Below are 115,343 nucleotides of genomic sequence, written 5' to 3'. Positions count from 1 at the left end.
GCCAGGGTCCCGAAAACTTTATCAAAAAAGATATATATAAAAGCAACGCCCATTCCGAATGCCAGGTTAACCCCCATTCCGCCCCGTCTTTTGATCGAAGAAACTGCCACCCCTATTATGGTGAGGATAAAGGCCGATACCGGCAAAGCCCATCGTTTATATTTTACGAGAACGTACGCATTAATGTTAGAAGCTCCTTTGCGGCGTTGCACTTCTATAAATTCGTTCAATTCAAAAAGGTTCTTAGTCTCGGCCACGTAGGAGACAGGTGTAAGATCATCTATCTTAAAATTGAAGACTGTATCCAGGCGACGTTTTGTTTCCACCAGCTCTGTCTCCTCGCCTACTTTACGCTTTTTGTATGATGTCAGACGGTAAATACTGTCATTGGGAATCCACCTGATATTAGCAGCGGTGATCTTATAATCCAGTTTATCCTCCTCGTTAAAATGTTCAAAGGTGAAATTGTAGCCAATCTGCCGGGCCGGGTCAAAGCTGCTCACGTAGATATAGTCATCTTCGTTCAGCTGTGTGAATATATTGCTGGTCACCCGGTCCTGTTTCCCTTTTTTAAGATATTTATATTTGAACTCGTTATAGCCGACACTGGCGTTTGGGACAATAAACATCCCCAGGAAGAACATCAGCACAGCAATTATACTGGCCCCGATGAAATAGGGCCTCAGGAATCGCCCGAAGGAAACCCCGGAACTCAGGATGGCGACGATCTCCGTATTATTCGCCAATTTAGAGGTGAAGAAGATTATGGAAAGGAAAAGAAAAATCGGGAACAGCAGGCTACCTATATATATGGTAAAGTTCATATAATAGATCAGGATCTCGTTGAGGGGAGCCTCGTTATCGATCATTTTACCGATCTGCTCCGCCAGGTTCAGCATGATCCCGATTGGTACAAACAACATCAGCATCAGGCCAAACGTGGCCAGGTAGCGTTTTAATATGTACCAATCTATAATTCCCACTAGAGTCGCTTATCCATATTACGCACCATCTGGTTCTTCCAGCTGGCAAAATCTCCTGCTAAAATATGCTTTCTCGCTTCCCTCACCAACCACATGTAAAAACCGAGGTTATGTATGGTAGCGATCTGCTTGCCCAGGTATTCGTTAGCGGCAAAAAGATGTCGGAGGTAAGCTTTGGAGTATTCGTGATCAACAAAGGTCGTCCCGGCAGGATCCAGGGGGGAAAAATCATCTTCCCACTTCTTGTTCTTAATATTGATAGTTCCTTCGGCGGTAAACAACATCCCGTTCCTTGCATTCCGTGTGGGCATGACACAATCGAACATATCGATCCCAAGTGCGATATTTTCCAGGATATTTATTGGGGTACCCACCCCCATGAGGTACCTGGGTTTATCTTCCGGTAACACCCCGCACACTACCTCGGTCATGGCATACATCTCCTCTGCAGGTTCCCCAACAGAAAGTCCGCCAATAGCATTCCCCTCGCACCCGGAATTGGCTATATATTCTGCAGACTGCAACCTGAGATCCTTATAAGTAGAACCCTGGACAATGGGAAAGAAGGTTTGGTCAAAGCCGTATTTCGGGGGCACTTTTTCCAGGTGAGCAATACAGCGGTCTAACCACCTGTGGGTCATATGCATGGATCGCTTGGCATATTTATAATCACACGGATAGGGGGTACACTCGTCAAAGGCCATGATAATGTCAGCCCCGATAGTCCTCTGGATCTCCATGACGTTCTCCGGGGTGAAGACATGGTAAGAACCGTCTATGTGCGATTTAAACTTAACACCTTCTTCCTTTATCTTCCGGTTTGCCGATAGCGAATACACCTGGTAGCCGCCACTGTCTGTAAGGATGTTCCGGTCCCACCCCATGAATTTATGGAGTCCGCCGGCCTTCTCAAGAATATCGGTCTTAGGTCGCAGGTAAAGATGGTAGGTGTTCGCCAGGATTATATCCGGGTTAACTTCCTCCCGTAGTTCGCGTTGATGCACTCCTTTCACGGAGGCCACCGTACCCACCGGCATGAAGATAGGAGTTTCGATTGTACCGTGATCGGTCTGCAGGCTTGCCGCCCTTGCTTTGGATTGGGGATCCGTATGTTGTAGCGTAAATTTCAAATCGTAAATTTCAGTGGCAAATATAGGCATCCCCCTCCATAAAAGACTGGCCTTTATATAAAGTTTAGCGACTATGCCCTTGTTTGGATAAAATAATATAGCTACTGTTGTAGAACCAAAAGATAGCCCTTACATTTGAGGGTCACTAACACGTCAACAATGCCGAAATCACAAGACTTACAGGATCTTATCGTACAGGTAAGACGCGATATCGTTCGCATGGTACATAATGTCAACTCAGGCCACCCGGGAGGCTCTCTCGGCTGCACCGAATTTCTGGTCGCCTTGTATAACGAGGTGATGGAGCTGAAAGACGGTTTTGATATGGACGGGATTGGCGAAGACCTGTTCTTCCTTTCCAACGGGCATATCTCCCCGGTATATTACAGCGTACTGGCCAGGAGAGGTTATTTCCCTATAGAAGAACTAAATACCTTTCGCCTGATCGATTCCAGGTTACAGGGACACCCGACCACCCACGAGGGATTACCAGGGGTGAGGATTGCATCAGGTTCCCTTGGACAGGGGATGTCTGTAGCCGTCGGAGCTGCACAGGCGAAGAAACTTAACAAAGACCCTCACCTGGTTTTCAGTCTCCACGGGGACGGGGAACTGCAGGAAGGCCAAAACTGGGAAGCAATCATGTATGCAGCCGGCAAAAAAGTAGATAACCTTATTGCCACCATAGACCGGAATGGACAACAGATTGATGGGCCCACAGAAGAGGTAATGCCTATGGGAGATCTCAAGGCTAAATTCCTCGCTTTCGGCTGGGATGTACTGGAACTGGAAGATGGGAATGATCTGCAGGCCGTGATCGATACCCTGCATGAAGCAAAGAACAGAACAGGGAAAGGCAAACCGGTTTGTATTATCATGCATACCGAAATGGGTCACGGGGTCGACTTTATGATGGGTACCCACGCATGGCACGGAAAAGCCCCTAATGATGAACAGTTGGCCACAGCACTGGCACAGAATCCTGAAACCCTGGGAGATTATTAAACGATCCAAAAAATACTCGATGAAAAAATATACAAACCAAGGAAGTAAAGACACCCGAAGCGGCTTTGGAGCCGGTATGACCGAACTGGGCCGGACCAACCCTAAAGTGGTTGCGCTATGTGCAGACCTCGTCGGGTCGCTGAAGATAGATACCTTTATCAAAGAAAACCCCGAACGCTTTTTCCAGGTTGGGATCGCCGAGGCAAATATGATGGGTATTGCGGCGGGTCTTACTATCGGAGGATACATCCCCTACACCACAACATTTGCCAACTTCTCTACGGGGAGGGTTTATGACCAGATCAGGCAATCTATTGCCTATTCCGATAAAAACGTGAAGATCTGTGCATCCCACGCCGGGTTGACCCTGGGAGAAGACGGAGCTACACACCAGATCCTCGAAGACCTGGGGCTGATGAAGATGCTGCCCGGGATGACAGTGATCAACCCGTGCGACTTTAACCAGACGAAAGCGGCAACGATCGCCATCGCGGAGCATGAAGGCCCGGTTTACCTCAGGTTTGGAAGACCGGTAGTCCCTAATTTCACCCCGGAAGACCAGGAGTTCACAATAGGAAAAGCTGTGCACCTGACGGAGGGATCTGATGTGACCATTGTTGCCACAGGCCACCTGGTTTGGCAGGCGCTTTTGGCTGCTGAGAACCTTGAAAAAGAAGGAATATTAGCCGAAGTCATTAACATACACACTATAAAACCGCTGGATACAGAAGCCATTCTTAAATCGGTTAAGAAAACAGGATGTGTGGTGACTGCGGAAGAACACAATTATTTAGGCGGACTCGGTGAAAGTGTGGCTCGTACCTTAACCACGGAATATCCCGCTCCCCAGGCTTTTGTCGCCACAAAAGATACTTTTGGTGAAAGTGGTACCCCGGAGCAACTTATGGAGAAATACGGCTTAAACAATAAAGCTATAGAACAAGCCGTTAAGGAGGTGATTAAAAAGAAGGCCTAAGATGTGGTATCGTTTTTGATACCTGTCAAGGTGTCTAAATAAAACGAATCATATTATGAAAAAAACACTTATCACGATGGCTCTTGCCCTTTGCGGTGTGGCCACATTTGCGCAATCTGGTTCCGGTTTCGGAATTAAAGGCGGTTTAAATTATAATGGTAACGGTAACTATTTTGAATCTACCGAAGCGGCGGCCCAGGATCCTGATCGTAACATCGGTTATCATTTCGGTGTTTTCGGTAAAATCGGTAACCGTGTTTACCTGAGACCTGAACTGGTTTACACCAGCATCTCCTCCGACTACGACGGGGACAAATTCAAAATGACCAAATTAGATCTTCCGGTTTTGCTAGGTGCTAAAGTTATTGGCCCTTTGAATGTCTTTGCCGGTCCATCCTTCCAGTATTTGCTGGATACTGAATTTGATGGTATCACCATTAATGATGTGGAGAATGATTTCACCATAGGACTTAATATTGGTGCAGGACTGAATTTTGGTAAACTTGGGGTAGACTTAAGATACGAAAGAGGATTCAGTGAGAACGAAGCTACTTTTATTAATACCAATGTCACTAATATAGAGCAAAGGGTAGACACTCGTCCGGACCAGTTAATTCTAAGTCTGGCGCTAACGCTTTAAGTAATTGAAAAAGCTGTAAGGAAACCCGGTGTAAATCACCGGGTTTTTTTATAGTCTAGATTCTGACAACTGTCAGCTGACAGCACAAAATGTCAGGTGCAGGCCTAAAAAAAACCGGCTCAATTGCCGGTTTTTTTGATCTTATAATTCGATTGGAATATCGTTTATTCATTGACAGGATCACTGTCATCAGGATCCAGGTAATTGGGAATACCGTCCCCATCAGTATCGGGGAAGGTAATATTCCCTTCTTCATCAATAATGATCTCATCCCTGGTCAGGGTTCCATCCTGGTCATCATCATCATCCAGGAAATTAACACGCCTGGCGAAAGTACCTGTAGCGTCTTCTGCTTCCTGGTCTGTATTGTCATCATAGAGAAATCCGTTCCCGTCCAGGTCTTCATCAATTGACGGAATTCCATCTCCATCGTGATCGGTCCTGTTCAAAGAAAAAAGGTCTACTTCAAACATAAGTGGGCTGTAGGCCGGGATCTGCCCCTGGGCAACGTTATAGAAACCCAGCCCTGAAGGCATAATGATCAGTCCAACACCGTATCCTTCAACAGTAAAGGTTCCGTCATCGTTTACTACAGGAGCACCGCCTGTCTGCAGGAATGGCATTCCTTCCGTGAATCCCCGGGCACCTTGTGAAGGAGCCTGTATCTGGGCCAGGTCAAACCAAATGGCCGTACTGGTCGAAGCATCAAATACGGTCCCGTCTAACAGAGAACCTTTATAGCGAACAAAAGTAGAGTCTGCAATAGTTGGGTGCAGACCATTCCCATTATCTCCTTCCCGTGCCACCAGGTAGTACAGGGTGTGGTCTACTACTTCGTCAGAATTAAGGTTAAATTCGGTTGCCCTGACTGAGACGGTCTTGGAGCCTACCTGTTCTATCAAAGGAATCTTATCAGCGTTCTCTCCGGCGATGGTATCTATCTTGATACGAAAATCGAAATCTGCCGGGGGTGCATTAAATTCTTCGTAATTATAAAAATGCGTCTGTAGATACTCTTTAATAGCCGCTTCATCTTCAGCGACAACTTCGCTCAGATCACGAGGAGCGATACTTATTCCCCCGAGACCGTCATCCCTGTTACAAGCAATGAACGAAAAGGACACTAGCGCCAAAAAGACGATTTTATTTAACTGCATGGATTCTGGTTTGAAGGCCGCAAGATACAATTTTCCCCTATTTTTGTGGAAGTGATTAACAAAGAATTAATCGGCTTATGCGTATAGACAGTTACCTTTGGAGTACCCGATATTACAAGTCACGAAGCCAGGCTTCCGAAGCCTGTAAGAAGGGTCAGGTCAAAGTGAACGGACAGGTCGTGAAACCTTCCAGGGATGTTTATCCCGGGGATGAAGTTATAGTCCGCAAAAACCAGATCAATTACGAACTCGCGGTTCTTGATCTGCCCAAAAGCCGGGTAGGCGCAAAATTGGTCGATATTTACCGGAAAGACACTACCCCGGCAGAAGCTTTTAAGCAGGATGAAATGCTGAAATACGCCAAAGATTATTACCGGAAAAAAGGAACCGGCCGCCCGACCAAGAAGGACCGCAGGGACATAGACGATTACCTGGATGAAACTGAATAAGAAGTACTGGGAACAACGCTACGCGGAAAACAGGCTGGGATGGGATATCGGACACGTCTCTACCCCATTGAAAACTTATATTGATGGTCTGCAGAACAAGGAATTGAAGATCTTAATTCCCGGGGCCGGGCATGGATACGAAGTCAGTTACCTGCATCAGCAGGGTTTCACCTCGGTCTACGCAGTGGATTATGCGGCTGCACCCCTGCAGCGAATCCTGAAGGAAAACCCGGATTTTCCGGAAGATCAGCTGATAGAAGGCGATTTTTTCGAGTTGGAGGAATCAGGTTTTGACCTCATCCTGGAACAGACCTTCTTTTGTTCTCTTCCCCCGGATCTAAGATCAAAATATGTTCAGAAAACATTTGACCTTTTAAAGACTGGCGGAACACTCAGTGGTGTTTTCTTTGATTTCCCCCTGACAGAGCAGGGCCCTCCTTTCGGAGGAGACCTGGAGCTGTACAGAGAATTGTTCCAGCCCCCTTTCCGGATCAGGATCCTGGAACGAGCTTATAATTCTATTCCCCCGAGACAGGGTAACGAACTCTTTTTTATCTTTACGAAATAAACCCGCAGAGCATGCAGCACAGGATTCTCTCTCACAAGGAGATACAATATAAGATTGAAAGGATCGCGTACCAGATATATGAAGCCAACGTGGAAGAAGAATCCCTTATCCTTGCGGGAATAGAAGGGGGCGGACTCAAGTTTGCCAGGAAACTGCAAAGGGTATTACAAAAGATCACGGATGCCGATATTGTTTTGTGCAAGGTAGAGATGAACAAGAAGGATCCTTTGAGCAGCGGTGTAAAAACTTCGCTGGAAAGTAGTGAGTATGCCAACCGGTCCGTGGTTATCGTGGATGATGTCCTTAATTCCGGAACGACCCTGATCTACGGGGTACATCATTTTTTGCAAACGCCATTGAAACAATTGAAGACCGCGGTGCTGGTTAACCGGAACCATAAGAAGTATCCCGTAAAAGCAGATTACAAGGGAATATCATTATCTACCTCCCTGCAGGAGCACGTAAAGGTGGATTTCCAGGCGAAGAACGACGCGGTATATTTAGAGTAAGGTTACGATCTCTGAAACCAGTTCGTGCACTTCTTTCCCTCCCGCCTGGATGGTATGAGTAGCCAGGGAATAATAATTTCTCCTTTCAAACAAATGCTTCCCGATAAATTCCGGTAATTCTTCATCCTTAAGATCACGGATAAGCGGCCGGTCCGCCTTACCTGTTAAGAGCCGGGCGTTCAGTTCGGGAATGGGGACACTCAGGTAAAAGACATGAGGGGTTTTCTCAAGGATGAGGTTCATATTATTGGAATAGCAGGGAGTCCCTCCTCCCAGGGCAATAACTTTGTCCCCCTCACTTTCCAGTATCTTTCGCAAGTACAGGTGCTCTTGCTTCCTGAAGAAGATCTCACCTTTATTAAGAAATATCTCCGGGATGCTGTTCCCAAGGCTTTCCTCTATATAATCATCCAGGTCCGTAAACGGAATCCCCAGCTGAGCAGCAAGTTTTTTCCCAACCGTAGACTTACCACTACCCATATATCCCAGGAGAACAATCTTCATAAAAAATATTTTTGCACAAACTTCCCTCAAAATCAGGGGATTTCAAAGAAATGTCAAAAATATCAGTATTTGCCCTTGAAAAATTAAGAATAGATAGTATATTTGCAGCCGCATTGACACAGAGACATGCACTGAAATAATGACTTGGTAGCTCAGTTGGTAGAGCATCTCCCTTTTAAGGAGAGGGTCCTGGGTTCGAGCCCCAGCCAAGTCACGATCAAACGCAAAACCCGCCCAAAAGGAGCGGGTTTTTTGTTTTCCGCACATTCCGAGCTAGCTCGAGCGCCGCTAGTTAACCCAAGGAAGGTTTGAAGTTTGAGGTTTGAGGTTTGAGGTTTGAAGTTTGAGGTTCGCAGTTCGATTACCGTATCACCGTATCACCCGCCCGAACGTGCCGTTCGGTACGGGCGGGCCGCATCACCGCATCACTGTATCACTGTATCACTGTATCACTGTATCACCGTTTTCATTATTTAACACAACTATACTCCTCCCTATTTAATTGTTTATCAGGTTTTTGACCTAACTTCACTTGTTATTAATCCACAAAAACCAGTATCATGAAAACAATTAAAAATATTGGATCGCATATAGCATTATGCGCTCTTCTGTTATTCGCTAATTCCTCAATCGCCCAGGGCAATACTGCTACGAATGTTGAGAAATCTCATACCACAACAGCGGATGATAAAACCCTTAATTGGATGCCGGCGCCCGATTTCTTCCCTGGATGCACTTTTACTATTCTTCATGGAGATCCTGCCAAACCCAACCTGGATTTTTTCTTTAAAATTGAGCCCAATACCGAAGTCATTAATCACACTCACAATTCTCCGGAACGGATGATATTGATCTCCGGGGAACTGGAAGTGCAGTACGAAGGAGAAGATCCCGTGGTATTAACAGAAGGCAGTTATGCCTATGGTCCGGCAGGGAAACCCCACAGGGCCAAATGCCTGGACAACGGACCCTGTGTACTTTTCGTGGCCATGGTAGATCCCTTTGATGCCGTACCGGTTTCAAAAGAAGAATAAGTTATTATTTGAAAAGCCTACGTCAGGTCATCAGACCAGAAAACAGTAAGCTTATGGTCTTGAAACATCGGCCAGCGTATTTCTGGCAAGTATCCTGCCGAACGATCGGTTTAAAGGGTAGCTGCTGCAAATTATCCATGCCGCATGCTTGGATAGCCAAACTTATATCCGGGCGGGTTTGTGAACCCCGGGGTGGCCATGGAAAAACCCGGGAGCTGCCAACCCGGTTCCCTGATTGCGCTCTCCTGTTATATTTAAAGCGAATCTACTTCCTGCTGGTATCGTTCTAAAAGCTGTCGTTGCATCATTTGCATCCGCTCCCGGATTTGCTCCATATCCATAAATTGCTTTCCCATAGGTCCCTGGAAAAAATCATTTCCTGGGAAGGGAGTCCATATAGAATCTCCCGGGGAAAAATGATCAAACCCTGAATACATATCTCCCAGCCCGGGGAAATTCTCCGCAAAGCGCGACTTGATAGATGCCATCAAACTATCGGGATCCATCATTTTATCGTTCCTGAACCCTGACATCGAAGACCAGGAGTAAATGGAATCATACCGGATAAGATTACCGGCTTCATCATATTCTTTATTCACTTTCCAGCTTCCTTCCGGCGCTTTGGCAGAGTCATGTTTTTCCCGGGCCTCCTGGCCATTGCAACTCGAGCTTAGAAGCATGATGAACAGTAATATAATTAACCTTTTCATAATTAAAAGCTGTAAAATTCAACCTCAGAATTATTCATGTAATATAAGTTCAGGCCTGTTTATTAGAAAGAAGACCGGCGTCGCCGGTCTTCGAGATAACGACCCGTTATGAAATTTTAATGCTCCTGGCTGGCTTTTGTTTAGCCTCTTCTTTCTTTGGAAGGTGGATGCTCAGGACGCCATGAGTGTACTCGGCCCTGATTTGCTCTTCTTCTATGGTCTCAGGCAGGGTAAAAGATCGCTTAAAAGAAGAGTAACCAAATTCTCTACGGGTGTAATTCTCTTCCTGTTGTTCCTGTTCTTCTTGTATTTCAGAAGAAATAGACAGTACCTGGTTATCCAGTTCGATCTGGAAATCAGATTTTTTCATTCCCGGCACTGCCATATCCACGAAGTAGGCATCCTTGGTTTCGCGGATATTTACTTTTGGAAGTGTCATCCCCCTGTTAAAATTAGAGGTGAAAACCGCAGGTAGGTCCCTGTTGAATACCTCATCGATCCAGGAAGACCAGGCCGGGAAAGTAAGAGCATTAGGATTATTTGTTGCCTTACTTCCATTTCTTGTTGTTACCAGATTACTCATAACTACAAAAAGTTTTAGTTAGACATAAATTCAAAAAATCATCTTACAGCAGACAAATAAAATGCCAAATTATTTATAACCCCCATTAGTAGGTGCATTTTTAAAATATTATTAATAAAAATGTTTAATAGAGCTGAAAATCATATAGAAAATAATGTCAAAATGACATAGCATCAGCGACCAGATGTCATTTATTCGTTCTTACAATCCGGTCCCAGTCTTGGGCCGCTATAATGTCACAACATGCACACTAGCAACCTTGTACCATTAAAAACTCTTGCGATAGGCTCACGATTCCCATAGCATAGCCCGTAATTTTAGGGTATAAAACAGAAACCCATGAGTGATAAAAAAAGAGAACACCTCCGTTTCTTCAAAAAATTGTTTTCCCGGGCACTTCCTTCAATAACCGCAGTTTTCCTATGTAGTATTCTCTATTATTGGTTTTTGCCGCAGCAACCCGCCCACGAATGGCTACTACTACTCCTGATGGGCATCGCGCTGTTTAAAATAGCTATCATCGTTCATTTTGTATATAACCGATTAGGTGATGTCTTGGGGGAAAGCCATTATATGCTACATATACTGGGACTTTTCGGGCTGGTGATCGCCCTCAATGTCTTTACGTTTACAGCAGATTATTTTGGGCTCTACCTTCTTGACCCGGCGCATTTCGATATTAAGAATTTTGAGCCCAATTCCCGTTTCCATATCTATTTCCAAAGCTTTTATTTCAGCCTGATCTCTTATTCTACTGTAGGCCTGGGCGATATGACACCCGCTACTTTCTATGGCAAAATTCTTGTAATGCTGGAGATTGGCCTGTATTTCTTTGTCATCCTTTTCGGAACGGCACATATTAACAAGATCAATATTAAGGACTGAGAGAGACATATTTCCATACCCAGAATAGCTAAGAAGTCCGGAAAGTTACAGCGGGGAACAGCATCATACCGGCTACGGCAGACATAATCAGGGGGCGTGCTACTGAAAAGAAATAAAACATGGACCATATGAGGTGTACCCTTTGGGAGGGACTTGTAATCCCCCACCTTACCTCACTTATTTTTCTGTCGTGATTCCCTACAGCGCCTCCTAAATAACGAGAAATGGTTGGAGCTCCTTTGTCTTATTCTTTACCAATTCAATGCATGATTTATGCATTGAACCTAGTTAACTTTAAATGGGGTGGGGTTTAGAGAACCCCGGGGGCCTGATTTTTTACTTTAAGTGCAAGGATTTTGCAGGGAGTTAACTTGAAACCGGGGTGGGGTTTGGAAGCCCCCTCACTACTCTCTTGTTTTTCAAGTGCTAGAAAACTGCAGTGAACCCCGTTAACTTGGAACCGGGGCGGGGTTCGGAGAACCCCCTGTGCTCAGAATTTTTACATTAAGTGCAAGCTTCTTGCAGAGACGAGGATTAACTTGAAACCGGGGTGGGGTTTGGAGCCCCCCCTTCGCTATCCTCTAATTTTTCCCAATGCTTAGTTACTGCAGTGAACTTAGTTAATTTTCAACCGGGGCGGGGTTTGGTAGCCCCCTCACTACTCTCTTGTTTTTCCAATGCTTGAAAACTGCAGTGAACCTCGTTAACTTGAAACCGGGGCGGAGTTTGGAAGCCTCCTCTCTATCCTCTAATTTTTCCTAATACTTAGTTACTGCAGTGAACTTAGTTAACTTTAAACCGGGGCGGGGTTCAGAGAACCCCGGAGGCCTGATTTTTTACCTTAAGTGCAAGGATTTTGCAGGGAGGAAAATTAACTTGAAACCGGGGTGGGACATTGTGTCCCCGAAAATATATCCCAGGTGATCTGCCCTGGAATATTACCGTACTACTCTTTTTTTGCTCCTGAAAAAAACCGGATTCCCTCATGAGCTTTCCCGTCTTGGTCAAACATAGTGGCATTGTCCCAGTGTGAGCCCTGTCCCCATTGAGTGTTACAGGTTGTCGACACCCAGGCGGGTTCCCAGTATACCAGTCCACTGCCCCCTGACGCTTTAATAATCTCGGCTAATCCTACCAGGTAATCGTACTGTCCCTTAGGAGTTGCCGGGTAACCGGGAAGCAAAGCTTCCTCGTCCAAAATATTATTCGCATTGTCAAAGTTTTCCAAGGTAAAGGGATACGCAGTTTCCACAACCATGATCTTCTTATTATAGCTGGCTTTTAAAGCCTTTATAGCAGTATCCAGGTCTTCCAAAGGGTATTCCGACCATAATGGGTAATACGAGATCCCTAACCAGTCAAAATCTGTAATTCCATTCTCAACCGCATCTCTGAACCACCATAAGGCGTTCTCCGGCTGGGCGATGTGCAGCATTATTCCTATTTCCTGTTCATATGCTGCCGAAATATCTCTCACAGCTTTGATCCCTTTATTGAAGAGGTAAGCGTTACGGGACCAATCTATCGGTCCTTCCTCCATTTCATCCTGCAGAATCATTGCATTGGTTTCGTTCCCGACTTGTACCATTGCAGGTAACAGCCCCTTCTCACCCAGCTTTTCCAAGGTTTTAAAGGTGTATTGGTAAACCGAATCCCCCAATACCTCCACATCATCCACATGGGTCCGCCAGGCTTTTGGGATCAACTGTCGTTCCGGGTCGGCCCATGTATCGGAATAATGGAAATCCAGTAACACTTTTTGGTCTGTTGCCCTGGCCCTGCTGATCGCTTTGCGGACATCGGAAAAATTGGAATACGAACCCCAGGAAGGATCATGCCATAATCGTAACCGAACCAGGTTGGCCCCTGCATCGGCAAATATCCTGAATGCATCCAGCTGTTCATCTTCTTCGTTGTAATAAACAGCTCCGCAATCTTCCATTTCATTCACATAGGAAAGGTCGGCCCCGTAAAAGAAAACTTCCTCCTCCCCTTCTGATCTAGGTTCCGAAGGATCTACCGACGTTCCGGAGTTTTTCTCCGTTCCGGATGAACAGGAGATCAGTAACAGGCCAAGCGGTAGGGACCAGATAGCTTTAATCATAGCTGCTATTTAAAAGGGTTTGGAATTATAGCTGAAAGCTTAAATGTACAACATAAAATAAATTAATTGTATTTTTTACGCTTAATTATCCGGATAGGTCTTTACAGTTCAAAATGGTAGCCCGATTCCAAAAGCTGATGGTACTTTTCCCGGTTGAATTTATACAGGTATGCGCCTTTTTTGGAAGTGGATTTATCCTTTTCATCCAACTTGGTCAGAACTTTGAGTGAAAGGATCTTTTTGCGGAAATTTCGGGGGTCCAATTTTTTCTGGTAGATAACTTCATACAGATTGATCAACTGGGGCAGGGTAAATTTTTCCGGAAGCAGCTCAAACCCGATGGGCTGGTAACGGGCCTTCCGCCTTAATTCGTTTAAAGCATCGCGAACCAATTCGTCATGATCCAATACAAGGGAAGGCAAATCCTCCAGTTTATACCAGTAAGCTCCATGCCCTTCAACAAGCTTGCGGTCGGTTTCCCCCAGCCGGATCAAGGCATACTGGGCAACAGAGATGCACCGTGCACCCGGATCCCTGTCAACATCACCATACGTTTTAAGCTGCTCGAAAAATACCTTATCCAAGCCCGTGATCTCCTTTAATACACGTTCTGCTGCATCACGAACATGTTCATCCTCCTTTACAAAACTCCCGATTAGAGACCATTCTCCTTTATGGGGTTCAACCTTCCTGGGAAAGATCAGTAATTGCAGGCAATCCGTCGAATAACCAAAGACAATACAGTCGGTAGCCACGTACATTTTATCATTACCTGCATAGTAATCCTTGCGCTGCATTATAAATGTTATTTAGATATTAATTCCAGGTTATATTGCCCATTAAGTAAGCTATATAAATGTACGGTTTACATTTAATATATTTGTTATCATTATCTTATATACAAAATGAGCCAAAGGATAAATAAGGAAGTGCCTGATAATTTCTTCTCCCCTGACCCCGGGGATCTCGTCGTACATGCACCCGGTCGTATCAACCTTATAGGGGAGCATCTCGACTATAACGGGGGGCATGTATTGCCGGCCGCCATCGATCACCAGCTGGAACTCATTTTCAGGCGGAATAATACCTCCATTTGTCGCGTGTATTCCGAGAGTTTCGACAATTATACCGAAATCTCCCTGGATGATCTCTCACCGGTTAATACGGGATGGGAAAATTATATAATCGGTATTCTGGCCCAGGTAAAAAAGGAAGTTTCTGTGGAACTCCGGGGATTTGACTGTCTTATTCGTGGAGCACTCCCGGTCGGTGCGGGACTGAGTTCATCCGCGGCCCTTCTGTGCGGGCTGGCGAAAGGGATCAATTTCTTGTTTAATCTCGGTATCAGCGACAAGTCGATTATTTTGATGGCCCAAAAGGCAGAGCAGGAATATGCCGGTACACAGTGTGGGGTCATGGACCAGTTTGCAGTAGTAAAAGGTGAAACTGACGCACTGATAAACCTGGATTGCAAAACATTGGAATATGAAATTATCAAGGCTCAGTTTAAGCCCTACCGTTTACTCTTACTTAATACCAACGTGACCCACAAATTATCGGACAGCGAATACAACAAAAGGAGACAGGAATGCGAGGAAGCACTAAAGATCATAAATTCGGCCGGTAATAATTTCAGTTATCTTTCGGATGTCCCTCTTGACACTTTGCTAAATTTAAAATCTATCATACCCCCGGAATTACAGGAAAGAGCTCGCTACGTCATTGAAGAAAACCAGCGTGTGCTGCAGGCCGTCATGGCCTTAAAAGAAGGTGATTTGATAACATTGGGAGATCTGATGTACGCCTCCCACAACGGGTTGCGAGATCGGTATAATGTGAGTTGTGCTGAGCTCGACCTCCTGGTAGCGCATGCACAAAAAGATCCTAAGGTATTAGGTGCGCGCATGATGGGTGGTGGATTCGGCGGTTGTACTATAAACCTGGTACACCAGGACCATATGGATGAATTTATCCGGAAGATTTCCCAATCTTACCAGGAAACCTTTGATCGCCCCCTTACCCCTATAGCAGTTAGTATAAGCCCTGGAATAAGATGCGCTGCTTTAAAGGATAGAACATGACACTGAACCTGAAATGGTCACCCTTGCACCTCGGCGGAGGGACATTCCGTCCGAGAATAAAAAATCCTGCCTTCTGGCAGGATTTTTAATATCAGACCTCACTGTTCAGGTGAAGATCTCCTTCCTTTCCTATATCCTGTTTCTTCCCGGATATAGCACCGAGCCCAATTTTGAACAGGGTGATAAACTTACCGGACTGGGTATCCCAGTAATGTGCTTCTTTCGGTTGAACCCGGATGGCAGACAGATTAGGATCATCTACCCCATCAAACCAGGTATCGTCTGCTTTACCGTATAATTCCTCGAGTACCTTCTTATCTTTACTGATCTCAGCAGTTCCGTAGATAGTCAGGAATTCCATTTCGTTAGGATCGCTATAGATCAGTTGTAAATACCCATCACCGCGAATATTGGCATTGTGCTCACTACTATCATTACTAAGGAACCACAATTGACCATCCTCGTCGATCTTCTTGGTACTCATCGGAATAATATGTGTGGGTCTCTTCCCGAGACCGGTTTCCATCATGGCGAAGTCAATATCGTCCACCATCTCTTTTAATTTCTTTCTCGCTTTCTCGTTATATAGATTCTCTTGACTCATAATTTTGGATTTTATGTTAAAGTACTCTTCCAATGCCAATAACAATAGTCGCATAGCGAAAATTTTTGACAGCTTAACACTGCTGTTAAACTATGACATGAAGATCATCTAAATTGAACTTAATGCGTTAAAAATCCGAAGCATACACTCCCCCTCATTTTAAAACGCCGTATACCTTTAGGTCATCTTTATGAACCTAACCCATTATGAATATGAAAACACAAATTTCTATACTCTGTACCATTTCCCTTTTAATGATCGCCTGCGCAAACCGGGCTGAAGGGCAGGTGCCCGATGCTGTAAAGGAGGCTTTCCAGGCAAAATATCCCGGGGAGAACGATCCTGACTGGGAAACCGATGCGAATGGATATTATGAATCCAGTTTTAAAATAGACGGGAAACATTACCGGGCCGACTTTGACAAGGATGGAAATTGGATAGAAACCGAACGTTCCGTAGATTTTGATGACCTACCCAAGCCTGTAAAAGAGAAGATCGAAAGCGAATACGATCGTTCGGATATAACCGAGATTGAAGAAGTGGAACACCCGGAAAAAGGTTTATTCTACGATATTGAATTTAAACGTAAGGGAAAGAATAAGGACATTATGATAACCAAAGAAGGAAAAGTGATCAACTGATTTTGCTTCGTATCATTAAAGGGAAAAGACAAGTTTTTAACGACTTCAAAAATTTGTCTATCATTGTGGCATGCAAACCATTGATTCCTTAATCTCGTTACTGACCCTGGAGCGATTGGACGAATTCGTCTTTAAAGGTGAAAATTACCAGGCCCCCTGGGGAAGGGTATTCGGAGGGCAGGTGCTTGCGCAGGCACTGCATGCTGCTTACCAGACAGTTCCTCCAGATCGTTATGCCCATTCCCTGCATGCCTATTTTATCCTCGGAGGTGATCTGGATATCCCCATTGTTTACGAGGTAGATACCATTCGCAACGGGGGTAGTTTTACTACGAGGCGAGTGGTGGCTAAACAAAAGGGAAAAGCGATATTCAACATGGCCGCTTCTTTCCAGGTCAGGGAAGCAGGGGCAGACCACCAGATCACAATGCCAAATGTATTATTACCTTCCATGCTGGCCTCGAATACCGAGCAGTTGGAAGATGTACGTGAATCTAATCCTGAATATTATAAAAGACTGAAGCTTACCTTGCCCGAAATATTCGAGTTCAGGTCCGTGGAAAAACTGACTACTAAACTGATGAGCAACAGTGATCCGTATAGTAATCTGTGGATGTGCACTAAAGAGAAGATTGACCTTGATCTGCCAATGCAACAACAGATCCTGGCTTACGTCTCGGACTATAATTTATTATTCACGGCTTCCCTACCTCATCGGGAAGAGCTCAGAAATAAAAGATCGTTCTTTGCCAGCCTGGATCATTCTATCTGGTTTCACAGGGATTTTAAAATAGATGAATGGCTGCTGTACTCCATGGATAGTCCCAGCGCATCTAATGCGAGAGGGTTTGCACGCGGTAGCATTTTTACAAAAGAAGGTGAACTTGTTGCGTCGGTGGCCCAGGAAGGACTCATGCGTATTGGAACAGCCTAAGAGCAGATCCTGCTAAAAAGAAAAAGAGAGCGTCCCCACGCTCTCTTTTTTTATGTACTTACAAACTCGGGCATGAACCCGGTTTGTTTTTCACTTACTTATGAGTAGTAAAAATATGACAAATAATCCGAAGATGTGCTCTTTTAGAGAAAAAAAATAACACAATAAAATAATTACACAATAAATGGGTAATTATCCCAAAAAGAAAAAGAGAGCGTCCCCACGCTCTCTTTTTTATATACTAACAATCCAGAATTGAATTGTTTTACTTACTTATGATGGCACAAATATAGGGCTGTTAATGCCGGCCGATGTGTGTAATAAAATAGAAAATTGACGAGATGAAAAGGGAAGGTACAGTATTCAAAATATTTCAATTTCCGATTGGGCGGATTCTAAAATACTATACAGCCACCCTGAAAAGAAAAAGAGAGCGTCCCCACGCTCTCTTTTTTATATACTAACAATTCAAAGTCTGAACTGTTTTACTTACTTATGATACCACAAATGTATGCTTATTCAGCCCTCCGGAAGTGTTTTAAAAAACAATAAATTGATCATATGACATAAGGATAGGTTACGATATAACTAACTTATTATTTTTCGTCCACTTTTCTTCTAATCTTCATCGGTCTTCTCTTCGATCCGCCGATCTACAATATCGAAAATGACATTGATAACCAGAACAACTACAGTTAGTAACGCCAGCTCGGCGAACATGCCAACTGCGGAAAGACAGCCTGCTGCCGCACTACACCAAACTGTTGCCGCAGTGGTCAGTCCTTCTACCCTGTCTCCCTTCTGAAGAATGACTCCGCCTCCCAGAAAGCCTATCCCGATGATGACCTGGCTCAGTACCCTCGTAATGTCTACATTAGGTGCGTCTGCAAATACAAGCGAGATAAATACAAATACCGCAGCCCCAATGGCTACCAGGGTCTGGGTCTTTAAACCTGCACTCTTCCCTTTGAACTCTCGTTCTACTCCCATGATTATTCCCGCCGCCATGGCTGCAGCAATTCGTAAACCAAAATCTAAAAGATCCAGTCCGTTCTCCGCATTAATTAATTCGTTCATAAAACATAATATTTATTCCAGTATCCCGGGTAGGGAAAGGCCGGTATTTTTCATATTAAATATATAAGCTTCCTGTTTCCAAGCAGTGCTCAATTGAACAGAAGAATAATGTTGGCCATTCCTTTAAAGGCTTTTTTCGCCTTCAGTAAAGAATTAACAATTGATCGAATTGGGCTAATCAATACCGGGGATTGTTCCTATTATAGTAGCGTTAAAGCCGGATAGTCAAAATAATCTTCAGCAGATAAGCATTTTAAAAGCCTGATCAATGGGTGCTGGCACAGGGAAGTAATGAATAAGATGAATATAACCGATGATGGAATTTGTTAATCAGGACACTGGAGTACATTAATTATCAATATGCGGCTAACGTAAGATTAAACTGACAAAAAATAGTATATTTCTACATAATAAACAGGAGGATCTGTGGTTTCACAGGAATAGCTCAAGTAATATGCCAAGGGTTTAATTATTGAAATCCTATCCGCAATGAAGAATAGCTTGAAAAATTAAAATCCAACTTAGCAAATTTAGATGTATACCACCACTTTATGCCGGAAAATCAAAACTGTGCTAATATGGTCTACCTATAAAAACAGATGAACCTCAGTAATTCTGAAAATACAAGAACCAGGCGCGCACCATTCCGGTTAGGCGTCGCAATTGCCGTAGTGCTCTTGTTACTTATAGCAGGCATAACTTTTCGGCAGATCAAGAATTTACAACGATCGGCAGATTTGGTCTCCCTCTCATTCCAGGTAGATAAAGAGATCAATAATCTCTTCTCAATGTATAACATCATGGAATCCGCACAATTCCGTTCCGTGATCGTCAGAGACTCATCATTCCAATTATCTTATGAGGACTACAGGCAACAGAGTGAATCTTCCCTGAAGAAGCTATACCAGTTGACAGAAACAGTACCGGAAAATCAAAGAACTCTGGACTCTGTGACAGTTATAAAAGATAAATTACATGCTTCCCTGACCAAGATCAACAGCCAGTTGCCTGCATTCAATTCCCAGGACAGGGAAATTTTGCAAGAGGTCAGGACAGCAGACAGCCTCCTTCATAAACTTCGACAACTTAAAATCAAGTTGGTTTTAAAAAAAGAATCTCTTTTACAGGAGCGTCTTTCTGCTTATCAATCCCAAAGTTTTATCACCCATCTCACCTCGCTCTTACTGGCAATTTTTTCCCTGATCGTCTTTATTATTTTCTTTAAGATCATCGATGAAGACCGAAAAAGTATTATCCGGGCAGAAACATTCCTGCAAAGCATTTTAAAGAATACCGATAACATCATAAATTATTATGAGCCTATCTATGACAGGGATGGCCGGATTCATGATTTCCGTGTGGTCTTTGCCAACGACAGTAACAAGACACACATGGGGATGGCTCCTGAAAGTATGATAGGGAAAGAAGTTTCTAAAATATTTCCTTTTTTACTGCTCAATGGCGAATTGGATGAACTGATCAATAGTTTTAAAGAACAGAAGAGAATTGCATTTGACCGGCAAATAGCCGCTAACGGTAAAAAAATGTGGTTTGCCAGTGTGGTTCGTCCCCTATCCAACGGGTTATTGATCATTGCAAGGAACAGTACGGAAGAAAAAAATTCGGAAGAAAAACTTATCCGGCTAAACCAGGAACTGAAAGAAAGGAATAAGGACCTGGACGATACCCGGAAGTTGCTGAAAGTTATCCTGGAAAGTACAGACAACACCATCAATCACTATGAAGCGGTCTACGACGAGCAGGGGAAGGTTATCGACTTCAGGATATTATACGTCACAGAAAACATCTCTAACTATATCGATTTTACAGCCCAGGAGGTTATTGGTAAATTGGTTTCTGAAGTCTATCCCATGACTATTGAGAGTGGATCATTTGAAGTAATGCTCAATTGTATAAATACGCAGCAGAAGGAGGTAATAGAACGTAAATATGTTTATCAAAACAAAGACCTGTGGTTTCGAACAACCTTGCAACCAATCAATAACAGGCTGACAGCAACTGCCAGTAACATTACCCATATAAAGGAGGCCGAAAAACATCTCCTCCACCTCAATGAGGAACTGCAGATCCAGAATTCCATCCTTTCCAATGCTGAAGGAATGGCAAAAATTGGAAGTTATATCTGGGATGTGTCCCAGGATACCCTGAGAATATCGGATAACTTTTATCATCTACTTGACCGGGAAGTGGGTTCGGTAGACCCTACGATAGATAGTTTTATGAATATCGTCCATTCGGAAGATAAAGCGATCTTTAAAGCTAAGGCAGAAAAAGCCATCAGCTCTTTACAATCCCTTGAACACACTTTCCGGGTAGTGACGAACCAGGGAAATATTAAATATCTCAAGATTTTTGGCCAGTTCATGCATTCCAAAAAAGACCCGGTAATGATCGGGGTCGCCCAGGATGTTACCAAACAAATTAAATCAGAGAGGAACCTCATAAACCGTAACCGGGAACTGAAGAGAAGTAATGCTGAACTGGAATCATTCAACAGGGTGGCCAGCCATGACCTGCAGGAACCCCTACGGAAGATCCAGATGTTCATCTCCCGGATCAACGACCTGGACGGTGTGTCCAAGAGAAGCCAGAACTATTTTGAGAAGATCACCCAGGCAGCAGATAGGATGCAAACCCTTATAAAGAACCTGCTTACGTACTCCAGGATAGACAGTGCAATTGAAAAAATTGAAGAGGTTGATCTGAATAAGGTGATGGAGAATATCCAGGATAACCTGAGTGTACAGATCAAAGAGTCGGGCATGCAACTGGAAGTCGACGACTCTCTTCCTTCCGTACAGGCGGTACCTTTCCAGATGGAGCAATTATTCAATAACCTGATCTCCAATGCTATCAAATACCGTTCTCCGGATAGGAAACCGCAGGTGGTTGTACGATCAGAACTTGTAAGGCGAGAGTCCATTAATGCCGCCTTCACGAAACTTGCACGTAAATATTACCTGATTACAGTAGAGGATAACGGGATAGGGTTTAAACAGGAGAATGCAGACCGAATCTTTGAAATTTTCCAGCGACTGCACTACCAGCCGGAATATAAAGGAACAGGTATCGGGCTGGCCATTTGTAAGAAGATCGTTGAGAATCACAGGGGATACATACAGGCGTTTGGAAAAGAGGGAGAAGGCTCCAGTTTCCAAATTTACCTTCCGTTTACCACATCGACCAATGGTGCCCCGTTAAAAGGAAGGAAGCAGGAAGAAGAAGAGCAATATAACTAATATTATAGACTCCATCTCCTGTATATTGGTCCTCCGCACCGCAAAAAAAAGACCGCCCCCCATTCACATGGAGGGCGGTCCCTATCAACTGAATTCAGGAATTTGGGTTCTAATAGCTTTCAAGTTCCCTTTTCAGTTCATCCTTCCTTTTCCCGGTTTTTTCCTGGATCCGGCCGAACATCTCGTCGAATCGCCCTTCGGAATAGGTAAGGTCATCATCTGTAAGGTTGCCATATTTCTGTTTTAGCTTTCCTTTCAGCTGGTTCCATTTCCCTTTTAATTGCTCATCATTCATAGCTGTAGATTTAAGGTTAATAATACATATGATAATCAATTCTAAAGTAGGATTTAATCTACGCAGAAAGTAATCCATTACCTCTGCATTTTTAGCTCATTTAGAAGATTAACATTGTCTTAAGTATTAATGCGTTATAGCTAAAAAAAACCTTAAACCCGGGATAACAGTACGCTATCCTACAACAGGTTTAAGGTCTTTTCTCCTTTATTTCACTCCTAAGAGTGATCCATGGCCTTTTGATTCAGCCTGTTTTCCGCCAGGTCATCCAGCTTATTATCCGCAGCATATTCCTCGTCCAGGGTGGTCTGTAATACACGTGCAATTTCTATATGCCCAAGTTCTTTGGCATACCGGACTGCCGTTCCGTAACCGGAGATCTCATAATGTTCAATGCGCTGGGCATTGGCGATAATACCGGCATCTACCACATCTGAATCGGTTGCTTCTTCCAAAAACTCATCAGCCTCCTTAATCAGGCCTTCCATCGCTTTACATTTCTCACCACTGGGTGAAATATCGAGATCTTCACATACCTCCTGTAAGCGTTTTTTCTGTTCCTTGGTTTCCTCCAGGTGATCCTCTATTGCTTTTTTAAGTTTTGAGTCGCTTACGCGGCCAATTACTTTAGGTAAAGCAGATATCAACTGGTTTTCTGCGCTATATAAGTCTTTTAACTGGTGTTCAAATAAATCTTCTAGTGTTTTCATAGGTTCTGATTTAAGTTCATAATTAATTTGAGAACTATATCTAAGTTACCTGTTCTGAGAACCAGAATTGACCTTGAAGAATTTGAACATTGACGCGGAAAAAGATTTAACATTCTTTTTCTCACCAGACAGAAAATACTCGTTACGCCACTCTCCTGCAGGCCACTGCACACTCCAGGCATGCTTCTTTACATTTCTGGCAGTGTTCATGATCGTGTTCCCCACATTGTTCGGCGCACCATTCGCACATTTCCGCACAAAGTTCACAGTATTTAGCAGCGAACTTACTGTCTGAGATGAGTAATTTTATACAAATTAGACAGGCATCTATGCATTGCACGCAGCATTCAGGACAGTCGTTCGCACTTTCTTTTCCTACCATTTTGCTGAAACAATTCTGGCATTCTTCCAGGCAGCGCCGGCAGGCTTCTATACATGATTCGTAGGTAGAATTCATAGGTAATTGTTTTAAGGTTAATAATATTCTTCCCACATGGGGCTACCCTGAAAAACTAATAGCGTAGCCCGGGTAATCCGGGAAGCAGCTTCAAGTTGATAAAAAAAAGTTTTTTTGTTGAATGGAAAGAAGTCAAATATTGACACATTCATCTAACCAACAGGATGCTGGTGAAGCAAACGGATAATGTATAGGGCAATTCCGGTAAACTTACAGGAACTAGGAATCGGTTCGGATGGCTTTTTTATTCCCGGGATGTGCATTGATCCAGCGGTACAGGGTTTCTACATCTTCTTTCCTGCAAAGCTGGGTTCCGGGGGTCATGGTAGCGGCAGTTCCGCAGGCTACCCCGTACCGGGCCATTTCCCGGTAGCTTTTGCCCAGGGAAAGATATTGCACCATCCCTGCCATCATGCTATCCCCTGCTCCTATTGTACTTTTAGTTTTAACCGTTGGCGCGATTATACGTTCGCTCTGTTCTGCAGTCACCAGGAGGGCTCCCTGGGGCCCGAGGGAAACCACCATGATCTCACATTGGGCATCTTCCATGAACTTCCGGGCATTTACTTCCAGTTCCGGGAAATCTAATCGCTCAACCCCACAGAGCGTACTGAGTTCTGCAAGGTTAGGTTTAAGCATAAAAACTCCGGCTTCTACACCCAGTCGCAATGGTTCCCCGTGGGTGTCCAGAATAAATCGCACCCCTTTTGCTTTGGCCAGATAAGCAAGATTCCGGTAAAAATCGTCGGGAACCCCCGGAGGGAGGCTGCCACTGGCCACCAGGTAATCACCTTCCATCAGGATACCTTCCAGGTGCACCAGGGACTGCCGCCACTCCTGCTCAATAACCTTGGGCCCCGGCATTCCAAAACGGTATTGCAAACCGGTTGCATTATCGGTTATGGCAATATTTTCACGGGTCCATCCTTCTATGCCAACAATCTGCTGCAGAATATTGGCAGAAGACAACAGGTTTTTCAGCTGTAAGCCCGTGGGCCCTCCTGCCAGGTAGGTACAGAGCGAGTCACTCCCAAGTTCCTTGATAACTTTAGAGATGTTTACGCCACCGCCACCGGGTTCCACCACAGGCTCCGCACAGCGCAGTTTACTGTGTGGTTTCATTCCTTTTACGGAGGTGCTTTTATCCAGGGCAGGATTTACTGTGAATGTTATTACCTTGTTCATGTTACTCAAAGTTACTCATTGAGGTCTCTCAATACCTCATAAAAACAGAAACATTTTTAATTTATGGATCTGTTAATCCGTTATCCTTTTACCTTTTCCCCTGTTGTCCGGAAACAGCCGATCCTCTGTAATGCATCAGAAAATCGACTACTGCCTTTGTCTAAAGTATGTATCTTTAGTTTAAATCATCTACCTCATGATCGTACATCACCTCAATAAGAAGAACTCGCTCCTCAACCGTTTCATGGCAGAATTACGAGACCAGGAGGTCCAGAAAGATTCCATGCGATTCAGACGTAATATGGAAAGGATCGGTGAGATCCTCTCCTATGAATTCAGCAAAAGCCTTTCCTACCAGGAACAGCTCATCCAGACACCTTTTGGTGAGAAAGAAGTCCGGCTGAATTCCGATCCATTGGTACTTTGTTCCGTACTCAGGGCCGGACTACCCTTGCATCACGGTCTTTTGAATTACCTGGATAAGGCCGAAAATGCTTTTATATCTGCCTATCGTCACCATCCTGATGATACAGATGAATTTGAGGTTATCGTAAAATATTTTGCCGCTCCTAACCTGCAAGACAAAATTTTATTGTTAGCAGACCCTATGTTGGCAACCGGTAAGACGCTGGAGAATGTATACCGGGCCCTTAAAAGTCATGGTCAGCCTAAGAAAATTCATTTACTCTCCGTCATCGGCTCAGAAAAAGGGGTGTCTTATGTTTCTAAACGCTTTCCTGAAGATACCCACTTGTGGATCGCAGACATAGACCCGGTACTCACCAGTAAAGGCTATATAGTACCTGGTCTTGGTGATGCCGGGGACCTTTCATTCGGGGAGAAATTATAGCTCGTTTCCCGGTACAGATAATGATACGTTACCAATAAAGTTCGCGCACTTCGTTGAGAACAGGGATGTGCACCTGCCATCCGAATTCATTCCTGATCGCTGTGCTCAGTCCCTCCAGTCCCTCTTCTTCCCCATGGACCAGGAAGACTTTTTCCGGGATATTCTTAACCCCTTCCAGCCACTGTAACAGCTCCTGTTGATCGGCATGGGCCGATAAGCTTTCAACATGCACAACTTCGGCTTTCAGCTCATAAAACTTACCAAAGATCTTCAGCTCCTTCTCCCCTTCCAACAACCTCCGGCCCCTGGTCCCTTCGGCCATAAAACCGACCAGCAGAAGTGTTGTCGACGGGAGGCCCATCAGTTGTTTTAGGTAGGTCAGCACCCTCCCGCCGGTCAGCATCCCGCTTCCTGCTATTACGATCTTAGGTCTTGGATCATCTATGGTCTCCCAGGTTTCCCTGAAAGAGCCAATGAACTTCATCCTGTCGCGCATGGCCCGAATTATTCCTGCTGATAAGTTATGCCACCCGGGAAATCTTTCAAAAACCGACAGTACATTAACGCCCATCGGGCTGTCAATAAATATGGGAATATTTGGTAACCTGCCGGAGTCGTAAAGCTTCCATAACCTGTACATAAGTGACTGGAAACGCTCAACGGCGAAAGATGGAATGATTAGGGTCCCCCTGTTCTCAATGGTTTTTTTTGCATTACTGATAAGGATTTCATCTATATCTTCCACGGGGTGCAGCCTATCCCCATAAGTACTTTCCACGAAGAGGTAATCTGCCCATCGAGGTTTTTCGGGCGGATCCAGGAGTAAGTCCGAGTCGCGTCCGATATCACCGGAAAACACAAACAGCTTTCCTTTAATTTCCAGCTCTATGAATGCCGCCCCAAGGATATGTCCGACAGGCATGAACCGGGCACGTGTACCATCCGCCAGGGGATACCACTCTTTAAATTGTTTCGGTTGAAACAATTCCAGGGTGAGCTCCACATCCCGGAGGTCGTAAAGGGGTAATGCAGGCTGGTGCCTGGAGTATCCCTCCTTATTGGCCTGTTCCGCTTCCTCTTCCTGGATCTTTGCCGTATCTCTAAGTATGATCTCCGCAATAGCCAGTGACGGGCCTGTTCCAATGATCTTGCCCCGAAATCCTTGTGCTACCAGTCGCGGCAGGTAACCGGTATGATCTAAATGTCCATGTGTCAGCAATACCAGGTCTATTTCCCCGGCTCTGACCGGTAATTCTTTCCGGTTCATCTCTCTCAGAGCTTTTTTCCCCTGGAAAAGCCCACAATCAACCATTACTGATAATTCCGGTGTCTGAAGCAAGTATTTGGACCCGGTAACGGTTCCCGACGCTCCCAGGAAATGTATCTTTACTGTGGTCATGACTCTTGCTCCTGGGGGCATAACGTTTCTATTTCCTCCATGATCCTTTCTTTTCGTTCGGGGGAAACCTCCAGGTGGTCCAGGTAGAAGGTATCTTTCTTCAATTGACGCAGCAATACAACCTCCCTGCTTAATAAAAACTGTTTTTCCCGGTTACTTAGCAGGTCGGAAACGGTAATGGGGTAAAGACCCAGCGCATCGATCCTGTCCTTTAAAGCATGATCATAGGGATGATCCCAGCTGAGAAGGTAGAGCCCGGTACATGTTCCGTAAGTTATGGCATCGGTAGTAAACCTCGTATTGGTCACCACCCATGCTTCCCGGAGTGGCTTTCTTCCCGGGGTCTGCTCCCAAACGGCCCTTATATCGCGATACCTCGCATCAATATATAAGGGTATTTTTACATTACAGTACTTCTTCCGGTCTCCGTGAAATTTACACTCAACCATTATGGTACTGCCCTCATTGTTTGCAACAATATCAACCTCATGAGACACACATCGTCCTTCAACAATTTTATTGATACTTGTACTGTAGCCCGAATATGTAAGGACCTCAGCTATGAATTGTTCAAAAGGAAAACCTGTAGGTCCCAGTTCGTACAAGGCTTTCTTAAGTTTATATTTTGAAGCATAAGCCGACTTTTCTTTTTTCAGGAGGTTGTGTACTTTTTTGTGGATCTCTGCAGTAGTGATACCCGGGTACAATTCTAATTGAACTTTGTGTAGAATTTCGCTGACGATCGCGGGACCGGCGCCCGACTTCTCCAGGGACCGCTTTAATTTTTCCAGGGAAAAGGTATTCCTGTCACCGGTAGATTTTACAATCTCTAAAGGTTCTGTATGCTTCATATATACACCTTTTTCGCATTAAACAGCATCGGTGGTCCTGTAAAAATCAAATTATAATAAGAACTAAACCATGATTTGTATCAGCCCTGGGAACTGCGGTAAATGGCTGAGAAAAATCATAAAGAGATCGGGACAGAAACAATACCTTGAGACTTTACACAACCAGGACTTATCCTTCGCAATTCCGGCTAGGATCATCCATTGGCCCAATTAAATATACGTATAATGAGTGTACATATCGCTGCTGTCAAAGGGGATATAGCCCCTACGGTACTAATGCCGGGGGATCCATTAAGAGCTGAATGGATCGCCAAAACTTTTCTCGAAAACGCGGTCTGTTACAACAGGGTCCGGGGAATGCTGGGATATACCGGGACCTATAGGGGGAAACCGGTTTCCGTCCAGGGCAGTGGGATGGGTATTCCCTCGGCCATGATCTATTACCATGAGCTTATCAATGAGTACGGGGTGAACACCATCATCAGGATAGGGACCGCCGGGTCATACCAAAAAGATGTGAATCTGAGGGACCTGGTACTGGCAATGGCAGCATCCACCACTTCAGGGATCAATAACTCCAGGTTCATCAATGCAGATTACTCCCCTACAGCCAATTTTGAACTACTGATGAAAGCTGCCCTTTATGCAAAGGAAAAAGACATTCCCATAAAAGCGGGAAATGTACTTACCGCCGACGAATTTTACCCGGATGACCCGGATGACTACAAGCTATGGGCAGACTTTGGTGTCCTCTGCGTAGAAATGGAAGCGGCCGGGCTTTATACGCTTGCCGCCAAATACGGGGTTAGGGCCCTGGCTATCCTTACTATTTCAGATTCCCTGGTAAGCGGGGTGGCTGCACCCCAGGAAGAGCGGGAACGATCTTACACCCAAATGGCCGAAATGGCATTAAATATTACCTGACGTAGAAAATAATAGAGCTGACAGTAATCATCCTCATAAAATATTCTAAGAATTACCTTTAAATTCTAAACGAGTTCAGATGTTAATAGTCTCTGTTATTATCCTGTACAGCCTGGTAGCCTTATTCCTGGTCTTCAGCCTGCTGATCAATGGGGTGAGACCTGCCAAAACCCTCGGTTGGCTGTTGGCTATTTTCACCATCCCTGTAGGCGGCGTATTATTCTACTGGATGCTGGGGCGGAATCATCGTAAAAATGTACTAGCTAAACTTAAAAAAAGGTCGCTCACCTTACCTCATTCCTACATAGATCCAACTTTACCCGGTGAATCTGACAAGTACCGGAAACTGATGCAACTGATCAACAATACTTGTGCATTCCCCCCTTCCCGCGGGAACGAAGTAAAGTATCTAAAGAACGGGGAGCTTACTTTTAATGCCATTTTTAAAGCGATGCAGGCAGCTGAAAAGTATATTCACCTCCAATATTACATCTTTGAAGAGGGGTTACTGACAGATAGATTGCTCCAGCTTTTTGAAAAAAAGGTCACCGCAGGTGTACAGGTAAGACTGATCTATGATGGGGTAGGCAGCTACTCCCTGAGTTCATCTTACCGAAAAAAACTCAGGGCTATAGGCGTAGAGGTGTATCCTTTCCTGCCCTTTAAATTTTCACGTTTCCTTTCTTCGATCAATTACCGTAACCATCGGAAGATCATTGTAGTGGACGGGATCATTGCATTTACTGGGGGGATCAATATTTCTGATAAATACCTGAAGGGAACAGAACCGCTTGGACTATGGCATGATATGCACCTGCAGATTACCGGTCCCTCGGCTTGGCAGCTCGCCATGGTCTTCGAGATGGATTGGATCATGGTAACAGGAAAAAAGCCAGGGATAGAGGCTCCCAAATGGCAAACCAGGGAAAATAAAAACTCTGTAGTGGTGCAAACCGTATACAGCGGGCCGGATGACATTTACCCCAATATAGAACAGGTTTTCTTGTCCCTGATTAATTCGGCCAGGAAGTATATCTACATTACCAATCCCTATATCATCCCTACCCCGGAAATTCTTAAGGCATTGCAGGTTGCTTCGCTCAGTGGGGTTGACGTCAGGCTGCTTATGTCTGAGAAGAGTGATAGCAAAGTGGTTTACTGGAGCGTACATTCTTACCTGGAATCCATGCTGAGGGCGGGGATCAGGATATTTATGTTTCCCCAGGGGTTCCTGCACAGTAAGATCATTGTCAGTGATGATGACATTGCGACTATCGGAACCACCAATATAGATGCCCGGAGCTTTGAGCATAACTATGAAGTTAATGCGCTGGTTTACGACAACGCATTCAGCAGAGACCTCAGGAAGGATTTTGAGGAAGATTGCGAGGGCTCAAGGGAATTGTCCTATCAGAAATTTATACATAGACCTGTGTCAGAGCGATTAAAAGAAGGAATGGCAAGGGTCTTTGCCCCTGTCCTATGACATCATGGTCTCTTTACCTAATTCATTTTTACATGGCAGATTCTTGTCCCAGGCTGAGAGGTTTTCCATGGTCATTTCCGCAATATTCTTCAACGCTTCTTCTGTAACAAATGCCTGGTGCGGGGTAATCAGAACATTGGGTAGTTCCCGCAGCTTTTTGAATCGTTCATCACTGATTCCTTTACCGGAATGATCCCGGAAAAAGAGGCCTCTTTCCTTTTCATATACATCTGCAGCATAGCCTGCAATCTGTCCGCGTTCCAGAGCCTCTATCAGGACATTGGTCTGTACGACCGCGCCCCTGGCAGTATTCACCAAGATGGCAGATGGTTTCATCCATCCAAGCTTTTCCTTATCAAAGAAATAGAAATTTTCATAGGTCAGCGGGATGTGGAGACTGATCACATCAGACTCCTTACATAGTTCCTCTATTGAAACATATTTGACAAGATCAAGCTCTGAAAGGCTTTTATTCGGGACCGGGTCATGGGCAAGTATCCGGCATCCAAATCCGTTCATGATCTTTGCCATTACCGTACCTATCCGTCCCGTTCCCACGATGCCAATGGTCTTGCCGTGAAGGTTAAAACCCATCAGCTCATCCAGTAAAAAGTTGTCTTTCTGCACCTGCCGGTCAGCCTGGACGATCTTCCGGGCCAGTGCGAGTAACAAGGCTGTAGCGTGCTCTGCAATGGCATGGGGAGAATACTCCGGGACGTTGGCAACTTTCAGACCAATTCGTTTAGCTGCCTTAATGTGGATGTTGTTATAACCGGCGGCCCTGATAGCAATATATTTTACTCCGAGGTCATGTAATTTTTCAAGGACCAGTAAGGAAGCATCATCACCAGAGAAGATAGAGATCGCATCGTAACCTACCGCTTTCTGCGCCGTATGGGTGTCGAGGGCGTCCTCTGTAAAATGCATGGTGAACCGCTCTTGATTGGCCTTGTACAGAAAGGGTTTCTCAAATTCCTTGGCGCTAAAGACTAGTAGTTTCATTTTCGGTTTTTTTCCTGATTATAAGATCTTGCTCCTGTAAGGCATATACGACCAGTTGAATATAGTCATCCACAACCTTCTCAACATTTTTTGGATCAGTGATCTCTATGGTACCTCTCCAGATAAGTTTTCTGTCTTTCCCCACACAGATACAATAAAGCGAGGTCTCTGCATAGTAAACATCGTAATCCTGGTAATAATCCTTCTTGAAATAGATGCCCTGGTTAGAGTTATAATCCTCTTTAAATCCTTCCATGTAAGTTTCCCAGTCCAGGACCTGTTCCCTGAAACTTCTTTTATTCTCGTATCCCACAACCTTGGTGAACAAAATGGCATCAAAATCCTTATCGAGCAATTGCTCCTCCACTTCATCCAATTCCTCTTCCGAGCGGGCCGAGTTGGTAAAGGCGACATCGAACACATCAAGACTCCTCATCGCTTCAACATTTCTTTTGGTAAACTCATCCCTCATATTCGTCTCGAACAGGAGCCGTGCCCGTTCATTCTGGGTCATTCCGACCACAAGAACTTTGTAGGCATCAAACAATACGATGTCCGGGTTCTTCCAGCTGCTCACCAGACTGGTGGATGAGCATCCGGAACTGAAGAGGATTAGAAACAGGGTAAATACTATGGAGAATCTTTTCATGGGGTGAGTTTCTTTGTTTTTCTTTGCTTTAATTGATCTGTTATCATCTTAAAAAAACCTGTTTTGAATTCCCGGTATTTTTGCATGTACGCCGTATACTGAGATGACAATTTTTTATGGGTTTTCAGGTAGGCGCTTTCCATTTCGAGCTGGTCTACCTTATCTGTCATGATCTTAAGTTGGTTTCCGTGCAATTGCACCTTCTCTTTCATGACCACTAGTTCACTCTCAAGGGAAAGAAGCTCAGAAACTGTACGTTTTGAGGATTCAAAATTAGAAGATTGGGTCAGTTCTATCGTAAAATCCTTTACCAGTTCGTTCAGGAACCGCTGTTCGTCTCCGATGAACTCAATCACAGAAATCCATGACCTTGTCTCCTGGTGTAAAGAGTCAGGGTCTAACCATTCCTGTATTGCAATTACTTTTCTTTTCATGGCGTTCTGTTATTTTATACTTCACCTGTGCTTGGATAATCCTCTAATTTACTGGGAGCGGCATCATGCTTTTCGCTTTTTGAGTATCCCCCCGGCATAATTAAATATCTCTGATTTTAAGTTCTCGTGCACCGATATATAATGATCCACTTTTGTGCCTAATTCGGTATGCGCCAAGATGATGGCATCTTCACAAGTTTGATCCTTGCACTCCAGAAGTTCACCCAGGTTTGGAGTGTGTACCCTGATCATTTGCTGAAGATCGTCCTTGATTTCGATGAGCTGCTTTAACCGATGCTGGTATTCCGAGAGCCGCTCGAACAGATTCGGTGTATTGGGTTCAAATACGTAGGAATTAAGAAGTTGATCGATAAATATCAACTCATCCTCAGTAAACCTGATCTTCGAGTTCCATGTTCTTGACTCTTGGTCCAAAATGGCTAATTTAGAAGGGAGGGCCGGTGCCGAATAGGATTCCATACTTAATAGTTTAATGTTTAAATCTACAGTATGAGGGTAAGCCCGGGAATGATTTCGGTCAGGTTTGGGGAGTATGCATCCGTACATCCACCTCCGGGATCTTCAGGAGCTGCAGAGTTGTGGATGCGAAATAAACAGCTTGTCCTTTTGCTTTGAAAACCGATTCAATGCGTTCAAAAAGATCCTGCTGTGTCATTCTCCTTCTTTTGTAATCCGTGATATACCTGAGGTTCAGTTGCATCCAGTTATCGGTCAGTTTCACTGCCAGGCTGGGTTCTAAAGCAGCATTCTCTATATAATACCGCTCTACCAGTTCTTCCCATTTAGCCGTAGATGCCCTGGTATACGCCAATAACATTTCATTAGCCTCGTGCAGTATCAGCGTCTTGGCTTCCTCCAGGTCTGACTCGTAAGTAATAAGAATATTGAGCTCGTCCCAGACAAAAGGGAAATCCAGTGAATAGTTGTGGATAGGGCCTTTAAACACGTAGGCATTACTGATCTTAACAATCCGGCCGGAGTAATTATCGGAGCTTACCCAACCTCCGATTTCCATCAGGGTGGTGTAGATGCTGTCAATATCTATGACATCACCGGTGATGCCATTGATTTCTATCCGGTCTCCCGGTTTATAGACCCGAACTGCAAATATATAGAAGGATCCGGCTATACTCAGGATCAGTTCCTGCAGGGTAAAAGTCAGGCCTGCAGTAAACAGGCCAATAATGATAGTGTAATCCCGGACATTGTCTACAGTGACAAACATTACCACCAGGAGAATGATCATGATATACCCAAGGATCTCGATAAGTTTCTGGGTCTTATACCTGAAGACGGTATTCTCTATTCTTTTCCTGGCACTCCTCCTGAAGAATGTGACGACCGCTACCGTTATCCCGATCCAAAGGAGGAGTTTCATCAGCTTTATAATGGTGGGATCGGACAGGAGTTCACGTAGCGCATCCATGGCTTGCGGTTATTTATATGTGATCAGTCCTTGAAACAATCCCGTACCAGGGCCCTGAATTGGTTTTCGGTCATACTGTCGGCAGTGGCCACAATTTTCACCTTATCTGCAAGCCTTTTTCTTTTGTTGGTCAGTGCGTCTAAAAATTTCCTGTTAGTCCCTGCCGGACCGTACAGGGCGATGCTATCCGCCTCGCTCAAAGCAGTTGCCAGCTTGTCAAAGTAATTATTCAGCTGGTGTTTCTCCCGTTCCAGGTATCGGCTATCTTGTACAACTTCCTGTGGGCCCCATTTTACCTTGGACCTGGATCCACCCTTTGGGTTAAAGAATTCCAGCTCAGAGCTCAGGGTACTAAAATCTTCTTGTCCTTTTTCCAAAGACACTATATGTGCCTTTTCCTTATCCATCCAAACTCCTATATTTTTCATGGTAATTGATTTTTATCGGTGATCGTTAAGTGCCAGGATTGGGATCTTATAGTGGTACCCAGCCTCCTGTATGAGGGGTTTATCAAATATCGAAGCCAGGAAACCGTGCTTCCTGTTTGTAAAAGCCACAAGATCGCATTCGTTATCATCTATAAACTTTCCGATAGCGCGGTGTACATGCTGTTTCTCCAGTTCATGAAATTGGTGATCTATCCCATCCAGGATACTATCCAGCAGTTTCTTATTACTCTCCTGTATATTAGTGAGACTGGCCTCACGTTTTATATGTACTACGTGGATAAAAGACCCAAAATCTCTGGCTATATCCAGCATATAGTGCAGCTCCCTTCTTTTAAATTCTGATTTATAATCCGTAGGAAAAGCTATAACCTTGGGGGAGCAAAAACGAACATTGTCCGGAACGGCAAGTACAGGGCAGCTTTGAAGCTGTGCCATTACATTTACTGTAATGGTCCCAAACAAACTGGTTTCCACATCCCTGACGCCTTTGGTCCCCATGACGACCAGGTCTATGTCCTTTTTGGCAATACTGTCTTCTATCCCGTTATAGACCGAATTGAAAGTTGAGATCATGTGTACCCTGTGCTTCGGATTCTCCCCGTGCAGTTTTAGACGTTCTCCAAACTTACGCAGCCCATCCTCGGATTTTTCTCTTTGGCTTTCATACCCCGGTTCACCGGTCTCCGGTACACTCATATTAGCTGTAGAAAAGGCACGCTGGTATACATTCAGGAGGTAAAAGTCACATTCCTGCTCGTGATAGAGATCAAGAGCATACCGTGCGGCATTGAGGGAGTTCTTAGAGAAATCAGTGGGTAAGAGAATACGTTTTTTCATGGCAAGCTCATGTTATTAGTTTATATAAAAATAGATTCGTTCACGATGGGTTTCAATGATTTTGGTCAGTCAGCCAAATGGATTCCAGGCACCGGTCATCCCGGGTTAGTATGGGGCATTACCATGAAGGGAATTTTAATGTGGAATGCCAGTTTCTTGATCACCGGGTCTATAAAAAGCCTTTCAAAAAAGGTGTGTTTATTGCGGATCATCACTAACATATTTACCTTAGTCTTTACCTGGAACTGGTTGATTCCATCAATTATTTCGCATGGAGGAAGTTCATGGAACAAGTGGGGAACATCTGCTAAAACCTTTTCCAATTGTTCTTTATGTTTTTTCTGGTCCGGCGCAAGGGGGTACCCGGTGGCTATGTGAAGGATTTCTATACTGGATCCCTGCATTTTTGCCAGGTTTATCATAGGGGACAGTTCATGTTTATCATACGCAATCTCAAAATCGGTAGGGAACAACACCTCTGTCAGGTGTTCAAACTCAAATTCGTTCGGTATTAACAATACAGGGCAGGTAGATCTCTTTACCACGTGGGCACTGTTAGATCCCAGGAAGATCTCCTTGGCACCAGTAGCGCCCTGTGTGCCCATTATTACCATGTGCGCACCTTCATTAATTGTCATTTCCAGGATTTCCGCCACGAGGGTATTAAAGGCTTCATGGGGAATAAAAGTATGTAAGGGATTGTTGAACTCTGTCTTAAATTGCTCAGCGGCAGCCTTCAGTTTTTCCTGGGCCTGCTGTTGTAGAACGTCACCAAGACCTATCTGGCCAGGAAATTCAAGGATGTATTCCGGGCGGTATACCGCTGGAGTATAAGTGTGCAGCAGGTAAAAAAAGACTTCTTCCTTTTCAAATAATCTTAAGGCGTATCGAATTGCATTGAATGAATTCTCTGAAAAATCGGTGGGAAGGATTATCTTCATCATGATCTGGATAATTTAGAGTTAACGACTCAGGTTTTGTAAAACCATAAAAGGAATCTCGAGTTTAAGCGCGAGGATATCGACGGTTGATGGATACAACATATCTTCCAGGTGTGAATTGCGACTATTGACCATGACCAGCATCTGGATTTCATGTTCCTCGATCGCCTTGAGGATTGCCTGGGTCTTATCTTTCAGATTGGAGTTCTCAAAAAAGAGATTTGGATTACCTAGCCCGCATCTGAGAAACTCGCGGTTATCTTCCTGTCGCATAGACAGCTTTGAAACGGAATCTATATACAATACATGGACCGTGGATCTGAAAGAGGCGATCATATTGCAGAGTAATTTTAGCTCCCTTCGTTTATAGGGGATCATGTAGTCGGTTGGGAAAAGGATCTGCTTTGGCTGTGTGTAGCTGTAATTTGCCGGTACTGCGATTACAGGACAATGCACGTATTTAAAGACCTGGACGGTATTACTTCCAAAGGTTATTTTCCGGTCGTTCGTTTGGCCCTGTGTACCCATCACCACGGCATCGGCATTCATTGAAATTACGAGGTCATTGATCACATCGGTCAATGTCCCGAATTCTGTTTGACGGTATACTTTATGTCTCGGATTAGGAGCATAGGAGTGCATTTGCTCTTCTACTTTTTGCAGGCGGGTCGCTGCTGCCTTCTCTATTTCCAGCTTGCGTTTTTCGAAAGCATCCCGATCAGTCCCGGAGTAATCCTGGTATACTTCATCGGCATAGGCATGCACCAGGTAAAACTCGCTCTTTTCGTACTTGAAGACCTGGCAGGCGTACTTTAATGCATTGAACGCATTCTCAGAAAAATCGGAAGGAATAATTACTTTTCTCATGGTTCCATAATTATTGGTCCATAAAAGTATTCTTCTCTCCCCCTAAATGTTATGATTTAAGTCAGCTGCCTGCGAAATTTGAAGAAAAAAATCTAAAATCTCGGTATTTATTCGTGTAGGACGAGGAAAGGGATTTCCGTATGATAGCTGAACTTTTCCACTATAGGCCGGAAAAGGATCCGTTGTAAAAAATTCAGGTTCTTGGCTACCATCACTACCATTTGAATATCCCTGCTTTCTATGAAGCACTGTAACGAAGTTTCTATGGAAGTACCCCTCAAGGTGTGAAAAGAATGGGGTGCCCCGTTCAGGTATTCATGCAACAGGTCTTTATTTTTTTCCTGTTCTGCTGTAAGCTCCCTAGAGCGGGTTGCAATGTGAAGAATTCTCAGGTTTGCCTGGTATTTCCTGATAAGCCCCACCATCACCTCTAAAACTCCTAAGTCATAATTGATCTGGTAATCCGTGGGAAATACTATTTCATTGAGTTTTTCGTAAACTGCATCCTCAGGAACTACCAGGACAGGACATTTAACCTTGGTAATGACATTACCAGTATTGCTGCCGAGGGTGATTTTCTTAAGCCCGGAAGCACCCCTGGTTCCCATAATGATAAGATCTATCTTATAGTCCTCAACCTGGGATTTAATACTGTCAACGAAGAAATCCGAACTGGCCAGAGTAGCGAAGGTATGCTTCCCCTCAAGCCCCTTATCACGGATACGCAGAACAAGGTCTTCCAAGTTTCGCTTGCGATCCCTGAGTATTTGATCACGTAATTCTAGTGAATTAGATGTAACCGTGCTTTCTGCTGCAGTAAAAACGGGTCGTACCTGAACATGTGATAGGTAAATAACACATTCCTGACCTTTAAGGAGTTCCAGGCCATACAAAATGGCATTCCATGCATTGTTGGAAAAATCAGTCGGGATGAGGATTCTTGTCATGCCTAGGGATTATTGAAGTATTTATGCTCCAAAATTATCGCCCTTTCTCCCTGCTTCCTATGAGGAATGTCAGTTGATGCCAGCTTGGCAACTCAGCTCCGTTTAACTCATCCGTTCCAGCGCTTGTTTATCAAGGATTCTAATATCCCGGTTCTTGATCTCTATCAGGCCTTCGTCCTTAAACCCGGAGAGCGTGCGAATCAGGGTTTCCGTGGCAATCCCGGCGACGCTGGCCAGGTCACTCCTGAGTACGTGGATATCCCCGGAAATATCGCCCGGGATTTTTTCGGCAAACCGCAGTAAGGTTGAGGCGGTCTTTTTACGGACAGAACCATAGGCCATTTGTAACAGCTGTTTTTTTGCTTCGGTCAGCGAATCAGAGAGATACTGCATAAAACTGAGTGCAAGATCGGGGTCAGCAACTAGTACCTCCTTGATCATTTCTTTGGCAATTCCGACCACTTCGGTGTCCTCCAAGGCAGTAGCGTAGTCTTTGTACGAGATATTCTGGCTGAAACTGACCAATCCAAAGATATCATCTCCTTTATATATGCCGGTTATCAGCTCCTTACCTTGTTCGTCCAGTACATAGGTTTTTACACTTCCTTTCAGTACCAGGTAGACGGTGTTAGAATTATCCCCCAGTACATATATACTTTCACCCGCCGCGAAACTAAATTCTTTCCCTTCATCGTCTATAAGATTTTTAAGTTCGTGTAATGTCCTGGGGGTCTTATTGGCGGAATCTGTTTCACCAGTCCTGTCCAGCTCCTTGAGGATAGCCATTTTTGCCAACCGACTTTCTATTGCTCCAATCAGTTCGCTTTCTTCAAAAGGTTTGGTCAGGTAATCGTCCGCCCCTAGCTCCATTCCTTTTCGCACATCACTACGTTCCGTTTTTGCCGTCAGGAAGACAAAAGGAATCCTCCTGGTGCTGGGTTCTTCGGAAAGGGCTTTAAGCACACCGTAACCATCAATCTCGGGCATCATAATATCACAAATGATCACATCCGGAGATTCATTCATAGCAGCATCAATCCCTTTTTTACCATTGGCAGCCGTGATCACTGAATAATCTGAAAGTTCCAGGAGTTCGGCCGTAGTTTCCCGAAGCACAGGATCGTCTTCTATTAATAGGATCTTCTTCATTGTTGGTTGTTTTAAATATGCAACATAATAAATTCAAATCTCACTTTTGCCTCGCGGAACTTAGGGACTTACTCCTTTATAGGTAATGTAATGGTAAAGGTAGAACCTACATTCAGTTCACTTTCGAAATCTATAGATCCGCCAAGGTTATTCAGGTGACCGCGAACGATATTAAGCCCGATACCGGTCCCCTGGGTCAGCAGCACATTTTCTGCCCTGAAATACCGATCAAAAATATGTTTCTGATCTTTTTCAGGAATCCCGATACCATTATCCCTGACGCTGAAAATTATTTGACTTTCGTCCAATTCGACTTCCAGATCAATCTCAGAATCTTCAGGGGAATATTTGGCAGCATTATAAAGGAGGTTGGATAGTGATAATTTTAAGATCTTCTCATCCTGGTAGAGCGTCACCTCATCTATATTCTGAGGTAAATTAATACTCTGCCCGGATTTGAGTATCATATTGGTATTATAGACCACCTCGTTAATGACCTTGCTCAGGGAGAAGTGAGTTTTCCTGTAAATTTCCTTCCCCTGGTCCAGTCGCTCTATGGACAGGAAATCATTAAGGATACTGTTCAGCCTTTTAACTTCCCCGAAGATGGTCTGCAGGTGTTTCTCCCTTTTTTCCTGTTGTTCACCTGTTTTATATTTTCCTACCAGGGTTGCCGAGGTCATGATCCCACTCAGCGGGGTTTTGAATTCGTGAGAGACCAGGGATAGGAATTTGGTCTTTAATTCGTTCAATTCCTTTTCCCGTTGCAGGGCAGTCTTGATCAAGGCCTCAGCCTTTTTCCTTCGCTTTATCTCCTTCTGGAGTTCTGCTACCGTATTGCTCAATTCCTGGGTACGCAACTGGATCTTCTCTTCCAGGTGGGCATTCAGTTCCATGATCTGGCTGTCCTTATCGCGTAACTCGGTCATATCATAAACCAGGGCTAATACATAATTCCCTTCTGGCAAGGTAAAAGGGTTTAGACCAACTTCCAGGGGAAATTGTTCCCCGGTCTTCCGCAATCCGTATAAACTACGGCCTTCGGCCATTCTTTTCTGTTCATTGTGCCGGTAGAAGCCTTTTACATGTTCTCTGTGAACGCCATGATATTTCGGAGGAATAATAGTCGCCAACGGTTTTCCTTCGAGCTCCCCCACCTCGTAGCGGAAAAGGCGATCTGCCCTTTTATTTGTCGCTACTATATCCTGTTTCTCATTAACTACCACGATACCTTCCGAAATTGCTTCAGAAAGCATCCTGAAAACAGTATCATTTTGTTCAAATGCACGCATACTATAAATGTACATCTTTTTCTATATCAGTCGGAATAAGAGGCCGACCAGGAATTATATCATCATGATCGCAGTCATAGTAAAAAATTAATAGGCCCTTTACCTTGACCAAAAAATATTTACCTTATGAAAGTATTGGCCCACGTTAAAGATTTTTCCTCGATCTCCGATAAAATGAAGATACAGCGGAACCTTTCAAAGATCATGAATGTCCGGATCCTTGATTCGGATCTTCATACGCAGGCACTGACCATTCTCTGTGGCAACGAGTTTGCCCTGGAGCAGGCGATCCGCGAACTTGACCGAATCGGATTACCAGCGACTTTCCAGGTGCTCAATGGCCAGAAGCGGAGCAGTGAACGATCGCCACAACCGGTGATATAAATCAAGTTATTTATTCTAGAGCAGGAATCATGGAACAACAAGAAAAAATTATCTCTGAACTCTATCAACACCTCGGCAGGCTTTTCTATGCCGTTGCTAATGCTGATAAAAAGATCCATCCGAAAGAAATCGATGCTTTACTGAAAGATGTCCGGCGCTACTGGTTAGATATAGATGAAGGGGTGGATGAAACCGGTTCCGATGCGGCGTACCAGATAGAAATTGTATTCGACTGGTTGATGGCAGAAGAAATGGAACCACAGGACCATTTCAAGGAATTTTCCGACTTCTACAGGGAAAATAAAGAATTATTCAGTCCCCGGATCAAGGAATTAACCCGGAAAACCGCCCGGGATATTGCGGGTTCTTTCGCAGGGAAGAATAAATCTGAACTTATCCTCCTGGCAAAAATAGACCAGTTACTGGCCTAACCCTTTTACATTCTAAAAGTCATTACCGGGATGGGTGCATGATTAACCAGATCTTCACCTATACTCCCCATAAAGAAATGTGCCAATCCTTTTCTGCCATGGGTAAGTACGGCGATGATATCCGCTTTTTCCCGCTGGGCCTGGTAGTACAATCCCTGCTCCAGGGAGTAATCCGAGATAAATACCTGATCGATATGTTCCGGAATGCCACCGGGATGAGCTAGGGACAAGAAATCGTCTGCACGCTGCCGGGACCGGGCAGTACTGGAATAACTCATATTGGGAAGATTAACATGGAGCAAACAGATTCGGCAACCCCGGGCTGAGAACCATTTTATCGCTCTGGCATAGACATCTAACTGTTCTTTCCTGTAATCAATTGCCATCACTACAGTCCTGGGGTTAAAGTCCCTCACCCTCTCTTTTATGACTAGTACGGGTACGGTTATGGTGCGCACCACCTTTTCGGTATTAGATCCTACAAATATCTCGCCGACGCCGGAGGTACCGTGAGATCCCATAACCACTAGGTCTATAGCGTTTTCCCGCACTACATTATTCAATTCTTCAAAACGCTTATAGTTCTGTAAGATGACTTTAACTTCTATCCCTTTTAAACGAGGACTTTCAAGTATATGTTTAAATTTATCCCGGGCCATCTTCATATAGTATTCTGCCTCGGCTTCTTTTTGTGAATAGTCCTGCAAGAGCACGGACTGGGCAAGACCCAACATATGGAAAAGAAAAATGTCACTGTTGTTTTCCCTGGCCATGTTAGCAGCCACTTCTAAGGCGTATTCAGAATGCGGTGAAAAATCTACCGGTACCAGGATATTCTTTATAGTTCCGTTGGTCTCCATGTTGCTATGTTTTTTTTGAAGTAGTTAGGAATTCAAGTCAGGAAATATATCCTAACACCGGGGTGTTGGTATTCTTTCCCATAGTCTTTACCCTGTCCTTATGAAACAGGCTTTTAATAACGCCTTTCCCTTTTCGCTCGAGCATCACCACGAGATCTACAGCATTAGTTTCCACGTATTCTCTCAGGTTATTTATGATCTTCCCGGGATAAAGCATCATAAAGGAAAGGTCTTCATATGCTATTTCATGATCCAGCAATTCCTGGAACCACTGCATTTGTTCTGCGCTGGTATACTCTCCCTCCACGGGGACGTGGATAATGACCAGGGAAGCCCTGTAAGCTTTTGCCAGGGGTAAGACATATCGTAAAGCCTCGATATCCTTCATCTCGAAATCTGTGGCGTAAATTATTTTTTTGATCTTTTTATGCCGCTTGGAATTGGGAATCAGCAGCACCGGGCATTCCGATTTTTCTAATAGCACGTGGGCTATGTTTTCTGCAAACAGTCCTCTTTCTGAGTGTTCATCTTTCATCCCCACCACCAGCAGATCAGGCTTTAATTCTCCCACCCGTTCCAGGATACCCTGGGAGACCGAAGGATTATTCACTACATCCAGGTTTAACTGGATTACAGGGGAGGCAATACTCAGATAGCGGCTGCAGTAATTTTTAAGGATTTCCATTTGCTCGTGGTACGGTGAGAGCACTAATGGCTCGTCACTCAGCCTGGCTTTCGCCTGCAACTGGTCATAATGGTAAACATTGAGAACGGTAAGAGATGCCCCTAATATTTCACATAATTTGTAAACATATCGCAGTGCGGGTTCAGCATGTTTTGAGCAATCCGTGGTGTAGAGAATATTCTTCATGGTATGAAAATTTAACCTAATCTAGAACATTGACCTGCCACCCCAAATGACGAAGGTCATTCCTGTACAGCAGCCCAGGTTATACTTTTACCTCAGCATAAGATTTTATACCTACAACCACGTAATATTCATAGCCATGGTAACAGCAGACACCAATAATCTCCCGGATTCTTCACACAGGCCCAACTGGAAAAAATCTTATATCCTCGCTAATCATTGGAAATCAGACCTGGATTTTTACCGGGAAGAACTACGACACCTACACCATATAATCAACAGTTACAGTATCTGGATCGTCAAAGAGGACAACCAGCATTTACTTGAATCCATGGAAAGCAAGCTCTACCGTATCCGGTCGGTTTGCGAAGAACTGATACACAAGGTTGGTGCACATATTATGGAAATTGGACAATTCGTAGAAAAGGATGAGATCACGGCGCCGAGCAGGGTAGCTGCTACCCACCATACGCTGGAGCAGGAAATTGCTGCCTTCGTGAAGTCGTACCGCGAGTGCCGTAAAGATCTTTTCTCGAACACCGAGGTTATACTTGATAACGAAAAAGAAGCTGCCCGGATCTTCAGGTCCTGACCCAGTTCAGTACCGTGTTGAGGCAAGGACCACGGTAGTGATCCCAATCCCGAACAACAGCAATAAAACTATTTTCTTAAACAGTTCCTGACTGATCTTTGATAAAAGGCACTTGCCAAGGTAAGTCCCTACAATCCCCACGAGGAAAAGGATAGGTACCAGATACAGTTCACTCCAGCCAATATAACCACTGGAAGTATATACGATACTTCTGCTGAGATCTACCCCCATGTCTATTACGGCCGAGGTTGCAATGAATTTATCCTTCTTTAAGTTATAGGCCGAAAGGGTTGCCCCCCTGATAGCTCCCCCCGTTCCTAATAGACCAGCAATAAAACCGGAAAAAACTCCGCCTGCAAATGCATTTTTTTTGGAAGGACGGATCTGCAGGTCCTTTTTGATCAGGAAAAGTAAACTGAATAGAACCAGGAAGATGCCCAGGACGAAATTCAGTATTTCTCCCTTAACGTATCTGCTCAGCAAGCTTCCGGCAATGACGAAGAGTACAGCTGGAATTCCAAGGTACAGGACAAGATTCTTATCGAACCCTTTCCTGAAAAAGACAATTTTTGAAAGGTTACTACTCAGGTGGAACAAGGCGGTTAATCCCAATACGGTTTTAAAGGCCATAAAGTAACTGGCCATCGGAACAAAAAAAACGGAAGATCCGAAACCACCGAGTGTTCCGATGACTTCAGCTATTACGGCCAGAATAACAAAAATGGGCAAATCCTGTAGATCCATTCAGCTTGTAGTGAGGTCAAATCTAAATATCTTACTCATGCTCCGGAATGACATGGCTCATACAAAAACGGGCTGTTATCAGTTTCGATAATTGAGGGTGGAATCCGTGCCAATTTATGTTGTGGGTATAAAATTAGCTTTCTATCTTTGCAGCCCTGTGAAGCTCATCCGTGAGCTAATCACTATCAAAACCGGTTAATCGGGCCCACGTGGTGGAATTGGTAGACACGCTACCTTGAGGGGGTAGTGTTCGTAAGGACGTGCTGGTTCGACTCCAGTCGTGGGCACAAAGCCTCTTACATTTGTAAGGGGCTTTTTTAATTCTGGACCTCAAAATGCTCCCTGGGTTTACGAATAAGCCTATACCCACTTCATTGAAGTAACAGCCTCACTTCTGATATTAGATCTTAAATTTTCGGCCAATGCATGGATAGTTCGAGGTTTGAAGTTTGAAGTTTGAGGTTTGAGGTTTGCAGTTTGCGGTTTGGGCTTTGCTGTTTGCTGTTCGCGGTTTACTGTTTGCTGTTTACAGAATATATCAGTCCCTTCTGTCACCCTTGTCACCTTGCACCTAAGTACCCGTGTCACCGCCTCACTGCTGCCCCCCCAGCATCACCGCATCACCCGCCCGAACGACGTTCAGTCGGGCGGGCCGTATCACCGTATCACCCTCAAATAGGTTCGAGGTTCGCAGTTCGCAGTTCGAGGTTTGCAGAATATATCAGTCCCCTCTGTCACCCTTGTCACCTTGCACCTACGTGCCCGTGTCACCGCATCACTGTATAACCCTCGGTATCTCTGAGTGCCGGTATGGCGCTTTAACCGTATCACTGCTTCACCCGCCCGAACGACGTTCAGTCGGGCGGGCCGTATCACCGTTTCACCCTCAAATAGGGTCGAGGTTCGCAGTTCGCAGTTCGAGGTTCGAGGTTTGCAGAATATATCAGTCCCCTCTGTCACCCTTGTCACCTTTGTCACGTTATACCTATGTACCTATGTAACTGTTAACCATTATAGCCTTTGCACTCTATGACTCAGTGACGGCATGACGGTATCCCGGTAAACCACTATTTAAACCCGGAGCAGCGAGCATGAAAAAAATGTGGATCCCCTTTTCATTTTCATCACATGATATCTGCGGAATGTTTACTTTAGTCATGATTGATAACAACCAAAATTTAGAGGGTTAAATGGGAAAACATGTTTTGATCATAGGCGGGGGTATTGTGGGTTTAAGCTGTGCGTATTACGCCCAGAAGGATGGCCATAAAGTGACCGTCCTGGATCGCTCAGATATGAGTGGAGGTGCTTCATACGTGAACGCGGGATACCTCACTCCAAGCCATATCATACCTCTGTCCTCTCCCGGCATGATGGCAAAGGGACTGAAATACATGCTCAATGGCAGTAGTCCATTCTACATGAAACCCAGGTGGGACATGGACTTTTTCCGATGGATATGGCAATTTAATAGATCTGCCACCCCGGGACATGTTGAGAAATCCATCCCATTGATCCGCGATATCAACCTCCTGAGCAAGGATCTCTATACAGAACTGCATGCTTCCGGTGACCTGGGGGATTTTCAACTGGAGAAAAAAGGGCTGCTGATGCTCTATAAAACCCGGAAAGAAGAGCTGCGTGAAAAAGAAGTGGGCAAAAGAGCTGTTGAAGAAGGTTTAGAGACTGTAGAGCTCAACAGGGAACAACTGCTGGAGGTACAGCCTAATATAAATGATGAAGTCCTCGGTGCCGTTCATTACCTGTGCGATGCCCACACCACCCCGAACGAATTCATGAAAAAAATGAAAGCCTACCTGCGAGAGAAAGGCGTACAGATCAAAACCCTGGAGGAAGCACAGCGTTTCAAGGTCCGGAAAGATAATATCCTGGCTGTTGAAACGGATATCGACACCTACCCTGCAGATGAATTTGTGATTGCGACAGGTGCCTGGAGCGAAGGACTTTTTAAAAAACTGGGACTTTCCATGCACATGCAGGCAGGAAAGGGTTACCGGATAAATGTTGAACGGGACACCGGGATCCTGCTGCCGGCTGTATTAATGGAGGCCAAGGTGGCCGTCACCCCTATGAAAGGATTTACGAGGTTTGCCGGGACGATGGAATTCTCGGGCTTGAACCATGTGCTCCGCAAAAAACGTATCAGGGCAATTGCGAAGGCAGGTGAGTCCTATTACAAAAATCTTGAAATAACCGAAGAGGAACTGGTTAATGCTCAATGCGGACTGCGGCCTGTTACGCCGGATGGACTACCCTATATAGGGCGGACCTCAAAATATAATAATGTCACCCTGGCCACGGGACATGCCATGATGGGATGGAGCCTTGGTCCTGCCACCGGGAAACTTGTCAGCGAGATCATAGCACAAAAAAAACCATCCATGAACCTGGATGGTTTTATGCCAGAACGCAGGTTCTGATCAGAGTCTCCTTACCCTCACATTCCTGTACCAAACCCCGGCACCGTGATCCTGTAGTGCGAGGTAGCCGTCATTGGTTTTCCCATAATCCGGGTAATCATTCCATTTCCCGCTGTTTCGCTTGGTTTTCCAGTCTTCCGAGTTCTTATCGAATTCCACGATCTTCTCACCGTTTAACCAGTGCTCCACTTTTCCCTGGTTGAAGACGATCCGGCCACTGTTCCAGTTTCCTGCCGGTTTTAATTCCTTTTTATCATTGGCAACATGCATGGCATAATTAGCCCCCGCTTTCTGCCAGTCTTCCAAAGGACCCTTATAGCCATCATCATCAAGCACCTGGTATTCGGGTGCTGTCTGGTAAGGGGAATGATAAATGGTATCTTCCACTACATGGTAAAATACCCCGCTGTTTCCCCCTTCGGTGATCTTCCATTCAAACTCCAGTTCAAAATTATCAAAGGTTTCGGTACTGATGATATCACCTCCCATATCCCCTGCTTTTCCGTAGCAGGTGATCAGGCCTTCTTCTATAGACCAGTTAGAGGGCAGACTATCCTGGTTATACCCTCGCCAGTCATCCGGTTCCATAAGACTTATCCAGTCGTTCCCTGTATTTACTGCTTCTTCCTGTACAGCAGAATCAGCTGTCTTCTCATCTTTGTTTTCTCCTTTGCAGGCGATCAAGCCTAAACATAATAAGAGTGGTAAGTATATTTTTTTCATCGGTTTGGATTTAAATTAATTTCATTTTTACTGGATCCCATTTCATAGCCTTGTCCTGATAGTAACTGTCATTGCATAATAATGCCGGAGCAGCAGCCCTATATCCGAAAACAGCATCTTCAGCTACTGATTGCCCCCCGCGTATGGCCGTCAGCCAGTTTGCAAAATGATCGTAATGAGCCCCTTTATATCCTTCTTCAGCCATATAGACGATCTCGTCCTGTGGTCTCATTTTCTTCCGGTCTGTATTTCCTCCTGTCCGCTCTGCCTGTGCCTGCAGGAAAGGATCCTCTTCACCCTGGTACTTGTTCCGCTGAAGCGTAACTTTTTCCCACTCCACATTCATCGAACCCTCACTCCCGACGATACGTAAATAGGTAGTCCCCGAAGTTCCATCGACAAAATTACACCGCAGTGAAAGGTTAAAAGCAGGGTGTTCTTCTACTTCCGGGTAATCAAAGACGCCCAGTAAAACATCGGGCACTTCCCTCCCATCTTTCCAGTACCGCAATCCGCCGGAGGAATAGATCTGGTTGGGACCTTTAGAACCGGTTATGAAGTGCAGGCTGGAAAACAGGTGAACAAACAGGTCCCCGGACATTCCTGTACCGTAATCACGATAATTACGCCACCTGAAAAAACGGGTGGCATCAAAAGGTCGCTTTTCTGTAGTCTGGATAAAGGTATCCCAGTCTACGGTCTGTTTAGAAGCATCTTCGGGGATACGGTATTGCCACGCTCCGGTAGGGCTACGACGCGCCCAAAACCCCTCTGCATAGTTTATGTCACCGATAGCGCCCTCTGCTATGAGTTCCCTGGCCTTTTCATTCCCCAGGGAAGACATCCCCTGGCTGCCCACCTGGAAAACCATCCCGGTTTCTTTCTGGGCTTTGATCACATCGTGACCTTCGTCTACACTATGTACCATCGGCTTTTCGCAATAAACATGCTTTCCTGCCTTCATAGCGTCCACACTTATCTTTTTATGCCAATGGTCCGGGGTAGCTACGATCACAGCATCGATATCCGGCATGGCCAGGACCTCCCTGTAATCTTTAGTGATGAAAAGGTCATTTCCGAACATACTGCGCGCTCTTTCCAGGTGACCATCATACAGGTCACATACTGCTCTCAGGACCACACCCTGGTGTCTCAAGGCTGTCTTGATATCCTCCAACCCCATTCCGCCTGCCCCGATGAGGGCTAAATTCAATTTGTCATTAGCACTGTAGATCCTGCGTTCAGGTAATGTTATTATCTCCCGGCCGGGGGTGGCCGAACTCAGCAATGCCGGGGCTCCTGCTACGGCCAGGGCACCTGTCCCCAACCTGGTCAGGAATTCCTTCCTGCTATGTTTTCTGTAATTTCCCATAAACAATATTCTGTGGTGGTTAATAGCTCTAAATATATTTATTATATCTTGGTTTAACTTCTCAGATTTTGTCAAATAGCCATCAATTCTGCATTTACGCAGGATTCTTAATTAAACTTTAACGCTTTTGCAATATGAAGAAAAGTATTAAAATTGTAGATTTGTTTAAGCTTTACAAATAAATAATGAACAACGTTAAAAAGATTTTCAGCATCAGGGACCTAGAAAACCTTTCAGGAATCAAAGCCCACACCATACGTATTTGGGAAAAAAGATACGAGCTGCTGAGCCCGGAGAGGACCAGTACTAATATTCGTACATACAGTTTAGAGAGCCTGCAGAAACTCTTAAACATTACCCTGCTTTACAACAACGGCTGGAAAATCTCCAAGATCGCTGAAATACCTGAAGATGAGCTGCCTTTAAAGGTAAGGGAACTGGTCGCCCATAAGAGTGTGAAGAGCCATGCTATGAATGCTTTCAAACTTTCTATGGTCAATTTTGATCCAGACCTCTTCAATAAAACATACAATAGCCTTAAAAGTGATAAATCGTTCCGGGAAATATTCTGGGAGATATTTATACCCTTCCTCGAGGAACTGGGATTGCTTTGGCAGGCCAATGGTATCAACCCATCCCACGAGCATTTTATCACCCACCTGATCAAACAGAAGATCGTTGCCAATACGGATAAGATGGATCATGTAAGTCCATCCCGCAAAGACAAAGTCTTCGTTCTCTTTCTGCCTGAGAATGAAATCCATGATATTGGCCTGTTATACCTGAATTATGAACTGTTACTAAGAGGATACCAGACCATTTTCCTTGGCGCCACTATGCCATTGGAATTTATGACAGACCTGGAAAAGAACTTTTCCAATTTACATTTCCTCTCCTATTTTACGGTAGTACCCACACAGGAAAAGCTACATGATTACATAGGGGATTTCACCCAAAAAATCAACAAGAACAAGGAAAGTAATTTATGGATACTGGGTCAAAAGACTAAATATCTTACAAAGGATAAGCTGCCGGAAAGTGTGCGGGCATTTGAATCCATACAAGAACTCCTTGAAGCTGTATAACTCCATCGTCCCCAAAGCCCCTGCGTGAAAAAGAAAATAATTGTCATAGGATCCGGATTCTCTTCGCTTTCTGCCGCCTGCTATCTCGCTAAAGAAGGCCACCAGGTCCATATATATGAAAAAAATCCTACCGTCGGTGGCAGGGCCCGGCAATTGCAGAAAGATGGTTTCACCTTTGATATGGGTCCCAGCTGGTACTGGATGCCGGATATTTTTGAAAGATTCTTTGGCGATTTTGGAAAATCTGTGTCCGATTATTACCAGCTAGACAAATTAAATCCGGCCTACAAAGTATTTTTCCAGGATGAGGCCATTACCATTGGTAACTCTCTTGAATTGATCGGTGAGGAATTTGAGCGCATAGAACCGGGGAGCTCAATCTCCTTGCGTAAATTCATGGAGAGTGCCCGTAAAAATTATGATATAGCCATCAACCAAATGGTGTATAAACCCGGTCTTTCTCCCCTGGAACTGGTAACTAAGGATACCATCTTACACGTAGACCAGTTCTTTAAAACGATCAGTACCCTGGTTCGGAAACAATTCAAAAATCCAAAACTGGTGGCCACCCTGGAATTCCCGGTTTTGTTTCTCGGCGCAAAGCCCAGTAAGACCCCGGCATTTTACAACTTTATGAACTATGCGGATTTTGGACTGGGTACGTGGCACCCCAAGGGAGGAATGTACAGGATCGTGGAAGGGATGAGAGATCTGGCCCTGGAGCTGGGCGTAAAGATCAACACCAATGCTCCCGTGGAAGAGATCATTGTGAACAACAGATCTGCTGAGGCGATCAAGGTCAAAGGGGAAACTATCACCGCAGACCAGGTATTGAGCGGAGCAGACTACCATCATTCGGAAAGTCTTATTCCCGGTAAATCCCGGCAATACTCGGAAGCGTATTGGGAAAAGAGGACCTTTGCCCCCTCGTCCCTCTTGTTCTATGTTGGGTTTGATCGGAAGTTAGAGAATGTCCGGCATCATAACCTTTTCTTTGACACCCCTTTTGAGAAGCACGCCGAAGAAATTTACGATAATCCACAATGGCCCTCGGAACCGCTGTTTTACGCCAACTTTCCTTCGGTTACCGATGCAGAAATGGCGCCAGAAGGTAAAGAGACCGGGTTTTTCCTCGTGCCTATTGCCCCGGGGTTAAAAGACACCCCGGAATTAAGAGATAAATATTTTGACATTATTATAGAGCGCTTTGAAGAAAAAACTGCTCAGAAAGTAAGGGAAGATGTCTTGTTCAGGGAATCTTTCTGTGTAAATGATTTTAAATCAGAATACAATGCTTACAAGGGAAATGCTTATGGAATGGCCAATACCCTTACCCAAACCGCCTTTCTCCGGCCGCGTTTGCGTAGTAATCTGGTGAAAAATCTGTATTTTACTGGACAACTGACTGTACCGGGGCCCGGAGTACCACCAGCCCTGATTTCCGGAAAACTGGTTTCCGAACTAATGACAAAGACAACTTAACAGCCAACAAGATGAAATCAATTTTTGATGCTGTATCTTTTAAATGCAGCAAGGTGGTAACCGAATCCTACAGTACATCCTTTACGATGGCCACCAGGATGTTGGCACCCTCTATCCGGAGTCATATCTATAATATTTACGGATTTGTGCGCTTTGCCGACGAGATCGTGGATTCTTTTCACGATTATAACAAAGAAGCCTTACTGGATCGTTTTGAAGCTGAATTAGAATATTCGCTAAATAACAGGATAAGCCTGAACCCTATTCTGAATTCATTCCAGCACACTTACCACGCCTATGGAATTCCCAAAGAATTTGTCACTTCCTTTATGGATAGTATGCGGATGGATCTCAATAAAAAAGTATACCGTTCAGAAGAGGAATTCAGGAATTACATTTACGGTTCTGCAGATGTGGTAGGACTGATGTGCCTGAATGTATTCGTTAAAGGAGATGTGGAACGATTCCAGGAATTACGTTCTTCGGCAATGGCCCTTGGTTCGGCTTTCCAGAAAGTCAATTTCCTGAGAGACCTTAAAGCGGATTACGAGCACCTGAACCGCTCCTATTTCCCGAATACTAATCTGCTGGAAATGGACGAAGAATCCAAGGCTGTCATTGTAGAAGATATCCGCGCCGATTTTAAGAAAGGGTACGAGGGAATCATCCGCTTGCCGAACGATGCTAAATTTGGAGTCTATACAGCATACCGATATTACATAAAACTCCTGGAAAAATTACAGCGGACCCCTTCGCTGGAAATAAAGAACACGCGTATCCGGGTTGCCAATTACCAGAAGGTAGGCCTGTTGGCCCGGTCATACGTCAATTATAAACTCAACCTGGTATAAAATGAATATATTTTATTGGATCCTGATTTTCCTGGCAACCTTTTGTTTTATGGAATTCATGGCCTGGTTCACCCACAAGTATGTTATGCATGGCTTCCTGTGGCATCTCCACGCAGATCACCACAGAAAGGACCACGATTCCTGGTTTGAGCGGAACGACGCTTTCTTCATATTTTACGCAGTCGTCAGCATGACCTTCTTTTACCTGGCGCACAGTACATCATTCTGGTACGGCTGGCCGATCGGGTTTGGGATCATGGCTTATGGCGCTACCTATTTCCTGGTGCATGATATTTTTATCCACCAGCGCTTTAAAATGTTCAGGAATGCTGATAACTGGTACGCCAGGGGTATCAGGCGGGCGCATAAGATCCATCACAAGCACCTGGGGAAAGACAAAGGTGAATGCTTCGGTATGCTCTTTGTACCTTTTAAGTATTTCCGGAAATAATACTTCTTACTCGCTGATAAGGGTATCAAGAAGTGTGTAGACTTTTTTATTGCTCCAGTCTGCAATCCCCTCCTTGGCCACCGCGATCTCGCCTTTCTTGCTAAGAATGTAGGTTCTTGGGGGATCTCCGTCCGGAAATGGATTATCCTCCCCGATGATCAGGTAAGTCACGGGAAAGGTAAAATCATGTTCTTCCATAAAAGCTTCAACAGGTTCCCGTTCCTCATCGGTGATAATGTAGAAGTCGACCTTCCCTTTATACCTGTCATAAACTTCCTGGATACTCTGTAATTCAGCCAGGCTGGGGAGTCTCCAGGATGCCCAAAAATTCACGAATACCACTTTCCCTTTAGATCTCTCAAAACTGAATTGATTCCATTCCGCATCTTTCAGGGTCCAGTCATAATCCACTATCCTTGCGCGCTCCTCTACGGGCGTAATACCGGGACTAAAGGAAAAGATCTTATTGAGTAACACTTTGCCTTCATACCCCAGTGGGGTTACAAAAAAAGCGAGCACCAGGAGTATCAGTAAAATATTCAGGTAGGTCTTCTTGCGTTTATTCATAGTTGAGCTGAATACAATCAAAAAACTCCCGAAATAATTCAGGAGTTTTTGAAGTTTATTAATTGTTCTTATTAAGCCGCATTCTCCTTCTTGATCACGTTCAGCGCAGAGCCCTCACGGAACCAATTTATCTGTGGTGCGTTATAAGAATGGTTTGCCTTGATCGTATCCTTTGATCCATCTGCATGAACTACCTCTATGGTAAGAGGTTTGTCCTCGGAGAATGAATCAATATCGATAAAGTTGAAAGTATCGTCCTCCTGGATCAGGTCATAATCGGCTTCATTAGCAAATGTAAGTGCAAGCATTCCCTGTTTTTTCAGGTTAGTTTCATGGATCCTTGCAAATGATTTTACCAATACCGCGGCAACCCCAAGGTGCCTTGGCTGCATGGCCGCATGCTCCCTGGAAGATCCTTCTCCGTAGTTATGGTCTCCCACTACTATGGTCTTAATTCCTTTAGCCTTGTACTGACGCTGTGCATCCGGCACACCTTCGTATTCCCCTGTCAATTGGTTCTTGACAAAATTGGTCTTCTTATTAAAGGCATTTACTGCTCCGATCAGCGTGTTATTGGCGATGTTATCCAGGTGACCCCTGTAACGTAACCATGGCCCTGCCATAGAAATATGATCAGTAGTACATTTACCGAAAGCTTTGATCAACAACTTCATCCCTTGGAGACTTTCATTGGTGATGGGCTCAAAAGGCTCTAAGATCTGCAGCCGCTCTGAATCCTTGCTCACTTTAACCTCGACAGAACTACCGTCTTCTTTAGGCGGTACATAGCCTGACTCTTCTACTTCAAAACCTTCCGGTGGAAGTTCTATCCCCCTCGGTTCATCTAATTTTACTTCCTGCCCGTCCTCGTTGATCAGGGTGTCATTCATAGGGTCAAAATCGAGTCGACCAGAAAGTGCAATAGCGGCTACCATTTCCGGTGAGCCTACAAAGGCATGTGTATTTGGGTTTCCATCAGCCCTTTTTGAAAAGTTCCGGTTAAAAGAATGTACAATGGTATTCTTCTCGTCTCCTTTCAGGTCACTTCTGTCCCACTGTCCTATACATGGCCCACAGGCATTGGTAAATATTGTAGCCCCCAGGTCTTCAAAGGTCTGCAGCAGTCCATCCCGTTGTGCGGTAAAACGGATCTGCTCTGAGCCCGGGTTGATCCCGAAATCTGATTTCGGCTTAATTTTCTTGTCAACAGCCTGTTTGGCAATAGAAGCTGCCCTTGTAAGATCCTCGTAAGAAGAATTGGTACATGAACCAATCAGTCCCCAATCCACATCGATCGGCCACCCATGTTCCCTGGCTTTTGCTCCCAGCTCTCCGACGGGAGTAGCTAAGTCCGGGGTAAAAGGTCCGTTCAGGTGAGGCCTTAACTCGCTCAGGTTGATCTCGATTATCTGGTCAAAATACTTTTCGGGCTCGGCATAGGCCTCTGGATCTGCAGTGAGATATTCTCTCACCTCGTTTGCTGCATCGGCAACGTCGCTGCGATCCGTGGCACGCAGGTAACGCTCCATAGAATCATCATATCCAAATGTGGAAGTGGTAGCTCCTATTTCTGCTCCCATGTTACAGATGGTTCCTTTACCGGTACAGGAAAGGTTTTTAGCACCTTCTCCAAAATATTCCACGATACAACCGGTTCCACCCTTAACGGTCAGGATACCAGCTACTTTTAAGATAACATCCTTGGCCGAGGTCCATCCGGAAATTTTCCCGGTAAGTTTTACCCCGATCAGTTTTGGAAATTTAAGTTCCCATGGCATACCGGCCATAACGTCTACCGCGTCTGCTCCTCCTACACCAATAGCGACCATTCCTAGTCCACCGGCGTTCACAGTGTGCGAATCAGTACCTATCATCATACCACCCGGGAATGCATAGTTCTCCAGTACAACCTGGTGGATAATCCCTGCGCCCGGTCTCCAGAATCCTAAACCGTATTTATTAGATACGGATTCCAGGAAATCAAAAACTTCTTTACTACTGGTATTCGCCCTGCTGAGATCCTGTGCCGCGCCACTCTTGGCCTGGATCAGGTGATCACAATGCGTAGTAGTAGGAACAGCAACTTTAGGCTTGCCGGCCTGCATAAATTGTAACAGCGCCATCTGGGCTGTGGCATCTTGTAAAGCGATACGGTCCGGGGCAAAATCCACATAGTCTTTCCCTCTACGGAATTGCTTCGTTGGATTCCCATCCCATAAGTGGGAATATAAAATTTTCTCGGACAAGGTAAGCGGCCTACCAACAATCTCGCGTGCTTTATCAACACGTTCAGCGATGGTGGAGTACACTCCTTTAATCATATCAATATCAAATGCCATTCTGTTTAATTATTAAGTGTTAACCAATCCGTCAAAGATAACAAAATTCACAGGGCTTCAGAAAATTTTTAGGTCCTCCGGCCCGCCGAATTTACGGCCTCACAATATAAGACCATCATTTTATAAAATTTAAGAAATTTTGAGGGAAAAACAATGAAATGATCAGCCGTATCGGAATTGGGTTGAGAATTCTCATTTCCGCGGCCCACTGGCAGGACTAAAAAGCCAGGTTTTTTTGTTCTTACAGTAGCTTTCCGATAATATCCTCTTCGGAAATACCTTCTGCCTCCGCTTTGTAATTCTTAAGAACACGGTGCCTTAGTATACCCATGGAAACAGCCTTCACGTCCTCGATATCCGGGGAATATTTACCGTGAATGGCGGCATGGGCTTTGGCTCCTAAGACCAGGTTCTGGGAAGCCCTGGGCCCTGCACCCCAGTCGACATACTGGTTGACGTAGTCCGAGGTGGATTCCAGCCCGGGTCTGGTCGAGTTCACAAGGTTTACCGCGTAGGAAACTACATTCTCAGGTACGGGAACCCGCCTGATGAGTTGTTGGACGTCGATCAGCGATTGCGCATCGAATAATGGCTGAACATCAGGGGTGGCATCTCCGGTTGTGCGTTGCACTACAGCGATCTCTTCCTCTACACTGGGATATTTTAATTCAATTGCGAACATGAAGCGGTCTAACTGTGCCTCGGGTAAGGGGTAGGTTCCCTCCTGTTCTATCGGGTTCTGGGTAGCCAGTACAAAATAAGGCAGGGGTAACTGGTGGCGAACTCCGGTAATGGTCACTGCCCTTTCCTGCATAGCCTCCAGCAGGGCGGCCTGGGTCTTGGGGGGAGTCCTGTTGATCTCATCAGCCAGGACAATATTAGCAAAGACCGGGCCTTCTATGAATTTAAAAGCTCTTTCCTTGTCCAGCACTTCACTGCCCAGGATATCACTGGGCATAAGGTCCGGGGTAAATTGTATCCGTTTAAAATCCAGCCCCAGGGCACTTGCAACTGTATGCACCATCAGGGTCTTAGCCAGCCCAGGCACGCCGATCAGGAGTGAATGCCCGCCGGTATAAATAGACAACAGGATCTGTTCTATCACCTGCTCCTGCCCTATGATCACCTTCCCGATCTCATCGCGCAGTGCTCTATGCTTTTCTACAAGTCTCTGGATACCTTCAACGTCTGACATACCCTAATCTTTTACCCAATTGTTCTGGAATTCACAATCACGGTTTTCAGCGTTCACACTAATGTAGGTATCCTCGATGTGTGTATCCATCCATTTACGGATGGCTTTAAATTGTTTTTCCCTCAGGGCCAGTTCCTGGATCTTAAGGTAATCCTTCGCAAAATCTGCCTCGTGCTCGTCGTAGCGATTGGTCACTTTAAGGATCTTGTATTTCGGAGGACCTCCCCTTGGATCAGTTTCCAGGATAGGGTTAGATATCTCGTTGTCCTTCAGGTCCCTTACCTGGTTGTACAGGGTAGGGTCCATCTTGGTGAGTTCAAAACGTGAGTCAAAATTGGTAGGGTTCCTCAGCAGACCCCCGTCAAATTTAGTTTCTTTCTCATCTGAAAAGTTAAGTGCCGCTTCCGCAAAGGTATACTTGCCTTCCAGTATATGCTGGCGGATAGTATCCAGTTCCTGCTTGGCTGCATCGATCGCTTTCTGAGGTATTTCGGGTTGTATCAGGATGTGCCGCAGGTCCAGTTCCTGGCCGCGTATCTTCTCTATGTAGATAATGTGAAAACCGAAAACGGTTTCAAATGGCTCAGATATCTCCCCTTCCCGAAGGCTGAATGCAACGTCCTTGAATTCTTTGACAAAAGGAGTCTGCCGGGTCATGCTGTAAAATCCACCTTTGGACTTGGAACCGGGATCCTGGGAATAAAGTATAGCCTTTACACTGAAACTGGCGTCATTATCCTCGACATCAGCTTTGATCTCGTTCAGTTTATCGATCACCTTTTGTTTTTCTTCCTCCGGGATCTCGGGTTCTTTCACGATCTGCGCAATCTCTAGCTCGGCACCGAATACAGGCTTTTCATCCTCGGGAATCCGGTTAAAGAACTGCCTTACCTCTTCCGGGGTCACCTGTATTTCCCCGATGATCTTCTGCTGCATTTTTTCTGACAGCATGCGGAGTTTATTGATGTTGAAAAGTTCCTCCCGGAAGCTCTCAACATCTTCCTTGTTGTAAAATTCCAGCACTTTCTCCATAGATCCTACCTGGCTCACGAGCTGTTGGATCTGCCTGTCCCCGGTTGCATTTACTTCGTCGTCAGAAACCAATATACTATCCTGTACAGCCTGGTGAGCATAGAGGCGGTCTTCCATTAATTTACCCAACAGGCTGCAGTGGGTAATATCTTTGGTTGAAGCACCCTGGTTCTCCAGGTCTATCAGTGTTTTTGCAACATCCGAATCCAGGATTACGTAATCCCCGACCACTGCTGCAATCCCGTCTAATTTTACCTTTTCTTTCTTTTTCAGGCTGTCTTTATATACGGCCCGGTCAGTTTCGAGCACAGGCTCCGGGGGTTCGATCTGGGTATCGCCCACCTGGTCTCTTTGCTGGGCAGAAAGCATGCCACCCAATGTAAAAAACAAGGCAATTAACAGGGTACTATTTCTTGCGTTCATAAACTTCAAATTCTTTTTCTTTTGTCGCTTCATCAATTATTTCTGTTTCAAGGCGCCGCAGGTAATCCAGTTTTCTCCGGTTCAGGAGTACGTGCCTGATCGTAGGTTTAATATATGAGAGCGGGGCTATCTCGTTCAGGGGAAGGATATCAAGAACCTTGCCCAAATATACCCCTGTAGAATCCTCCAGCTGAAAAAATTGTGATTTATTTAAGTACCTGGACTCGTTTTCAGCATTAATCGGGGGGATTTCCTGGATCACCCTGGAAACAGGAACCCAGAGGGAATCGTTAAAATTAAGCTTCTTGAACTGCACGCCTACCGAATCCAGGAAACGATGGTCCTGCTCGTTAAATCGTTGTATCCTCGCTGTAACTTCATCCAGGTTCAGAAATTGACGTGGTAATTCAGCGTAACGTAGTTTCACCAGCTTTTCCTTTAACCGGAAATTATCTTTCTCATTTTCATAGAAACGCTCCAGTTGTTCCTGGGTCACAGTGGTATCTCCTTTTTGATCTACCAGGACTTCTTTGTATGCCCGGGTATAAAGATCTGTGCGGTAATTGGAGACCAGCAGGTCAAATTTCTCCAGCTCCTCCTCGGTAAGGTTGATCCGCGCCTTGGATAGGAGTAACTGTTTGGTCGCCCAGTCCCTGATGTAATTAGAAACATAGGAAGCACTGTCCGCCGGACTCATATCATCGCTGAGCAGGGTCTGAAGGTCATCGTAATACAGGTAATTATCACCCACCCTGGCAAGCGGTTCTTTTTCCGGATCTTCCCGCCAGAGGCCCTCACAAGAAACCAGGACCAGTGAAAATATCAAGAGGCCCGTGAAGGAAAAGGATCGACCTACTAATTTCTTTATGAAAAGCATTGGGCAAAAATAAGAATTAGCAGCAGGTAGGCAAGTAATCCAAATACTGATTAACACTTTTTTAGAGACGGGTAACCGCTATTTTCTTATTTTAGATAAGATTCAATCAACGGCATGAAATATACCACCGAAATCGTAATAGATCTCCCGCGAGAAGAAGTGATCCGAAAACTGGACAACGCAGAAAATATGAAGCATTGGCAGAAAGGCCTGGTTTCTTATAAAGTTCTTTCCGGGGAGCCGGGCATGGAAGGGAGTAAAATGGAAATGCATTATAAAATGGGGAAAAGAGAACTGGTCCTCATTGAAACAATACTGACCAGGGATTTTCCGGAGGCATTTCATGCCACTTATGACACCAAAGGAGTACATAACCTGCAAAAGAATTTCTTCGAAGAGACAGGAGAAAACCAGACCCGCTGGATTTCAGCAACTAAATTCGAATTCTCCGGTTTTTTTATGAAGATGATGGCATTCCTGATGCCGGGTGCATTTAAAAAACAATCTTTGCAGTATATGAAAGACTTTAAAGCATTCGCAGAGGAAGGTCGGTCAGTGCAGGAAAGTTAATAAACCCCCACCCTATGGAACAACAAATTAAACTGATCTGGGATTTCCGGGGACCGGATGCGTTCCCCATTGCACGGCATCATCATGAACACCTAAAGGAATACATGGTCAATGAAGGACTGTCGTCCCAGATTGCCGGGCATAAACAGCTCAGTCCCGAACACAGCATAGCTTTCATGGTAGTTCCTTCAGCTAAGATGCCCGTTGTCCGTGACGCCTTAAAGCCCCACAGGGGTGAATTATACGAACCATAAATGGGAATCATTAGAGTAACAGTTTTCCTGGTACTGATCTTAACGGGGCTGCAGGGGTGTAAACCGGAAGTAAAACCTGTCCCGGACCCCCTGTTCCATATTCTTTCGTCTGAAGACCCGGATATCACCAGGGTGATGAAAGAACCTGAAAAATTCGAGGTTCAGGTAATCTATACCCGCATTAAGCGGTCCGATGAACAGGTCGTCTTTGAAGATCACTATTTCAGGGAAGCAGCAGACGATTATTTTTACCCTGCCAGTACGGTAAAACTACCCATAGCAGTTCTTGCACTGGAGAAACTTAACGAGATAGATTCCCTTGACCGAAACACCCGGTTTTACATTGAAGGAGATACCCTGGAGACAACCTTCGCCAATGACATCACCGCCATTTTCGCCCTGAGTGATAATGCAGCCAGTAACCGCCTGCTAGAATTCCTGGGACAGGATGATATCAATCGCAGGTTATTGGCTAAAGAGGCAGGACCTGTACGGATCTCACACCGACTGGGTGATCCGTCAGAGCGCCTTACCACCAGACCTTTGATCCTGTACCTCAACGACAGTACCCTGACACCCAGCCGGGCAATCAACAACAAGCCGGCCCTGGCTTTAAACCTTAAAGGCATTGAGAAAGGTGTTGGGTACGTCAAAGGTGATTCTCTCTACCACTCCCCTTTCAGTTTTGCCCTGAAGAACTACTACCCGCTCAGGACACAACACGAAATTTTAAAACGTCTCGTCTTCCCGGACCAGTTTCCCAAGGACCAGCAGTTTTCCATCACAAAGGAACAAAGGCATTTCTTACTGCAGTCCATGAAAACCCTCCCCCGGGAAGCGGGCTATGACCCCGGTGAGTTTCATGATTCTTACGGGAAATTCTTTATCTACGGTGACAGCAAGAAGCCTGTTCCCGGCAATATCGAGATCTATAACAAGGTGGGATATGCCTACGGGACCCTGACCGATGTGGCGTACATCAGGGATAAGGAGAATAAGATCGAGTTCCTGCTGAGCGCCACCCTCCATGTGAATGAAAACGGGATCTATAACGATGATGAATACGAATACGAAGAAACAGGAATACCCTTCCTGGCAGCCCTGGGTCGGGGCGTTTACCAATTTGAACAGCAACAGCAAAAGAAGTGATCATGGAAAGCGGACTATCATTTGACAGATTTGTGAAAAAGATCTATCTCAACGCCCCTTTGGAGCGTATATATTACTGCTGGGCCACCGAAGCTGGAATTACATCCTGGTTCCTGCGATCAGCACAGTACACGAGCAAAGAGGGGCATAAAAGAGATGCTTCAGAACTTGTTGAAGAAGGAGACGTATACCGGTGGCAATGGCACAACTGGGAGGGCGAGGAAAAGGGAAGTATCCTGGGAGCTAATGGTAAGGATAACCTGGAACTCACTTTTTCGAACAGCAAGATCTCCCTGCGTCTGGCTGAAAAGAAAGGGGTGGTATTACTGACCCTGGAGCAATACGATATCCCGACAGATGAAAGCAGCAAAATGAATATCTACAACGGGTGCAGTAACGGCTGGACCTTCTGGCTGGCCAATCTTAAAGCTTACCTGGAACATGGCATACTGCTGAACGAAACGTCTTTTGATCTCACTAACGATCCCCTGGCAGGGCATGTTTTCGTGAATATATAGAGACCATTTAATACATTTGATCCCAAATAGCACGAGGCTCATTGCTCTCTGGACTACGCCGGATCAAACTTTAGTTTAAGCAGTAGCTTCAGGGATGGTGACGGGACTTCCGTAAAGATCAAAATCAGCGGCTTCATCGATGGTAATATCTACAAATTCCCCGATCTTCAGGTAGTGTTGGGTTGCGTCTACCAGGACCTCGTTATCCACGTCGGGTGAATCAAACTGTGTTCTCCCTACAAAGTAATTTCCTTCTTTGCGATCTATGATACACCGGAAAGTCTCCCCAACGGTTTGCTGATTAAGCTCCCATGAGATCTGGGACTGTATTTCCATGATCTCGTTAGCCCGCTCCTGCTTCACCTCATCAGGAACGTCATCCTGCAGCTGGTAGGCATGCGTATTTTCTTCATGGCTGTAAGTAAAACAACCCAGTCGTTCAAACCGCATATCTTTCACCCACTGTTTCAGGGTATTAAAATCTTCCTGGGTCTCCCCGGGGTATCCGACTATCAGGGTGGTCCGAATCGCCATCTCGGGCATGGCTTCACGCATCTCGCGCAACAGCCTGGTTGTCTTTTCCTGAGTGGTTCCTCTTCGCATACTTTTAAGGATTGGGTCAGATATATGCTGTAGGGGGATATCCAGGTATTTACAGATCTTAGGCTCGTTCTTCATCACCTCCAGGACGTCCATAGGGAAGCCTGTAGGGAAGGCATAATGCAGCCTGATCCATTCTATCCCCTCAACCTTAACAAGGGCTCTGAGCAGCTCTGCCAACGCCCTCTTTTTGTACAGGTCTAATCCATAATAGGTCAGGTCCTGGGCGATAAGGATCAGCTCCTTAACCCCCTGTGCAGCCAGAGATGTAGCCTCGGTGACCAGGTCTTCTATCGGGGTACTGCGGTGTTTACCGCGCATCAGCGGTATGGCACAGAAAGAGCAGGGCCGGTCACAACCTTCTGCAATTTTCAGGTATGCGTAATTCTTGGGTGTGGTCAGCAATCGCTCCCCGATCAACTCGTGTTTGTAATCAGCTCCAAGGGCTTTTAACAGGTGAGGAAGATCACGGGTACCGAAATACTCATCCACATCAGGTATTTCTTTTTGAAGGTCGGGCTTATACCGCTCGCTGAGGCATCCGGTAACAAAAACCTTGTCTACCAATCCCTCTTCCTTCTTTCGTACATACTCCAGGATGGTGTTGACACTCTCCTCTTTGGCATTATCAATGAACCCACAGGTATTAACCACCACGATATTTCCCTCCTGCTCGTGGGCAACATCCTTTTTATTGGCTCGCAATTGCCCCATTAATACCTCGGAATCGTAAACGTTCTTGGAACAGCCGAGGGTGACAATATTGATCTTATTCTTTTTGAGAGTCTTAGTGCGCATAACTTTGTAAATGGGGTGCAAAAATACAACTTGGAATTGGAAACGCCTTGTTTTTAAGAAGAAATGCTTAAGCCGTTAATTCGCTGGTTAAGTGCGGTTTAGGAAGACCCCGCAATTCCAGGACATTCAGTTCAGTCCTGCAACTTTTTCCAGGCTTCAATATTCGCCCGGTTCATCCGCACAAACTCATCCTTTCCCTCTGCCGCTGCCAGTTTCATGGAGCGTTGGGCAGAAGCTATTGCCGGACCGTAATCTCCACGGGCTGCCTGTACTAACGATTTAACCCGGTGAAAATAATAGGTATCTCCTCCGAGGACAATCGCCCGCTCCAGGTACTGTAACGCGGTCTCATAATCAGTTTGCTGCTCCTGTAAATACCGTGCAGCTTCATAATAGGTCTGGGCAGTGGGATTCCCGGAAATGGCCGAATCTATCTGTCTGAGCATCCGGTCATGAGTGTTAGTAACAATGGGAATCCTAACCCTGCTATACTCCCACTCAAGAAGCATTTGCAGGTCATTGTGTGATATCTTATCAAAAGTGATGAGGAAGTTTTCCTGCAGTTCAGGAAGTTTTTCAACCGGGAGCGTTACACGGAAGAGATCTTCTTCCGAATTATAGGCATCCCTCCCGTCACCCCAGTGGGTAATATTCTTATGAAAAACGATCTCCCATACTTTTTCGCCCGGGAATGCGTATAAGGCGTAGGTACCAGCAGGAACAATACTTCCCAGGACTTCCAGTTCCGAATCACAGGTGAACTTAGTCGATTCATTGGCCCCTACCCTCCAGATACGATCATAGGGTACCAGGTTCCCAAAAATTTTTCGACCATTTACGGCAGGCCGGGAATAAGTGACTGTTATCGTTGAAAGACCAAAATGCTGTTTACTGACGGCAAGCGGACTCGCCTTGGGGTGTTCCAGCTGTGATATCCCCATAGAAGAGTATAACAGGAACGCTATGAGCATTACAGCTCTCACGATTCCAGTTTAAAGAAAGAATCGACGAATTCGTATTTATTAAAGACCTGCAGGTCTTCTATGCCTTCACCCACACCAATATACTTCACCGGGATCCGGAACTGATCCGAGATACCGATCACCACGCCTCCTTTAGCCGTTCCGTCCAGCTTGGTCACTGCAAGGGAAGTAACATCCGTGGCTTTTGTAAATTGTTTTGCCTGTTCAAAAGCATTCTGCCCTGTAGAGCCATCCAGTACAAGCAGCACTTCGTGGGGCGCATCGCCGACCACTTTTTGCATTACCCTTTTAACCTTTCCAAGCTCGTTCATCAGGTTCACCTTATTGTGAAGTCGGCCGGCTGTATCGATCAACACTACATCCGCACCCTGGGATACCGCGGCACTAAGCGTGTCAAAAGCAACAGAAGCCGGGTCACTTCCCATTTTCTGCTTGATCAGGGGAACTGATACACGATCTGCCCAGATCTGCAGCTGATCTATAGCAGCTGCCCGGAATGTATCGGCAGCGCCCAGTACCACTTTCATTCCCTGGTTCTTGAATTGGTGCGCCAGTTTCCCGATGGTTGTTGTTTTTCCAACGCCGTTGACCCCGACTACCATGATCACGTAAGGCTTTTTATCTGCAGCGAGACTGAAATCTGTTGCTTCCCCGCTTTGAGTTTCTGACAGAAGCGCTCCTATCTCCTCCCGGAGGATAGCATTGAGTTCATCTGTACCCATATATTTATCCCGGGCGACCCTTTCCTCAATCCTGTCGATAATTTTAAGCGTGGTAGATACCCCGACATCAGAACTGACCAGCACTTCCTCCAGGTTATCAAGAACTTCATCATCAACTTTAGATTTTCCTGCAACTGCTTTGCTGAGTTTAGAAAAGAAAGTGGTCTTGGACTTTTCTAACCCCTTATCAAGGGTTTCTTTCTTTTCCGAAGAAAATATCTTTTTAAACAGGCTCATATGCTTCTAAATAAGGTAAAATCAAAGATATAAAAGTAATGGGAAAGCCGGGTGAGAATTGAAAACTAGTTATGTGCCAAAAGCGCACTAAGATTTATTTAAAGCTCGTCCCGGTCCACAACAGGGCATAAAAAAGCCGCTTCTTTCAAAGCGGCTCTGTATTTTATATTTGACGACCTGTTATTTACTAGCTAACCATTCGTTAACCGCCTCAGGTGCCATTACAGATTCTACAAAAGTATAAGCCCCTGTCTTAGGAGACTTTACCATCTTGATAGCTTTGGTAAGTCTTTTGGAGCTTGTTTGTAAGGATGCTACTGTCTTCTTTGCCATGGCTTATTATTTTATCTCTTTATGGACTGTCATTTTCTTCAGGATCGGGTTGAACTTTTTAAGTTCCATTCGATCCGGAGTATTCTTCTTATTCTTCGTGGTGATGTAACGGGAAGTCCCTGGCATACCCGAATTCTTGTGTTCGGTACACTCTAATATCACTTGTACTCTGTTGCCTTTCTTTGCCATTGGATGCTAAATTTTATCGAATTACTTAATCAACCCTTGCTGACGGGCCTCTTTCAAGACCGCAGAAATTCCTTTTTTGTTGATTGCCTTGAGCGCCCTGGCGGAAACCTTAAGCGTGATCCAACGATCCTCTTCTGGGATATAAAAACGCTTCTTAGAAAGGTTTACATCAAATCTTCTCCTGGTCTTGTTGATGGAAAAAGATACATTATTTCCAAACATCGCTCTCTTTCCTGTAAGTTCACAGACTTTTGACATGGCGCTACTTTTTACTTGATTTAAAACAGGCTGCAAATTTATAGCATTTTTACGGGACGCACAAAATTCTTAGTCAGAATTTTAAAATTTCTTTTTGCAGCATTTCAAAAGCCTTGTGAGCCGATTTTGTCACGATCCTGGTTCGGTGGTTTCCCATACTGAATTTTTCAGCCTTAACTCCGTCCGGGCCCGCTATTGCGATAAACACCGTTCCTATGTCTGCATCAGAATCTCCTTTGGTAGGTCCGGCATTCCCAGTGGTGGCAATGGCAAAATCCGATCTCATTAATTTCCTGACCTGTGTGGCCATGGCTTCTGCCACTTCTTTACTCACAACCGTATGTGTATCTATGAGAGCTTCTGGCACCCCGAGCACATTAATTTTTGTTTCGGTAGCATAGGAAACCACGCTACCTTTAAAATAGACTGACGCCCCCGGTATAGCAGTGATCATTTCAGCAATACGTCCCCCGGTGAAACTTTCGGCGGTCGCAAGACTTACCCCTTTCTTGGTCAGCAAACGACCTACTCCTATTTCAATATTCTCATCGTCCTCTTCACCGTAGATCAGTTCACCTATCAGGGTATGAAGAGTCTTGGTGGCCTCAGCAATAGCTTCCTGCAGGGGTTCCAGGCGGGTGCCTTTAGCGGAGAGCCGTAACCTGACCTTACCCAGGTTGGGAAGATAAGCGAGCTTCATGAAATCGGGCAAGGCCGACTCGAACTCCGAGATCCTTTCGGCTATAGCACTTTCCCCCAGGCCGTAAGTGATGATAGTCTTGTGAATAATATAGGGACGTTCGTATTCCGAGACCATTTTCGGGATTACCGATTCTTTGAGCAGGTGTTTCATTTCATAGGGAACACCTGGCAGGGAAACGATAACCGTCCCGTGTCGCTGCATCCACATCCCCGGAGCAGTCCCGTAGGGGTTATGCAGGGGAATCGCAGTGGCCGGAAGCCTTGCCTGGTCCCTGTTCATATCCGAAATTGGAGTACTGCTGATATGTTTCCGGAAGAGCTCCTCTATATGCTCCAGCACCTCCTCGTTCATCACCAGCTCGTCTTCCAGGTATTCACACAGGGTGAGTTTGGTAATATCATCCTTGGTAGGGCCCAGCCCTCCGGTAAGGATAACGAATCCTACCCTGGCCTCAGCGTCACGCAGGGCTTTCAGTATATGCTCCCTTTCATCCGGTACAGAAGTGATCTGGTGTATGGTGATCCCGATCTTATTGAGTTCTTTGGCAATAAAAGCGGAATTAGTATCGACGATCTGGCCGATCAGGATCTCATCCCCTATGGTGATGATCTCTGCTAACATCAGATATGGAAGTCCTTTTTAAGTTCGGAGATAACCTGGAGTATATCTGTCTTCAAAGTGGGAAACTTCTTAGCGATTTCATCCATATTAGCCTCGTTCTTACCTAATGTTTCGATCTCCAGGGCTGTTGCACGGGTTTGTTCCATCCCCAGGAGATCAACGCTGGGTTTGATCTTGTGCGCCATCTGGTAAACCTGGTTATGATCCCGGGAAGAGATACCTTGTTCCAGGGCCTCCAGGTCTACAGGGACTTCTTCCAGGAATACCGATATCACCGACAAGACGAAGTCTTCGTCTCCCTCGGCCATTTCGTTAATTTTATCTAAGTTGTATATCATTTATTTGATTTTGACAGAAAACATCTCTTCGCCTTCCAGGTATCCGGAAAGGTAATCATTTGCACTAATCCGGCCAACACCGGCCGGGGTACCGGTAAACAGTATATCTCCTTTTTTAAGCATGAAAAACCGGCTCACATAGGCAATCAGTTCATCGATCTTCCAGAGCATCAGCCCTGTATTTCCATCCTGCACGGTCTCACCATTACGCAGCAGCTTAAAATTAAGATCCTGCAGATCCTTATACCTGTTTTTTGGAACCCATTTCCCAATGACTGCTGCCCCGTCAAAACCCTTGGCCTTCTCCCAGGGAAGGCCTTTCGCCTTTAACTCCTGCTGCAGGTCCCTGGCCGTGAAATCTATACCCAGACCTACTTCGTCGTAATACTTATGGGCAAATTTCTCCTGGATGTGCTTTCCGACCTTTTTGATCTTCACCAGTACCTCCAGTTCATAGTGCACGTCCTGTGAGAATTCGGGGATGTAAAAAGCCTGTTCCTTGGGCAGCACAGCCGAGTCAGGCTTGATGAACACCACCGGTTCTGCCGGGCGTTCATTGGCGAGTTCCTTTATATGATCGGCGTAATTTCGCCCTATACAAATGATCTTCATCGTAACGCGGCGGGACCTCTCAGCCCAATTTGTTATTGAGTTTACTTAATTTGATCTGGGTCAGTACCTTCTTGGTATACAATGGGAAATCCGCATTCAGGATCCATCCAAAATAGCCAGGCTCCTCCTCCAGTACATCGTGAACCTTTTTGCCTTTATGCTTTCCGAAAGCAAAGATCTCTTCCCCGGATTCGTCCCTCGCAATAAACCCGGCAAAATCGACCAGCTCGTTCCGCTTTGTAAATTCTGCAAGTTTCCTGACATTGTTCTCCAATTCCGGGTAACGATCCAGCTGAGACATCAGTACCTCGCAGGTCGCCAGGGTATCGGCCTCGGCGCTGTGCGCTCCTTTAAGGTCTTTATCGCAATAGAACTTGTAGGCAGCCTCCAGGGTTCTTTTCTCCATCTTATGAAAAATGGTCTGTACATCTACAGAAACGGTATTCTTCATATCAAAATCCACTTCGGCACGCAGCATTTCTTCCGCCAGTAAGGGGATGTCAAAACGATCGGAATTATAACCTGCCAGGTCGCAATCCTTGATCATCTGGTAGACCTCCCTGGAAATCTCCTTAAACGTAGGTGAATTGGCAACTTTCTCATCCGTAATACCATGGATCGCGGCAGATTCAGCCGGTATAGGCATTTCCGGATTCACCAACCAGGTCTTACTTTCCCGGTTACCATTCGGGAATAATTTTAAAATAGAAATTTCTACAATACGGTCTTTAGCCACATTAGTACCCGTGGTCTCCAGGTCAAAAAAACATATTGGTCTGCTGAGTTGTAACTCCATCCTTTAGGGTTTGCACAAAGATAGTTTTTGTCAAAGGAAACACATCGTCAAAATATCAATAATTCGCTGAATGAACCTTTGTTGAAAATGCCGCCCGGGCCAGCGTAACGAGAAGCGGGATAAAAAGAAAAGAGCCGCAATAACTTCGCGGCTCTTTCAGCTTTAATTTATATCTCCCTGTCCGGGTCCCAGTCTTCCAGGAAATCGGCCACAGTCTTGATGAACATTCCTCCCAGGGCCCCGTTCACCACGCGGTGATCATAGCTGTGAGAGAGGAACATCTTATGACGGATACCAATAAAATCGCCATCCTCTGTCTCTATGACCGAAGGAACCTTCCGGATAGCACCCAACGCGAGTATTCCCACCTGGGGTTGGTTAATGATCGGGGTACCGAATACACTCCCGAAAGTACCGACATTGGTCACGGTATAAGTTCCGTCTTTGATCTCGTCAGGCTTCAGGTTATTGGTCCGTGCCCTGTTGGCGAGGTCATTTACGACTTTAGCCATCCCCACCAGGTTTAACTGGTCTGCATTCTTGATCACGGGAACGATCAGGTTGCCGTCAGGCAGCGCGGCTGCCATACCAATATTGATATTCTTCTTCTTGATCACGGAATCCCCGCTTAGGGATATATTCAGCATGGGATGCTTTTTCAGGGCCTTTGCCACTGCCTCCATAAAAATAGGAGTAAATGTCAGTTTCTCCCCTTCGCGTTTCTCAAATGAGACTTTATGCTTATTTCTCCATTGTACTACCTTGGTGACATCTACTTCGATAAAGCTCTGCACATGGGCAGAGGTAGAAACACTATCCGCCATATGCTGGGCAATCAATTTACCCATCCTGCTCATAGGAACCACCTCGTCACCTGCCTGGGCTTTTACCGGGGCTGGTTGTGGTTTGGCAGGGGAAGCTTCTTTCTGCGCCGAAGGCTGAGATGCGCCTGGAGTTTCTTTTGCAGGTTCACCCTGGGAAGCAACCTTACCGGACTTCCTGTTCTCGATATAAGAAAGGATGTCGTTCTTGGTAACCCGGCCTTCTTTTCCACTACCATTGATCTTGTCAAGCTCTGAGACACTGATACCCTCTTCCCTGGCAATATTCTTCACCAGCGGGGAATAGAAACGATCACTTCCACTGTAATCCGGGGTTCCGCTGCTAACACTTTCGCGTGTTACCTGGATCTCCTCTTCAATAGCCTCTGCTTCCGCGGGTGCGGCTTCGGCCTCTTCTTGCTTTTCCTCTCCGCCGGAATCGGGAGCATCGCCCTCGATCTCTATGATGGCGACGGTCTGACCTACCTTGATCACATCGTCAATATCAAATAATTTTTCTTTTAAAACCCCCTCTACTTCACTGGGCACTTCAGAATCTACCTTGTCCGTGGCGATCTCAAAAACAGCCTCATCCATATCGATGGTATCTCCCACTTCTTTAAGCCAGGAAGTTAAGGTCGCTTCGGCAACACTTTCGCCCATCTGCGGTAACTTTAATTCGAATTTTGACATATTGATAGTTCAGGTACGTTTTTTAAATTAATTTTTGCAAAAATAATAAAAATTCAAGGCTATTCTCAGAATTCCTTAATCTCGTCGATATTTTTACGATGATTTCAGAGAGCCTTCAAATGGGATCCGGTTAAGAATACTACGCCCCAGGGTCACCTCATCTGCATATTCAAGTTCATCACCGACGGCAATTCCACGGGCGATAGTAGACATCTTCACCTCTAATCCTTCCAGTTGTTTATATATATAAAAATTGGTAGTGTCTCCTTCCATGGTAGAACTCAGGGCAAAGATCAGTTCGTTGATCTCTCCCTGGCGAACCTTATCAACCAGCGAAGCTATGGTCAGATCCTGTGGTCCTATTCCTTCCATCGGGGAAATTTTGCCTCCCAGTACATGGTATAATCCTTTGTACTGCGAAGTATTTTCAATAGCCATCACATCACGGATGTCCTCAACCACGCAGACTAATTCCTTTTCGCGCTTTGGACTCGCACAGATCTCGCACAAGCTGACATCAGAGATATTATGACAATTACGACAGAACTTCACCTCTTCTTTCAGCGAGTTCAGGGCAGCGGTTAACTGCCTGGTCTGACTTTCGGGTTGCTTGAGCAGGTGGAGCACAAGCCGTAAGGCTGTACGCTTACCAATGCCCGGTAACTGGGACATTTCACGCACAGCATTTTCCAGCAATTTGGACGAAAATTCCATAAAAGCAAAATTACATAATGTTTTAAGTTTTCGTACTTTGCGTCGGAAATTAATTTCTATGACCGCTTCGCATATCCTGCTTCTGATAGGCGCATATTTCCTACTATTATTACTGATATCCTATTTTACCGGGAAGAATGACTCTAACGAGGATTTCTTTAAAGCCGGGAAGCAATCTCCCTGGTATATCGTCGCCTTCGGGATGATCGGAGCCTCCCTTTCCGGGGTAACCTTTATCTCCGTCCCGGGATGGGTACAGGCTTCGGAATTCAGCTATATGCAAGTAGTACTGGGTTACCTGGCAGGTTATTTCGTGGTTGCATACGTATTACTCCCTCTCTATTACCGGCTGAACGTCACTTCTATCTACGAATACCTGGAACAGCGGTTTGGTTTTTACAGCTACAAGGTAGGCGCCTTCTCCTTCTTTATATCCCGCGTCCTGGGCGCAGCCTTCAGGCTATTCCTTGTCGCTATCGTGCTCCAGCAATTTGTCTTCGATGCTTTCGGTTTTCCCTTTGAGCTCACCGTGGTATTCTCTATCGCCCTGATATGGATTTACACCTTCAGGGGAGGAATCAAGACCATCGTCTGGACAGATACACTGCAGACCTTATTCATGCTGCTGTCCGTGGGATTGTCTATCTATTTCATCCTGGACAAGCTGGACTGGAGTTTTGCGCAATTTCTGGGGTCCTCCGAATTAGAAGAGTATAGCCAGGTTTTCTTTACCGACAGCCTGATGGACAGGAATAATTTCCTGAAATCGTTCGTAGGCGGGATCTTCATTACGATCTGCATGACAGGTCTGGACCAGGATATGATGCAAAAAAACCTTACCTGCAGGAATCTTGGCGAGGCCCAGACCAACATGGTGTCTTTCAGCATAGTCCTGGTGGCCGTCAACCTCTTATTCCTGCTATTGGGTGCATTACTATTTATCTACTCCGCTAAGTTCGGGATCGGGCTACCGCTGATGGATGGCAGCCCCAAAGCAGACCTGCTTTTCCCCGAGATCGCCCTGAACAGCGGCCTGGGCATTGTTGTCGCCATCACCTTTATGTTGGGATTGATAGCAGCTGCTTACAGCAGTGCAGACAGCGCTCTCACCTCGCTGACCACCTCCTTCTGCGTGGATTTCCTCGGGATTCAAAAGAGAGCTGAAGCACGCCGCAAAAGGATAAGGAAAGCTACACATATTGGGATGAGCCTGTTGCTCATCGCTGTTGTGATTATATTTAAGTATGTCCTGGACCGTAATGTTATAGACGGGCTGCTCACTGTTGCGACTTACACCTATGGCCCTTTACTGGGATTGTTCACGTTTGGCATCTTCACTACACACACCATCAAGGACCGGTACGTATGGGTGGTTGCCCTGGTTTCTGTCTTATTTATCATGGGAATCGCCAACATTCCCGCAGAGTACCTGGGTGGGTATATATTTGGCTACGAACTGTTACCGATCAATGGCCTGCTTACATTCCTGGGTTTATATCTGATAAGAGATACTAAGCAACAGGAATCAGAACTGCGACATGGATAAGAGAACCAATGTACAGGCAATTTCTGCTTCTATCCCTTCCTGTTCCAATAATTTGTAAAACTTCGGATTTTCCGTTCCGGGGTTAAAGATGACCCGTTCTGGTTTTAAGCGGATTATATCCTCGTAGTATGCCTCCTGCCTTGCGGGGTTCATATACAGGGTGACCGTGTGGACACCGGAGATGCCTTCCAGGCTGGTTTGAACAGGTACTCCTGCAACAATACCTTCACGCAGTCCGAAAGCGGTGACCGCTATCCCTTTTTCTACAAGCCTGCGGATCGCAATATTACTGTACCTGGATGGTTTAACAGAAGCTCCGAAAACAAGTGTATTCTTCTGGCTCATTATTCTTTGTTAAAGTGTGTTAAGTGTTGCAACGATTTTAATTCTACTGCGTCTAATATATAAAGGTTAACCTATTCGTCAGTGCGGTCATATTTTTGATAGTTAATGGTTAGTGTTTAGTATGACGGCCTGATGGGAGAAACCCCGGTGGAAACATCGGGGTTTTATCAATTATAAAAGTACTTTATCCCTATTCTTTTTTGCCCTGCTCCCTGGTTCCCCTCAAAATCACCAGGGTTCCCGCCTGCTAATCAGCCAATTATCCCGCTAAATTTTTAATGCTGTTTGTAACAAATCTTACAACAGTGCGTCAATTAAGTATCATCGATCATCAATCATCACTCATAAATCAATTGAACGAACCTCATGAGAAATATCCTAGCAGCGATTCTGATAGTCGCTATTTACAGTACATCCTACGGGATGCCCACAGATCCGGATATAAAAATTGGGTCTGTAACCGGGAAGGTAATAGATTCCGGTAGTGGAGAACCTATCCCCTATGCCGCAGTTGTAGTCAAATCAATACCCGGAGACAGTACGGTTACCGGCGGTATTACCGCAGAAGACGGCAGTTTTACCATTAATAACCTGCCCGAAGGCGAATTTACACTGCAGGTTCAATTTATCGGGTACCGAACACAGAGCCTGCAGTTCAGCATCAGCAAATCAGAAAGAGAACACGAAATAGGTGTCATCAGCCTGGAAGAATATGCAGAAGAACTTTCCGGGGTGGATGTGGTTGCAGAACGATCTACCATTGAACAGCGGATAGACCGAAAAGTGGTCAACGTAGGGAAAGACCTGACCACAGCCGGAGCTACAGCCTCGGATATCATGAACAATATCCCCTCCGTAAACCTGGACCAGCAGACCGGGGAGCTGACCCTGAGAGGGAACTCGAACGTACGCGTCATGGTAGACGGTAAATTATCCAATATCCCGGTAGCCCAGTTATTACGGCAGATTCCCTCTACATCTATTAAATCGATAGAACTGATCACCAATCCCTCGGCCAAGTACAACCCGGAGGGGATGAGCGGGATCATCAACATCGTACTTCACCGAAATGCCAATATCGGCTTCAACGGGAACCTCAGCACCGGCCTTACAGTGGGGATAGAAGCCAAGTTCAATAATACGGTAGACCTTAATTATCGCCATGGGAAGGTCAACCTGTACGGAAGCTATGGCACCAATATCGGGAAATACGTAAATAATGGGTTTGTCCTCCGGGAAGAAGAACGGCTGCTACAGGAATTTGATTTTTTAAACAATAATAAATCTCATCTCTATAAGGCGGGAATCGATTTCTATTTAAATGACCATCATACCCTGTCTTTCTTCACTAACCAGAATACGTTTGACGGAAAGGGACTCGGAATCACAGCCATCACCGTCGAGGACATGCCCGGGCTGAGTAATATGCAGAATTTCTTTAACCGGAACCATAACCGCAGCGCCCAGTATAACTTTGATTACAAGTGGGACTTTAACAAGGAAGGACATAACCTGGAACTGGAAGCCGATTACAACCGTTTCAAGGATGATGAAGATGCTGATTTCCGCTTCAGCGGCAATACTTTCCTGCAAGATTATAAAGATTTCGTGGATACGGAACGCACCCAAACCATTGTCAACCTGGATTATGTAAACCCCCTGGACTCGATTACCAAACTGGAAACCGGGCTGGAACTCCGCAGTTTTGAGACCGTGGTAGGGTACCGGTCTACCGGCCAATCCTTTAATTCTGATGGCGAGCTCGTCCCCACTCCTGCAACCGAATTCGTATATGGGATGGACATCTATTCAGCCTATGTCACCTTCGGGAAGACCTATGAGAAATGGTCTTACCAGGCCGGTGTCCGGGCAGAGGACGTCACTGTAAAAGCAGATACGAACCAGGTCAGGGCCTTTACAGACCAGTATTTCCAGTTGTACCCTTCGGCCTTCCTGACCTATACCCCGGCAGAGAAAGACCAGTTCCAAATCAGTTACAGCAGGCGGGTAGACCGGCCGGGCCTCGGGCAGGTGAACCCGATCCGGGAATGGGCCACACCCCTGATCTCAGGATTCGGAAATCCTTCCCTGGTACCCCAGTTCACAGATTCTTATGAACTGAACTATACCCACAGGCTGGAAAAAGGAAGTTTCACTTCCGGTATATTCTACCGCAGAATACAGGACGAGATCAACAGGGCTGTCTATGTAGACCGACTGGACCTCAACAAGCTTATCCTGACCTATGATAATTTCGAGAACACCTCGGCCTATGGCTTTGAATTCACTGCTAATTACAAACCCCTGGAATGGTGGAGCATCAATGGCAGTTTTGATCTATACAACCAAACCCAGCGGGGTATCACAGAAGTGCTGGACCATTCTGATCCGCCGATTACGGAAGAGGATATCAGCACAGAGGATGTCAATGTAGAGAACACCGCCTGGAACCTGCGTCTTAACCAGAGCTTTACGGTTACCAAGAAACTGACCTTGCAATTATTCGGCTTTTACCGTGGTCAGAACCAAAATCTCCAGTTCCTGGTAGAACCCATGTATTTCATTAATACCGGGGCACGTTACAGTTTTGCAGACGGCAAGGGCACCCTAAGCCTCAATTTTAACGATGTGTTCAACACCATGCGGTTTGCCTTTGACGGTCAAAGACCCTATGCCCAGAACGGACAGTTTAATTGGGAAAGCCAGAATGTATATGCAGGTTTATCCTATCGATTTGGCAGCGGGAAGAACAGGCAGAGCCAAAGAAAACAGAGAGACGATCGCACCAAGGAAAGCAGCGGGGGTATCCTCTGATCCCACGGAGTTCCAAACAAAGAACCCTGTTCTGGCCGAACAGGGTTCTTCTTGTTTTCTACTTACCGGGTTTACCACCTGATAATTGCACTACCCCAGGTGAAACCACTTCCGAATGCAGCTAGGACTACCAGGTCACCTTCTTTGATCTTACCCTGCTCCCACGCTTCGGTAAGAGCTATCGGGATCGAGGCGGCTGTGGTGTTCCCGTATTTCATAATATTATTGAATACCTGGTCATCGCTGAGCCCGAATTTCTTCTGGATGAACTGGGAGATCCTCAGGTTGGCCTGGTGCGGTACAAGCAGATCGATATCTTCTTTCTTCAGGCCATTCTTTTCGAGCCCCTCCATAATGACCTCGCTGAAGCGCACAACGGCGTTCTTAAAGACGAACTGCCCGTTCATATACGGGTAGTAGGATTCATCATCGGGATCGTTCTCTTCTATGATGTCTGTCACCCAGCGGCTTCCCATTCCGGGGGCCAGCAGTGAAAGTTCTTCAGCATGCTGCCCTTCAGAATGCAGGTGCGTAGAGAGAATACCTTTGCTGTTATCTTCCTCCCGGCTGACGACGGCTGCCCCGGCTCCATCCCCGAAAATTACCGATACACCTCTTCCCCGAGTGGTCATATCCAGGCCATGGGAGTGCAATTCTGAACCGATCACCAGGACATTCTTATACATCCCGGTTTTAACGAACTGGTCTGCTACAGAAAGACCATAGACAAAACCTGAACATTGATTGCGGACATCGATAGCTCCCACTGTCGGAAGACCGAGGTCTCGTTGTACCAGCACTCCCGGACCCGGGAAATAGTAATCCGGGCTGAGGGTGGCAAATACTATAAAATCAATTTCATCCTTATCGATACCGGCTCTTTCTATAGCGATCCTGGCGGCTTTTACCCCCATGCTCGTGGTAGTGTCTTCTCCCTTTACCACGTGCCGGCGTTCCTGTATCCCGGTCCGTTCCTGTATCCAGGCATCATTGGTATCCATCAGCTTAGACAAGTCGTCGTTGGTCACGACATTGTCAGGGACATAGTAGCCCAGGCCTTTTATCTTACTATTGTACATATCTAGTTTAGTTTGGCGTTTCCCAGGTTACGGTTCGGCCGTACGCGGGAGCGCAAATTTATCTAAAATAGACAAAAATCGATTGAAAATGAGGAGGTGTTACAAGAAGTTTAATCCATGAATTTTCTGAAGCCATTCACTTCTACCCTGGCCTTCAGGTCGTAAAGCATATTATAAAGCCCGAAAAAGGTCCTGTTGATATATAGAAAATGCTTAGACCCCCTGTTAGAGTTCAGCTTTCGTATCTCTTCGCCCTTAGACAAGCGGGTACTGAGGCTGGCTATGCGCTCCCAGAAATGTTCGTCTCCAAAATCAAAATACTCCTCGTTAAAAGGGGCCGTAAACAAGCTGAGCATCTCCTTGAACAAATGCTGGAAGAAAACCCGCTCTTCAGCGCTGTCCTTTTCTGTCAGGATCTCCAGCTCGAACAATTTCTCCGTGAATAATGCTTCGTCCTCTATCGTCTCCCGTTTAGCAAGTTCAAAATAGGGGACATAAAAGGATTCCGGGATCTCTTTGACGCAACCAAAGTCTATAGCGATCAGCCTGCCCTGTTCACTCACCAGGAAATTTCCCGGGTGAGGGTCTGCATGCACCTTTCGCAGCCCGTGCATCTGGAACATGTAGAAATCCCATAAAGACTGTCCCAATCCGCGGGCTTCTTCCTTATCATAATCTGAGGCGGTATATTCACTAAGATGCTTTCCGTGCATCCAGTCCATCGTCAGTATCCTGTCACTGGATAATTCAGGATAATATTGTGGGAAATCTATCCCAGGCAGTACGGCACAAGCCTCCGTAATCTCCCTGCTTTGCTTTAATTCCAGCAGGTAGTTGGTTTCTTCCACCAATTTCTCTTCTACCTCCCTGAAATATTTATCTGTATCCTTACCCTCCAGGTTAAACATCCGTATGGCAATGGGCTTCACCAGGGCCAGGTCGCTTTTAATACTGGCCGCCACCCCGGGATACTGAATCTTTACTGCCAGTGCTTTGTCATTCTTACGGGCCCGGTGAACCTGTCCTATACTGGCCGCATTGACAGCGGAAGAATTAAAATCGTCAAAAAGGTCTTCCGGGTATTTCCCGAAATACTTAAAAAATGTCTTGCGCACCAAGGGTGCAGATAGTGGTGGCACCGAAAATTGAGCCAAAGAAAACTTTTCAACATAAGCCCTGGGAAGGAGATTTTTATCCATGCTGAGCATCTGGGCGACTTTCAGGGCACTGCCCTTAAGGCTTTTTAAACCGTCATAGATATCCCCGGCATTGTCCTGGTCCAATTCGTCTCTCCCAAGATCGGGTTGCACTAGTTTCTTACTGTAATACTTAATATAGTTCCCACCTATCTTGGCCCCGGTCCTGACTAATTTACCTGCGCGTTCAATTTTACCGGTAGGGATTTTATCTAATGTTTGCATATATGCTTTTAAGAGTACAGTTAGGACATTCGCTCCCCGTAGAGGAACTTGCCAAAATCGATAATACTGTCAAAGGGAGCCCTGTCAAAAACTTCAAATACCGTATTCACAGATTTTTCAATTGCGACATCTGTTCTTTCAAAACCGGCAGAGCTGTCGTTCATCCAGAATTTTAGCAGGAACAGGAACTGTACCCAGACTCCTTCCGCGATAAGCCCGGGGGTGAATTTGGATATCTGGTATTGTCTTTCAGAATTTCGATCTTCCGCCAGCATTTTGCCAAATGCCCGGATATGTCTCCTTAGTCCTGACAGCTGTTGCAGTGAGTTTAAGCGGTCCTTATTACCTTCAAGTACCAGGAGCACATAACTCCTGTTAAGGGTCAGCATCTCAAAAAAGGTGTAGAAGAAAGTGAGTAATTTTTCACGGTTATCGTATTGTTCGTATGCCTTGTTTTTCTGAAGTAATGATTCTGTCTTGGTATAGAAGGTATTCCAGATTGCTTTCTCCAAGCCCTGGAAAGAACCGAAGAAGGCATAAAATTCTTCTTCTTTGATCTTGTTTTCCTTGCAGAATTTGTAAACCGACACCGGGATTTCTCCATGCTCCAGGACATAATTCATGAACCGTGAAATAATGGCATCCGGGGTTGATTTTGCTGTGCTGGCCTTTGCTGTCATCATACTTTATTTTGTTGAATCAAAAATACATTTTACTTAACACAATAGCTGTTAATTATATGCCAAAAACAAAACGTGCTCTCCGGGGGGAAAGCACGTTTTTCTAAATAACCAAACCATTTAATTAAGCCTTATGCTATTAGCCTCGTTGAGCTATTGACTAACAACATAAATTATTAACCTCATTGCAAATATATATTTTGTTTATGATATACAAAATAATATTAGACATAAAATAATGTTAAACTCAAAAGTGGATGCCAGTTTGTCACTTTTCCAAGAGTGGTACTTTTTTTGACATTCCCCTAGCGTACTAATAAAATTTAACGAAAACAATGGCAACAGGTAAGATTAATGTATCGGTCGAGAACATATTTCCACTGATCAAGAAATTTCTCTACAGCGATCACGAGATTTTCCTGAGGGAACTGATTTCCAACGCTACAGACGCTACCCTCAAACTCAAACACCTCACTACTATAGGGGAGGCTTCGGTTGAATACGGAAACCCGATGATAGAGGTCCGTATAGACAAGGAAGGTAAAAAACTGCATATCCTGGACCAGGGTATCGGGATGACCGAAGAAGAGGTTAAAAAATATATCAATGAAGTAGCCTTCTCAGGGGCTGAGGAATTCCTGGATAAATACAAGGATACTGCCAAAGATTCAGGTATAATCGGACATTTTGGTCTTGGTTTCTATTCTGCCTTTATGGTAGCCGATAAAGTAGAGATCATCACTAAAAGTTTTAAGGATGAGCCTGCAGTGCACTGGGTTTGTGACGGATCGCCGGAGTTCAGTATGGAAGAAGCTGAGCGCAGCGAGCACGGTACAGAGATCATCCTCCACATAGCAGAGGATTCGACCGAATTCCTGGAAGAAGGTCGTATCTCTGAACTACTGCGCAAATACAATAAGTTTATGCCGATACCTATCAAGTTCGGTACCCGCACAGAAACTCTTCCAAAGCCGGAAGGTGCCAAAGAAGAGGATGAAGCACCTACCAAGGAAGTAGACAATATCATCAACAACCCCGAGCCGGCATGGACCAAGAAGCCGGTCGACCTCGAAGAGGGTGATTATAAAGAGTTCTACCGGGAACTTTACCCAATGCAGTTTGAAGAACCACTGTTCCATATTCACCTGAATGTGGATTATCCCTTCAACCTGACAGGTATATTGTACTTCCCGAAACTGACCAATGACCTGAACATACAGAAAGACAGGATCCAACTCTACCAGAACCAGGTATTTGTAACCGACAATGTAGAAGGTATAGTACCTGAATTCCTGACAATGCTGCGTGGAGTTATCGATTCCCCGGACATTCCATTAAATGTATCCAGGTCTTACCTGCAGGCTGATGGAGCGGTTAAGAAAATATCGTCCTACATTACCAGGAAGGTAGCGGATAAACTTACTTCACTCTTTAAGGATAACCGTGAAGACTTCGAGAAGAAGTGGAATGATATCAAGATCGTGATCGAATACGGGATGCTGTCGGAAGATAAGTTCTTTGAAAAGGCAGATAAATTTGCCCTGTACCCAACCGTCGATGGTGAATTCTTCACCCTGGAGGAACTGAAGGAGAAGATAAAACCTAACCAGACCGATAAGGATGAGAAACTGGTAGTTCTTTATGCCTCGGACAAGGAAGCGCAACACAGCTATATCAAAGCAGCAAAGGCGAAAGGGTACGAGGTATTACTGCTGGATTCCCCTATCGTGCCTCACCTGGTACAAAAACTGGAGACTACTAATGAAAAACTGTCGTTCGCACGGGTTGATGCGGATCACATAGATAACCTCATCAAAAAAGAGGATGCACAGATCTCAAAACTCTCTGATGAAGAAAAAGAAAAGCTGAAAACCGCGATGGAAGAGGTGGTTTCGGATAAGGGTTACACCATACAGATGGAGGCCATGGATTCTGAAGCAGCACCATTTGTCATCACGGAACCCGAATTCATGAGAAGGATGAAAGAAATGCAGCAAACCGGTGGCGGTGGAATGTTCGGCATGGGTAATATGCCCGAAATGTACAACCTGGTGGTTAACACCAACCATCCCCTGGTCAGCGATATCCTGAATACCAAGACCGCGAAGAAGCGCGAGCGGCTGATCAGCCAGTCACTGGATCTCGCACGCCTTTCAAAAGGTTTACTAAAAGGAGAAGCCCTGACAGATTTCATCAACCGAAGTTATGATATGATCAAGTAAATTCGGTTCCAGAGTTCTTAATAAAAGGTCGCCTACTTAGGCGGCCTTTTTATATTTTTAGAAAATGAATTATCCCTGGCATCTCTACCTGATGTCGGCCATGTTTATCCTGGCCGGTATTATGCATTTCATATACCCGAAAGCTTACCTCCGCATAATGCCAAGATACCTGCCCTGCCCTGCCACACTGGTATATGCCAGCGGGATCGCAGAGATCGCCCTGGGTATCGGGCTTTGTTTTCCCGCAACGATCAACTATTCGGTGTACGGTATACTGCTTATGCTTACCATCTTTTTACTGGTACATATTCATATGCTCACGGGTAAGAAAGCCGCCGCCGGCTTCCCCGTATGGTTGCTCGTCTTACGATTGCCGGTTCAATTCCTTCTCATTTACTGGGCTTATAGTTACCTCTACATTTAGTTATCTTTATATAATGAACGTTGTATCCACCAATATCGCAGAACCTGCCACCTTCTTCTGGGAAGGCAGGGAACACCGTACCGGTATTTACAAATACCCGACAGAGAAACCAATCTTCCTGGATACTAACGCTGTCCAAGGAGATACTATAGGTAGCCCCAAGGTTCATGGAGGGGAATACAAGGCCTGTTATCTCTTCAGCGCTGAAGAATACGATCACTGGAAACCTCTATACCCTTCCCTGGAGTGGAACTGGGGAATGTTCGGTGAAAACCTGACCGTATCCGGGCTGAACGAGGAAGAAATAAGGGTAGGAGATCTGTACAGCGTAGGAAAGTGCCTGGTAGAGATCACCCAACCCCGGGAACCCTGTTTTAAACTCGGTTATCGCTTTAATGACCAGGAGATCATCGCGGCATTTGTAAAGCGAGGCCGGCCGGGCACCTATGCCCGTATACTTGAAAAAGGAGAGGTATGCCAGGGCGATGAGATCCGGCTCGTAAGTCGGTCAGATAACCCCCTGACTGTATTACAGTGTTACCGGCTTATCTATGACCGTGTAAAGAATAAAGATCATCTCCGGTGGGCCTTACTCAATGAATCCCTCCCTCCGAGGTTCAGGAAGAACCTGGGAAGAGGTCAATAAGAAAGGGGCCTCCCGGCCCCCTCCTTCCAAACTAAACTAAACTCAACTATTAATCGATCACTACATTTTCAGAAAATGTATCTTCTTTTACGGTAACGATTACCGTATACATATCACTGTAAGCCTTTTCAAAATTGATGGCTTTCTCAACCACCTGGGTGCGGTCTATCCGCTCCACGAAAAGAATCCTGTTATTACTGTCAATTACTTTGATCTCTACCTCTTCACTATCGAGATTCAGCAGGTTTACGTACAATTTTTTTCCTTTTTTCCAGAAAAACGGTTTTACTTTCTCCTCTATCGTACTTATTCTTAGGCTTCCGTCTTTCAGTAAAAGCGTATAGGTCTTTAACCTCGAAACATCTTCCACCTTAACAAAATACGATCCTTCTTCAAGGTTCTTCATGTCAAATTTCCTGGCGTAATGCTTTACATCAACTAGTTTTTCGGAGTAAAGCAACTTTCCGGCCTTATCGGTAAAATCGATCCTGGTCTCCCCGGTCACCTCTTCCATCTGGAAGTGCACCGATTTACCTACAGGGGCTAAAACAATTCCGGGATTCGCTGCAGCCATTAAAGGTGTACTCATTAATATGACCGCAAAACTGTAACAGATTCTTTTAAATGTTTTCATAATTTCATTTTTTTAAGGGTGAATATTAAATTCAATACAAACATACAGTCTACACCCCCTCAAAAACACCACTTAATTTTCCTATTTCTATGCTATTTTACCATACTACCCCCTATTTGTAATGCATTATGTTAATATTGAACATATTTTGGGTAATTTTGCACAGAACCTATCCATCCTACCCTCGTAATTTTATGATGGATCGATTATTTAGCAGGAATGGTGAAACAAAAACCCGCATTTGAAGCAATTGTCCCGAATTTCGGGCATTCATACACCTACCAGAAGTTCGATGAATTCAAGGTGAACAATAATACCGTATGGCATTATCACCCGGAGATAGAGCTGGTTTATGTTCATGGCGGTTCCGGGAAAAGACAGATAGGCAGCCACATCTCTTACTATTCGGACGGCGACCTGATCCTTATAGGAAGTAATTTACCCCATTGCGGGTTTACCGATAAACTAACGGGGAACGAAAGTGAGATCGTGATACAGATGAAAATGGATTTCCTGGGAAGTGATTTCTTCCAGATCCCGGAAATGAAAAATATCCAGGCTCTTTTTGAACTGGCCAAAAGCGGCCTGGCCTTCCATGGTAGTACCAAGCTGAAGATAGGGCAGAAAATAGAAGTAATGGAATACCAGAATGATTTCCAGCGCTTACTGTCTATCCTCAATATCCTAAATGAACTTGGAAAGTCTAAAGATTACAAGGTGCTGAACGCGGATGGATTCTCCATGGAAACAGACATACGGGATAATGACCGGATCAACAGGGTATTCAACCACGTAAAGAATCATTTCCAGGAGGATATACCCCTTGAAGAGATGGCTGACATGGTCAGCATGACCATTCCTTCCTTCTGCAGGTATTTTAAGAAGATAGCGAACAAGACCTTTGTACAGTTCGTGAATGAATACCGACTTGTACATGCCTCCAAACTACTGGCCGAAAAACCTTTGAGCATCACAGAGGTCTGTTACGAAAGTGGATTTAACAATTTTTCTCACTTTAATAAGTCTTTCAAGGCTTTTACAGGCCAGACTCCGTCAGAGTACAGGAACCAGTTGAAACAGGTATTGCAATCCTGATTAAACATAAAAAAATCGGCTTTTATACAAACCGATTTTTTTATTACCCTGCTGAACGAAAACGGACACTACCTCTGGCAAACGGGTAATCACCAGCATCCTAACACCCGGATTCATTATTAAATTATTCAAATCCTGTGCCAGAATAAAAAAAAGTAGTTAAAAACCATGGAGTTCGCGATAAACAGCAGGTTTTTTGCTTAATCAAAGATACTATCCAGGACACTCGCCAGGCGCACGCCCCCGGTGAGCAGTTGTTTCTCTACCAGGTCCCAGTGCTTATAACTGTAAGAATAGCCAAGTTTATCCCCTGATTCAGCGGTGCCGTAGACCTGCTCCGCCAATTCCTGGGTTTCTTCTACCCATTGCAGGACATTACCTTTTTGCATCGCTTTTCGCTCCTTTTTGGAGATCTTGGGAAGGGTATTAGACAATTCGGTATAACTCATCCCGTAATCATCGATCATATGACTGTCCCAGACCCTGTGCAGGTTGCTGCCCTTGCCAAACCACATCACCTGTATATCATTCCCTCCTTTATCTTCTCCCCGCCCGGCATGCAGGGGCTGGTGAAGATCACCTAAAAGGTGCACCAGCATTTTAAGGTAAAAGGCCTTTTCCTCTTTTGTCCGTTCCGGGTCTTTTAACACCTGTATAGAATTCTGAATCCCCATCACCAGGTCGCCTTCGGGGGCAGGGGTAACCTCGGAATATACCAGGTTAAATGGGTAATTCACATAATGCCAGGGTGAGTAGGCATCATAAGCCCTGTCCGATTTGATCTCATCTGCATAGGTGGATATTTCTGCGAGGGTCTGCCCATCCAGTATTTTATTTATAGCCTTGCGGGTTTTGGAACTGATCAGTTCCTGGGCAACTTCACCTACAACCCGGTGTCCGGTTTTTCCCCATACGATCTCGTTGGCAAAAGTATACTGGGTAAACACCAACATCAGTAATAGTACTTTCTTCATAATGCAATTCTTATCAATAAAAGTTCAGCTTAACGGAATGCCTGCCCGGATTTTTTGGATCAAAAAGTACTAAAACGCCATTAACAGATTGTCTGCAGTTATACTACTTTTGTGCCGTTGCCAGGAGAAGGCTGCCAAAACTATGAAAAACATCAGTAAACCCCAATGGCGGAAAATCAGTAAATATGTTTTTTGGGCATTTGTTGCCCTCTCTGGCCTGTTTATCACCTTTATGCTCAGCATATATGCCGGTGCCTGGGGATCCATCCCGTCAGAAAAGACCCTATCCGACCTCAATTACCAGAAAGCTACGGAAGTCTATTCTGCAGACAATGTACTGATCGGGAAGTATTATTTATTTGACAGGCAACCTGTAACCTATGAACAATTGCCAGCCAATCTAATAAATGCCCTTGTCTCTATAGAGGATGAACGCTTTTACCAGCATAAGGGGATAGATTACCCCAGTCTTCTACGGGTAGCTATTAAAACCATTCTATTGCAGGACCAGTCCGCCGGGGGTGGCAGTACCCTGAGTCAACAGCTGGTAAAGAACCTCTACCCAAGAGAACATAACAGCAAGCTGGGCCTCGTGGCTGATAAATTCAGGGAAATGATGATCGCCAGGAAACTGGAATCTATTTACACAAAGGAAGAGATCCTGCAGCATTACCTCAACACCGTATCTTTCGGGGATAACACCTTTGGTATAGAAAGTGCCGCCCTGAAATTTTACAATAAACCTGCCAGCGATCTTTCCACGGTAGAGTCAGCTACCCTGGTGGGGATGCTGAAAGCCACCTATGCCTACAATCCCCGGCTCTTCCCCGACCGCAGTATTACCAGGCGAAACCTTGTACTCCTGGCTATGGCACGGAATAATCACCTGGAACCCTCCAGGCTGGACAGCCTGCAGAGCCTTCCCCTCGCCCTGGATTACCGCGAATTTGACCACGATGAGGGAATAGCCCCCTATTTCAGGGAAGAAGTACGGAAACAATTGAAAAGATGGGCGGAAGATGAGCAAAAGAACGGCCGGGAATACAATATTTATACTTCAGGATTAAAGGTGTACACTACCCTGAATTACAAGATGCAGCAACTGGCCGAAGCAGCTATGACAGAACATATGCAAAAACTGCAGCAACAGTTCGAAAAAAGTTACGGCTCCAAAGGCCCCTGGGATACTGATCAGGAGCTCATTAAGAAAGCAGTACGCCAGTCACCTGTCTTCAGGAAGTTACAGGAATCCGGCTTAAGCGAAGAAGAAGTAATGGATTCGCTGTCGGTCAAAAGGTCCATGACCCTACCCACCTGGAAAGGTGACACCACGATAATGGCCAGCAGCATCGACAGTATCCGGCATTTAATGAAATTCCTGAACGTGGGGTCCCTTGGAATCGACCCTCAAAGTGGGGAAGTACTGACCTGGATCGGGGGGATCAATTATAAATATTTCAAATACGACCATATCTCGCAGAGCAAAAGACAGGTAGGTTCCACTTTTAAACCCATTGTCTATACCGCCGCCCTGGAAGCAGGGGTTGAACCCTGCAAGTATTATTCGGCAAGAGAAGTAGCTTATGAGAATATGGAGGGATGGTCTCCCGGCAACTCAGGGGACAAGGATGAGGCTTACCTGAACTATTCCATGGAAGAAGCCCTCAGTAATTCGGTCAATACTGTTGCCGTTAAAGTACTGGAAGATGCCGGGATAAGGAGAACGCTGGAACTTGCCAAAAAGATGGGTATCACGGCCGATTTACCTGCCCAGCCCTCGCTGGCATTGGGTACCGGTTCTGTCAGCATCCCTGAACTGGCAGGAGCATACGCGAGCTATGTGAACGACAGCAGGCCGGTAAAACCCTACCTCATCAGAAAAGTAACCACGGGAAAGGACTCCTTACTTATGGAACATACACCAGATGATCCACCGGCACAGGCCTTTTCAGAACAGAACAGGCAGCTCATGCTGCAGATGATGAAAGCTACTGTAAACAAAGGGACTGCCGCGAGGATCAGGAGTACTTATGGTTTAAGGAACGACCTGGCCGGTAAAACAGGAACCACGCAGAATAACAAAGATGCCTGGTTCGTAGCGGTCAGCCCTGAACTGGTACATGTAAGCTGGGTGGGACTTGACCGGCATGAGATCGGGTTCCGGAGCACCAGCCTGGGCCAGGGAGCAAACGCAGCCCTTCCGATGTACGCCAAACTGCTGAGCAGCATGAACAATGATGCGTCTTTTAATTCCATTACCCGGGCGAGGTTTAGACCACCTTCTGATAAAGTGAGTCGCTTACTGGACTGCGAGCCGGTGAAAAAGGATGGATTCCTGAAACGGCTGTTCACCAACCCCGATAAAAAGAAAAAGAAGAAATTCAGGTCTAAGGAATAACCCCGCCTTTTTCAAATTCTTTAAAGCTATATATTCCAAAAATGTTCTGAAGGGGGTTCTTTCAAAGGGCATGACTAAATAGAAGCGGCTTTTGGCAAAATTTTGGGATTATTTTAACGCCTTAGGAATTAAATTTGGGGGCCATCTAACTATTCCACTATGTTCAGACGTTTGTGCGTTTTTTTATTACTATCCCTTACCTTCCTCTCCTACTCACAAACTACCGGCAAACAATTCACAGTAAAATATATCGACGGATTTATAAAGACCGATGGTCTCCTGGATGAAGCAGCCTGGGATGAAGCCGAGGTGGCCGGAGATTTTCAGCAATATTTTCCAACAGATACATTAAGGGCAGAACAACAGACCGAGATCCGGATGCTGTATAACGGTTCTACACTCTATATCGGTATAACCGCTTACGCCCCGGGGAAAGATTATGTTATACCCTCCCTGGAAAGAGATTTCCGGGCCGGGGGAAACGATAATATCAGCCTGATCTTTGACACCTTCAATGATGGCACCAATGCCTTCCTCTTTGGGATCAACCCCTATGGGGTGCGGCGGGAAGCCCTGATCTCAGGAGGCGGTGCAGACCTGAGAGGTTTTAATACATCCTGGGATGTGAAATGGCAGGCAGAGACCACGGTGTTCGATAATTATTACACGGCCGAGATAGCTATACCTCTTACCTCTTTCAAATTCAGGGAAGGAGAAACCAAATGGAGGTTCCAGAGCTACCGCTTTGATATGCAGAGCAACGAACGCAGTGTGTGGGCAGAGATCCCGCAGAACCAGCTGATCTTCAACCTCGCTTTTATGGGGGATATGAAGTTTGAAAAACCATTAGGAAAGTCGCGCACCCCCCTGGCGCTTATCCCTTATATTAATATTCTTGCTGATAAGGATTACGTCCTGGAGAACAATGGCGTAGATTTTAAGGTAGGTGGAGATGCCAAAGTGGCCATCGGGAACGGAATGAACCTGGATATTACGATCAACCCGGATTTCTCCAATGTCGAGGTAGACAATATAGTGACCAACCTGACCAGGTTTGAGATCAACCTGCCTGAAAAACGGCAGTTCTTTATAGACAATAGTGACCTCTTTTCAGGCTATGGAGGCGGGCGGGATGCCAATCCCTTCTTTTCACGCCGGATCGGTATAGCCAGGGATTCAGCTGGTAATACTATCCAGAACGATATCCTGGCGGGGGTCAGGCTTAGCGGGAAACTCAACCAGGACTGGCGACTGGGATTCCTGAACATACAGACTGCCGAGGATCCTGATAACGAAATTGCTTCCAATAATAATATGATGCTGGCCCTGCAGCGAAAAATGTTCTCCCGCTCTTTTATCAGTATGTTCCTGATCAACCGCCAGTCTTTTGGGGACTATGATTTCCTGGAACGGGAAGATGATTATAACCGCGTGGTAGGAGTAGATTACAACCTTGCCTCCAGGGAGAATACCTGGACAGGGAAATTCTACGCTCATAAATCGTTCCAACCGGATGATTCCGAGGGAAACCTGTCCCTGGGTGCCAACCTGGAGTATAACAGCAGGAATTACAAAGTATTCACGGACCTGGTCAAAGTTGACGAGGATTTCCGCTCCGATCTTGGATTCATCAGGAGGACTGATATCCTGAAATGGGGAGCCGCCGTAGAACGTTTATTCTGGCCAAAGGCGGGGCCTATTAACCGTCACAGTTTCCGACTTTTCCCTATCGTTACCTGGAGACCTGGACTGGAATACCAACGTACAGACCATGATATTATGACTACCTGGAGAGCAGAGCTGAGGAACCAGTCCGATTTTGAAGCCGAGTTCAGCAACCGGTATATCTTCCTGACTGATTCTTTTGATCCCACCGGCTCTGAGGACGGCATCCCCTTGCCCGGTAACCAGGGCTACGAATTCAATAGTTTTAAAATGGAATACCGCTCTAACAGGGCTAATGTGGTTTCCTTTTCCATAGAACCTGAATTCGGTGGATTTTTTAACGGGACCCGGTTTTCCCTGGAAGGTGAGGTCAGCCTAAGGATCCAGCCGATTGCATCCTTGCGATTCGCCCTGAATTACGATAAGATAGAACTCCCGGATCCTTACCCCAGTGCAGACCTGTGGTTATTCTCCCCAAAGGTGGATATCACGTTCAGCAAGAGTCTTTTCTGGTCAACGCTCATACAATACAGTAACCAGCAGGATAACTTCGGGATCAATTCCCGGCTCCAGTGGCGGTTTGCACCGCTTTCTGATCTCTTCCTGGTTTACAATGACAATTATTTCGTCAACCAGTTCAGCCCACGTTACAGGTCTATCAACCTTAAGTTTACCTACTGGCTGAATATCTGAACCGGACGAAAATAGCTGTCTGTCCTTTTTGTTTATATTTGGCCAAAATCATAACCACCCATGGAGCAACCCCTGATCACCAATGACAGTGTCGTCTTTGGACTGTTAACCCTATGTCTCGGTTTTATATTCTACACTTCTTCAAAACAAACAGGATTCTGGAGCAAATTCTATTCGGTAGTTCCGGCTATCCTGATGTGTTATGTATTACCTGCCATCCTGGCCAGTGCCGGGATCATCTCTGATGAAACCTCCAATCTGTATTTCATGGCCAGCCGCTACCTGCTGCCTGCTGCCCTGGTACTGATGACCCTGAGCATAGACCTGAAAGCCATTGCCAACCTGGGCTCCAAGGCGCTGATCATGTTCTTCACCGGTACGGTGGGAATCATCATCGGGGGTCCGATCGCCATTCTTATTGTTTCTATTTTTTCGCCGGAAACTGTAGGCGGGAACGATTTTGATGCCGTCTGGAGAGGTTTATCCACCATTGCGGGGAGCTGGATAGGCGGGGGAGCCAACCAGGCCGCCATGCTGGAGATCTTCAGGTATAACCCTTCCAAATACGGAGGAATGGTCCTGATCGATATCGTGGTCGCCAATATCTGGATGGCGATACTGCTGTTCGGGATCGGACGCTCTGCCCGTATCGATCGCTGGCTGAAGGCCGATACTTCGGCCATAACTGATCTCCGGAAAAAAGTAACGGCCTTTACTGATAAAATTACGCGTGTTCCTACCCTGAACGACTATATGATCATGCTTTTCCTGGCCTTTACCGCGGTGGGGATAGCCCATTTCTTCGGAGACGCCATCAGTGTATTCCTGGAAGAAAATGTAGCTGCTGTCAGCAATAAGAAAAGTTTTTTATCCTTCCTTGGAAGTAATTTCTTCTGGATGGTAGTGATCGCCACCCTGGTCGGGATCGGACTTTCCTTTACCAAAGCCAAGAATTATGAAGGCGCAGGAGCCAGTAAACTGGGCGGGGTCTTCATCTATATCCTGGTAGCCACCATAGGTATGAAAATGGACCTCGGGAAAGTCCTGGAGAATCCGGGACTGATCGCTATCGGGCTTATCTGGATCAGTATCCATGCCGGCTTACTGATACTGGTGGCTAAACTGATAAAAGCGCCATATTTCTTCCTGGCCGTAGGGAGCCAGGCCAATGTAGGGGGTGCCGCTTCTGCCCCTGTAGTCGCTGCCGAATTTCATCCTTCCCTGACCTCGGTCGGGGTGCTTTTAGCAGTATTTGGATACGTGGTTGGAACCGGGGGTGCACTGCTCTGTGCCTACCTGATGGAAATTGCCTCAAAAGTTTAATAAAAGGCAAAGTTTAATGATATTTGCCCAAAATTTTTTTAGATGAACAAAATTGCATTGTGGTCCCTGTTGGCCCTATTGATCGTAGCCTGCGGGAAAGATCCTGAAAAAACCATGGTAGTGACCGGTAATATAGCCGGGTTAAAAAAAGGAACCCTTTACCTGCAGAAAATTCAGGATTCCAGCCTGGTGGCGCTGGATTCCCTGGAAATCTCCGGTGATGGAAAATTCTCCTTTCAAACAACCCTGGACAGCCCGGAACTATTTTATCTCTACCTGAAGAAAGAGGATAAGAATGACTACAATGACCGGATCTCATTTTTCGGCGAGGCCGGCACGATCACCATCAATACCCAATGGAATGCTTTTGAAGGAAAAGCCAAAATCAGCGGCTCCAAAACACAGGAAAAATTAGAAGAATACAGGCAGGTAATGTCTAAGTTCAATACCAGGAACCTGGAGCTGGTACAGGCTTCATCCAGGCCGGAATACCGTGAGGATTCCATCGCCATGGATTCCCTGAACCAATTGAATGAAAAGAATATCTTAAGGGGATATTTGTATGCGCTGAACTTTGCGCTCAACAATAAGGACTCTGAAGTAGCTCCTTTTATAGCACTCACCGAGGTTCCCGACGCGAATAAGAAATACCTGGATTCTATATACAACGCGTTAACCCCGGAGGTTGCCAATTCTAAATACGGTCGCGCTTTATCAGATTACCTGCAGTCACGACAAGATGAAGAGTAAAAGGATCAGGAGGCCAGTTTGTTGACCTTTACGACCAACTTATTGGCCTTCTCTTCCAACTCCTCACGTACTTTCTTCAGATGAGCCTTGCGGTTCTCCACTTCTTTATCGTTCACCTTGGCGATCAGTTCGTCAAAGGTTCCGATAGCGTCATCAATGATCTTTGATCCTTCTTTACTGCTCTGCTCCCCGTTAGAGGCTTCCACGATGTATACCGCCTCTATGATTCCACCGAGAACGCTATTGATATCTTTTTTTAATTCGCGAATACTTGCCATTTTACTTTGATTTAATTCTTGTTACTACCTTATATTGTTACTTCGAGCAATTTTGCTCCTGCTGTTTCCAGGGTTACCCCCGGAATTGCAGCCGGTAAAAGTACGGTTTCTCCCCTTTGCAGGGAAACACTTTCACTTTTATATATAACATTAGCCGATCCCTGAACACACATCAGGATGGTAAATGCATCCCTGTCTTTCAAATCCAGGGCAAAATCCTTGTTAAGATGAAGGAAAATTGTCTTAAAGTAAGGGGAATCCACCATGGAGTTAACGGCATCCGGATGTTGACTGTAATTTACCCTGAAATCGTCTTTTTTCCTGTAATCGATAGCATCGAGCGCCAGCTCTGTATGCAGTTCCCTGTAGTTCCCGTCCTTGTCCTTACGTTTAAAATCGTAGATCCTGTAGGTAATGTCCGAGGTCTGCTGTATCTCGGCCAGCAGTACCCCAGCCCCGATGGCGTGTACCTTCCCCGTATTGATAAAGAAGGTATCCCCTTCTTTTACCTGTTCGTAGTTTAACAGTTCCAGTAAACGATCATTTTGCAGGTATTCTTTATAGGTCTGTTTATCCAGGTCACGGTTGAACCCTACGATCAGGTTTGCACCGGGATCGGCATCCATGATATACCACATCTCGGTCTTCCCGAAAGACTGGTGCCGTTCCCGGGCCAGTTCGTCATGAGGATGTAACTGGACCGAAAGGTCTTTCCTGGCATCGATAAATTTGATCAGGATTGGGAAGTCTTTCCCGAAACGTTCCACCACGCTTTGCCCGAGAAGATCCCCAGCTGAATCTTCTATGAGCCGGGATAGCGATGTGCCGCGATGTGTGCCGTTGGCAACCACGCTGACGTCACCGTCTACCGCAGAGATTTCCCAGCTTTCCCCGGTGTGCTCATCAGTTATGGATTTGCCCAATACATCTTTAAGTTTGGTGCCTCCCCAGATCCTCTCTTTGAGGATCGGATCAAATTTCAGTGGGTATAATTCCATTATTTCATTCCTTTTAAGGCATCCAGTGCCTTTTCCATATGGTTGGATGCATTCATATTATTATAAACCATGACAACTTTCCCCTCTTTGTTCACCACATAGGTTTCACGCCCGGGTAAAAGATTGAGTAAATGGCCCTTGACCCGAAATTGTTTACGCACCTTTCCATCGGGGTCGGATAAAAGTGTAAAGGGCAGGTTATAGCGCGCACCAAAGCGTTTATGAGTACTGCTGGAATCTGAACTGATCCCGATTACTTCTGCCCCCAGATCTGTGAAATCCTCATAACTGTCCCGGAAAGCGCAGGCTTCCTTAGTACAACCGGGAGTATTGTCCTTAGGATAAAAGAAGATCACTATAGGCTTCTTCCCCTTTATCGCACTGATGTCAAAAATGTTCCCCTCCTGGTCCTCCAGGCTGAACTGCGGTATGTTCTCTCCTACTTTTAATCCCATTATCCCGAGTAGGTTACAAAGTTACGCGGGGTCTCGTAAAGGACCACTTCCAGTTCCTGCTCCTCTTTCAGATGGGGTTTCAGTTTGTTCCAGATGATGACTGCAATGTTCTCAGCCGTTGGGTTAAGCTTCGCAAACTCCGGAACTTCCAGGTTGAGATTCTTATGATCAAATGCATCTTCTACTTCCGACCTGATCAGGTCTTTCAGGTCTTTCAGATCGATCACCATCCCGGTTTCCTTATCAATCGGACCGGTAACACTTACGATCAGTTCATAATTATGACCGTGAAAATTTGGATTATTGCATTTTCCAAAAACCGCGTTATTCTTTTCCTCGTCCCAGTCTGGCCGGTAGAGCCTGTGTGCAGCATTAAAATGCGCAGCCCTGCTTACTTTCACTTTCATCAATTCTCAGTTTTTTGATTGAAATGCTCGTAGAATTTATCAAAGATGATCCGGAACCATGCCGTATAAGCTTTCCCGTTATCTTCCATGTCTGCCTTAATAGCTTCGGGAGACATCCATTTCCACGCCTCTACTTCATCGGGGTTAATATTGGGTTCTCCCTCAAAATAACCGATCATCACATGATCAAATTCGTGCTCTGTCAGGCCATTATCAAAAGGAGCTTTGTATACAAATGAAAAGATCTCTTTAAGTTCGGTCTGGAAACCCATTTCTTCCTGCAGCCTGCGTTTTCCAGCATCCAGGTTACTCTCGCCCAGGCGCTGATGACTACAACAGGTGTTTGTCCATAATAAAGGAGAATGATATTTGCCGGCCGCTCTTTGCTGCAGCATGATCTCTCCTTTGTCATTCAGGACAAAAACGGAAAATGCCCGGTGCAACAATGCCTTTTCATGGGCCTCCATCTTGGGCATGGTACCCAGTACTTCGTCCTCAGTATTTACGAGTATTACGCGTTCTTCTTTCTGTGTCATCCAACAAAAATAACACCTTTGAAGGATTAACAAGAAGGGCGCGTATAGAAAAAAGGAATGAAGGGATAAATCAGAAGAATCGGGGCGATTTCAGGTTGTCGAGCGCCTTGATGAAATCATACCGCAGTATCACCTCGAACGAGCCATCGTTGAACACAGCCTGCCCCAGTTCGGTGATCTCACGGTCATAGGCGATCCCGATAAGGAATTCAGAGGAGATCTGGAAACCGGCCATTGCACTCAATGCAGCATCCCAGCGATATGCTGCTCCCATGATCAGTTTTTCATTGTACATGAAATTCGCGGACAGATCTACCTGTAAAGGTGCCCCGGCTACCACCTTGGTCAGTAAGGTGGGCTTAAATTTCCAGAGCGGGGTCATGTCAAAGACATAGCCCGTTATAAAGTAATAGTTGATCTCTTCTCGCGCTGTGGACAGGGAGGAAGAATCAAAATGTGAAGTTTCCAGTATGCGCGGCACGGATATCCCTGCGTAAAAATGCTCGGTATGATAATAGATTCCGGCACCGATATTGGGCGAAAACTTGTTCTGAATATCTTCCTGCAAAGTAGGGTCCGGCCCGCCCGGCTGATTGTAATCCTGGTTGAGTTCCGAGAAGCGGATATCCAGTAAATGGGCACTTGCTTTAAGACCAAAGCTAAGACGGGCTTCATCGGATGTCTGCACGGTATATGAAAAATCCAGGTCTAACATTGTTTCCGAGGTTGGACCGATCTGGTCATTGATAATAGACATTCCAATTCCCACCCCGTTATATCCCAGGGGGGTATGAAAGTTGAAAGTCTGGGTCTTTGGAGCTCCTTCCAGGCCAACCCATTGCGCCCGGTACAGTGCCGCTATACTCAGCTGTCCCCTGGACCCGGTATAGCCCGGGTTTACACTCACTGTATTGTACATATACTGGGTATACTGTGCATCCTGCTGGGCAAGGGAGTTCAGGTGAAGACCGAGCAACAGGAACAGAAGCCAAAAGCCCTTATTCTTGAAAGTACAATATTGATGTTCTGACTTTCTCATGGTTTTACTTATTTAGGTAGATATACCCGGACATGGACTTCATGTTTCCTTCGGTTTCTTCGTATTCCAGTACATAGAAATATGTTCCTACCGGCAATTTGTTATCCTGGTCCACGGTCACCCTTCCTTCAGAAGTACCATCAAAGACATTGCCTTGGGTATTGTACGCCTGTGTTACGTATACCAGTACACCCCAACGGTTGTAGATGTGGATGGTATTGTTCGGGTAACGGTCCAGCCCTTCAATCTTCAGGAAGTCATGTACGCCGTCACCATTAGGGGTAACCACATTATAGATGAGTACTTCCACATAGTTTGGTTCCAGGTAATCCGGCGTACCATTGCCATCAGAATCATCATTTTGGAAGTTCCCGTCATTGTTCGCGTCTTCCTTGGTAGTCTCTGTACCATCCCCGTCATCATCAATATCTCGGTAATCAGATTCCCCGTCTCCGTCAGTATTTGGCAGGTCCAGTAAAGGATTATCAATCTCGTCGTTCACATCAATATCCAGGGTAGAGGAACCTTCGAACCCGTCATCAAGTCCGTCGTTATCCTTATCTGAGCCAATGAAGACCACATCAGGCTGGCCATCCCTGTCATAATCGTGCCCCTCTATATAATCCGGAACGCCATCATTATCGGAATCATCATCCAGGTAATCGGGGAGGTCATCATTATCAGTATCGACAGGGAATATTCCAACTGCATCCACCTCATAGGCATCATCAAGACCGTTTTCGTTATCATCCACACCGCTGGGTAAAATATAAAGCGAGGTCAGCTGGGATTCCACGTTATCCGGGATTCCGTCATCATCACTGTCTATATCCAGGTAATCCGGCACACCATCCCCATCAGAATCTGTAGGATCGGTAGATGGGTCGTTATCCCCATCAAGGTTCAGGTCTTCAAAACTGTCAACGATACCATCGTTGTCCGCATCGAGGTCAACACCTGGTTCCACCACTATGATGGTTACCGTGGCCGTACTGCAATGCCCCATGGTATCGCAAATGGTATAATCAAAACTATCACTCCCAAGGTAATCCGGGTTCGGGGTATAGGTGTAATAATCATCAAAGGCATAAACCGGTGTTCCATTAGTATTGTGCACCAGCGTACCATTACTGGTATCCGTATTGCTGATGGTTCCCCCAATAGGCAGATCGTTATCATTAAAGAGAACATAGATATCTATGGGCACATTCTGCTCTGTGGAACGGGCATCTACTATAGCATCCAGGACAGGGATCACAGTCACCGATACCGTAGCCGTGCTGCATTCCCCGGAACTGTTACATACCGTGTAATCAAAACTATCCGGACCGTTGTAATTTGGATCGGGGACATAGGTCAACAGGTCATCCCCGGGAACATTGGGGGTACCGTTAATATCTATAACCACGCTTCCGTTAGCCGGGTCGGTAGCCGTCAGAGTACCCGAAGTCGGAATCTGGCTGTCATTATCATATACCGGGACTATTATACTGGTATCTTCATCAAGAGAGACCACATCGTCTTCCAGGATTGCAGATTGATCCATGCAGACTACTGTGAAACTGGGCAGGGCCATATCATTCCCCACCTTGGTGATCGTAGCTGTATACTTCGTGACGGACTGGGTCGCAATGACCATAGGCATAGTCTGATCTCCCGGAAGCGGGGGATCCCAGCTGATGGTTGCAGACGGACTCACATTAGCCGTGATATCTAGGGTGACTTCGTTATTGGGCGAATTGCAATTGGTAACGATAAAATAGCCGGTGGCATTTTTTCCACAAAGTGTTCCGTCATAGGTCGCAAAATAGATCCCGGGATCGGTGACCTCGTAAAAGAAATCTGTTCCCAGCACTGTAGCCGTATCGGAAGCTTCGTACCACTTGTAGTTGGATTCGTCGCCGGCATTCGGAGCCTGTAATAAAAACTGGGCATGAACAGCAGCGGAACCGATCAAGAAGATCACGGCCCCGAGTATTAATTTCCCATAAATATTGCTGAATTTCAAACCCCTTTTTATTGTTTTAGGTATTATTTCACGACGAATACGACGTTGATCAGTGAATTGTAATCCGATGGCTGCCCAATGATGTCATAGGATAAAACTCCATTAGCATCAATGCTCATTGTAGCGGTGTCAAAGACGGCAGGATCAGCATAAGTAACATAATAGTACAATTCTGTTGCCGCATAGGTCGGTACCGCCGCAGGAGCCCCACTACTAGCGACCGTGGGTGTCCCAAACTGTGCTGTATACTGGGCGTACAGGTCTACGGTGAAACTACCATTGGTGGAGGCATCTACCGCTATTGACGGCGGGTAAAAGATCCTTGCTGCTTTAGAGGTGATAGGCGCAATGGCCTGGATGGCTTCGGCTACATTTGTTTCCAGCGTAGGGGAAGCTACTCCTCCTTCATCCATATCAACAGCCGTCCTCAGCTGCACCTCGTCATCAAACTGGTCATCCGTACCACTGTTATCAAGACTTGATAAATCGACAGTCGTAGAAGTCCCGTTCTCAATATCGATCTGCAATATATTACTCGCGTTCAAAGACGCCCCTGTCAGGTTCTGGTCATCTGTCCCGCTGTTGTTGAAAGGTGTCAGGTCCACGCTGTTACCATCGGCAATAGAGAGGGTATTTCCTGCCAGGGAAAGTGTCTGGTCGTCCGTATCAGTATCAATACTGCTGATGTCTATGGTATTCCCGTTGCTTATACTCAGGTTGTTCCCGGCAAGGCTCAGGGTCTGGGAATCAGTTCCACCATTGTCATTGATCCAGGAGTAATTCCCGGCCCCATCCGTAGACAGTACCTGGCCTCCCGCTCCGCCCGCAGGCAGTTCGATCTCGTTGGTAGGGTCGTTATCGTTATCCGCGACAGAAACAGTTCCACCACCGTTAGAAAGGGTAATATCGGTTCCGGCACGGGTTATGGTCTGTAATTCGTTGGTAGCATCTGCATCCGCATCATCCACGTTCAGGTTCAGGGTATTTCCATCTTCGATAGAGATATTCCCGGCTGCACCACTGGTAGAAAGGGTCTGGTCATCCGTACCACTATTGTCCAGGGCAGAGAGATCTACCACGTGGGCAGGTTGCCCGTCAGCTTCCACTTCCAGGGTGAGTTGGTTAGTTACCCCGTTAAAACTAAAGGTATCTACTCCCTGCTCATCGGTATTGATGGTGGCCAGGTCTACGGTCTCATTGCTACCGTTCTCGATACCGATGGTCAGCACCGTTCCGGCTAATCCAGACCCACTGATGTTCTGGTCATCGGTACCACTGTTATTGAACGGTGTCAGGTCAACGCTGTTACCATCGGCAATAGAAAGGGTATTTCCTGCCAGGGAAAGCGTCTGGTCGTCTGTATCGGTATCAATACTGCTGATGTCTATGGTATTCCCGTTGCTGATGCTCAGGTTGTTCCCGGCAAGGCTCAGGGTCTGGGAATCGGTCCCCGCATCATCGCTGATCCAGGAGTAGTTCCCCGCACCGTCCGTAGACAGTACTTGTCCGGCCGCACCACCTACAGGCAGTTCGATCTCGTTAGTTGGATCCGCATCCGCATCGTCTACCAAAGAAGCTAAACTGATAGTCTGTGAAGTTCCGTTCTCAATACCGATAGTAAGATCGGTACCTGTGAGATTAGATCCGCTGATATTCTGATCGTCTGTACCACTATTATCCAGGCTGGACAGGTCTACGGTTGTAGAACCGCCATTCTCGATATCAATCTGCAAAATATTACTCGCATTAAGGGTTGCACCGGTCAGGTTCTGGTCATCGCTTCCACCATTATCATTGATCCAGGAGTAATTCCCTGCACCATCTGTAGACAGCACCTGTCCTCCTGCTCCGCCCGCAGGCAGTTCGATCTCGTTGGTCGGGTCGTTATCGTTATCCGCGACAGAGACAGTACCGCCACCGTTAGAAAGGGTAAGATCGGTCCCGGCACGGGTAATGGTCTGTAATTCGTTGGTAGCATCTGCATCCGCATCATCCACGTTCAGGTTCAGGGTATTTCCATCTTCGATAGAGATATTCCCGGCTGCACCACTGGTAGAAAGGGTCTGGTCATCCGTACCGCTGTTGTCCAGGGCAGAGAGATCGACCACGTGGGCAGGTTGCCCGTCAGCTTCCACTTCCAGGGTGAGTTGGTTAGTTACCCCGTTAAAACTAAAAGTATCTACTCCCTGGTCATCGGTATTGATGGTGGCCAGGTCTACGGTCTCATTGCTACCGTTCTCGATACCGATGGTCAGCACCGTTCCGGCTAATCCAGACCCACTGATGTTCTGGTCATCGGTACCACTGTCATTGAACGGTGTCAGGTCCACGCTGTTACCATCGGCAATAGAAAGGGTATTTCCTGCCAGGGAAAGCGTCTGGTCGTCTGTATCGGTATCAATACTGCTGATGTCTATGGTATTCCCGTTGCTGATGCTCAGGTTGTTCCCGGCAAGGCTCAGGGTCTGGGAATCAGTTCCCGCATCATCGCTGATCCAGGAGTAGTTACCCGCACCGTCCGTAGACAGTACTTGGCCGGCCGCACCACCTGCAGGCAGTTCGATCTCGTTAGTTGGATCCGCATCTGCATCATCTACCAAAGAAGCTAAACTGATAGTCTGTGAAGTTCCGTTCTCAATACCGATGGTAAGATCGGTACCTGTGAGGTTAGAGCCGCTGATGTTCTGGTCATCAGAGCTGGTCGAAACTATTTCGTCTATAGCATCCTGGGTATTCCCGGCCAGCAATCCGGAAGCAGTATTGTCATAAGTAACCTCGGTGGCTGTCTGGTCATCCGTACCCCCGTTATCATTGATCCAGGAGTAATTCCCGGCACCATCCGTAGACAGTACCTGTCCTCCAGCCCCACCCGCAGGCAGTTCGATCTCGTTGGTAGGGTCGTTATCGTTATCCGCGACAGAAACTGTTCCGCCACCGTCAGACAAGGTGATATCTGTACCTGCCCTGGAGATGGTCTGAAGTTCGTTAGACGCATCCGAATCGGCATCAATGGTGTTGATCACCACATCAGAACCATCGTTATTGGTAAAGGTATAAGTGCCATCCCCGTTATCGGTGATATCCGCTTTGCTGATCGTCTGTGCAGCACCACTTTCATTGGTATAGGTAAAAGTACCGTTCGCATTATCGACAAGGTTGGTGATGGTCTCTGAGATGGTTACCGAAGCTACGTTTAAATACAATGCTCCGTCTGTACCAGCGCTTATATCATTGTTCGCATCTGTACTGATCAGGCTTACAGATTCCGTTCCACCACCATCGGTGATCTCGAGGGCACCGGCGTTCATCCCGGAAGCCGTGTTAAATTCGTTCGTAGGATCAGCATCCGCATCATCCACTAAAGACGCTAAACTGATGGTCTCTGAAGTTCCGTTCTCAATACCAATGGTAAGATCAGTTCCAAGAAGCCCGGACCCACTGATATTCTGGTCATCGGTTCCACTGTTATTGAACGGGGTCAGGTCCACGCTGTTACCATCGGCAATAGAGAGGGTATTTCCTGCAAGGGAAAGCGTCTGATCATCTGTATCGGTATCGATACTGCTGATGTCTATGGTATTCCCGTTGCTGATGCTCAGGTTGTTCCCGGCAAGGCTCAGGGTCTGGGAATCAGTCCCCGCATCATCGCTGATCCAGGAGTAGTTCCCCGCACCGTCCGTAGACAGTACTTGTCCTGCCGCTCCACCTGCCGGCAGTTCGATCTCGTTGGTAGGGTCAGCATCTGCATCGTCTACCAAAGCGGCTAAACTGATAGTTTGTGAAGTTCCGTTCTCAATACCGATGGTAAGATCGGTACCTGTGAGGTTAGAGCCGCTGATATTCTGGTCGTCAGAACTGGTCGAAACAATTTCGTCTATAGCATCCTGGGTATTCCCGGCCAGCAATCCGGAAGCAGTATTGTCATACGTAACTTCGGCAGCTGTCTGGTCATCGGTCCCCACCAATGAAGAAAGGTCTATCACCTGGGAAGCACCATTTTCAATGCCAATGGTCAGGTCTGTTCCGGTAAGGTTAGATCCCATGATGTCCTGGTCATCCGTACCCCCGTTATCATTTATCCAGGAGTAATTCCCGGCGCCATCCGTAGAAAGCACCTGTCCTCCTGCCCCGCCCGCAGGCAGTTCGATCTCGTTGGCAGGGTCGTTATCGTTATCCGCGACAGAGACTGTTCCGCCCCCGTCAGAAAGCGTAATATCGGTTCCTGCCCTGGAGATGGTCTGAAGTTCGTTAGACGCATCTGAATCAGCATCAATGGTGTTGATCACCACATCAGAACCATCGTTATTGGTAAAGGTATAAGTGCCATCCCCGTTATCGGTGATATCCGACTTGCTTACTGTTTGGGCCACCCCGTCTTCGTTTGTATAGGTCAGGGTACCATTGGCATTATCTACCAGGTTGGTCACCGTTTCGGCCATGGCTACGGAGGCTACGTTCAGGTATAAGGCACCATCGGTTCCTGCCGCGATATCGTTGTTGGCATCTGCACTGATCAGCGGCGCAGAGACAACACCCCCACCATCGGTGATCTCGAGGGATCCGGCATTTGTGCCCACAGCTGTGTTAAATTCGTTCGTAGGATCTGCATCCGCATCATCCACCAAAGCGGCTAAACTGATGGTCTCTGAAGTACCGTTCTCAATACCAATCGTAAGGTCAGTTCCAAGAAGGCCGGATCCACTGATATTCTGGTCATCAGTTCCGCTGTTATCCAGGCTGGACAGGTCTACGATTGCAGAACCGCCATTCTCAATATCGATCTGCAGGATGTTACTGGCATCTAATGTGGCACCTGTCAAATTCTGATCATCTGTTCCCACCAGGGAAGACAGGTCGATCACTTGTGATGCCCCATTCTCTATTCCTATAGTAAGATCGGTTCCCAGGAGACCTGATCCACTGATGTTCTGGTCGTCCGAGCTTGCCGATACGATCTCGTCTATTGCATCCTGTACGTTTCCTGCCAATAAGCCAGAAGTTGTATTGTCATAAGGGTTGCTGCCGGCATTCGTGTCAATATTGAGCAGGGTTGCACCAAAGTTGGTAAAGGTATAGGTACCGTCAAAATTGTCGATCATATCTGCCTTGCGCACCATCTGGGCCGTCCCATCTTCGTTGGTGTAGGTAAAGGTTCCGTTCCCGTTATCCACCAGGGTAGTGAGAGTCTCGGTAAAAATAGTAACTGTACCGTCTTCTGCCGTATAGGTAAAACTTCCGTCCCCATTATCTGCAAGGGTAGAGATAGAGGTATCTGTAATGGTAGTCACGTTGCCTGCAGCATCCGTGAAATCATAGGTGCCATCCCCGTTATCTACCAGGGCCACAGTACCAGCAGCGGCATTTACCTCGTCTATCGCTGCCTGTACATCGGTAGCAACAAGACCCGAAGTCGTGTTGTCATAAGGATTGCTCGAAGCATTGGTGTCGATCAACTGGGTTGCCCCGGTCTCATCGGTATAGGTATAGGTACCGTTCCCGTTATTCACCAAAGTGGAGACAGAGGTATCTGTTATCGTAGTAACATTCCCGCCAGCATCCGTAAAGTCGTAGGTACCATCACCATTATCGACGAGAGCTACCGTACCGGCAGCAGCATTAAGTTCGTCTATAGCAGCCTGTACATCGGTAGCCAGCAGTCCTGAGGTAGTATTGTCATATGGGTTGGCATTAGCCCTGGTATCCAGGATCACATCAGACCCGTCATTGTTGGTAAAAAGGTAGGTTCCATCCCCGTTATCGGTGATATCTGACTTGTTCACAGTCTGGGGAGTCCCATCCTCGTTGGTATAGGTTATAGTGCCATTCCCGTTATCCACGAGGTTGGTCACTGTTTCAGCCATAGAGACCGAAGCGACGTTCAGGTAAAGGGCTCCGTCGGTTCCGGCTACGATATCGTTATTAGCGTCAGCACTCACCAGGTTAGCCGATAAGGTTCCCCCGCCATCGGTAACTTCCAGGGCGCCCGCGTTGGTAGCAATCCCGGTGTTGAATTCGTTCGCAGGATCCGCATCCGCATCATCCACATTGATGTTAAGGCTGTTACCGGCCTCGATGGAAATATTTCCGGCAGAACCGTCCGTAGAAAGCAGCTGGTCATCAGAACTTGCGGCAACCACCTCATCAATAGCTGCCTGCACGTTGTTCGCCAACAGACCGGAAACTGCATTGTTATAAGGATTGCTTGAAGCGTTGGTATCGATAGACTGGGTGGCTCCGGTCTCATCGGTATAGGTATAGGTTCCGTCCCCATTGTTTACCAAAGTAGAGACAGAGGTATCTGAAATGGTAGTTACGTTACCTGCAGCATCCGTGAAATCATAAGTACCGTCCCCGTTATCTACCAGGGCAACAGTTCCTGCAGCAGCGTTCACCTCGTCGATGGCCGCCTGTACATTGGTGGCAGCCAAACCGGAGATAGCGTTATTATACGGATTGCTCGAAGCGTTGGTGTCGATAGACTGGGTGGCCCCGGTCTCATCGGTATAGGTATAGGTTCCGTCCCCATTATTTACCAAAGTAGAGACAGAGGTATCTGAAATGGTAGTTACGTTACCTGCAGCATCCGTGAAATCATAAGTACCGTCCCCGTTATCTACCAGGGCAACAGTTCCCGCAGCAGCGTTCACCTCGTCGATAGCCGCCTGAACATTGGTAGCAGTAAGTCCGGAGATCGCGTTGTTATATGGGTTGCTCGAAGCATTCGTATCGATAGACTGGGTGGCCCCGGTCTCATCGGTATATGTATAAGTTCCATCCCCGTTATTCACGAGGGTAGAAATAGAAGTATCAGATATGGTGGTCACATTTCCACCCGCATCTGTAAAATCGTAAGTGCCATCACCATTATCCACCAGGGCAACGGTTCCTGCGGCGGCGTTTACCTCGTCGATAGCCGCCTGTACATTGGTGGCAGCAAGTCCGGAGATCGCGTTGTTATAAGGATTGCTCGAAGCGTTGGTATCGATAGACTGGGTGGCCCCGGTCTCGTCGGTATACGTATAAGTTCCGTCCCCGTTGTTTACCAAAGTAGAGACAGAGGTATCTGAAATGGTAGTTACGTTACCTGCAGCATCCGTGAAATCATAAGTACCGTCCCCGTTATCTACCAGGGCAACTGTACCTGCAGCAGCATTCACCTCATCGATGGCCGCCTGAACATTCGTTGCGAATAGCCCGGAAGCGGTATTATCGTACGGGTTGCTGATAGCATTCGTATTAATATTCAGCGTAGTTCCACCAAAATTGGTAAAGGTGTAAGTGCCGTCAAAATTATCGATCATATCCGCTTTCCTCACCAGTTGCGAGGTTCCGTCCTCGTTGGTGTAGGTAAACGTACCATCGTTATTATCCACCAAAGTGGTCAGGCTTTCCGTGAAGATAGTTACCGTACCATCTTCTGCGGTATAGGTAAAACTTCCGTCCCCGTTATCCATAAGGGTAGAGATCGAGGTATCCGTAATGGTAGTCACATTGCCCGAAGCATCCGTGAAATCATAAGTTCCATCCCCGTTATCCACCAGGGCTACAGTTCCTGCAGCAGCGTTCACCTCGTCGATAGCCGCCTGAACATTGGTAGCAGTAAGTCCGGAAATCGCGTTGTTATATGGGTTGCTCGAAGCGTTAGTATCGATAGACTGGGTGGCCCCGGTCTCATCAGTATACGTATAAGTTCCATCCCCGTTATTCACGAGGGTAGAAATAGAAGTATCAGATATGGTGGTCACATTTCCACCCGCATCGGTAAAATCGTAAGTGCCATCACCATTATCCACCAGGGCAACGGTTCCTGCGGCGGCGTTTACCTCGTCGATAGCCGCCTGAACATTGGTGGCAGCCAAACCGGAGATCGCGTTGTTATAAGGGTTGCTCGAAGCGTTGGTATCGATAGACTGGGTAGCCCCGGTCTCATCAGTATACGTATAAGTTCCATCCCCGTTATTCACGAGGGTAGAAATAGAAGTATCAGATATGGTGGTCACATTTCCACCCGCATCTGTAAAATCGTAAGTGCCATCACCATTATCCACCAGGGCAACGGTTCCTGCGGCGGCGTTTACCTCGTCGATAGCCGCCTGAACATTGGTGGCAGCCAAACCGGAGATCGCATTGTTATAAGGGTTGCTCGAAGCGTTGGTATCGATAGACTGGGTAGCCCCGGTCTCATCGGTATAAGTATACGTACCATCCCCATTGTTAACGAGGGTGGAGACAGAAGTATCTGATATCGTAGTCACGTTCCCACCGGCATCGGTAAAATCGTATGTACCATCGCCGTTATCCACCAGGGATACGGTTCCGGCTGCAGCATTCACCTCGTCGATGGCCGCCTGTACGTTGGTTGCCAGCAACCCAGAAGCTGTATTATCGTATGGGTTGCTGATGGCATTGGTATTGATGTTCAGCGTCGTACCACCAAAATTGGTAAAGGTGTAAGTACCGTCAAAATTATCGATCATGTCCGCTTTCCTCACCAGTTGCGGGGTTCCGTCCTCATTGGTGTAGGTAAATGTACCGTCGTTATTATCCACCAAAGTGGTAAGGCTTTCCGTAAAGATGGTTACCGTACCATCTTCTGCCGTATACGTAAAACTTCCGTCCCCGTTATCCACAAGGGTAGAGATAGAGGTATCGGTAATGGTAGTCACATTGCCCGAAGCATCTGTGAAGTCATATGTCCCATCTCCATTATCCACCAGGGCTACAGTTCCTGCAGCAGCGTTCACCTCGTCGATAGCCGCCTGAACATTGGTAGCAGTAAGTCCGGAGATCGCGTTGTTATATGGGTTGCTCGAAGCATTCGTATCGATAGACTGGGTGGCCCCGGTCTCATCGGTATATGTATAAGTTCCATCCCCGTTATTCACGAGGGTAGAAATAGAAGTATCAGATATGGTGGTCACATTTCCACCCGCATCTGTAAAATCGTAAGTGCCATCACCATTATCCACCAGGGCAACGGTTCCTGCGGCGGCGTTTACCTCGTCGATAGCCGCCTGTACATTGGTGGCAGCAAGTCCGGAGATCGCGTTGTTATAAGGATTGCTCGAAGCGTTGGTATCGATCAGCTGGGTATTCCCGGCTTCATCAGTATACGTGTAAGTACCGTTTCCATTATCTACCAGGGTAGAAATAGAGGTATCCGTGATCGTAGTCACATTTCCTGCAGCATCCGTGAAATCATAAGTACCGTCACCATTATCCACCAGGGCAACGGTTCCTGCAGCGGCGTTTACCTCGTCAATAGCATCCTGGACGTTTGCAGCCAGTAACCCGGAAATTGAATTGTCATAAGGGTTGCTGGAGGCGTTGGTATCGATCAGCTGGGTGTTTCCGGCCTCATCAGTATACGTGTAAGTTCCGTTTCCATTATCTGCCAGGGTAGAAATAGAAGTATCCGTGATCGTAGTCACATTCCCTGAAGCATCTGTAAAGTCATAAGTACCATCACCATTATCAACCAGGGCAACCGTGCCTGCAGCAGCGTTCACCTCATCGATGGCCGCCTGAACATTCGTTGCGAATAGCCCGGAAGCGGTATTATCGTACGGGTTGCTGATAGCATTCGTATTAATATTCAGCGTAGTTCCACCAAAATTGGTAAAGGTGTAAGTGCCGTCAAAATTATCGATCATATCCGCTTTCCTCACCAGTTGCGGGGTCCCGTCCTCGTTGGTGTAGGTAAACGTACCATCGTTATTATCCACCAAAGTGGTCAGGCTTTCCGTGAAGATAGTTACCGTACCATCTTCTGCGGTGTAGGTAAAACTTCCGTCCCCGTTATCCATAAGGGTAGAGATCGAGGTATCCGTAATGGTAGTCACGTTGCCAGCGGCATCCGTAAAATCGTAAGTCCCATCCCCATTATCCACCAGGGCAACAGTACCCGCAGCAGCGTTGATCTCATCGATCGCGGCCTGGACATTGGTTGCAAAGAGCCCGGAAACTGTATTATCATATGGATTACTGGACGCATTGGTGTCAATGGTCTGTACAGTATTAGATTCGTCCGTATACGTATAGGTACCATCACCATTGTCGGTAAGGGTAGAGATAGAAGTATCTGAAATAACGGTAACCGTGCCATCGGCATCGGTAAAAGTATAAGTCCCGTCACTGTTATCAACCAGGGCAACATTAGAGGTTGCCGCGTTAATTTCGTCAAGCGCTTCCTGTACATTGCCTGCCAGCAGACCGGAAACTGTATTATTGTAAAGTACTTCTGATGCCACCTGGTCATCCGTACCCGTGTTATTGAGGAAAGAAAGATCTACTGAAACCGTATTCCCATTCTCTATCTGTAAAGACAGTATCCTGGAAGCAGGGTTAAAACTGAAACTCTGTAATTGCTGATCATCGGAGGATGTCAGTTCCCAGGAGTTCCCGTCCCAGAAATAAATGATACCGGTGTCCGTGTTAACATAGATGTCGCCTACGTCAGCACCTGTTGGGGTGGCAGCCCCGGGGGAGGTTACAGCCGTTCCGCTTAAGACTTCACAGTTGCATTGATCCTGCAAGCTGACCGTAGTCTGCGAAAATGCCGTCCCGGATATCAGAAGCAATAAAAATAATATCTTCTTACCCATGGTCATATCTTTACTTATACTCTTAATCTTCAAAATCATGTTGTTCTCGAAATTACCCTATCCCGGCCTGCAAATCAGGCTGAACAAATTGTACCGAAATTCTGCTGAATCCAGGTCGACTTAGAAGGAATGTGATGCCATTTCCAGGCATCCTGAAATGAGCGGTTCGCCGGTCGTTTTAAGGCCGCGAAGATTTTGGTTGGTTGATACTTCATAATGTCGGTCAAGTTTTTCAACGTTTGGTTGTGTTTAAACCCCGATTATACAGGAGGGTTCACGTTCCAGTTTAATTATACCATACAAATTTAACCGTATGCCTCCCCTGGGAAAATAATTGTTGTGTAAGTGGGGTTTCGGACGGTCTACAGTCCAAAACATGAGGTGATAGGGGTGCATTTCATCGAATTTACAGGCATACTTTGGTCGATCATGGCAATAAGGATAAGCAATAACGAGATTTGATTTTCCGGGTATTTCACCGATGATCCTACTCCATTATCAGCTTTTTTCTGCAGGTTTAGATCTTCAAAAACCAAGGGTCTGGAGCTGGCCCATTTCCTGCTTATTGAAAGCCGAAATTTGGTTCGGATTTCAGGCAGTCTCTCCGTTTGAACGCGGCAACTATTTACTCTCAACTTAAACGGATATTGGTTCATATTAAACATTGTATTATTAAAAAACAGTTGTGACCAGGGCAGGATATTCTCTGCTGAACTTCAGTGATTCATCCCAGTTATTTCAATTTTTATTCACCCGGAAGGTGATCCTGCGATTCGTTACGACCCCGGAAACACGGATGGTCAGGGTAGCTGCAGACGAAAAAGTGGAAGAACAGGCAAAGTTCAGGTTAGACAGTATCACCCGGTATTGTCTTCCTTGTTCGGCAGATGTTACGTCTGTCAGTTGCAGTGTATTTGTGGAACTTCCGGAATAGATCCCACCGTCGGTGAGATCGTTCCAGCTGCCGTCAAAGACCTGCCATTGATAGTTATCCACATCATTAGCGGTGACTGAAAAAGAGCTGTCACATCCTAAACAAGTGGTATCGTCAATGGGGTCAGAGACCAGACTGGCCCTTAAAACCTCTAAATGATCCTCGGTCCCGCTGCTTCCATTGTCTGCCGGTACTGGATAAGTAGCCGCAATTACCCTGCCCCGGGAGTCTACCGGAGGTGGATTACCGAGCCCGTAAAACATATTATCCCCGCCGTCGGCATTACCATCAGCATAGGCTTCATTGGCATCACTGCAACTATCGTCATCACTGTCTGTATCGAGGTAGTCTTCGGGATCAGTTCCGTCCGAGTTCGCAATTCCATAATTAATATTCCCGCTTTCCGGGGTGGTTTCCACTATATCGGCCAGACCATTCAGACCGTAGGTACTGTTGACGATTCCTGCTGTATGTCCACGGTTATGCCCTGCTTCTACTGCATCATAGATCCCATCGTTATCACTGTCCAGGTCCAGATGGTTGGCTATACCATCCGAATCCAGGTCTATACCATAGGTTTCCGGATTTACATAATTATTGATACAGGCAAATTCGATCGCATGTTGCCTTCCCCCTGCCGAAGCACCATCAACCCTGGCCAGTGCACCCACCCGGATAGTTAGTACCGACACAGAATTATAATTCACTGTGAAGTTGACTTCAGGATCTGAATTGGTCGAGCCGGCATGATCAATCAGGGAACCGGTGGCCACAACCCAGGACCCATCTGTCCCCATGGTAAGTTCGGTGGGGTTATCGATTGTGAAGGTTGCGGGGTTATCTGCCCAGTTCTCTTCGGCATAATTAGCTCCCCCATCTATATCGTTGAAATTGATAAAGATCTTTGGAATTACTACTGGAGTGGTCCCGCCGGAGTTTACAAACTCAATCTTATATTCAATATAGCCCTGGTCCCCGGTATTCGGGAAATTAAAAGCAGTCTGTGGTTTAAAAGAAGAAGCTGCAGAGCCATTGTTATCAATATTGGCCACCGTGGCATTAAAGGTCTGAACAATGGTGACCAGGGCATCAGTGCCGGTAGTCACATTGGAAAACCGGTATACTGCTCCCTGGGTGAGGGCCGTTCCCGATTCTAAAGTGGGAGCCGCTGAAAAATCCAGGTCGGTCTCTCCCCCGCACTCAGGTTGATTATGGTTAATGATCTTCCCGATCTCTTCCAGGTCAGGGATTCCATCATTATCATCGTCCAGGTCATCCCTGTCCGCAATCAGGTCTCCGTCTGTATCAGGTGAAACAGTGATATAAACTTCAGCACTATCCTGTTCCGAGGTAAAAGTACAGCTGGCATTATCCCACATAGTGTAACTGAACTGGTCATTACCGGCAAACCCGGGATCGGGTGTATACGTAATGGTCCCATCCCCATTGATGACCGCTGTACCATTCACCGGAGTTGTGACCGAAATGACTTCCATTGGTTCTCCTTCGGGATCCGTATCAGGACCATCCCCATTGTTCGCCAACGCATCAAAGGTCACATCTCCATCCTGTATTGCGGTGATATAATCGTTCTGGGCCACAGGGGGAAGATTTGCCAGATCTGTAAATACATCCAGTAAATTGATCTTACCATTAAAATAATCAACCGGACGCAGTTGTTGCCGGACTATGACCCTCCCCGAGCTGGTCCTTGGATAGGAAACTTCAATCACAATAGGGGTAATAGCACCCCCGGGTAAACCAAAATGGATCATTCCGGGTTGCTGGGTTCCATGTCCATAACCTCCGTTCACCTCCCTGACGCCGGAGATCACGTTCCCGTCGCAATCCAGGATCCTGGCAGTGGATCCCACCCCGAAACGTTCTTCGGTACCCGTTAATCCCAATTCATCCCGGTCTTCCTTTATGTTGATGAATATATGATTAGTACGGTTCGCTATCCCAAGGTTGTTTACAAACAGCCTGTTGTTTCCTTTCCGGTTGACGTAAATATCGAGGTCTCCGTCCTGGTCGATATCTACAAAAGAGCTTCCCTCTCCGTCAGTAACATTGAATACCTGTCCTGAATCTACAAATGACATGGCTCCCCCACCGTTATTAATTTGATTGAGGAATAATTTGGTAATACTGCTCCCTGTAAGGAAAATATCTATATCCCCGTCATTATCCACATCCCCACAGGCCAAGCCTTCAATCTGCCCTGCAAAGCTAAGCGGAATGCCGGTTGCAGCACCCAAGGGTGACCAGGTGCCGTCCCCGTTATTGCGGTGGATTTGGTTGATGCCGTTTTCCGTCCAGAAGAGGTCAAAATCCCCATCATTATCAAAATCATAGAAAGCAACGGAACCTTTGTTCCCATTATCGGCCTGGTCAATATCCACACCGTCCTGGAAGGTACCTCCTACATTGGTAAAGAGGTCTACCTGGTTTTTCTTCCTAACCACGATATCCACCCAGCCGTCATCATTGAAATCGGTAGCAGAACCATAATCTCCATCGGTGGCATCTTGCACCAGGCCCAAGGGCCAGGTAGTCGGATCGCCGGCATTATAAGGTGGGTTGGGGCTGTCGGTCTTCCGGGTTACATGGGTAAAGTAACCATTCCCGTCATTTTCCAGGATATCTATTCCAAAATTATGGTTGTCGACAAATATGTCCAGGTCCCCATCCCCGTCATAATCAAGCGCCCCTGCCCCTTCAGTGTTCATTCCGTCTGTAAAGGAGGTAAATTGCTGGCTAGGCAGGGTTCCCCCTGCCCCGTCTCCGAACCGGTTTGTAGCCGGGTCCTGCAGATAGATTCTTATGTCATTATGTTTATTCCTAAAAATGTCAGGGTAACCGTCATTGTTGAAATCTACGAAAAGTGCCGTCCGCTCCAGGGACCCGTTGTTAAAATCGGGAGCCAGCGCAGCAGTCTGGTCTGTGAATACTCCCCCGTCGTTCCTGAGCAGGTACCCGGATCCCTGGGTGTTCACTACCAAATCAAAATCTCCATCCAGGTCGTAATCCGCCCAGGCATGTCCCCCATCCTTATTACCAGCTATGTTTAATCCGTAGACAGCTGCGCTTTCTGTGAATGTAGTCTGGGAATAAGTGGCATGAGAGATCCAAAGGCATAATGCCAGGACAAATAATTTAGGATCCAAATTTGTTTTATAGGGGGAAAGGGAGATCATGTACTTAAGGTTTTGCAGTCGATTGAATATCAAGCAACTACCCCTCTAAAATCTTGCAAACTGCTCACTTCCAGAAATATATGTTGTGAACCCGCCTATATATGCTTTAAACCCTTATATACCTGTGGTTTAACCCTAGTCCGGATTAGCACGAACCGTAATCCTTCTATTGGTAATCACGGTCCTGAGGCGAACTGTTAAAAGTGCACCTGCGGAGTTGACCGGAGGACAGGCAGAACCGGATTGGAAAGCCTGGAGCCTGTACAGGTAACCATTCTTAGGAAGTTGTACATCGGTAGCTGTAAGTGTAAGTGTATTTGTCCCTGTATATTCCAAACCATCTACGATATCAGAATAACTACCACCTCCATCAGTACTTACCTGCCATTGGTAGGAATTGGAATTTGTCGTAGCTGCAGTAAAAACAGCATCGGCATTTACAAATGTTGTCTGGTCTGCCCCGATGGTAGAGGTTGCAGGAAAGAATTCAGAAACACTAACTCCTGTCCTGGTTCCACTGACACAGCCGGTTATAGTATTCCGGGCCTCAGCATAATATACGCCCGGGCCCGAGGGAGAATAACTCAGATTACCACTCAATAATAAACTCCCGCCGGATGCTGCATCATACCAGTCTACGGTATGTCCGGCTCCTACTGTAGCTGTAACTGCGGGAACAGGGTCTCCGCTGCAATAGACCTCATTTCCTCCACTATTGGGAGCATTTACTACGGGACAGGAACAATCCGGCGCTGTAACGGGGAGCGTTTCCACGCAGCCATTTCCATCCGTAACGGTCAGGAGTATATCTGTCCCATCCGGGATATCTGTAATATTCCATACATTTCCACCTGCGTCAGTAACTGTCCCGGCAGAACTGGTTACAGTTCCGCTACTCACCGTAACTTCCAGAGAATAGGCAGTTAAAAAGATATTACATGTTGGAGAATCAGTTACCGCGATAGTGGGCCTGGGTTGTATAGTAAGGTTAACCGCCGTTCTCGTGGCACTCGGGCAGCCAGAACCGGAATCCTGGGATTCGGCATAATAGGTGACCATACCCACTGCATTAAGGGTTGGACTTCCCACGACATTTCCACCGGAAGGAGCATCGTACCACACCAGGGACGATCCCGGAGGGGGGGTGGCTGTCGCAGTCAGGGTCTGAACCGGGTTATCCGCACATTCAACCTGGTCTCCTCCGGAAGTGGGTGCAGCGGGCTGTACAACAGTAAGGTTAGCTGGAACTGAAGTGACTGTACTACATATAAAACTACTATTCGAGGATATCAGTCGGTATTGATTACCATCATCCGATGGCTGGGCAGCAGTAATCACCAGGGTGTTCGTGTTGGTACCACTGTGTATGCCTCCATCTGTAATATCTGTCCACGTCGTCCCATTATACCGCTGCCACTGGAAGGTATCAGCATTGGTCACTACTACCGGGAAGGTAGTATCCCCTTCAGCACAGATCACCCTGTCCGGGGGTTGGGAAGTGATGGTCGGGGGAGCCTCGGCCTGCCGGTAATCCGGGGTACTATCAGCGTCCCCATCTGCGGGGATCCCGTACGAGGCGGCGACAACAGTTCCATCCGTGTTTACAACAGGGGGATCTCCAGTACCATAATAACCATTCCCATCCCCATCAGCGGTAGCATTTCCATAAGCTTCGTTCGCATCTGTACAACCATCATCATCACTATCATTATCCAGGTAATCAGTGGCATCAGTCCCATCTGAATTCCTTATCGTGAAATTTATTATTCCACTTTCAGCACTGGTTTCCACTGCATCTGCCAGCCCGTTAAGGCCATAAGGGCTACTAAGCACGCCATTGGTATGAGGAAGATCATGACCTGCTTCTATAACATCATATATCCCATCGTTGTCAGAATCCAGGTCCAGGTGGTTGGCGATACCATCCGAATCAGAATCCAGGCCATAGGTTTCCGGGCTAACATAATTTGTCACACAATTAAACTGAATACTATGCTGCCTGCCCCCTGAACTCGCTCCATCCTGGAAAGCAACAGCCCCGAAGCGAACTGATATTTCGGACTTGGAATTATAATTCACATTAAAATTCACCTGTGGATTAGCATTCCCAGCACCCGGGTATCCCGCCGTGCCTGAAGTCCCGATCACCCATGACCCATCCTGGGTCATGGTGAGATCAGTGGGGTTGTCTATAGTATAGGTTGATGGGTTATCTGCCCAGGTCTGTTCGCCATACTGTGCACTACCATCGATATCATTGAAATTCATAAAGAATTTCGGTACTATAACGGGGGTACTTCCGCCGGAATTGACGAACTGGATATGATACTCGATGTAACCACAATCTCCTGCCTTAGCAAAATTAAAAGCCGTCATAGGCTTAAAGTAGGTCGGGTCTGACCCATTATCATCTATTGTATTGATGGAGGCGTTAAATATATCTGTAACCGTAATAAGGGCATCTGTGCCAGTAGTTACATTGGCTACTCGGTATACAGCGCCAATCTGTCTATCGGTACCAGCTTCTAGGACCGGGGCGGCACTGAAGTCCAATACGGTCTCACCCCCGCAGGAAGGCTGGCCAGTACTTACTAGGGTAGCCAATTCATCAGCATCCGGGATACCATCGTTATCATCATCCAGGTCTGATCGGTCAGGGATGGCATCCCCGTCATTGTCTGGTGTACATCGGAAATTAGAATAGGATTTGGTGGCTTCAATATAGCTCAGGTCTTCTGTTCCCCCCCCGTCTCCTCTCCTGAACCGGATGTACAACCAATTTATGGGAGAATTGAAGTTGAAATCCAATTGTGCATTGAAGCCTACCTGTGTCCAGGGCCCTGTAGCACTTGATGATACCCAGATATCCAGGTCGTCCCCGTCTTCCCCATTAACTGTTACAGCATCCCCACTGTTGATGATCTCGCCCATTTCAAGCACGAGTTCATCCCCATTATTATTAAAACGAGCCGTTGTAGTATCATCGTTTCCGAGAGCGTTATCTTCATTACTCACACTATTATCCACAATTACAGCAGTAGCATATATGGGGCTGTAAGTGAAATATTCCTCATTAGTTTCTCCCGGGGGGCAGGAGATCGTATCTTGGATGATCACCTGGTAATCTTCTACTTCCCCGTCCCTTGCTGTAGAATTACCTGCTGCCAGGCCGGTTTCAGAAGAATATCGGAAGCGAGCATAAGAAACCCCCGGAACTGCCGACACTGGGATAGGTACATTCAGAGTAATCAGTCCCCCGGAAGGCGCGACATCAGAGGCAACCTGCTCCCCTGGATCAGAGAAATCCCCATCCCTGTTAAAATCGATCCAGGCGTTAAGAACCCCTGCGCCTGCGGCAGCGATATCAATAGATTTTACAGAGCCCAGACTGAGAAGTTGACCGCTGAAATCTTGTCCGCCGCTGGTTACTCCATCTTCATCATCACCATTATTATCATCACTAGTCCCCGTACTGAAATTTATAAAAGGATCTTCACTATCAGGCTGGCTGCTTCCAAGGAATATGGTAACCGGGGTGCTGGCAATC

103 protein-coding genes and 2 tRNA genes (2 of these 105 cut by a window edge) are annotated in these 115,343 nt (G+C 46.1%); 39 read left to right on the top strand and 66 right to left on the bottom strand.

The genetic code is table 11. From position 1 onward, the window contains the following. On the bottom strand, positions 1 to 983 hold the 5' portion of the coding sequence (locus CLV82_RS08025) for an LptF/LptG family permease (protein ID WP_133643801.1). The gene continues 97 nt to the left of window position 1, outside the view; only the first 983 of its 1,080 coding nucleotides appear in the window; it begins with the start codon at positions 981 to 983; the stop codon falls past the left edge of the window. Continuing rightward, positions 983 to 2,113 (bottom strand): tRNA guanosine(34) transglycosylase Tgt, encoded by a 1,131-nt coding sequence (gene tgt / locus CLV82_RS08020; RefSeq protein WP_133643800.1) that lies wholly within the window; start codon positions 2,111 to 2,113, stop codon positions 983 to 985. Before tgt ends, CLV82_RS08025 begins: the two co-directional genes overlap by 1 nt. 159 nt (positions 2,114 to 2,272) lie before the next feature. On the opposite strand from tgt, the gene CLV82_RS08015 reads away from it, so the two are divergent. The 3 genes from CLV82_RS08015 to CLV82_RS08005 are packed head-to-tail and all read left to right on the top strand — an operon-like array spanning position 2,273 to position 4,734. Then, positions 2,273 to 3,118: a transketolase gene (locus CLV82_RS08015; protein WP_133643799.1), complete on the top strand. Its 846-nt coding sequence runs from the start codon at positions 2,273 to 2,275 to the stop codon at positions 3,116 to 3,118. Between the two features lie 19 nt (positions 3,119 to 3,137). Then, positions 3,138 to 4,094, top strand: coding sequence for a transketolase family protein (locus CLV82_RS08010; protein WP_133643798.1), 957 nt, complete (start codon positions 3,138 to 3,140; stop codon positions 4,092 to 4,094). A 55-nt stretch (positions 4,095 to 4,149) separates the two neighbouring features. Next, the gene (locus CLV82_RS08005; RefSeq protein ID WP_133643797.1) at positions 4,150 to 4,734 is read left to right on the top strand and encodes an outer membrane beta-barrel protein; all 585 of its coding nucleotides are present in this window, start codon (positions 4,150 to 4,152) and stop codon (positions 4,732 to 4,734) included. 164 nt (positions 4,735 to 4,898) lie between these two features. Here the strand turns inward: CLV82_RS08005 and CLV82_RS08000 are convergent, their stop codons facing one another. Then, positions 4,899 to 5,891 (bottom strand): FKBP-type peptidyl-prolyl cis-trans isomerase, encoded by a 993-nt coding sequence (locus CLV82_RS08000; RefSeq protein WP_133643796.1) that lies wholly within the window; start codon positions 5,889 to 5,891, stop codon positions 4,899 to 4,901. A gap of 77 nt (positions 5,892 to 5,968) precedes the next feature. On the opposite strand from CLV82_RS08000, the gene CLV82_RS07995 reads away from it, so the two are divergent. The 3 genes from CLV82_RS07995 to CLV82_RS07985 are packed head-to-tail and all read left to right on the top strand — an operon-like array spanning position 5,969 to position 7,417. Beyond that, on the top strand, positions 5,969 to 6,340 hold the full coding sequence (locus CLV82_RS07995) for an RNA-binding S4 domain-containing protein (RefSeq protein ID WP_133643795.1): 372 nt from the start codon (positions 5,969 to 5,971) through the stop codon (positions 6,338 to 6,340). Then, the gene (locus CLV82_RS07990) at positions 6,327 to 6,908 is read left to right on the top strand and encodes a methyltransferase domain-containing protein (protein ID WP_133643794.1); all 582 of its coding nucleotides are present in this window, start codon (positions 6,327 to 6,329) and stop codon (positions 6,906 to 6,908) included. The genes CLV82_RS07995 and CLV82_RS07990 overlap by 14 nt, the downstream gene beginning before the upstream one ends. An 11-nt stretch (positions 6,909 to 6,919) precedes the next feature. After that, positions 6,920 to 7,417 carry a phosphoribosyltransferase family protein gene (locus CLV82_RS07985; protein WP_133643793.1) on the top strand — a complete coding sequence of 166 codons (498 nt, stop codon included), beginning with the start codon at positions 6,920 to 6,922 and terminating at the stop codon, positions 7,415 to 7,417. Here CLV82_RS07985 and CLV82_RS07980 read toward each other — a convergent pair. Next, complete coding sequence (locus CLV82_RS07980) at positions 7,409 to 7,921, bottom strand: shikimate kinase (protein ID WP_133643792.1); 513 nt, start codon at positions 7,919 to 7,921, stop codon at positions 7,409 to 7,411. The two genes, CLV82_RS07985 and CLV82_RS07980, sit on opposite strands and share 9 nt — an antisense overlap. 141 nt (positions 7,922 to 8,062) lie before the next feature. On the opposite strand from CLV82_RS07980, the gene CLV82_RS07975 reads away from it, so the two are divergent. Next, positions 8,063 to 8,135: transfer RNA gene (locus tag CLV82_RS07975), tRNA-Lys, on the top strand. A 346-nt stretch (positions 8,136 to 8,481) separates the two neighbouring features. Beyond that, positions 8,482 to 8,955, top strand: coding sequence for a cupin domain-containing protein (locus CLV82_RS07970; protein ID WP_133643791.1), 474 nt, complete (start codon positions 8,482 to 8,484; stop codon positions 8,953 to 8,955). A 254-nt stretch (positions 8,956 to 9,209) separates the two neighbouring features. Here the strand turns inward: CLV82_RS07970 and CLV82_RS07965 are convergent, their stop codons facing one another. Both CLV82_RS07965 and CLV82_RS07960 read right to left on the bottom strand, forming a co-directional pair. Then, on the bottom strand, positions 9,210 to 9,635 hold the full coding sequence (locus tag CLV82_RS07965) for a hypothetical protein (protein ID WP_166636685.1): 426 nt from the start codon (positions 9,633 to 9,635) through the stop codon (positions 9,210 to 9,212). A gap of 136 nt (positions 9,636 to 9,771) precedes the next feature. Further along, positions 9,772 to 10,248 (bottom strand): Hsp20/alpha crystallin family protein, encoded by a 477-nt coding sequence (locus tag CLV82_RS07960; RefSeq protein ID WP_133643789.1) that lies wholly within the window; start codon positions 10,246 to 10,248, stop codon positions 9,772 to 9,774. Between the two features lie 339 nt (positions 10,249 to 10,587). Here CLV82_RS07960 and CLV82_RS07955 point away from each other — a divergent pair, with 339 nt between their 5' ends. After that, a complete protein-coding gene (locus CLV82_RS07955) occupies positions 10,588 to 11,133 on the top strand; it encodes a potassium channel family protein (protein WP_133643788.1) in 546 nt (181 codons plus the stop codon). 946 nt (positions 11,134 to 12,079) lie between these two features. Here the strand turns inward: CLV82_RS07955 and CLV82_RS07950 are convergent. Both CLV82_RS07950 and CLV82_RS07945 read right to left on the bottom strand, forming a co-directional pair. Beyond that, the gene (locus tag CLV82_RS07950) at positions 12,080 to 13,237 is read right to left on the bottom strand and encodes a glycoside hydrolase family 53 protein (protein ID WP_133643787.1); all 1,158 of its coding nucleotides are present in this window, start codon (positions 13,235 to 13,237) and stop codon (positions 12,080 to 12,082) included. Between the two features lie 101 nt (positions 13,238 to 13,338). Continuing rightward, entirely contained in the window at positions 13,339 to 14,034 is a 696-nt protein-coding gene (locus tag CLV82_RS07945) for an NUDIX hydrolase (RefSeq protein WP_133643786.1), read from the bottom strand. A gap of 108 nt (positions 14,035 to 14,142) precedes the next feature. Between CLV82_RS07945 and galK the strand changes: the two genes are divergently transcribed. Next, positions 14,143 to 15,318: a galactokinase gene (gene galK / locus CLV82_RS07940; protein ID WP_133643785.1), complete on the top strand. Its 1,176-nt coding sequence runs from the start codon at positions 14,143 to 14,145 to the stop codon at positions 15,316 to 15,318. Positions 15,319 to 15,409: 91 nt separating this feature from the next. Here galK and CLV82_RS07935 read toward each other — a convergent pair whose 3' ends face one another. Then, positions 15,410 to 15,922 carry a pyridoxamine 5'-phosphate oxidase family protein gene (locus CLV82_RS07935; RefSeq protein WP_133643784.1) on the bottom strand — a complete coding sequence of 171 codons (513 nt, stop codon included), beginning with the start codon at positions 15,920 to 15,922 and terminating at the stop codon, positions 15,410 to 15,412. Positions 15,923 to 16,134: 212 nt separating this feature from the next. Between CLV82_RS07935 and CLV82_RS07930 the strand changes: the two genes are divergently transcribed. Then, the gene (locus tag CLV82_RS07930) at positions 16,135 to 16,563 is read left to right on the top strand and encodes a PepSY-like domain-containing protein (protein WP_133643783.1); all 429 of its coding nucleotides are present in this window, start codon (positions 16,135 to 16,137) and stop codon (positions 16,561 to 16,563) included. Positions 16,564 to 16,633: 70 nt separating this feature from the next. After that, complete coding sequence (locus CLV82_RS07925) at positions 16,634 to 17,497, top strand: acyl-CoA thioesterase (RefSeq protein ID WP_133643782.1); 864 nt, start codon at positions 16,634 to 16,636, stop codon at positions 17,495 to 17,497. Positions 17,498 to 18,115: 618 nt separating this feature from the next. Here the strand turns inward: CLV82_RS07925 and CLV82_RS07920 are convergent. Then, entirely contained in the window at positions 18,116 to 18,574 is a 459-nt protein-coding gene (locus CLV82_RS07920) for an MgtC/SapB family protein (protein ID WP_133643781.1), read from the bottom strand. Between the two features lie 599 nt (positions 18,575 to 19,173). Here CLV82_RS07920 and CLV82_RS07915 point away from each other — a divergent pair. Continuing rightward, a complete protein-coding gene (locus tag CLV82_RS07915) occupies positions 19,174 to 21,834 on the top strand; it encodes an ATP-binding protein (protein WP_133643780.1) in 2,661 nt (886 codons plus the stop codon). 109 nt (positions 21,835 to 21,943) lie between these two features. On the opposite strand, the gene CLV82_RS07910 is transcribed toward CLV82_RS07915, so the two are convergent. From CLV82_RS07910 to CLV82_RS07895, 4 genes are all read right to left on the bottom strand, one after another. Next, positions 21,944 to 22,129 carry a CsbD family protein gene (locus tag CLV82_RS07910; protein ID WP_133643779.1) on the bottom strand — a complete coding sequence of 62 codons (186 nt, stop codon included), beginning with the start codon at positions 22,127 to 22,129 and terminating at the stop codon, positions 21,944 to 21,946. 218 nt (positions 22,130 to 22,347) lie between these two features. Next, a complete protein-coding gene (locus CLV82_RS07905; protein ID WP_133643778.1) occupies positions 22,348 to 22,839 on the bottom strand; it encodes a YciE/YciF ferroxidase family protein in 492 nt (163 codons plus the stop codon). Positions 22,840 to 22,981: 142 nt separating this feature from the next. Then, positions 22,982 to 23,296 carry a four-helix bundle copper-binding protein gene (locus tag CLV82_RS14715; RefSeq protein ID WP_166636684.1) on the bottom strand — a complete coding sequence of 105 codons (315 nt, stop codon included), beginning with the start codon at positions 23,294 to 23,296 and terminating at the stop codon, positions 22,982 to 22,984. Between the two features lie 219 nt (positions 23,297 to 23,515). Continuing rightward, positions 23,516 to 24,481 (bottom strand): 1-phosphofructokinase family hexose kinase, encoded by a 966-nt coding sequence (locus CLV82_RS07895; protein WP_133643777.1) that lies wholly within the window; start codon positions 24,479 to 24,481, stop codon positions 23,516 to 23,518. Between the two features lie 196 nt (positions 24,482 to 24,677). On the opposite strand from CLV82_RS07895, the gene upp reads away from it, so the two are divergent. Next, positions 24,678 to 25,331: a uracil phosphoribosyltransferase gene (gene upp / locus CLV82_RS07890; protein WP_133643776.1), complete on the top strand. Its 654-nt coding sequence runs from the start codon at positions 24,678 to 24,680 to the stop codon at positions 25,329 to 25,331. Positions 25,332 to 25,359: 28 nt separating this feature from the next. Here upp and CLV82_RS07885 read toward each other — a convergent pair whose 3' ends face one another. Further along, positions 25,360 to 26,730 carry an MBL fold metallo-hydrolase RNA specificity domain-containing protein gene (locus tag CLV82_RS07885; RefSeq protein WP_133643775.1) on the bottom strand — a complete coding sequence of 457 codons (1,371 nt, stop codon included), beginning with the start codon at positions 26,728 to 26,730 and terminating at the stop codon, positions 25,360 to 25,362. Beyond that, complete coding sequence (locus CLV82_RS07880; protein WP_133643774.1) at positions 26,727 to 27,581, bottom strand: ATP cone domain-containing protein; 855 nt, start codon at positions 27,579 to 27,581, stop codon at positions 26,727 to 26,729. The genes CLV82_RS07885 and CLV82_RS07880 overlap by 4 nt, the downstream gene beginning before the upstream one ends. A gap of 225 nt (positions 27,582 to 27,806) precedes the next feature. Between CLV82_RS07880 and deoD the strand changes: the two genes are divergently transcribed. After that, positions 27,807 to 28,505, top strand: coding sequence for a purine-nucleoside phosphorylase (deoD, locus tag CLV82_RS07875; protein ID WP_133643773.1), 699 nt, complete (start codon positions 27,807 to 27,809; stop codon positions 28,503 to 28,505). 79 nt (positions 28,506 to 28,584) lie between these two features. After that, the gene (cls, locus tag CLV82_RS07870) at positions 28,585 to 29,991 is read left to right on the top strand and encodes a cardiolipin synthase (protein WP_133643772.1); all 1,407 of its coding nucleotides are present in this window, start codon (positions 28,585 to 28,587) and stop codon (positions 29,989 to 29,991) included. Here the strand turns inward: cls and CLV82_RS07865 are convergent. From CLV82_RS07865 to CLV82_RS07810, 12 genes are all read right to left on the bottom strand, one after another. After that, positions 29,986 to 30,993, bottom strand: coding sequence for a 2-hydroxyacid dehydrogenase (locus CLV82_RS07865; RefSeq protein WP_133643771.1), 1,008 nt, complete (start codon positions 30,991 to 30,993; stop codon positions 29,986 to 29,988). The genes cls and CLV82_RS07865 overlap by 6 nt on opposite strands. Then, the gene (locus CLV82_RS07860; RefSeq protein ID WP_133643770.1) at positions 30,974 to 31,642 is read right to left on the bottom strand and encodes a hypothetical protein; all 669 of its coding nucleotides are present in this window, start codon (positions 31,640 to 31,642) and stop codon (positions 30,974 to 30,976) included. Before CLV82_RS07860 ends, CLV82_RS07865 begins: the two co-directional genes overlap by 20 nt. Next, entirely contained in the window at positions 31,639 to 32,076 is a 438-nt protein-coding gene (locus CLV82_RS07855) for a hypothetical protein (RefSeq protein ID WP_133643769.1), read from the bottom strand. The genes CLV82_RS07860 and CLV82_RS07855 overlap by 4 nt, the downstream gene beginning before the upstream one ends. Before the next feature lie 63 nt (positions 32,077 to 32,139). Next, positions 32,140 to 32,556, bottom strand: a complete 417-nt coding sequence (locus CLV82_RS07850) for a hypothetical protein (RefSeq protein ID WP_133643768.1) — start codon at positions 32,554 to 32,556, stop codon at positions 32,140 to 32,142. A gap of 58 nt (positions 32,557 to 32,614) precedes the next feature. Further along, the gene (locus tag CLV82_RS07845; RefSeq protein ID WP_133643767.1) at positions 32,615 to 33,523 is read right to left on the bottom strand and encodes a mechanosensitive ion channel family protein; all 909 of its coding nucleotides are present in this window, start codon (positions 33,521 to 33,523) and stop codon (positions 32,615 to 32,617) included. 23 nt (positions 33,524 to 33,546) lie between these two features. Then, positions 33,547 to 33,951, bottom strand: coding sequence for a hypothetical protein (locus CLV82_RS07840; protein ID WP_133643766.1), 405 nt, complete (start codon positions 33,949 to 33,951; stop codon positions 33,547 to 33,549). Positions 33,952 to 33,963: 12 nt separating this feature from the next. After that, positions 33,964 to 34,809 carry a universal stress protein gene (locus tag CLV82_RS07835; protein ID WP_133643765.1) on the bottom strand — a complete coding sequence of 282 codons (846 nt, stop codon included), beginning with the start codon at positions 34,807 to 34,809 and terminating at the stop codon, positions 33,964 to 33,966. A gap of 95 nt (positions 34,810 to 34,904) precedes the next feature. Next, entirely contained in the window at positions 34,905 to 35,753 is an 849-nt protein-coding gene (locus CLV82_RS07830) for a universal stress protein (protein WP_133643764.1), read from the bottom strand. A gap of 18 nt (positions 35,754 to 35,771) precedes the next feature. Beyond that, the gene (locus CLV82_RS07825; protein ID WP_133643763.1) at positions 35,772 to 36,617 is read right to left on the bottom strand and encodes a universal stress protein; all 846 of its coding nucleotides are present in this window, start codon (positions 36,615 to 36,617) and stop codon (positions 35,772 to 35,774) included. A 107-nt stretch (positions 36,618 to 36,724) separates the two neighbouring features. Then, positions 36,725 to 37,564, bottom strand: a complete 840-nt coding sequence (locus CLV82_RS07820) for a universal stress protein (protein ID WP_133643762.1) — start codon at positions 37,562 to 37,564, stop codon at positions 36,725 to 36,727. Positions 37,565 to 37,666: 102 nt separating this feature from the next. Next, positions 37,667 to 38,713, bottom strand: a complete 1,047-nt coding sequence (locus CLV82_RS07815) for a response regulator (RefSeq protein WP_133643761.1) — start codon at positions 38,711 to 38,713, stop codon at positions 37,667 to 37,669. Positions 38,714 to 38,781: 68 nt separating this feature from the next. After that, the gene (locus tag CLV82_RS07810; protein ID WP_133643760.1) at positions 38,782 to 40,005 is read right to left on the bottom strand and encodes a sensor histidine kinase; all 1,224 of its coding nucleotides are present in this window, start codon (positions 40,003 to 40,005) and stop codon (positions 38,782 to 38,784) included. A gap of 126 nt (positions 40,006 to 40,131) precedes the next feature. Here CLV82_RS07810 and CLV82_RS07805 point away from each other — a divergent pair, with 126 nt between their 5' ends. Beyond that, positions 40,132 to 40,389 (top strand): hypothetical protein, encoded by a 258-nt coding sequence (locus tag CLV82_RS07805; RefSeq protein ID WP_133643759.1) that lies wholly within the window; start codon positions 40,132 to 40,134, stop codon positions 40,387 to 40,389. Positions 40,390 to 40,418: 29 nt separating this feature from the next. Further along, entirely contained in the window at positions 40,419 to 40,820 is a 402-nt protein-coding gene (locus CLV82_RS07800; RefSeq protein WP_133643758.1) for a hypothetical protein, read from the top strand. Between the two features lie 5 nt (positions 40,821 to 40,825). On the opposite strand, the gene CLV82_RS07795 is transcribed toward CLV82_RS07800, so the two are convergent. After that, complete coding sequence (locus tag CLV82_RS07795; protein ID WP_243744170.1) at positions 40,826 to 41,680, bottom strand: universal stress protein; 855 nt, start codon at positions 41,678 to 41,680, stop codon at positions 40,826 to 40,828. Positions 41,681 to 41,717: 37 nt separating this feature from the next. Next, on the bottom strand, positions 41,718 to 42,551 hold the full coding sequence (locus CLV82_RS07790) for a universal stress protein (RefSeq protein ID WP_133643757.1): 834 nt from the start codon (positions 42,549 to 42,551) through the stop codon (positions 41,718 to 41,720). A 46-nt stretch (positions 42,552 to 42,597) separates the two neighbouring features. On the opposite strand from CLV82_RS07790, the gene CLV82_RS07785 reads away from it, so the two are divergent. After that, entirely contained in the window at positions 42,598 to 43,140 is a 543-nt protein-coding gene (locus tag CLV82_RS07785; RefSeq protein WP_133643756.1) for a hypothetical protein, read from the top strand. A 6-nt stretch (positions 43,141 to 43,146) separates the two neighbouring features. On the opposite strand, the gene CLV82_RS07780 is transcribed toward CLV82_RS07785, so the two are convergent. Further along, positions 43,147 to 43,884, bottom strand: a complete 738-nt coding sequence (locus CLV82_RS07780; protein WP_133643755.1) for a sulfite exporter TauE/SafE family protein — start codon at positions 43,882 to 43,884, stop codon at positions 43,147 to 43,149. A gap of 203 nt (positions 43,885 to 44,087) precedes the next feature. On the opposite strand from CLV82_RS07780, the gene CLV82_RS07775 reads away from it, so the two are divergent. Together CLV82_RS07775 and CLV82_RS07765 are read left to right on the top strand one after the other, a co-directional pair. Next, positions 44,088 to 44,171: transfer RNA gene (locus CLV82_RS07775), tRNA-Leu, on the top strand. Between the two features lie 903 nt (positions 44,172 to 45,074). Beyond that, a complete protein-coding gene (locus CLV82_RS07765; RefSeq protein ID WP_133643753.1) occupies positions 45,075 to 46,325 on the top strand; it encodes an NAD(P)/FAD-dependent oxidoreductase in 1,251 nt (416 codons plus the stop codon). On the opposite strand, the gene CLV82_RS07760 is transcribed toward CLV82_RS07765, so the two are convergent. Then, complete coding sequence (locus CLV82_RS07760; protein ID WP_133643752.1) at positions 46,326 to 47,048, bottom strand: 3-keto-disaccharide hydrolase; 723 nt, start codon at positions 47,046 to 47,048, stop codon at positions 46,326 to 46,328. 10 nt (positions 47,049 to 47,058) lie between these two features. Further along, a complete protein-coding gene (locus tag CLV82_RS07755; RefSeq protein WP_133643751.1) occupies positions 47,059 to 48,420 on the bottom strand; it encodes a Gfo/Idh/MocA family protein in 1,362 nt (453 codons plus the stop codon). A gap of 185 nt (positions 48,421 to 48,605) precedes the next feature. On the opposite strand from CLV82_RS07755, the gene CLV82_RS07750 reads away from it, so the two are divergent. Genes CLV82_RS07750 through CLV82_RS07735 form a run of 4 tightly spaced genes read left to right on the top strand, consistent with a single transcriptional unit; the run spans position 48,606 to position 52,289 of the window. After that, positions 48,606 to 49,505, top strand: coding sequence for a MerR family transcriptional regulator (locus tag CLV82_RS07750; protein WP_133643750.1), 900 nt, complete (start codon positions 48,606 to 48,608; stop codon positions 49,503 to 49,505). A gap of 24 nt (positions 49,506 to 49,529) precedes the next feature. Continuing rightward, complete coding sequence (locus CLV82_RS07745) at positions 49,530 to 50,987, top strand: phytoene desaturase family protein (RefSeq protein ID WP_133643749.1); 1,458 nt, start codon at positions 49,530 to 49,532, stop codon at positions 50,985 to 50,987. Positions 50,988 to 50,998: 11 nt separating this feature from the next. Then, complete coding sequence (locus CLV82_RS07740; protein ID WP_133643748.1) at positions 50,999 to 51,838, top strand: phytoene/squalene synthase family protein; 840 nt, start codon at positions 50,999 to 51,001, stop codon at positions 51,836 to 51,838. Position 51,839: 1 nt separating this feature from the next. Beyond that, the gene (locus CLV82_RS07735; protein ID WP_133643747.1) at positions 51,840 to 52,289 is read left to right on the top strand and encodes a sterol desaturase family protein; all 450 of its coding nucleotides are present in this window, start codon (positions 51,840 to 51,842) and stop codon (positions 52,287 to 52,289) included. A 6-nt stretch (positions 52,290 to 52,295) separates the two neighbouring features. Here CLV82_RS07735 and CLV82_RS07730 read toward each other — a convergent pair whose 3' ends face one another. The 5 genes from CLV82_RS07730 to CLV82_RS07710 form a co-directional block, all read right to left on the bottom strand. Beyond that, positions 52,296 to 52,856, bottom strand: a complete 561-nt coding sequence (locus tag CLV82_RS07730) for a TlpA family protein disulfide reductase (RefSeq protein ID WP_133643746.1) — start codon at positions 52,854 to 52,856, stop codon at positions 52,296 to 52,298. 71 nt (positions 52,857 to 52,927) lie between these two features. Further along, positions 52,928 to 55,195, bottom strand: coding sequence for an aconitate hydratase (locus tag CLV82_RS07725; RefSeq protein ID WP_133643745.1), 2,268 nt, complete (start codon positions 55,193 to 55,195; stop codon positions 52,928 to 52,930). Positions 55,196 to 55,436: 241 nt separating this feature from the next. After that, positions 55,437 to 56,390, bottom strand: coding sequence for an AAA family ATPase (locus tag CLV82_RS07720; RefSeq protein WP_133643744.1), 954 nt, complete (start codon positions 56,388 to 56,390; stop codon positions 55,437 to 55,439). Positions 56,391 to 56,393: 3 nt separating this feature from the next. Next, a complete protein-coding gene (locus tag CLV82_RS07715; RefSeq protein WP_133643743.1) occupies positions 56,394 to 57,845 on the bottom strand; it encodes a peptidylprolyl isomerase in 1,452 nt (483 codons plus the stop codon). Next, positions 57,829 to 58,722 (bottom strand): peptidyl-prolyl cis-trans isomerase, encoded by an 894-nt coding sequence (locus tag CLV82_RS07710; protein WP_133643742.1) that lies wholly within the window; start codon positions 58,720 to 58,722, stop codon positions 57,829 to 57,831. Before CLV82_RS07710 ends, CLV82_RS07715 begins: the two co-directional genes overlap by 17 nt. Positions 58,723 to 58,836: 114 nt before the next feature. Between CLV82_RS07710 and CLV82_RS07705 the strand changes: the two genes are divergently transcribed. Genes CLV82_RS07705 through CLV82_RS07690 form a run of 4 tightly spaced genes read left to right on the top strand, consistent with a single transcriptional unit; the run spans position 58,837 to position 61,213 of the window. Continuing rightward, a complete protein-coding gene (locus tag CLV82_RS07705; protein ID WP_133643741.1) occupies positions 58,837 to 59,292 on the top strand; it encodes an SRPBCC family protein in 456 nt (151 codons plus the stop codon). 14 nt (positions 59,293 to 59,306) lie between these two features. Continuing rightward, positions 59,307 to 59,546 carry a hypothetical protein gene (locus tag CLV82_RS07700; RefSeq protein ID WP_133643740.1) on the top strand — a complete coding sequence of 80 codons (240 nt, stop codon included), beginning with the start codon at positions 59,307 to 59,309 and terminating at the stop codon, positions 59,544 to 59,546. Continuing rightward, positions 59,547 to 60,695 carry a serine hydrolase gene (locus CLV82_RS07695; RefSeq protein WP_133643739.1) on the top strand — a complete coding sequence of 383 codons (1,149 nt, stop codon included), beginning with the start codon at positions 59,547 to 59,549 and terminating at the stop codon, positions 60,693 to 60,695. 2 nt (positions 60,696 to 60,697) lie between these two features. Then, entirely contained in the window at positions 60,698 to 61,213 is a 516-nt protein-coding gene (locus CLV82_RS07690; RefSeq protein ID WP_133643738.1) for an SRPBCC family protein, read from the top strand. A 75-nt stretch (positions 61,214 to 61,288) separates the two neighbouring features. Here CLV82_RS07690 and rimO read toward each other — a convergent pair whose 3' ends face one another. The 12 genes from rimO to recR form a co-directional block, all read right to left on the bottom strand. Next, positions 61,289 to 62,611 (bottom strand): 30S ribosomal protein S12 methylthiotransferase RimO, encoded by a 1,323-nt coding sequence (gene rimO, locus CLV82_RS07685; protein WP_133643737.1) that lies wholly within the window; start codon positions 62,609 to 62,611, stop codon positions 61,289 to 61,291. A 131-nt stretch (positions 62,612 to 62,742) separates the two neighbouring features. Then, positions 62,743 to 63,594: a DUF2911 domain-containing protein gene (locus CLV82_RS07680; RefSeq protein ID WP_243744169.1), complete on the bottom strand. Its 852-nt coding sequence runs from the start codon at positions 63,592 to 63,594 to the stop codon at positions 62,743 to 62,745. Beyond that, positions 63,591 to 64,553 (bottom strand): signal recognition particle-docking protein FtsY, encoded by a 963-nt coding sequence (gene ftsY, locus CLV82_RS07675; RefSeq protein WP_133643736.1) that lies wholly within the window; start codon positions 64,551 to 64,553, stop codon positions 63,591 to 63,593. The genes CLV82_RS07680 and ftsY overlap by 4 nt, the downstream gene beginning before the upstream one ends. Before the next feature lie 180 nt (positions 64,554 to 64,733). Next, positions 64,734 to 64,886, bottom strand: coding sequence for a DUF4295 domain-containing protein (locus CLV82_RS07670; protein ID WP_133643735.1), 153 nt, complete (start codon positions 64,884 to 64,886; stop codon positions 64,734 to 64,736). 6 nt (positions 64,887 to 64,892) lie between these two features. Further along, positions 64,893 to 65,075, bottom strand: coding sequence for a 50S ribosomal protein L33 (gene rpmG, locus CLV82_RS07665; RefSeq protein ID WP_133643734.1), 183 nt, complete (start codon positions 65,073 to 65,075; stop codon positions 64,893 to 64,895). Between the two features lie 21 nt (positions 65,076 to 65,096). Continuing rightward, positions 65,097 to 65,333 (bottom strand): 50S ribosomal protein L28, encoded by a 237-nt coding sequence (gene rpmB, locus CLV82_RS07660; RefSeq protein WP_133643733.1) that lies wholly within the window; start codon positions 65,331 to 65,333, stop codon positions 65,097 to 65,099. Between the two features lie 73 nt (positions 65,334 to 65,406). Continuing rightward, complete coding sequence (locus CLV82_RS07655) at positions 65,407 to 66,657, bottom strand: competence/damage-inducible protein A (RefSeq protein WP_133643732.1); 1,251 nt, start codon at positions 66,655 to 66,657, stop codon at positions 65,407 to 65,409. Continuing rightward, positions 66,657 to 66,995 carry an Hpt domain-containing protein gene (locus tag CLV82_RS07650; RefSeq protein WP_133643731.1) on the bottom strand — a complete coding sequence of 113 codons (339 nt, stop codon included), beginning with the start codon at positions 66,993 to 66,995 and terminating at the stop codon, positions 66,657 to 66,659. Before CLV82_RS07650 ends, CLV82_RS07655 begins: the two co-directional genes overlap by 1 nt. Then, positions 66,996 to 67,607, bottom strand: coding sequence for a fumarylacetoacetate hydrolase family protein (locus CLV82_RS07645; RefSeq protein ID WP_133643730.1), 612 nt, complete (start codon positions 67,605 to 67,607; stop codon positions 66,996 to 66,998). A gap of 19 nt (positions 67,608 to 67,626) precedes the next feature. Continuing rightward, positions 67,627 to 68,403: a 3'-5' exonuclease gene (locus CLV82_RS07640; RefSeq protein WP_133643729.1), complete on the bottom strand. Its 777-nt coding sequence runs from the start codon at positions 68,401 to 68,403 to the stop codon at positions 67,627 to 67,629. A gap of 167 nt (positions 68,404 to 68,570) precedes the next feature. Continuing rightward, entirely contained in the window at positions 68,571 to 69,917 is a 1,347-nt protein-coding gene (locus CLV82_RS07635) for a dihydrolipoamide acetyltransferase family protein (protein WP_133643728.1), read from the bottom strand. Between the two features lie 93 nt (positions 69,918 to 70,010). Next, complete coding sequence (gene recR, locus CLV82_RS07630) at positions 70,011 to 70,631, bottom strand: recombination mediator RecR (protein ID WP_133643727.1); 621 nt, start codon at positions 70,629 to 70,631, stop codon at positions 70,011 to 70,013. 58 nt (positions 70,632 to 70,689) lie between these two features. On the opposite strand from recR, the gene CLV82_RS07625 reads away from it, so the two are divergent. After that, the gene (locus CLV82_RS07625; RefSeq protein ID WP_133643726.1) at positions 70,690 to 72,177 is read left to right on the top strand and encodes a sodium:solute symporter; all 1,488 of its coding nucleotides are present in this window, start codon (positions 70,690 to 70,692) and stop codon (positions 72,175 to 72,177) included. On the opposite strand, the gene CLV82_RS07620 is transcribed toward CLV82_RS07625, so the two are convergent. Next, positions 72,157 to 72,522: a CoA-binding protein gene (locus CLV82_RS07620; protein ID WP_133643725.1), complete on the bottom strand. Its 366-nt coding sequence runs from the start codon at positions 72,520 to 72,522 to the stop codon at positions 72,157 to 72,159. The two genes, CLV82_RS07625 and CLV82_RS07620, sit on opposite strands and share 21 nt — an antisense overlap. Positions 72,523 to 72,888: 366 nt before the next feature. On the opposite strand from CLV82_RS07620, the gene CLV82_RS07615 reads away from it, so the two are divergent. Next, on the top strand, positions 72,889 to 75,336 hold the full coding sequence (locus CLV82_RS07615; protein ID WP_133643724.1) for an outer membrane beta-barrel family protein: 2,448 nt from the start codon (positions 72,889 to 72,891) through the stop codon (positions 75,334 to 75,336). Positions 75,337 to 75,407: 71 nt separating this feature from the next. Here CLV82_RS07615 and CLV82_RS07610 read toward each other — a convergent pair whose 3' ends face one another. The 3 genes from CLV82_RS07610 to CLV82_RS07600 form a co-directional block, all read right to left on the bottom strand. After that, on the bottom strand, positions 75,408 to 76,415 hold the full coding sequence (locus CLV82_RS07610; RefSeq protein WP_133643723.1) for a 3-oxoacyl-ACP synthase III family protein: 1,008 nt from the start codon (positions 76,413 to 76,415) through the stop codon (positions 75,408 to 75,410). Positions 76,416 to 76,525: 110 nt separating this feature from the next. Further along, positions 76,526 to 77,836 (bottom strand): ABC1 kinase family protein, encoded by a 1,311-nt coding sequence (locus tag CLV82_RS07605; protein ID WP_133643722.1) that lies wholly within the window; start codon positions 77,834 to 77,836, stop codon positions 76,526 to 76,528. Between the two features lie 20 nt (positions 77,837 to 77,856). Then, a complete protein-coding gene (locus tag CLV82_RS07600) occupies positions 77,857 to 78,519 on the bottom strand; it encodes a TetR family transcriptional regulator C-terminal domain-containing protein (protein WP_317128279.1) in 663 nt (220 codons plus the stop codon). A 332-nt stretch (positions 78,520 to 78,851) separates the two neighbouring features. On the opposite strand from CLV82_RS07600, the gene htpG reads away from it, so the two are divergent. The 3 genes from htpG to CLV82_RS07585 all read left to right on the top strand — a co-directional run bounded on the left by htpG (position 78,852) and on the right by CLV82_RS07585 (position 81,808). Further along, entirely contained in the window at positions 78,852 to 80,738 is a 1,887-nt protein-coding gene (htpG, locus tag CLV82_RS07595; RefSeq protein WP_133643721.1) for a molecular chaperone HtpG, read from the top strand. A 64-nt stretch (positions 80,739 to 80,802) separates the two neighbouring features. Next, the gene (locus CLV82_RS07590; protein ID WP_133643720.1) at positions 80,803 to 81,162 is read left to right on the top strand and encodes a DoxX family protein; all 360 of its coding nucleotides are present in this window, start codon (positions 80,803 to 80,805) and stop codon (positions 81,160 to 81,162) included. 13 nt (positions 81,163 to 81,175) lie between these two features. Then, positions 81,176 to 81,808: an MOSC domain-containing protein gene (locus CLV82_RS07585; protein WP_133643719.1), complete on the top strand. Its 633-nt coding sequence runs from the start codon at positions 81,176 to 81,178 to the stop codon at positions 81,806 to 81,808. A gap of 49 nt (positions 81,809 to 81,857) precedes the next feature. Here the strand turns inward: CLV82_RS07585 and CLV82_RS07580 are convergent, their stop codons facing one another. Continuing rightward, entirely contained in the window at positions 81,858 to 82,442 is a 585-nt protein-coding gene (locus CLV82_RS07580; protein ID WP_133643718.1) for a hypothetical protein, read from the bottom strand. 219 nt (positions 82,443 to 82,661) lie between these two features. Here CLV82_RS07580 and CLV82_RS07575 point away from each other — a divergent pair, with 219 nt between their 5' ends. Beyond that, positions 82,662 to 83,537, top strand: coding sequence for an AraC family transcriptional regulator (locus tag CLV82_RS07575; protein WP_133643717.1), 876 nt, complete (start codon positions 82,662 to 82,664; stop codon positions 83,535 to 83,537). A 200-nt stretch (positions 83,538 to 83,737) separates the two neighbouring features. Here the strand turns inward: CLV82_RS07575 and CLV82_RS07570 are convergent, their stop codons facing one another. Beyond that, positions 83,738 to 84,511, bottom strand: a complete 774-nt coding sequence (locus CLV82_RS07570) for a S1/P1 nuclease (RefSeq protein WP_133643716.1) — start codon at positions 84,509 to 84,511, stop codon at positions 83,738 to 83,740. A 142-nt stretch (positions 84,512 to 84,653) separates the two neighbouring features. Here CLV82_RS07570 and CLV82_RS07565 point away from each other — a divergent pair, with 142 nt between their 5' ends. The 4 genes from CLV82_RS07565 (at position 84,654) to CLV82_RS07550 (ending at position 91,340) form a co-directional block, all read left to right on the top strand. Further along, entirely contained in the window at positions 84,654 to 86,909 is a 2,256-nt protein-coding gene (locus CLV82_RS07565; RefSeq protein ID WP_133643715.1) for a transglycosylase domain-containing protein, read from the top strand. Between the two features lie 159 nt (positions 86,910 to 87,068). After that, entirely contained in the window at positions 87,069 to 89,267 is a 2,199-nt protein-coding gene (locus tag CLV82_RS07560; protein ID WP_133643714.1) for a DUF5916 domain-containing protein, read from the top strand. 60 nt (positions 89,268 to 89,327) lie between these two features. Then, a complete protein-coding gene (locus CLV82_RS07555; protein ID WP_133643713.1) occupies positions 89,328 to 90,590 on the top strand; it encodes a DUF819 family protein in 1,263 nt (420 codons plus the stop codon). Between the two features lie 42 nt (positions 90,591 to 90,632). Further along, positions 90,633 to 91,340 (top strand): DUF4369 domain-containing protein, encoded by a 708-nt coding sequence (locus CLV82_RS07550; protein ID WP_133643712.1) that lies wholly within the window; start codon positions 90,633 to 90,635, stop codon positions 91,338 to 91,340. A gap of 5 nt (positions 91,341 to 91,345) precedes the next feature. Here the strand turns inward: CLV82_RS07550 and CLV82_RS07545 are convergent, their stop codons facing one another. The 10 genes from CLV82_RS07545 to CLV82_RS07500 form a co-directional block, all read right to left on the bottom strand. Next, the gene (locus CLV82_RS07545) at positions 91,346 to 91,618 is read right to left on the bottom strand and encodes a hypothetical protein (RefSeq protein ID WP_133643711.1); all 273 of its coding nucleotides are present in this window, start codon (positions 91,616 to 91,618) and stop codon (positions 91,346 to 91,348) included. Positions 91,619 to 91,647: 29 nt separating this feature from the next. Further along, the gene (locus CLV82_RS07540) at positions 91,648 to 92,616 is read right to left on the bottom strand and encodes a type I phosphomannose isomerase catalytic subunit (RefSeq protein WP_133643710.1); all 969 of its coding nucleotides are present in this window, start codon (positions 92,614 to 92,616) and stop codon (positions 91,648 to 91,650) included. Beyond that, positions 92,616 to 93,071, bottom strand: coding sequence for a peroxiredoxin (locus CLV82_RS07535; RefSeq protein WP_133643709.1), 456 nt, complete (start codon positions 93,069 to 93,071; stop codon positions 92,616 to 92,618). The genes CLV82_RS07540 and CLV82_RS07535 overlap by 1 nt, the downstream gene beginning before the upstream one ends. Beyond that, positions 93,071 to 93,478 carry a 6-pyruvoyl trahydropterin synthase family protein gene (locus CLV82_RS07530; RefSeq protein ID WP_133643708.1) on the bottom strand — a complete coding sequence of 136 codons (408 nt, stop codon included), beginning with the start codon at positions 93,476 to 93,478 and terminating at the stop codon, positions 93,071 to 93,073. The genes CLV82_RS07535 and CLV82_RS07530 overlap by 1 nt, the downstream gene beginning before the upstream one ends. Beyond that, positions 93,478 to 94,014: an isopentenyl-diphosphate Delta-isomerase gene (idi, locus tag CLV82_RS07525; protein ID WP_133643707.1), complete on the bottom strand. Its 537-nt coding sequence runs from the start codon at positions 94,012 to 94,014 to the stop codon at positions 93,478 to 93,480. The genes CLV82_RS07530 and idi overlap by 1 nt, the downstream gene beginning before the upstream one ends. Positions 94,015 to 94,084: 70 nt before the next feature. Next, positions 94,085 to 95,053, bottom strand: a complete 969-nt coding sequence (locus CLV82_RS07520; RefSeq protein ID WP_133643706.1) for a PorP/SprF family type IX secretion system membrane protein — start codon at positions 95,051 to 95,053, stop codon at positions 94,085 to 94,087. A gap of 4 nt (positions 95,054 to 95,057) precedes the next feature. Beyond that, on the bottom strand, positions 95,058 to 97,061 hold the full coding sequence (locus tag CLV82_RS07515) for a T9SS type B sorting domain-containing protein (protein WP_317128278.1): 2,004 nt from the start codon (positions 97,059 to 97,061) through the stop codon (positions 95,058 to 95,060). Positions 97,062 to 97,084: 23 nt separating this feature from the next. Continuing rightward, positions 97,085 to 107,704 carry a beta strand repeat-containing protein gene (locus tag CLV82_RS07510; RefSeq protein WP_133643705.1) on the bottom strand — a complete coding sequence of 3,540 codons (10,620 nt, stop codon included), beginning with the start codon at positions 107,702 to 107,704 and terminating at the stop codon, positions 97,085 to 97,087. Positions 107,705 to 108,403: 699 nt separating this feature from the next. After that, positions 108,404 to 111,766, bottom strand: coding sequence for an FG-GAP-like repeat-containing protein (locus tag CLV82_RS07505; RefSeq protein WP_166636683.1), 3,363 nt, complete (start codon positions 111,764 to 111,766; stop codon positions 108,404 to 108,406). Positions 111,767 to 111,931: 165 nt separating this feature from the next. After that, positions 111,932 to 115,343, bottom strand: the 3' portion of a protein-coding gene (locus tag CLV82_RS07500; RefSeq protein WP_133643703.1) for an Ig-like domain-containing protein. 884 nt of this gene lie beyond the right edge of the window; the window shows 3,412 of its 4,296 coding nt (coding positions 885-4,296); the start codon falls outside the window, past its right edge — the gene reads right to left on this strand; the stop codon is at positions 111,932 to 111,934.

It is taken from the genome of Zeaxanthinibacter enoshimensis, from assembly GCF_004362865.1.
GTDB classification, from domain to species: Bacteria; Bacteroidota; Bacteroidia; order Flavobacteriales; family Flavobacteriaceae; genus Zeaxanthinibacter; species Zeaxanthinibacter enoshimensis.
The sequence above is the reverse complement of the archived record's forward strand: the minus strand, read 5'-3'. Positions and strand labels throughout refer to the sequence as shown.

Coding starts and splice junctions, on each gene's coding strand:
- CLV82_RS08015 (WP_133643799.1), top strand. CDS start 2,273: ATGCCGAAATCACAAGACTTACAGGATCTTATCGTACAGGTAAGACGC.
- CLV82_RS08010 (WP_133643798.1), top strand. CDS start 3,138: ATGAAAAAATATACAAACCAAGGAAGTAAAGACACCCGAAGCGGCTTT.
- CLV82_RS08005 (WP_133643797.1), top strand. CDS start 4,150: ATGAAAAAAACACTTATCACGATGGCTCTTGCCCTTTGCGGTGTGGCC.
- CLV82_RS08000 (WP_133643796.1), bottom strand. CDS start 5,891: ATGCAGTTAAATAAAATCGTCTTTTTGGCGCTAGTGTCCTTTTCGTTC.
- CLV82_RS07995 (WP_133643795.1), top strand. CDS start 5,969: ATGCGTATAGACAGTTACCTTTGGAGTACCCGATATTACAAGTCACGA.
- CLV82_RS07990 (WP_133643794.1), top strand. CDS start 6,327: ATGAAACTGAATAAGAAGTACTGGGAACAACGCTACGCGGAAAACAGG.
- CLV82_RS07985 (WP_133643793.1), top strand. CDS start 6,920: ATGCAGCACAGGATTCTCTCTCACAAGGAGATACAATATAAGATTGAA.
- CLV82_RS07980 (WP_133643792.1), bottom strand. CDS start 7,921: ATGAAGATTGTTCTCCTGGGATATATGGGTAGTGGTAAGTCTACGGTT.
- CLV82_RS07970 (WP_133643791.1), top strand. CDS start 8,482: ATGAAAACAATTAAAAATATTGGATCGCATATAGCATTATGCGCTCTT.
- CLV82_RS07965 (WP_166636685.1), bottom strand. CDS start 9,635: ATGCTTCTAAGCTCGAGTTGCAATGGCCAGGAGGCCCGGGAAAAACAT.
- CLV82_RS07960 (WP_133643789.1), bottom strand. CDS start 10,248: ATGAGTAATCTGGTAACAACAAGAAATGGAAGTAAGGCAACAAATAAT.
- CLV82_RS07955 (WP_133643788.1), top strand. CDS start 10,588: ATGAGTGATAAAAAAAGAGAACACCTCCGTTTCTTCAAAAAATTGTTT.
- CLV82_RS07950 (WP_133643787.1), bottom strand. CDS start 13,237: ATGATTAAAGCTATCTGGTCCCTACCGCTTGGCCTGTTACTGATCTCC.
- CLV82_RS07945 (WP_133643786.1), bottom strand. CDS start 14,034: ATGCAGCGCAAGGATTACTATGCAGGTAATGATAAAATGTACGTGGCT.
- galK (WP_133643785.1), top strand. CDS start 14,143: ATGAGCCAAAGGATAAATAAGGAAGTGCCTGATAATTTCTTCTCCCCT.
- CLV82_RS07935 (WP_133643784.1), bottom strand. CDS start 15,922: ATGAGTCAAGAGAATCTATATAACGAGAAAGCGAGAAAGAAATTAAAA.
- CLV82_RS07930 (WP_133643783.1), top strand. CDS start 16,135: ATGAAAACACAAATTTCTATACTCTGTACCATTTCCCTTTTAATGATC.
- CLV82_RS07925 (WP_133643782.1), top strand. CDS start 16,634: ATGCAAACCATTGATTCCTTAATCTCGTTACTGACCCTGGAGCGATTG.
- CLV82_RS07920 (WP_133643781.1), bottom strand. CDS start 18,574: ATGAACGAATTAATTAATGCGGAGAACGGACTGGATCTTTTAGATTTT.
- CLV82_RS07915 (WP_133643780.1), top strand. CDS start 19,174: ATGAACCTCAGTAATTCTGAAAATACAAGAACCAGGCGCGCACCATTC.
- CLV82_RS07910 (WP_133643779.1), bottom strand. CDS start 22,129: ATGAATGATGAGCAATTAAAAGGGAAATGGAACCAGCTGAAAGGAAAG.
- CLV82_RS07905 (WP_133643778.1), bottom strand. CDS start 22,839: ATGAAAACACTAGAAGATTTATTTGAACACCAGTTAAAAGACTTATAT.
- CLV82_RS14715 (WP_166636684.1), bottom strand. CDS start 23,296: ATGAATTCTACCTACGAATCATGTATAGAAGCCTGCCGGCGCTGCCTG.
- CLV82_RS07895 (WP_133643777.1), bottom strand. CDS start 24,481: ATGAACAAGGTAATAACATTCACAGTAAATCCTGCCCTGGATAAAAGC.
- upp (WP_133643776.1), top strand. CDS start 24,678: ATGATCGTACATCACCTCAATAAGAAGAACTCGCTCCTCAACCGTTTC.
- CLV82_RS07885 (WP_133643775.1), bottom strand. CDS start 26,730: ATGACCACAGTAAAGATACATTTCCTGGGAGCGTCGGGAACCGTTACC.
- CLV82_RS07880 (WP_133643774.1), bottom strand. CDS start 27,581: ATGAAGCATACAGAACCTTTAGAGATTGTAAAATCTACCGGTGACAGG.
- deoD (WP_133643773.1), top strand. CDS start 27,807: ATGAGTGTACATATCGCTGCTGTCAAAGGGGATATAGCCCCTACGGTA.
- cls (WP_133643772.1), top strand. CDS start 28,585: ATGTTAATAGTCTCTGTTATTATCCTGTACAGCCTGGTAGCCTTATTC.
- CLV82_RS07865 (WP_133643771.1), bottom strand. CDS start 30,993: ATGAAACTACTAGTCTTTAGCGCCAAGGAATTTGAGAAACCCTTTCTG.
- CLV82_RS07860 (WP_133643770.1), bottom strand. CDS start 31,642: ATGAAAAGATTCTCCATAGTATTTACCCTGTTTCTAATCCTCTTCAGT.
- CLV82_RS07855 (WP_133643769.1), bottom strand. CDS start 32,076: ATGAAAAGAAAAGTAATTGCAATACAGGAATGGTTAGACCCTGACTCT.
- CLV82_RS07850 (WP_133643768.1), bottom strand. CDS start 32,556: ATGGAATCCTATTCGGCACCGGCCCTCCCTTCTAAATTAGCCATTTTG.
- CLV82_RS07845 (WP_133643767.1), bottom strand. CDS start 33,523: ATGGATGCGCTACGTGAACTCCTGTCCGATCCCACCATTATAAAGCTG.
- CLV82_RS07840 (WP_133643766.1), bottom strand. CDS start 33,951: ATGAAAAATATAGGAGTTTGGATGGATAAGGAAAAGGCACATATAGTG.
- CLV82_RS07835 (WP_133643765.1), bottom strand. CDS start 34,809: ATGAAAAAACGTATTCTCTTACCCACTGATTTCTCTAAGAACTCCCTC.
- CLV82_RS07830 (WP_133643764.1), bottom strand. CDS start 35,753: ATGATGAAGATAATCCTTCCCACCGATTTTTCAGAGAATTCATTCAAT.
- CLV82_RS07825 (WP_133643763.1), bottom strand. CDS start 36,617: ATGAGAAAAGTAATTATTCCTTCCGATTTTTCTGAGAATGCGTTCAAT.
- CLV82_RS07820 (WP_133643762.1), bottom strand. CDS start 37,564: ATGACAAGAATCCTCATCCCGACTGATTTTTCCAACAATGCATGGAAT.
- CLV82_RS07815 (WP_133643761.1), bottom strand. CDS start 38,713: ATGAAGAAGATCCTATTAATAGAAGACGATCCTGTGCTTCGGGAAACT.
- CLV82_RS07810 (WP_133643760.1), bottom strand. CDS start 40,005: ATGCGTGCATTTGAACAAAATGATACTGTTTTCAGGATGCTTTCTGAA.
- CLV82_RS07805 (WP_133643759.1), top strand. CDS start 40,132: ATGAAAGTATTGGCCCACGTTAAAGATTTTTCCTCGATCTCCGATAAA.
- CLV82_RS07800 (WP_133643758.1), top strand. CDS start 40,419: ATGGAACAACAAGAAAAAATTATCTCTGAACTCTATCAACACCTCGGC.
- CLV82_RS07795 (WP_243744170.1), bottom strand. CDS start 41,680: ATGGAGACCAACGGAACTATAAAGAATATCCTGGTACCGGTAGATTTT.
- CLV82_RS07790 (WP_133643757.1), bottom strand. CDS start 42,551: ATGAAGAATATTCTCTACACCACGGATTGCTCAAAACATGCTGAACCC.
- CLV82_RS07785 (WP_133643756.1), top strand. CDS start 42,598: ATGACGAAGGTCATTCCTGTACAGCAGCCCAGGTTATACTTTTACCTC.
- CLV82_RS07780 (WP_133643755.1), bottom strand. CDS start 43,884: ATGGATCTACAGGATTTGCCCATTTTTGTTATTCTGGCCGTAATAGCT.
- CLV82_RS07765 (WP_133643753.1), top strand. CDS start 45,075: ATGGGAAAACATGTTTTGATCATAGGCGGGGGTATTGTGGGTTTAAGC.
- CLV82_RS07760 (WP_133643752.1), bottom strand. CDS start 47,048: ATGAAAAAAATATACTTACCACTCTTATTATGTTTAGGCTTGATCGCC.
- CLV82_RS07755 (WP_133643751.1), bottom strand. CDS start 48,420: ATGGGAAATTACAGAAAACATAGCAGGAAGGAATTCCTGACCAGGTTG.
- CLV82_RS07750 (WP_133643750.1), top strand. CDS start 48,606: ATGAACAACGTTAAAAAGATTTTCAGCATCAGGGACCTAGAAAACCTT.
- CLV82_RS07740 (WP_133643748.1), top strand. CDS start 50,999: ATGAAATCAATTTTTGATGCTGTATCTTTTAAATGCAGCAAGGTGGTA.
- CLV82_RS07735 (WP_133643747.1), top strand. CDS start 51,840: ATGAATATATTTTATTGGATCCTGATTTTCCTGGCAACCTTTTGTTTT.
- CLV82_RS07730 (WP_133643746.1), bottom strand. CDS start 52,856: ATGAATAAACGCAAGAAGACCTACCTGAATATTTTACTGATACTCCTG.
- CLV82_RS07725 (WP_133643745.1), bottom strand. CDS start 55,195: ATGGCATTTGATATTGATATGATTAAAGGAGTGTACTCCACCATCGCT.
- CLV82_RS07720 (WP_133643744.1), bottom strand. CDS start 56,390: ATGTCAGACGTTGAAGGTATCCAGAGACTTGTAGAAAAGCATAGAGCA.
- CLV82_RS07715 (WP_133643743.1), bottom strand. CDS start 57,845: ATGAACGCAAGAAATAGTACCCTGTTAATTGCCTTGTTTTTTACATTG.
- CLV82_RS07710 (WP_133643742.1), bottom strand. CDS start 58,722: ATGCTTTTCATAAAGAAATTAGTAGGTCGATCCTTTTCCTTCACGGGC.
- CLV82_RS07705 (WP_133643741.1), top strand. CDS start 58,837: ATGAAATATACCACCGAAATCGTAATAGATCTCCCGCGAGAAGAAGTG.
- CLV82_RS07700 (WP_133643740.1), top strand. CDS start 59,307: ATGGAACAACAAATTAAACTGATCTGGGATTTCCGGGGACCGGATGCG.
- CLV82_RS07695 (WP_133643739.1), top strand. CDS start 59,547: ATGGGAATCATTAGAGTAACAGTTTTCCTGGTACTGATCTTAACGGGG.
- CLV82_RS07690 (WP_133643738.1), top strand. CDS start 60,698: ATGGAAAGCGGACTATCATTTGACAGATTTGTGAAAAAGATCTATCTC.
- rimO (WP_133643737.1), bottom strand. CDS start 62,611: ATGCGCACTAAGACTCTCAAAAAGAATAAGATCAATATTGTCACCCTC.
- ftsY (WP_133643736.1), bottom strand. CDS start 64,553: ATGAGCCTGTTTAAAAAGATATTTTCTTCGGAAAAGAAAGAAACCCTT.
- CLV82_RS07670 (WP_133643735.1), bottom strand. CDS start 64,886: ATGGCAAAGAAGACAGTAGCATCCTTACAAACAAGCTCCAAAAGACTT.
- rpmG (WP_133643734.1), bottom strand. CDS start 65,075: ATGGCAAAGAAAGGCAACAGAGTACAAGTGATATTAGAGTGTACCGAA.
- rpmB (WP_133643733.1), bottom strand. CDS start 65,333: ATGTCAAAAGTCTGTGAACTTACAGGAAAGAGAGCGATGTTTGGAAAT.
- CLV82_RS07655 (WP_133643732.1), bottom strand. CDS start 66,657: ATGTTAGCAGAGATCATCACCATAGGGGATGAGATCCTGATCGGCCAG.
- CLV82_RS07650 (WP_133643731.1), bottom strand. CDS start 66,995: ATGATATACAACTTAGATAAAATTAACGAAATGGCCGAGGGAGACGAA.
- CLV82_RS07645 (WP_133643730.1), bottom strand. CDS start 67,607: ATGAAGATCATTTGTATAGGGCGAAATTACGCCGATCATATAAAGGAA.
- CLV82_RS07640 (WP_133643729.1), bottom strand. CDS start 68,403: ATGGAGTTACAACTCAGCAGACCAATATGTTTTTTTGACCTGGAGACC.
- CLV82_RS07635 (WP_133643728.1), bottom strand. CDS start 69,917: ATGTCAAAATTCGAATTAAAGTTACCGCAGATGGGCGAAAGTGTTGCC.
- recR (WP_133643727.1), bottom strand. CDS start 70,631: ATGGAATTTTCGTCCAAATTGCTGGAAAATGCTGTGCGTGAAATGTCC.
- CLV82_RS07625 (WP_133643726.1), top strand. CDS start 70,690: ATGACCGCTTCGCATATCCTGCTTCTGATAGGCGCATATTTCCTACTA.
- CLV82_RS07620 (WP_133643725.1), bottom strand. CDS start 72,522: ATGAGCCAGAAGAATACACTTGTTTTCGGAGCTTCTGTTAAACCATCC.
- CLV82_RS07615 (WP_133643724.1), top strand. CDS start 72,889: ATGAGAAATATCCTAGCAGCGATTCTGATAGTCGCTATTTACAGTACA.
- CLV82_RS07610 (WP_133643723.1), bottom strand. CDS start 76,415: ATGTACAATAGTAAGATAAAAGGCCTGGGCTACTATGTCCCTGACAAT.
- CLV82_RS07605 (WP_133643722.1), bottom strand. CDS start 77,836: ATGCAAACATTAGATAAAATCCCTACCGGTAAAATTGAACGCGCAGGT.
- CLV82_RS07600 (WP_317128279.1), bottom strand. CDS start 78,519: ATGATGACAGCAAAGGCCAGCACAGCAAAATCAACCCCGGATGCCATT.
- htpG (WP_133643721.1), top strand. CDS start 78,852: ATGGCAACAGGTAAGATTAATGTATCGGTCGAGAACATATTTCCACTG.
- CLV82_RS07590 (WP_133643720.1), top strand. CDS start 80,803: ATGAATTATCCCTGGCATCTCTACCTGATGTCGGCCATGTTTATCCTG.
- CLV82_RS07585 (WP_133643719.1), top strand. CDS start 81,176: ATGAACGTTGTATCCACCAATATCGCAGAACCTGCCACCTTCTTCTGG.
- CLV82_RS07580 (WP_133643718.1), bottom strand. CDS start 82,442: ATGAAAACATTTAAAAGAATCTGTTACAGTTTTGCGGTCATATTAATG.
- CLV82_RS07575 (WP_133643717.1), top strand. CDS start 82,662: ATGGTGAAACAAAAACCCGCATTTGAAGCAATTGTCCCGAATTTCGGG.
- CLV82_RS07570 (WP_133643716.1), bottom strand. CDS start 84,511: ATGAAGAAAGTACTATTACTGATGTTGGTGTTTACCCAGTATACTTTT.
- CLV82_RS07565 (WP_133643715.1), top strand. CDS start 84,654: ATGAAAAACATCAGTAAACCCCAATGGCGGAAAATCAGTAAATATGTT.
- CLV82_RS07560 (WP_133643714.1), top strand. CDS start 87,069: ATGTTCAGACGTTTGTGCGTTTTTTTATTACTATCCCTTACCTTCCTC.
- CLV82_RS07555 (WP_133643713.1), top strand. CDS start 89,328: ATGGAGCAACCCCTGATCACCAATGACAGTGTCGTCTTTGGACTGTTA.
- CLV82_RS07550 (WP_133643712.1), top strand. CDS start 90,633: ATGAACAAAATTGCATTGTGGTCCCTGTTGGCCCTATTGATCGTAGCC.
- CLV82_RS07545 (WP_133643711.1), bottom strand. CDS start 91,618: ATGGCAAGTATTCGCGAATTAAAAAAAGATATCAATAGCGTTCTCGGT.
- CLV82_RS07540 (WP_133643710.1), bottom strand. CDS start 92,616: ATGGAATTATACCCACTGAAATTTGATCCGATCCTCAAAGAGAGGATC.
- CLV82_RS07535 (WP_133643709.1), bottom strand. CDS start 93,071: ATGGGATTAAAAGTAGGAGAGAACATACCGCAGTTCAGCCTGGAGGAC.
- CLV82_RS07530 (WP_133643708.1), bottom strand. CDS start 93,478: ATGAAAGTGAAAGTAAGCAGGGCTGCGCATTTTAATGCTGCACACAGG.
- idi (WP_133643707.1), bottom strand. CDS start 94,014: ATGACACAGAAAGAAGAACGCGTAATACTCGTAAATACTGAGGACGAA.
- CLV82_RS07520 (WP_133643706.1), bottom strand. CDS start 95,053: ATGAGAAAGTCAGAACATCAATATTGTACTTTCAAGAATAAGGGCTTT.
- CLV82_RS07510 (WP_133643705.1), bottom strand. CDS start 107,704: ATGATTTTGAAGATTAAGAGTATAAGTAAAGATATGACCATGGGTAAG.